The sequence below is a fragment of the Dietzia sp. JS16-p6b genome (assembly GCF_003052165.1).
Taxonomy (GTDB): Bacteria; Actinomycetota; Actinomycetes; order Mycobacteriales; family Mycobacteriaceae; genus Dietzia.
Genome location: NZ_CP024869.1, coordinates 459,468 through 574,810, shown reverse-complemented (window position 1 = coordinate 574,810; position 115,343 = coordinate 459,468). Strand labels below are relative to the sequence as shown.

The window sequence follows — 115,343 nt, the reverse complement described above, 5'->3', positions numbered from 1 at the left end:
GCAGCGACGCGTTCGACTCACCGTCGGTGACGTACGGCCCGAAGCGCCCGTCCTTGACCAGCATCTGCTTGCCGGAGACCTCGTCGACCCCCATCTCGCGCAGCGCCTTGGGGGCGGCGGCCTGCCGACCCCGACGCTTGGGCTCCGAGTAGATCTTCAGAGCCTCCTCGAGGGTGATGGTGAACACGGCGTCCTCGGTGTCCAGTGTCCGCGAGTCGGTGCCCTTCCTCAGGTAGGGACCGTACCGACCGAGCTGAGCGGTGATCTCCTCGCCGCTCGCGGGGTCGACGCCCAGGGTCCGCGGCAGTGACAGCAGCTTGAGCGCCTCCTCCAGCGTGATCGTGGCCGGCTCCATGGACTGCATCAGTGATCCGGTCCGGGGCTTGGGGCCCGTGGGGTTGTCGGATTCCTTCTTGGCCTTGCGGGTCACGGCGGACTTGGCCTTCGTCGCCGCCTTCTTGGCCTCGGCTCTGGCCTCGTCGTTCTCCGCGGCGGCGATCGCGGCGTCGCGTTCGGCGTCGATACGCTTCTTCTCCGCCTCGGCGTCGGCGAGCACCTTCTCCGCCCACCGTGCCTTCTCCTCGTCGGTGGGCTCGGGCAGCTTCTCGGTGACGTAGGGCCCGAAGCGGCCGTCCTTGACCACGATCTCGTGACCGGTCTCCGGGTCCACACCGAGGGGACGCCCGTCCTGCGGGGTGGCGAAGAGTTTCTCGGCCACCTCGAGCGTGAGTTCGTCGGGGCTCATCCCCTCCGGCAGGTTGGCGCGCTGCGACTCCTGCTCGCCGTCCTCCCCCGCGACCATGCGCTCGAGGTACGGACCGTACCGCCCGACGCGGACGTGGACCGGTCGTCCCTCGGCGTCGTCGAAGACCCGGATGGAGTTGATGCTGCGGGCGTCGATCGCCTCGAGGTTGACGTCGATGAGGTTCTTGAGCCCGACCGCGTGGCCCGCGTCCCCGGCGCCACCGTCGGGCCCGGACGCGCCGGGGTCCCCGAAGTAGAAACGACGCAGCCAGTCGTCCCGGTTCTCGCGCCCCTCGGCGATCTCGTCGAGCTCGTCCTCCATGAGCGAGGTGAAGTCGTAGTCCACCAACCGACCGAAGTTCTGCTCGAGCAGCCCGACCACGGCGAAGGCCACCCAGCTGGGCACGAGCGCGTTGCCCCGGGAGTACACGTAGCCGCGGTCCTGGATGGTGCGGATGATGCTGGCATAGGTCGAGGGGCGGCCGATCCCCATCTCCTCCATGACCTTGACCAGGCTCGCCTCGGTGTAGCGGGCCGGGGGGCTGGTGGTGTGGCCGTCGGCGGACAGGTCCGACCCCGTGAGGTCCTGCCCCTCGCTCAGTCGCGGCAGTCGCCGCTCGGCGTCGTCCGCCATCGGCTTGTCCGAGGACTCACCGGGCTCCTCGGTCGCCTCCACGTAGGCCTTGAGGAAACCGGGGAACGTGATGGTGCGGCCCGAGGCCGCGAAGGTCGCCCGCTCGTACCCGGACGGGTTCTGTCCCGCGGCGCCCGTGATGCGGATGCTCACCGAGGTGCCCTTGGCGTCGGCCATCTGGGAGGCGACGGTGCGCTGCCAGATGAGCTCGTACAGGCGGTACTCCTCGGCGTCCAGGACGCCGTGCAGCTGGCCGGGGGTGGCGAAGGACTCCCCCGCCGGACGGATGGCCTCGTGCGCCTCCTGCGAGTTCTTGACCTTGCGGGTGTACTGCCGCGGGGTGGGCGAGACGTACTCGCTGCCGTACAGCTCCGTGGCCTGCGCGCGGGCGGCCGCGATGCCGCCCTCGGACAGGGTGGTGGAGTCGGTGCGCATGTAGGTGATGTAGCCGTTCTCGTACAACCGCTGCGCGATGCGCATGGTGCGCTCGGACGTGTAGCGCAGTTTGCGGCCGGCCTCCTGCTGCAGCGTCGAGGTCATGAACGGCGCGTAGGGGCGGCGGGTGTACGGCTTGGATTCGACGGAGTCGACGACGAAGTCGGCGCCGTCCAGCGCGTCCGACAGCGCGCGGGCCGCGGACTCGTCGAGCACCACCGCGTCCTTGGCCGCGCCGGAGGTCTTGAGTCGACCGTCCTGGCCGAAATCGCGCCCCTGCGCCACCCGGGCGCCGTCCACCGCGGCGAGGCGGGCGGTGAAGCTGCGCGGCTCACCGGCGTCGCCACCGGCGGCCTCGCGGGTCGTCAGGGTCGCGGTGATGTCCCAGTAGTCGGCCGCGACGAACGCCATGCGCTCCCGCTCCCGCTCGACGATCACGCGGGTGGCCACGGACTGCACGCGACCCGCCGATAGCCGCGGCATGACCTTCTTCCACAGCACAGGAGAGACCTCATAGCCGTAGAGACGGTCGAGGATCCGGCGGGTCTCCTGGGCGTCGACGAGGTCCGTGTCCAGCTCGCGGGTGTTCTCGGCGGCGGCGAGGATGGCCGGCTTGGTGATCTCGTGGAACACCATCCGCTTGACCGGGACCTTGGGCTTGAGCACCTCGAGAAGGTGCCAGGCGATCGCCTCGCCCTCGCGGTCCGGGTCGGTGGCCAGCAGGAGCTGGTCCACGCCCGCCAGCTCCTTCTTGAGCTCCGAGACCTTCTTCTTCTTGTCCGCGCTCACCACGTAGATCGGCTCGAAGTTGTGCTCCGGGTCCACGCCCAGTCGGGCCCAGGGCTCCTTCTTGTACTTGGCCGGGATGTCGGCGGCCCCCTTGGGCAGGTCGCGGATGTGCCCGACGGACGCCTCGACCACGTAGTCGGACCCCAGGTACGGCTGGATCTTGCGGGCCTTGGTGGCGGACTCGACGATCACCAGGCTCCGCTTCCCGCCCGATGCTGTCTGCTTGCTCGCCACTGAACCGCTCCCAACCTGCGCTGATACGTCGGCGACGTGCGCCACCGACCTCCGGTCCCGGATACGGTACGCGTGCCGGGGCCTGTCTATGAGAATTCATACCAGGCCAGGGGCGCTTCGGAAGAGTCGCGTTCGGCGCCGGCCCGGCCCCGGGCGGCGGACGGGCACCCGCGCCGATCGACTCCTCCCCCATGCGGAGGTGCCCCGGACGTCGCCGCGGAAAGCGGCGCGGGGACCGGCGGGCCGACCCGGGAAGGTGCACAGCCGCATCCCTATATATCTGTCACGCGTCGCATCGGGTCGGTTCGTCGTCGTCCCCGATCACGGACACCCCTCACGAGCAGCAGAGGGGCGTTCGACACGACGGCGGATTGGCACCGATAGACAGACCGGTCTATGGTGGGCACAAGCGGGAACCACGCCGAACTGGAACGTGTTACTGTTTTCCAATTCCGTCGGGGTGACGAGTCGCGCCCGAACCGGCGTACCGTCGGTGGCCGTACGGGAGTCACGACCAGCCCCGATCATCTCAGACACAACGGAGGTCAGCAGCGGTGGGCAATGCGTCCAAGACCAAGCTGGACAAGGTGGTCATCCGCATCGCGGGCGACTCCGGAGACGGCATGCAGCTCGCCGGTGACCAGTTCACCTCGGAGGCGGCGGCCTTCGGCAACGACCTGGCGACCCAGCCCAACTACCCGGCCGAGATCCGGGCCCCCAGGGCACGATCCACGGGGTGTCGAGCTTCCAGATCCAGATCGCGGACTACGACATCCTCACCGCCGGGGACCGCCCCGACGTGCTCGTGGCGATGAACCCGGCCGCACTCAAGGCGAACATCGACGACCTGCCCTCCGGTGGCATCCTCATCGTCAACTCCGACGAGTTCACCAAGCGCAACCTCACCAAGGTCGGCTACGAGTCCAACCCGCTCGGTTCCCCCGCCTTCGAGGCGTTCCAGGTGCACGAGGTGGCCATGGGCACGCTGACCATCGGTGCGGTCGAGTCCGTGGACGTGGGCAAGAAGGACGCCGAGCGCTGCAAGAACATGTTCGCGCTCGGGCTCCTCACCTGGATGTACGGCCGCACGGTCGACTCGATCGAGACCTTCCTGGGCGACAAGTTCAAGAAGAAGCCGACGATCCTGCAGGCCAACCTGCTGGCGTTGCGGGCGGGCTGGAACTACGGCGAGACCACCGAGGCGTTCGCCTCCGAGTACGAGATCCAGCCGGCCCAGCTGCCCAAGGGTCGCTACCGCCAGATCACCGGCAACACGGCGATGGCCTACGGCCTGGTCACCGCGGGCAGGTCGGCGGACATGCCGGTCTTCCTGGGCACCTACCCCATCACGCCCGCCTCGGACATCCTGCACGAGTTGAGCAAGCTCAAGCAGTTCGACGTGACCACCTTCCAGGCGGAGGACGAGATCGCCGGAATCGGTGCCGCCCTCGGCGCGTCCTACGGCGGGGCGCTGGGGGTCACCTCGACCTCAGGCCCTGGTCTGGCGCTCAAGTCGGAGGCCATCGGCCTGGCCGTGATGACTGAGCTGCCGCTGGTGATCATCGACGTCCAGCGCGGCGGCCCCTCGACCGGGCTGCCCACCAAGACCGAGCAGTCGGACCTTCTGCAGGCGCTGTTCGGGCGCAACGGGGAATCGCCCGTCGCGGTGATCGCCCCGCAGTCGCCCTCGGACTGCTTCGAGATCGCCCGGGAGGCGGCGCGGATCGCGGTCACCTACCGCACCCCCGTCATCGTGCTGTCCGACGGCGCGATCGCCAACGGCTCCGAACCGTGGCTCCTGCCCGACGTGGCCGACCTGCCGGCCATCGAGAAGAACCTCGCCACCGCGCCCGCGACCGGCGCGGACGGTGACACCGAGGCCGCCGGGGACTACCTGCCGTACGCCCGCGACCCGGAGACGTTGGCTCGCGACTGGGCGATACCGGGTGAGGCGGGTCTCGAGCACCGCATCGGCGGCCTGGAGAAGGCCAACGGCACCGGCAACATCTCTTACACGGCGGAGAACCACGACCTCATGACCCGCACCCGGGCCCTGCGGATCGCGCTCATCGACGTACCCGACCTCGAGGTCGACGACCCGTCCGGCGATGCCGAGGTCCTAGTGGTGGGCTGGGGATCGTCCTACGGCCCCATCGGTGAGGCGGTCCGTCGCGCCCGCGCCAACGGGCACCGCGTGGCCCGTGCGCACGTCCGACATCTCAACCCGCTGCCCGACAACATCGGCGAGGTGCTGGCCAGGTACCACCGGGTGCTCGTCCCGGAGATGAACCTGGGCCAGCTCGCGATGTTGCTCAAGGCCCGCTTCCCGGCGCAGATCCAGCCCATCACCAAGGTGCACGGCATGGCGTTCTCGGCCGAGGAACTTCAGACCGCCATCGAGGCGGAGTTCGCCGGTCGGCTCACCCACACCGAGCACGACAAGTACCGGCTGGCACTCGACGGGGTCATCACCACGACCGGCGAGCCCGCCGCGCGTCACCGGCGGATCGGCCACACCGCCACCGGCACCACCACCGCCAACCGAACCCGCTGACCCGCGAGCGAGGAGAGGATTTCCATGACCACCACCGAAACCGGACTCGTCGGCAGCCCGCTGCCCCTGGACGCGTTGGCCTCCGTCCCCAAGAGCGACGCACCGCAGAAGCCCAAGGACTACACCTCGGACCAGGAGGTGCGGTGGTGCCCCGGGTGTGGCGACTACGTCATCCTGGCCACCATCCGTGCCCTGCTGCCCAAGCTCGGTCTCAAGCGGGAGAACATCACGTTCATCTCCGGGATCGGCTGCTCGAGCCGCTTCCCGTACTACCTCGAGACCTACGGCATGCACTCGATCCACGGGCGCGCCCCGGCGATCGCGACCGGCCTGGCCACCGCCCGTCCCGACCAGTCGGTGTGGGTGGTCACCGGTGACGGCGACGCCATGTCGATCGGCGGCAACCACCTGATCCACACCCTGCGCCGGAACGTCAACCTCAACATCCTGATGTTCAACAACCGGATCTACGGGCTGACCAAGGGCCAGTACTCGCCCACCTCGGAGTCGGGCAAGGTCACCAAGTCGAGCCCCATGGGCTCGTTGGACCACCCGTTCAACCCGCTGTCTCTGGTGCTCGGCGCCCAGGCGAGCTTCGTGGCCCGCGCCCTGGACTCGGACCGCAAGGGGCTGACCGAGGTCCTCGACGCCGCCGCCCGTCACCGCGGCACCAGTTTCGTGGAGATCCTGCAGGACTGCCCGATCTTCAACGACGGGTCGTTCGACCTGTTGCGCAAGGAGGACGCCGGAAACCACCTCATCGGGGTCCGCCACGGCGAGAAGATCATCTTCGGCGACGAGGGCCAGCACTGCGTGGTCCGCTCCGGGTTCTCGCTGAAGGTCGCCGCGACCGCCGAGGTCGACGAGGCCGACATCATCGTCCACGACGCCCACGCCGAGGACCCCTCCTACGCGCACGCGCTGGCGAACCTGTCCAGCCAGGATCTCGAGTACACCGTCACCGGGATCATCCGGCAGGTCCAGCGCGAGACCTACGACGACCAGGCCCGCGCCCAGGTCGCCGCCGCCAAGGAGACCGCACCGTCGGACCTCCAGGCCCTGCTCGACGGCAGCAACACCTGGACCGTGGGCTAGAAGGGCCACGGGCCACGGATCACGCACCGACGCGATCGTCTCCCGGGGGGCGGCCACCGCACGGATCTGCGCTCCACTCAGATCCTCGTGGTGACCGTCCCCGCGGCGCGTCCCCGGGAGTCCCAGGTGCGCTCGACCACATCAGCCGTGCCGTGCTCGTCGATCCGCACCGCCGTCGTCGACCGGGTCCCGTACCACCGGCCGATCCGGACGAACCGCGACGACAGGCGCCACTCATGCCAGAGCGGGACCCCCGTGCGCGGCAGGTGCCGGAGCGGTGCCTTGCGGTGATCGGCGAGCAGGTCGAGCAGGGGGCCCGACCAGTCCTGACCCGAGATCGTCCCGGACCCCATCAGCGCCGTGACGTCGCTCACCGCGCCGACGACCTTCGGCCACGGGGTGTCCAGCGCCGCGTTGGACAGTCCGTGGACCCCCGTGTCCAGCCGCAGCGGCCCCCGGCCGGAGCGGTTGGACGCCCACCACAACTCGTCGAGGTCGCCGGCCAGGAGGTTGACCGGACCGTACCGGCCCAGATCGTTGACGATGTGCCGGGCGAACCCGGTCGCGGGGACCGAACCGGTGAGCGCCCGGACCGGCAACTCCCCCCGGGAGGCGGTGGCCGGGGCCGCCGAGCCGCCCTCCCGGACGTTGGTGACCGCTGCCAGCCGCGCACCGGCGGCCAGCGAGAGCCACGTCCCGCCGGCCGTGACGTCGCGACCCGCGACGATGCCGCCGACCCCTTCCCTGTCGGGGGTCCATTCGTGCAGGGGTTCGGTGGGGCGGTCGTGGACCTCGTCCCGGTTGGCCACCAGCACCAGCGGATACCGGGGGTGGACCCGGTGGGCGATGACGAGCATGCACATGGCATCGAACACTTCACCACCGGGTTGCCGGGCGCAACACCGGGTCCCGCCGGCGCCCGGCTCCGGTGCCGTCTGCTCAGCCCGGCCACTCAGCCCGGCCACTCAGCCCGGCCACTCAGTCCGGCCACGCCCCCGGCGGCACCCCGGGGGGCGCGGCACCGAGTGCCTGGGCCAGCCGGGCGCGGGCGCGGGCGGTCCCGAGCCGCAGCAGGGGCCCGTCGCCCCGGGGGCCGACGTAGGTGGCGCGGATCCCGGCCCTGGCCAGCGCTTCCGCGAGTGCGGCCCGCCGAGGGGCGTGCTGCTCCACCCCGGGGTCGAGTCCCAGGTCGATCGCGCCGGCAGCGGTGATGCGGCCGGCGGTGAGGAACCAGACCCGGAGCGCCCCCGCCGACGGGGTCCACCCCTCGGGCACCGCGGCCACGGCACCCCGGCGCCAGCGTCGCACCACCGGGACGAGGACCGCGGTCCGCGCGGTCGACACGGTGCACCGGCCGTCCGGGCCCGCCGCCGAGCGGACGGGGTCGAGTCCGGCCTCCGTGAGTAGGGCGACGAGGGCGTCCGCACGCCACGCGGCGTCGAGGGCCACGGAGACCTGGGCGAGGGCCCCCGCGAGCGTGGACTGGCCACGGGCGGCGAGCGCGCCCTCGAGGTCGTTCGGCTCGGGGACGTGCTCGTCGGCGGCGAAGAACGACAACTGCGTCACGGGCCCGAGCCTACGGCCGGCCCCCGACACGCGGCGAGGCCCCCGACGCGCGTGCGTCGGGGGCCTCGTCGATCACGGACGGTGGCGCCTCAGATGGCGCGGACCTCCTGGGCCTGCGGGCCCTTCTGGCCCTCGCCGAGCTCGAACTCGACGCGCTGGTTCTCCTCGAGCGACTTGAAGCCCGTGCCCTCGATGGAGGAGTAGTGGACGAAGAGGTCGGCGGAACCGTCCTCCGGGGCGATGAACCCGTAGCCCTTCTCCGCGTTGAACCACTTGACGGTGCCCTGTGCCATGGTGATGCGTTCCTTTTCCGTACTGCCTGGTGTGCGTACTGCCTGGTTGTTGTACTGAGTGGTGCGACCCCCGCGATGTCCACGTGGGTCGGGTCACCAATCCGTCCACGAAGAGCCCGCGAGCGGGACCGACGACCGCGACAAGTACACCACGAGACCCGGCGCTGGTGAACTGGTCGCCGCCGGGTCCTCACCCGACCGGGTCGCCCTCTACCGTCGAGGGGTGACGACGTACGGACGCGAACTCCTGGGCCACCTGCTCGAGCACCTGCCGGCCGGGCCGTCACCCGTCACCCACACCGTCGACCTGCCCGCCCGCGAGGCCCGATATGCGGACTGGCCGGCGTGGGCCCACCCGGGGTTGGTCGACGAGCTGCGCGGTCGGGGTGTCGACCGGCCCTGGGCCCACCAGGTGGCCACCGCCGAACACGCGCACGCGGGCCGGAACGTCGTGGTGGCCACCGGCACCGCGTCCGGCAAGTCGCTCGGCTATCAGCTGCCCGCGCTCAGCGCGCTCGCCGCGGACCGGGGGTCCTGCGTGCTGTACCTGTCCCCCACCAAGGCCCTGGGCCAGGACCAGCTGTCGTCGGTCGTGTCGCTGGTGGACGCCGTGCCAGGACTCGCCCACGTGACCCCCGCGTCCTACGACGGGGACACCCCGACCGACGCCCGACCGTGGATCCGCGAGAACTCCCGCTGGATCGTCACCAACCCGGACATGCTCCACCTGTCGGTCCTCGGCCGTTCCCGACAGTGGACGCGCGTCCTGCGGGGGCTCCGCTTCGTCGTGGTCGACGAATGTCACTCCTACCGGGGCGTGTTCGGGTCCAACGTCGCCCTGATCCTGCGGCGGCTCGATCGGCTCGCCCGGGCCCTGGGGGCCGACCCGACGTTCATCCTGGCCTCCGCCACCACCTCGGACGCCGGCCCGGCCGCCAGCACTCTCGTCGGCCGCCCCTGCGTCGAGGTGACCGACGACGCCTCACCCCAGGGGGGCCGGACCGTCGCACTGTGGGAGCCTCCGCTCATGGACGGGCTCTCCGGGGAGAACGGGGCCCCCGTGCGGCGGCCGGCGCCCGTCGAGGCGTCCACCCTCATGGCCGGACTGGTGGCCGAGGGCGCGCGGACCCTGACCTTCGTCCGCTCCCGGGCGGGCGCCGAGACCACGGCGCTGCGGGCGCGAGAACGTCTGATCTCCGACCACGGTGAGCGGGGTCGGGAGCTGGCCGGGCGGATCGCCGCGTATCGCGCCGGGTACCTGGCCGAGGACCGACGACGACTCGAGCGCGGTCTGGCCGAGGGGGACCTGGTGGGTGTGGCCTCGACCTCCGCGCTCGAACTGGGGGTGGACATCTCCGGACTCGACGCCGTGGTGAGCGCCGGGTTCCCGGGGACCATCGCCTCCTTCTGGCAGCAGGCGGGCCGGGCCGGCCGACGCGGGCAGGGCGCGCTTGTGGTCCTGGTGGCCCGCGACGACCCGCTGGACACCTATCTCGTCCACCATCCCGAGGCTTTGCTGGGCAGGCCGGTGGAGGCCACCGTCACCGACCCCCGCAACCCGGTCCTGCTGGCCGGGCAGCTCCGGTGCGCGGTGAGCGAGAGACCCATGACGCACGAGGAGGCCCGCGCGTGGGGCGCCACCGGGGTCCTGGAGGAGCTGGCCGCGAGGGGACTGGTCCGGCGCCGGCCCGTGGGGTGGTACCCCGCGGCGGACGACCACACCCCGCACACGGAGGTCGACATCCGCGGGACCGGCGGGGCCGAGGTGGTGATCGTCGACGCCGTCGACGGCCGGATGCTCGGGACCATCGACTCGGTCCGGGCCCGGTCGCAGGTCCATCCGGGGGCGCTGTACCTGCACCAGGGTGAGTCCTTCGTGGTGGACGAGCTGAACCTGGACGACGGGCTCGCGCTGTGCCGGCCGGAGGAACCCGAGTGGACCACCTCGGCCCGGGAGCAGGTGTCGATCGACCTGATCGAGACGCTGGAATCGGTCTCCGCCGGTCCGGTGACGCTGTCGTACGCCGATGTCGAGGTGACCGCCCGCGTGACCGGCTACCAGCGGCGCCTGCGCGGCGGGGAGATCCTCGACGTGACGCCGCTGGACCTGCCCGAGACCGTCCTGGCCACCCGGGCGGTGGTCTACACCCTGACCCCGCAACTGCTGCGGGTAGCGGGACTGGAGGAGGCCGACTGGCCGGGCGCGCTGCACGCCGCCGAGCACGCGGCCATCGGCCTGCTCCCTCTGGTCGCCACCTGCGACCGGTGGGACATCGGCGGCGTCTCCACGGCCCTGCACCCCGACACGGGCCTGCCGACGGTGTTCGTCTACGACGGCTACGCGGGCGGCGCGGGCTTCGCCGAACGCGGCTACCGGCGCGCCGCTTCGTGGCTCCGGGCGACCCTGGATGCCATCCGCTCGTGCGAGTGCGAGACCGGCTGCCCCTCCTGCATCCAGTCCCCCAAGTGCGGGAGCGGTAACGACCCGCTCTCCAAACCCGGCGCGATCGCGCTGTTGACGGAGGTCGTGGGGCAGCTGGCGGAGGCCGTAGGCTCATAGCGGCCCCGCGCGGGCCACCGCCGACGCCGCCCACACCCCCAACACCCCGAGTTCGACGCGGGCCTCGGCCCGGACCACCACGTCATACCCGTCGACCGTGCACCCGGCCACGACGGCCCGGTTGGCGGTGGCCACCCCGGCCGCGGCCGAGCAGGGGTCCTCCGAGACGCGGAGCGCGTGGGCCCCGGCGAGGGCGGCCAGGTCCGCCGCCGACCGGGCGGAGTGCGCGGCCACCGCCGCCCGCCCCACGAGCAGCACCGCCACGGTGAGGGCCAGGACCGCGGCCGCCGCGAACGCGGTCACGACGCTCATGTACCCGTCGTCGTCACCCCGGCCGGCACCGAGCCGCCCCACGTCCCGCCCGCCGCCACGACAACCCGGCTCCGTCACCCGGCCACCCCGGGTTCGGCCCGTGCCACCGCACGGCCCGTGAGCACGACCCCCGGCAGCCCCCGGGCCGGGACGCTGACCTGCGCCGTCACACTCCTCCCCTCGTGGTCGACCGACACCTCGGCTCCCGGCGCCGCCGCCTGACCGGCCACGACCCCTTCTTGCGCACCCGACATGGACGCCACCCGGGCGGCTTCCCGCGCGGCGTCCACGACCCGGATCTGGGTGAGCGCCGCGGCGGTCCCGGAGGCGGCCACGGCCAGGACAACGACGAGCGAGGCGATCCCCAGCGCCGCCTCGACGGTCACCGAGCCCCGGTCCGCGTCCGCGACTCCGCGCCGCGCCCGCCGCGCCCTCACACCGAGGTGTTGAGTGCGCGCTCGATGATCCCGCCCAGGGCGTCGGGTATCGAATCGCCGCTCACGACCATGTACAGCACGGCGCCGAAGGCCGCGGCGGCGATGGTGCCCACGGCGTACTCCACCGTGGACATCCCGGCGTCGGGCGCGGTCGCCACGGCGAACCGACGCGACAGGGCGCCGCGTGCGCGTCGGAGGGTGGAGGTGATCCGGGAGGTGGTGTGGATGGTCATCGTGCGTCTCCTTCTTGGTGACCGGGGCGGCGTGTCCACCCCGGAATCGGTGAGCGGGGCGCCGGTTCACGGCAGGACCCCCGGCAGCATCCCGTCGGCCAGACCCACGACGACGGGCAGGACTCCCAGGCAGACGAACGCCGGGAGGAAGCACAGCCCGAGCGGACCGGCCACGAGGACGGCAGCGCGTTCGGCGCGGGCGGTGGCGGCGGCGTCGGCGTCCGAGCGCATGCGACCCGCCGCGTGGTCGAGCGCGGCGCGGACGGACCCACCGCCGTCGGTGGCGCGGGCGAGCACCGACGCCACGGGGGCGAGGCGGTCCGCTCCGGGGACCTCGCGCCACGCCTGGGCGGGGGTCGCTCCGAGACGCACGCGCGCCGCGGCGGCGTGGAGGGGCCCCGCCACGTCCGGGTCGATGGGGGCGACCGCGTCCCCGACGGCGCCCAGCGCCAGGTGGGTGGGCAGTCCGGCGAGCAGCGCCACCGCGAGCAGGTCGAGCATCCGCGCGAGGGACCCGGTGTCCGCGGGTCCGGTGCGTCCCCGCCGGACACGATCGAGGGCCGGGGACAGCACGCCCAGCCGCGGGAACAGCCACGACCGACGTGGGAGGGGACCTCCGACAACACCCGCATCAGAGTCGGCAGCCGCGGCGGAGCCGACGGTGGAGCCCTCGGCGAGGTCACGCAGCCGCTCTGTGGCGGCGCTGCGCCACGGAGCGACGCACACGGCGGCGGCGATCAGCAGGAGCGCCGCGGTCATCGTGACGCCCCGTCCACGATCCGCTCCGTCCACATCAGACCCGTCGCCAGGAAGCCGACGCCGATCAGGCACAGCGCGCCGCCGATCGGGCCCCCGAACAGCACCCCGAGGGGGTCGGCGCCGAAACCCGACCCCAGCAGCACGCCGAACCCGGGCAGTCCGGTGAGGATCACCGCGGTGGCGCGGGGCCCGGCGAGCGCGGCGTCCACGCGCACGGCCCGCTCGCGCCTCGAGGCCACGTCCGCCCGGAGTCCGTCCACCACCTCCGCCAGCACCACCCCGTGGCGGGTGGCCAGGAGCCACGCACCGGCCAGCTCGCCCGCCACGCAGTCAGCTCCCCGGCCACCTGCCGCTGACGCACCCACCACGTCCGCCACCGCCCCACCCGCCTGCGGCGTGGCCGCCGCGTGCAGCGTGGTGACGACGTCCCCGCCCAGCCGGGCATGGGAGGCGGCGCCGCTGAGAACCTCCGCGACGCCCGGGTCCCCGGCGAACGCACCCTCCGCGGCGCGGCGCAGCGCCTCCTCCGGGCCCGCGCCGGCCCGCAGGGCGGACGAGGCGTCGTCGAGCGCGCGCTCCCAGGAGCCGAGGCGCGTGAGCCCCGCTCGGCGTGCGCCCGCGCGTCTGCGGAGCTCGGACACCACGGCCCCGAGCAGGGCTGCCGCGCACCCGTGGAGCGGCCCGGCCACGACCACACCCACGAGACCCGCGGCCACGGGGACGACCACCTTGGTCGGCACCCTGTCCAGGACGGCGGGCAGGCCACGCCGCCGGGCTGCGGCCGCACCATACATGTGTCGGAGTCGCGTCCGGGCCACACCGTCCGGCCATGCGATCAGGGCTCCGGCCAGCAGTACCATCGCCGCCGTCACCTGACGGCCCCCGCGATCAGGGCGTCGAAGACCGGTCGACCGGGAGTCTCTGCCCCATCGGCGCGCCAGGCGGGGTCCACCACGATCCCCTGTGCGTCCCGCCGGACCACTCCCATGGAGTCCACAACCCGCCGCCCGTCGGGCAGTCGCCGCATCCCCACCACCACCCTGAGCGAGGCGGCGACCTGCGCGGACAGCGCCGCGCGGTCGAGCCCGCCGAGGGCTCCGAGTGCCTCGAGTCGTGCCGGGAGTTCCGTGGGTGAATTCGCGTGGACGGTGCCGGCGCTCCCGTCGTGCCCGGTGTTGAGCGCGGCGAGCAGGTCTGCCACCTCGCCGCCCCGCACCTCGCCCACCGCGATCCGGTCGGGGCGCATCCGCAGCGCCTGCCGGACCAGATCGGACATGGCAACCCCGCCCGCGCCCTCGACATTGCCGTGCCGCACCACCAACCGGACGACGTGCGGATGGGCGGGTCGCAGTTCCGGGGAGTCCTCGACGCACAGCAGCCGTTCGCCCGGCGGCACCAGGCCGAGCAGTGCGGCCAGGAGCGTCGTCTTGCCCGAGCCTGTCCCGCCCACCACCAGGTACCCGATCCGGGCCGCGACCAGCGCGCGGAGCAGTTGCTCGGCCTGCGGCGGCACCGTCCCGGACTCGACGAGCCGGTCGAAGGTGGCCTGCGCGGGTCGCGAGACCCGCAGTGACAGGCAGGTCCCGTCCACCGCGACCGGGGGCAGGACCGCGTGCAGCCGCCACGCCATCCCGTCCCGGGACCGCACGACCCCGTCCGCCCAGGGCCGGGCGTCGTCGAGCCGCTGGCCGGCACGTCCCGCCAACCGCACCGCGAGGGCCCGCAACTCCGGCTCGGTGGCCACCACCACGTCGGTCTCCTCCAGCCCCCGCCCGCGGTCCACGAGCGCCGGACCAGGCCCGTCCACCACGACGTCGGTGACCCCGGGGCTCGCGAGGAGCGCCTCGAGCGGCCCGGCGCCGGCGAGGTGCTCGCGGACCAGGCGCGCGGTCCGCAGCAGGTCCAGGTGGCCGTGGAGGGCGTCGGACTCGGCCCGGACGGCGCGCACCACCTCGTCGGGGTCCGGCTCCACCCCGAGGCCGGCCAATCGGGCGCGGACCCGGTCCACCAGGTCGCCGGGGATCGAGGCCGTACCGGATCCCTCACCGCCCACCGGTGAGCACCTCCCCCAGGAGGGCGTCCGCGACCGCTCCGAGCCTCCGCAGCGGCCAACGCGACCTGAGCGCTCCGGTCTCGAGCGCCCCGCCGAGGGCACCGTTGCCGGCCAGACGGCGCACGGACCGGACCTCCGGCAGGACGTGCCACCGGGCGACCCCCGCCGCGTCGGCGACATCCGCCGGTTCCAGCGGGTCCCCACGGTGCGCGCGGATCACCAGGGTGACGCCGGCGAGGTCGTGGGTGATCCGACCGGCCGCGACGGCACCCTGGAAGTCCGCCCTGGTCACCACGACGACGAGATCCGCGCGCGCGAGCACCGGGTCGCCTGCCGCGAACCCGCCCACATCGCAGACCACCAGTCCGCCCGCCGACCGGTGTGCCGACACCGCGCCGAGGGCGCCGTCGGAGGCCGACCTCGCCACCGGGGCCTCATCTCGGTCCCTCGACCGGGCCAGCACCCGGCACCCCGTCACGATCTCGGGTGCGGCGCCCCACAGGGCGTCCGGGTCGGGACCGCCCAACTCGGCGCGCACGTCCTCGATTCGCAGTCCCGGTTCGGACTCCACCCCCAGGACCAGGTCGATCCCGGTGCCCCGCGGGTCCGCCTCCACCAGGAGGGTCCGGCCGAAGTCGGCCGCGCGGACGGCGATCGCGGCCGCCAGGGTGCTGACGCCGCATCCCCCCACCGCTCCCACCACGGCCACGAGCGATCCGCGAGCCGAGGCGACCGGGGCCAGGAGCGCCCCGACGAGATCCGCGGTCCCGGAGGGTAGGCGGACCACCTCGTCGTCGTCAGGGGCGTCCTCGGTTCCCACCCGCACCACACGAGCCCCGCCGGGCCGCGGATCGGCGTGGTGCCGGTCCGTCACCACCACGTCCGCGGTGTCGACATCCCGGGAGGCGGGGTCGAGGGCCAGCGCGGCGAGCACCGCCCGGACGTCGGCGTCCAGATCCGGGTCGGCCACATCAACGGCGACGGTCCTGCCCGCCGGGTGGTCGGGGACGGCGTCGCGCGGTGGGCGGGGGCTCTGGGTCACGGCCACAGCGTCGCGCACACGACCGTCGGCACCCCCGGCCCGGAGGGTCATCCGGGGGCGGGCTGTGGAGAGACCGTGGATGTGGAAAACCGGCGGAGGTGGAACGACCGCCCCGAAACAGAGAGAAACCGCGGCAGGGGGGCGCCGCGGTTTCTCGGAGTCCCGATTCGTAGGGGGGACGAATCGAGCACCTGTAGGGGGATGCTCTTTCGAGCGTGATCAGTATCACTTATCCACGCCTCGAGCACAAGAACCGTATCGTGGAGGCGTGTCCGCCCCACGCCTCAAGGGCCCTCGGTCGTCGCACCGACCTCGCCGGATCGCCGCGTTCTTCGACCTCGATAAGACGATCATCGCCACCTCGTCGGTGTTCGCGTTCAACAAATCGTTCCTCGACGAAGGCCTGCTGTCGCGCCGATCGGTGATCGACCTGGCGTACACCCAGCTCGCCTTCAGCCTCTCCGATGCCGACGACGAGCAGATGCAGAAGGTCCGCCAGGCCATGGCGACGGCCACCAAGGGTTGGGAGCCCGAGAAGGTCGAGCGGATCGTCACCGAGGCCCTCACGGAGAAGGTCACCCCCACCGTCTACTCGGAGGCCCAGGAACTCCTCGCCGAGCACCGGGCGCTCGGCCACGACCTCGTGATCGTGTCCGCCTCCGGGGAGGAACTGGTGGCACCGATCGCGCGGATGCTCGGCGTGGACCACTACGCCGGGACGCGCATGAGCCGCGACGCCGACGGGCGGTACGGCGGATCCATAGAGTTCTACTGCCAGGGGCCGGGCAAGGCCGAGGCCATCCGGGGTTTCTCCCAGCGCTACGGCTACGACCTTGAGGCCTCGTACGCCTACTCCGACTCCGCCACCGACCTCCCGATGCTCGAGGAAGTGGGACACCCCACGGTCATCAACCCGGACCGGACCCTGCGCCGTGAGGCCCTGGAGCGCGGGTGGCCCATCCTCACCTTCTCCAGCCCCACCCCGTTGCTGCCGACGCTGGAACGCGCGTCCGGGCCGATCATCGGCGTCGGGGCGATCGCACTCGCGGTGGGCGCCGCGACGGTGTCGTTCGCGCGGTCCGCGCGCCGGGGCGCCTGACCCCGATACCGCGGGGGGAGGTTCGTCCGGGACGCACCGACCCGCACGGCCCCTCCCGGGCTCGGGGCACAACACTTCATCGTCCGCCGCCGGTGGGGACGGAGGCGATGGCGGGAATCACCGGTAACTCCCCGGGTTCCTTGTGGGATCCCACCATCGCCGGGACCCCAGCCCGCGCGGCATGCTCAAGGCACGGTGACGCACGACGCCAGGACCGCGACGGAGGAGAAGTCACGGTTCCCCGTCCGAGGCACCGTCATCGATACTCCGGAACCCACGCGACGGATGACGCCCGAGAGGCAACCCAGCCGTGGGTCCGCGCCAGCCGTCACCGACGGTTGTCCCGGACCGGCGACACGGCGGACCACAGGACGCCTGGTACCCGGATCCCTCGATGGAACCGCAGCGAGTGGGCGGGTCGGCACGACTGCCGGCCCGCCATTCGCGCGCCGTGGGGCCGCACGCGGTGACGTACCGGTCATCCGTCCTGCGTGACGGTCAGCTCCCGGCGGCGTCGGCGATCGAGGTGGCCTCGCGAGCACCGGCCTCGAGAGCTCTACAGCAGTGGAGAATCCATGATCCGACACCCTCGCCGGTACCGGAGACGAAGCCCTCCAGGGCCGATCGATGCCCGGCGGGATCCCGGTAGAACGTCACCTCGGGCACGCCGAGACAATGTGGGTCTAGGCCGGTGGACACGGTCACCAACCGGAACGCCGCCCGCGCCACCACACCGTCAGCGGACCCGAACGGCCGCATGCCGGACAGTTCGCCCAGGACCACTGACGCCAGGACCGGGGCGGGCACCGACGTCCCGCCCGTCACCAACTCCGCCAGCCCCTGCAACCGCTCGGCCACCCCCGATCCGCCCGGGGACGACCGAGGGACGCCATACCCACCCCGGGGCCGGACGCGGCCAGCAGATGCAGGTGCGCCAGCTCCTGCAGGGGCGACCGGGTCCACACCGACACGGCCCGGTCGAGCGATTCGCCCGTCAGCTCGCCGGCCACCCGCAGAGCGCCGGAGAGCACCTCGTCGTGGTCACCGTCGGCGTCCAGTCGCACCGAGGCACCCTCCACCCCGGCTGACGCCCGCGCACCGCGCAGCACCGACTCCGCCGCCGTGGTGGGCCAGCCCCGACGGTTTGCCGGATGCCGGTGGACGCTCGCGAGCGCACCACGGGCCGCCTCGGACGCCTCGGCGACGCCGGGCAGGGAGACCAGCGGGGCGAGGGGATCCTGGGCGCGTGTGTTCACGCGGACGAGGTTACCGACCCGTGCGCGGCCGTCGCCCCGCGCGCCGCAATCCGCCGACACAAGCGTCCAACGGCCGGTTCCACCGCTGTCTGGCTGGTGTAATCAGCAGTCAACAGGGGAGTTGCAGTCCCCGACCCCGGCCGACGACCCCCGCCTCGTCCGCAACCCCGACCCCGCCCCCACCTCGACCCCCGGAGATCCCGTGACCCTCAAAGACCAGCTCGACGCCCTGCTCGACGCGACGGCATTCGATTCGACGGGGGCCAAGATCGGCGCGGTCCGCCAGGTGTACGTGGACGACGCCAGCGGCAAGATCACCTTCGCGACCGTGTCGACCGGCATCTTCTCCTCGGACGCCATCGTCCCCCTCCACGGCGCGCGGCTCCTCGACGACGAACTGCACGTGGACCACACCCGTGCCGTCATCCGGGACTCCCCCCGCCCTGACCACACCGAGGACGCCCTCACCCCCGAACAGGAGGTCAGGCTCCTGGAGTACTACGGGATAGATGCCCCGACCCGGGAGCGCGAGACCGCCCCGGCGACGACGGAGAAGTCCGCGGCGACGGCGCCGGCCGGCGCGGCGGCCGACGGGAAGGCGAAGAACAGCGAGGCGACCACGCCGAAGGCGCCCGGCAACGCGCCCGACAAGACGCCCGACGATTCCGCGACCACGACCGAGGACTCCCGGGACGCGCGACAGTCGACGGGAACGACGACGGCGTCACCGGGATCCCCCGCAGGCGGAGGCCGGTCCGACGCCGAGACTCCCGCCCAACAGAAGGGCGACACCACCCCTGATGACGGCGGCGAGGCCGTCGAATCCCCAGGCCGCGAACGGAAGTCCTGACCCCCACTCCCCCCGCGCCCCCCTATCGGGTGTGTTGCGAAACACGGTCGTGCGTATGTGACTACGCTCACAGAAACCGGTTCGGTCGCTTCCGCCGTGTCGATTCCGGCCGCCGTGAACACACATCCCGAGAGAGAGCCGCTGATGACCGATCACGACCACACCCAGACCTACGCACCCGACCCCGCCTTCACCGCCCAGGCCAACGCGCAGGCCGACCTCTACGACGTCGCAGCCGCTGACAGACTCGCGTTCTGGGACGAGCAGGCACGGCGCCTGGACTGGTCCACGGAGTGGTCCGAGGTGCTCGACTGGTCCGACGCACCGGTCGCCAAGTGGTTCGTCGGCGGCAAGCTCAACGTGGCCCACAACTGCGTGGACCGTCACGTCGAGGCCGGCAACGGCGACCGGGTGGCCATCCACTGGATCGGCGAGCCGGAGGATGACGCCCGCGACATCACCTACGCCGAACTCAAGGACGAGGTCAGCCGCGCGGCCAACTACCTCAGCTCCCTCGGGCTCGTGGCCGGCGACCGGGTGGCGATCTACATGCCGCTCCTGCCCGAGGTCTACATCGCGATGCTGGCCTGCGCCCGCCTCGGGCTCACCCACTCCGTGGTGTTCGCCGGCTTCTCCCCCAACGCGCTCCGCCAGCGCATCGACGACGCGGAGGCGAAGGTCGTCATCACCGCCGACGGCCAGTTCCGTCGCGGTAAGCCCGCGCCGCTCAAGGCCGGGGTCGACGACGCGCTCTCCGGAAACGGGGTCGACGCCGAGGGGACCGCCGAATCGGTGCAGACCGTCCTCGTGGTCCGTCGGACCGGGCTCGACGTGGAGTGGACCGAGGGCCGGGACGCGTGGTGGGACGAGGTGGTCCCGCAGCAGTCCACCGAGCACACGCCCGAGGCCTTCGACTCCGAGCATCCCCTGTTCCTGCTCTACACCTCGGGGACCACGGGAAAGCCCAAGGGGATCGTCCACACCTCCGGCGGCTACCTCACCCAGGCGTCGTACACCCACCACAACGTGTTCGACCACAAGCCCGGCCAGGACGTCTACTGGTGCACCGCGGACGTCGGCTGGGTCACCGGGCACACCTACGGCGTGTACGCCCCGCTCTCGAACGGTGCCGAGTGCATCGTCTACGAGGGCACCCCCAACTCACCGGACGAGCACCGCCACTTCCAGATCATCGAGAAGTACGGCGTCACCATCTACTACTCGGCACCCACCCTCGTGCGGACCTTCATGAAGTGGGGCGCCGAGATCCCGGCCGCCCATGACCTGACCTCGATCCGCCTGCTCGGCTCCGTGGGTGAGCCCATCAACCCGGAGGCGTGGCGCTGGTACCGCGACAACCTCGGCGGCGGCACCGCCCCCATCGTGGACACGTGGTGGCAGACGGAGACCGGTGCGATCATGATCTCCCCGTTGCCGGGCGTGACCGAGACCAAGCCCGGATCGGCCATGCGGCCGCTGCCCGGCATCTCCGTGTCCATCGTGGACAACGAGGCCAAGGAGGTCGCCGCGGAGGAACAGGGCTTCTTGGTGCTCACCGAGCCGTGGCCGTCCATGCTCCGCGGCATCTGGGGCGACATGGAGCGCTACCGGGACACCTACTGGTCCCGGTTCGCCGAGGAGGGGTACTACTTCGCCGGTGACGGCGCCAAGTGGGACTCCGACGGCGCACTGTGGGTGCTGGGGCGCGTCGACGACGTGATGAACATCTCCGGCCACCGCATCTCCACCTCCGAGGTGGAGTCCGCCCTCGTCGGGCACCGCGCGGTCGCCGAGGCGGCAGTGGTGGGCGCCAACGACGAGACCACCGGCCAGGCGATCGTCGCGTACGTGATCCTGCGCGGCAACGTCGACGCCGAGGAGGACCGCCAGAAGCTCATCGACGAGCTGCGCGCCGAGGTGTCGCGGGAGATCTCCCCGATCGCCAAGCCCCGCGACATCACGATCGTGCCCGAACTGCCCAAGACGCGCTCCGGGAAGATCATGCGGCGTCTGCTAAAGGACATGGCGGAGGGCCGCGACGGCGGGGACACCTCGACCCTGTCCGATCCGACCATCATGGAGCAGATCAGGGAGAAGGGCACGCGCGGCTGACCGGGTAGCGGGTGAAGGCGGCCACGTGTCGTGGCACGATGGACGACGGTGCATCCGTCGCCTGACTATGGAGGAACAACCGTGAGCCACGCCCAGGGAACCCACTCGCCGACCGAGGCATCGATCCCCCTGCACGACGCGGACTCGATCGGTCGGGGCGACGCCAGCATCGGAACCCTGGTCAAGAACGCCACCACGCAGGTGTCCACGCTCGTCCGCGCGGAGATCGAGCTCGCCAAGACCGAGGTCACCGAGCAGGTCAAGAGGGCCGCCACCGGGTCGGGCTTCTTCGTCGCGGCGCTCGTGCTTCTGCTGATGTCGTTCTTCCCGTTCGTCTTCATGTGGGCCAAGCTCATCTCCCTGTGGTTCGGCACCCAGTCCTGGGACTGGATCGGATTCCTCATCGTCTTCGTGGTGCTGGTGCTGTTGGCGGCGGTCTGCGCCCTGCTCGGCTACCGCAAGGTCAAGAAGATCCGTAAGCCCCAGCGCACCATCGACTCGGTGTCCGACCTCAAGCTGGCCATGCCCACGGGCACCCAGCCGCGGCCCGGGACGGTGCGGGTCACCGAGACCCCCCAGCCCGCCACGCGCAGCTGAATACTCCCGCACACCGGCCGCCCGACCCGTCGATCGTCAGGATCGACGGGTCGTGGCGGCATCGTGACGTCTCGGCCAACGGCATCCGTCTGCACGTCGCCGAGGCCCTTCCGGCCGACACCGTCCCCGGAGAACTCCCGCCACTGGTGGTGTTGATCCACGGCCTGGGCGGGATCTGGTGGACCATGCGCAAACCCCTCGTGGCGCTGGCCGAGGCCGGATTCCACGCCGTCGCGGTGGACCTGCGGGGCCACGGGGACTCCGACAAACCACCGCGCGGGTACGACGGATGGACCCTGGCCTCGGACATCACGCACCTCATCCGCGCGCTCGGGCACACCTCCGCGGTGATCGTGGGACAGGGCGAGGGCGGATTCGTGGCCTGGACGGCGGCATACCACCGGCCTCGTGCGGTGCGGGGCCTCGTCGTCGTCGGTTCTCCGCACCCCCTGGCCACCCGCCACGCCGCGATCCGCGATCGCGCCCAACGCCGTGCCCTGGTGCCCCGTCTTCTCGCAGACCAGGCTCCCCGGCTCCCCGAACGCCGCCTCACCACCGACGGCGCGGCGTCGGTGGAGGCGATGCTCCGGGACCGTTCCGCGCCGGCGTGGCAGGACACCGACGACTTCCGCGAGACCGCGGCGCTGCTCCGGCAGGCCATGCTCATCCCCAAGGCCGCCCACCTGTCCCTGGAGTCGCGCCGCTGGATGGTCCGCAGCCAGCTCCGCCCGGACGGACGCGATTTCCGCCGCACGGTCTCGGGTGTCCTCGACCAGCCGGTATTGGGGATCAGCGGCGAGGAGGACCGGTTCATCCGCCCGTCGACGGTCCGGGCGTCAGCGGCGTGGGCCAGGGACTTCCGTACGGAAATGGTCGCGGAGTCCGGGCACTACCCGGCGATGGAGCAGCCTCGGGCCACGTCCCGGCTGATCGTGGACTTCGCGCGCCGCGCGAGCGGGCTCTGACGGGCCGGTCCTCCCTTCTCCGGCCGGATCCCGCCAACGCGGACCCGTGCCGCCCCCTCCCTCGGCCTACGCGCCCCCTCTGCTCGGTGATCGCCGGGGTACGCGGCGACAATGGACCATTCCCGCCGCGCAAGTCGGGAGAGCCGCGCAAGTCGGGCGTGGCGGGGCGGTCCGGGCGGGTCGGACGGGCGGGGGGCGCTGACGCCCGCGGACCGCGGGCCCACGGCGGGGTCTGCGCTCAGCGGGCCCCGACGCAGCTGCCGGTGGGGACGGGCTCCAACGAGTCCACCCCGCGCTCGAGCTGCGGCAGCACCTGCTCGACCGTGAGCGCGTACCCGGTGTCGGCGGCGTCCATCGCCGCACCGAAGACCACGCCCACGACCTGCCCCGCCGGCGTGATCAGCGGCCCCCCGGAATTGCCCTCGCGCACCGAGCCACGCAGGATGTACACCTCGCGCTCGACGGTCGCCTCACGGTAGATGTCCGGACCACGCAGGGTCACCCTCTCCCGGATGCGTGCGGCGTCCGGCCGGTAGGGGCCGTTACCGGGGTAGCCCACCACGATGGCGTCGTCGCCGCTGCGGCCCTGCCGGTCGGCGAAGGGCAGGACCGGGGCCTGGAGACCCGATACGCGCAGGACCGCCACGTCGACGCCCGGGTCATAGACCACCACGTCCGCGTCGAGTTCCCGGTCTCCGGCGACGACCCTCACCGAGTCCGTACCGGCCACCACGTGCGCGTTGGTCATGACCAGTCCGGGGGAGGCCACGAAGCCGGAGCCCTCCAGGGCGCGACTGCACGACTCGGCGCGGCCCAGGATCTTGAGCACGGACGGCTGCACCGCGGCCACGACCTCGGAGCCCGCGAGCACGGGATCGGGCGGGGGCACCTCCTGGAGCGGAGTCGTGCCGAAGGGGCCGAGGATGTCGGGGAACCCGGTGGTGCCGAGAACCGACGTGAACGCCGCAGGGATCCGCTGCATCTGCTCGGGCGCCACGTCGTCGATCTTCGCCAGCACCGACGACCCGCGTACCGCCTTGCCCAGTCCCGGGCCCTCCTGCGCGGCCACCGGGATGGCGACCAACCACGCCACCAGCAGCATCGCCGCGGCCTGGAACACGGCTCCGACGGTGCTGTCGAGCACCCTGGCCCCCGCCCCGGAGATGTAGCGCCGGGCGGCACGACCGATCGTCACGCCGGCGATCTGGCCGATGAGCACCATCACCGCGATCACGGCCAGCCCCGCCGCGAGCCGTCCGACGGGGGAATCGAGTTCCCTGACCAGATGAGGGGCCACGAGCAGGCCGGAGGTGGCGCCGATCGCCACCCCGAGCAGTGCGAAACCGGACGCCGCCGCCCCGTTGATCCATCCCGAGATCGCGGCCGCCGCGGCGAGCGCGTACAGCGCGATGTCGAGCCACTGCGAGCCCGTCACCGGTACCCCCTCCGGGGTTCGTCGGCGGGCAGGTCGAGCGGTTCCTCGTCCTCATCGTCGGTGAGGCCTGACCGGGCGCCGGGCACCCCGGCGACCGTCCTGTCCGCCAGCGGATCGGAGGACTCGCGTCGCGCCTCCTCCGCCGACAGCCAGGGCCGCTCCCCGTTCGCGGAGGCCGACAGGGTCTGCTCGAGATCACGCACGTCATCGGTGTCCCAGTCCAGGTCCCAGCCCGCGGAATGGAACATCGCGGCCAGGATCCCGGCGGTGAACCCCCACACCACCAGGTCCTCGTGCTGGAACGCGGGGCCCGTCCACCCGGTCGAGTGCCGCAGCAGGAAGCGATTGGCGGGGTCGAGCAACTCCCCCACCGGCACCGTCATCACCCTCGCGGTCTCGGCCGGATCCACCGACGAGACCTCCATCGGCTCCCGCCAATAGGCCAGCACCGGGGCGACGGAGTAGTTGGAGACGGGGATGTACAACTCGGGCAGCACCGCGAGCACGTCCACACCGTCGCTCTCCAGTCCCGTCTCCTCCCACGCCTCGCGCAGGGCCGCCTCGACCGGCCCGCTGTCCGTGTCGTCGACCCCGCCACCGGGGAACGAGATCTGCCCGGAGTGGCTGCGGAGGGTCGGTGCGCGGTGCGTGAGCAGCACGCGGGCATCCTCCGGGGGACGCGGGCCGGGGGCGTGCGCCGACCCCGAGAACAGCACCAGCACCGCGGCGTGGCGGTGCGGGCGGCCGACCTCGTTGGGGCCACCGTCCTCGGGCGGGCGCCGCCGGGGCAGCAGCCCGTCGAAGCTGCCGTCGGTGCAGGCCGCCATGAGCGGATCCATCCACCCGGGGTGCGGCACTCCGGTCACGTCACCGGGGCGGGGCACGGAGGCGTCCCGCGCGGAACCGGTCATGCGGTGACCCCCAGGTGCTCTTCGACGGCGTCGAGCACGTCCTGCTCGGTGTCCATCGGTTGGATGAGGACGTGCGCCACGGTCCCGTCGGCGCGGACGAAGACCGTCAGCGGGAGGACGGGAGGTGCCCCCAGCAGCGTCGGCAGTTCCTCCTCCTGATCGGAGACGGAGATGAGTTCCTCGATCCCGAGCGCGGCCAGGGTGTCGAACCCCTTGGTCTCGGACGGGTCGGTGTGGGACAACACCACGCGGACCCGGTCCCCGAGCGTGGCCTGCGCGTCCCGGATGGCCGGCAGTTCCCTGCGGCACGGCTCGCACCAGTAGGCCCACATGTTCACCACCATGGGGCGGTCCGCCTGGATCTTGCCGAGGGTGGTGGTGCTGCCGTCGTCCATGCAGCGCACCATGAACCCGGCGACGGGGCCGGTGGTCGTGGCGGGCGTGGCGCTGTCGCGACAGGCGGGGAGGTCCGCGGTCGCGCGGGTCCGGTCGTCGACGACCGTCCGCGGCTCGTCGAGCGGGGGCGCGCCGACGGGGGGCGCGGCGGGGGCCGACGCCGCGGATCCGGGTCCCTCGTCGCCGCCGAGGGTGGAGACCAGTGCCACGACGACGCCGACCAGCGCCACCAGCGCCACCAGCGACCACCTCGCCGAGGCACTCACGCCTGATCCCCCAGTCCGACCATCTCCAACAGGTGCGATCGCTCGGGCCCCACCACGAGGCGGGCGGCGGCCACCGGGTCGAGCGGGCCGACCTCGCCGGCGGACGGGCAGTCCGAGGCCAGGGCACACGCACCGCAGGCCGCCGTCCTCGCGTGACAGACCCGGCGACCGTGGAAGATGATCCGGTGGCTGGCGTCGGTCCAGGTGGGCCGGGGCAGCAGCGCGGCCACCTCGCGCTCGATGCGCACCGGATCGGTGGCCTCTGTCCACTTCCACCGGGCGACCAGACGCATGAAGTGGGTGTCCACCGTCAGTCCGGGCACACCGAACGCGTTGCCGAGCACCACGTTGGCCGTCTTCCGTCCGAATCCGGGGAGGGTGACCAGGTCCTCGAGCCGCCGCGGAACCTCGCCGTCGAACTTCTCCACCAGCGCCGCACCCAGCCCCTGGATACTCCGCGCCTTGTTGCGGTAGAAGCCGGTCGGTCGGATCAGTGTCTCCAGTTCCTCACGGTCCGCGCCCGCGTAGTCGGCCGCGGTCCGATACCGGGCGAACAGCGCCGGCGTGACCTCGTTGACGCGCTTGTCCGTGCACTGCGCGGACAGGATCGTCGCGACGCTCAGCTCGAGCGGGTTCCGGAAATCCAGCTCGCAGTAGACGTGGGGGAACGCGTCCTCCAGGGTGCGGAGCATGCGCCGGGCGCGGCGGGTGCGCCCGAGGTCGGTTTCCACCCCCCTCGCGGCCACCCCTCGTCTGCGGCGCTTCACGGAAGCTGGAGCGGGGTCGGGCATGCGTCCACATTACGGCCCGGGCCACCTGCGGGTGAGCCGGCCGCACGTGCGCGTCGGCCCGCGGGGGTGTTTACTCGGGGGCATGCAGGGAATCCTCGTCGTCCTGGTCCCGGTCCTCCTCGCCGGGTTCGCCCTCTTGATGGACCGGTTCGAGGCCTCCATTCTGGCCGAGCCGGAGCAGATCGAGAACTGACCCACCCCGGTCGCCGCGGGTTGGTCACACCGGGGGCACCGGAACGGCTACAGTGGCTCTCGCCACACGCACGCCATGGCGCGGACCTCGCTCGTCCTCGCCCGAACGGGAGGGTCACGGACTGTGACGATAGATCGCCGCACGGACCAGTCGGCCGACGACGTACTCACCCGGGCCGGCATCTTCCAGGGTGTCGAGCCCGCGGCCATCTCGGCGCTGCGTGCCGACCTGACCCGCGAGGAGTACTCGAAGGGTGATGTGATCATCCGCGAGGGCGAGCAGGGCGACAGCCTCTACATCGTCACGTCGGGCAAGGTGAAGCTCTCCCGCAAGGCCCCGGACGGTCGCGAGAACCTGCTGTCCATCCTCGGCCCCTCGGACATGTTCGGTGAGCTGTCGATCTTCGACCCGGGCCCGCGCACCTCGTCCGCGGTCTGCGTCACCGACGTCTCCGTGCAGTCCATGGACCGCTCGGCCCTCAAGCGGTGGATCTCCGAGCGGCCCGAGATCTCCGATCAGCTGCTGAGGGTGCTCGCCCGCCGTCTGCGCCGCACCAACAACAACCTCGCCGACCTCATCTTCACCGATGTGCCCGGTCGCGTGGCCAAGGCGCTGCTGCAGCTGGCCCAGCGCTTCGGCACCCAGGAGGGCGGCAACATCCGCGTGACGCACGACCTCACGCAGGAGGAGATCGCCCAGCTCGTCGGCGCCTCCCGCGAGACGGTCAACAAGGCCCTGGCCGAGTTCGCACACCGGGGTTGGCTGCGCCTCGAAGGCAAGAGCGTCATCATCTCCGACACCGAGCGCCTGGCCCGGCGCGCCCGCTGAGGCCCGCCGAGCCGCCCCGGCCCATCGACAAGAGCGTTCCGCACACCTCCCTCGAGAAGGGGTGCGGAACGCTCTTGTCGTAGGGCGGGCCGGGTCGGCCGGTCTAACCGGACCGATCCAGATAGCGCAGGGCCACGAGGGTGGACTGCTCGGCCACTTTGAGCAGGAACGGAGAGACATCCCGGTAGATGTGCTGCGTGATGACCTCGGCGGACGCATCGGGTCCCAGCACGTCCCGGGCTGCCGCGATCTGCTCTAGCCGGTCCCGCCGGTGACGGGCCAGCACCTGGGCGGCGCGAGCGGTATCGGCCACATCCGGACCGTGGCCGGGGATGCCCACCACGCCGTCGGCGCGGGCGGACAGCTGGTCGAGGCTCTGTAGGTAGTCCCCCAGATCGCCGTCGGTGGAGTCCAGAACGGTCGAGTCGCGACCCAGGATCGTGTCGCCGAGCACCACACAGTCCGCGCGCGCGGTGAACCCGGCACCCGCCGGACGCACCTCGAGACTGATCGAGTCCGCAGTGTGCCCGGGAGTGGCCAGCACGGTGAGGTCCAGCCCGGCGGCGTGGATCACCTCGTCGTCGTCGCCCCCCGTCACCAACGGCGCCGCATCCCGGCAGTACACCGGTCCGACCGCCCGGACCGGCGCGCCGGTCAGCGCCCGGAGGTCGTCGATCCCGCCGGTGTGGTCCCCGTGTCGATGGGTGATGACGACGAGCTCGATCTCGCCCACGATCGCGGCGATCCGCTCAGCGTGCGCGCGATTCTCCGGCCCGGGGTCCACCACCACGGCGGTGCGCGATCCGGGGGCCCGCAGCACCACCGTGTTGGTCCCCTCGAAGGTCATCTCCGAGGGGTTGTCGCAGAGGATCACCCCGGCCAGGTCCGTGACGGGGCGCAGGGTCTCGTACGCCGGGAACGTGATCGGGGCCAGGCCGCCGGTCATCGGCATTCTCCGTCCCGGGCCACCGTCCGGCCCTATCCCTCGACCTCGACGATGAGCTCGACCTCGACGGGCGCGTCGAGCGGCAGCTCGGAGACCCCGACCGCGGAGCGGGCGTGGACGCCGGCGTCCCCGAACACCTCACCCAGCAGATCCGAGGCGCCGTTGACCACCGCGGGCTGGGCGTTGAAGCCCGGGGCCGACGCGACGAAGCCGACGACCTTGACGATCCGCACCACCGAGTCGATGCCCACCAGGCCGTCCACGGCGGCGAGTGCGTTGAGGGCACAGGTCCGGGCGAGATCAGCCGCCGTCTCCGGGGACACCGCGGCACCGACCTTGCCGGTCGCGGCGAGAGCGCCGTCGATCATCGGCAGCTGACCGGAGGTGTAGACGTAGGCGCCCGTCCGCACGGCGGGCGCGTAGTTGGCGAGCGGGGGGACGACGGTCGGCAGGTCGATCCCCAGCTGCTCGAGCTTGCGGGTCCAGTACCCGCCGCCCTCGCCCTCCGGCATCAGAGCCGACGCTTGAGGTAGGCGACGTGCTGCTCACCGGTGGGGCCGGGCAGGACGGAGACCAGCTCCCAGCCGTCACCGCCCCACTGGTCGAGGATCTGCTTGGTGGCGTGGGTGAGCAGCGGGACCGTCACGTACTCGAACCGGGCTGCGGGGGTGGATTCGCTCATGCCCCCACTCTAGGGAAGTCGCCGGCGGCCCGCGCGCCGTGGTGGAACCGCTTAGGGTGGACCGCATGCCGTCCACCGACACACCAGGAACGCAATCGACCCAGTCGGGTACGTCGAGTCAGTCCGTGAGGTCGACGATCGCCGACGAGCTGTCCACCGGCTGGTCCGACGCCTCCGCCCGCGCGGACCTCCACTACGTCTCCGGCAAGGGGGGCACCGGCAAGACCACGGTCGCCACCTCGCTCGCGCTGGCACTGGCCTCGACCGGACAGCGCGTCCTGCTGGTGGAGGTCGAGGAACGCCAGGGCATCGCGCGGATCTTCGACCGCTCGCCGCTGCCGTACCGCGAGGAACTCGTGGCCCGGGTCGACGGCGGTGGCAAGGTGTTCGCGCTGGCCATCGACATCGAGGCCGCGATGCTCGACTACCTCGACACCTTCTACCACCTCGGGGTGGTGGGCAAGGTGATGAAGTCGGTGGGCGCGATCGAGTTCGCCACCACCATCGCACCCGGCCTCAAGGACGTTCTCCTGACCGGCAAGATCTACGAGGTCGTCACGCGCCAACACGCCAAAAAGGAAGTGGTGTACGACGCGGTCGTCGTCGACGCCCCGCCCACCGGTCGCATCGGCAAGTTCCTCGACGTGACCACCGCGATGGCCGACCTCGCCGCCGGCGGGCCCATCCGTCGTCAGGCCGATGCCGTCGCCGAGCTGGTCCACTCCCCGCAGACGGTCGTGCACCTGGTGACCCTGCTCGAATCGCTGCCCGTCCAGGAGACCATCGAGGCGATCGAGGAGCTCCGGTCCCATGATCTGCGGGTGGGTCAGGTGATCATCAACCGAGCGGAGACCCGGCACCTCGACGACGACGCGCTGCAGCGGATCGCCGAGGAGGACATCGACGCCGAGGCGGTGCTGGCCGGTCTCGAGGAGACCGGTGTGGAGCTCGACGACGAGGGGCTGCAGGGGCTCCTGGTGGAGGCCATCGAGCACGCCCGCGTCGCACGCGGACAGCTCACAGCCGGCGAGACCCTGACCTCGTCCGGCTGCCCGACCCTCGTGCTGCCGGCCCTGCCCAACGGCGTCGAGGTCTCCGACCTGTACGACCTCGCCTCCGCCCTCGCCGACCAGGGAGTGCACTGATCATGACTCGTCGTCTCGACATCACCGGACTGCTCACAGACCCGGCGACCCGGGTTGTGGTCTGCACCGGCGCCGGCGGGGTGGGCAAGACCACCACCGCCGCCGCGGTGGCCCTGCGCGCCGCCGAACTCGGCCGCGACACCGTGGTCCTCACCATCGACCCGGCCCGGCGCCTCGCGCAGGCGCTGGGGATCGACGACCTCTCGAACGAACCGTCCCGCGTGGACCTGGGACCGGAGCACGCGGATTCGGACGGGTCGTTGCACGCGATGATGCTCGACATGCGTCGCACGTTCGACGAGCTGGTCATCGCCAACACCACGGCCGAGAAGGCGCAGTCCATCCTGGACAACCACTTCTACAAGACCATGGTCACCTCGTTCGCTGGGACGCAGGAGTACATGGCCATGGAGAAGCTGGGGCAGCTGCTCGACGACTCGACGTGGGACCTCGTCGTGGTCGACACCCCTCCCTCACGCAACGCGCTCGACTTCCTCGACGCCCCGCGCCGCCTGGGCGCCTTCATGGACAGTCGCCTCATGCGGGTGTTCGCGGCGCCCGGCCGCGGCGTCGGCCGCTTGATGACCGGTGCCATGAGCACCGCCATGCGGGGGGTGTCGGCGGTCGTCGGGTCCTCCATGCTCAAGGACGCCTCCGAGATGGTGGTGGCCCTGGACTCCACCTTCGGCGGGTTCGCCACGCGGGCCTCCCGCACCCAGGCGATCCTGCGGCGCAAGGGCACCGAGTTCCTGGTGGTCTCCTCCGCGGAGCGGCCCGCCCTCCGCGAGGCCGCGTTCTTCACCGAACGACTGTCGGAGGAGTCGATGCCGCTCGCGGGGGTCGTGATCAACCGCACCCACCCGCGGCTCACCGACCTGACAGCCGAGCAGGCGTGTGCGGCCGCCGACCGGTTGGCGGGGAACCCCGAGGCGGAGGCGGTGCTGCGGATCCACGCCGACCGGGCCGGGACGGCCAAGCAGGAGGTCCGCCTCCTGGAGTCCTTCACCGACACCCATCCGGATGTGCGGATCGTGGGAGTGCCCTCGCTCCCGTTCGAGATCTCCAACCTGGAGGCGTTGCGCTCGGTCGGCGACCAGCTCTGCGGGTGAACCGACTGAGTGGGTGAACCGGCGCCGGGCCTGAACACACGACACGACCCGCGGCGGGAGCCGCGGGTCGCGTCGTGTGGGGTACGGAACCGGTGGGAGTCAGTAGATGACGGTATGGCGTTCGATCTGCTGCGCGAAGAAGTCGGCCCAGGACCGCACCTCGGGGTGCTGCTTGAGTAGGGCGCGCCGCTGCCGCTCGGTCATCCCGCCCCAGACCCCGAACTCCACGCGGTTGTCCAGCGCGTCGGCGCGGCACTGCAGGAGGACCGGGCAGTGGCGGCAGATGGACGCTGCCTTGCGCTGCGCGGCGCCGCGGACGAAGAGCTCGTCCGGGTCGATGTCCTTGCACCGGGCCTGGGCGACCCACTCCTGGCGCCCCTCCCCGATGATCGTCTCCTCGGAACCGAGGGGATTGCTTGAGCCGGGGCGGACCCCGGCGTCGTCGGTCCGGGAGGTCCCGGGAAGGGTGGCCGTCATCGATGTACCCCTGTCTGTGTGGAGTCGCGGACGGGTCTGCCGCACACGCCTCCGGCCTTCTGGACCCGCCCGGCGCGGCGGGCCCACGGTGTCCGCGGGAGCCTCTCGGCGGTGAGGGCCGTCACACGACCTCATCCGGGTTCGAAACGTCCCGCGTTCTCTAATATTGTTACCGCAGTCACACAACAGAAGTAAAGAGTCGTGTGCGACGGAGGCCTCGCGGGGTGGCGGGACGGGGGTGTTCACGTACTCTTGGCCCCGTGTCGGGTATGAGTTCGCTGGGAAAGCTGGTCGCGACCTGTGTCGCGGCCGGGGTGGTCGCGGCCGGATCATTGTTCCCGATAGCCGGGGCGGCGGGGCTGGCCTCCAACAAGATGGCGGATTCCCTGTCCGGGACCTCGGCGGACCTGATCAAGGGCGATCTCCCGTCCATCTCGACGGTCACCGACTCCGAGGGCACACCGATCGCCTGGTTGTACGACCAGCAGCGCGTGGTGGTCCCGAGCGATCAGATCTCGCAGAACATGAAGCTGGCGATCATCGCGATCGAGGACCGCCGGTTCGCCGACCACAACGGTGTGGACTGGCGGGGCACGATCCGCGCGGCGCTCACCAACGCCACGTCCGGCGACGTCCAGCAGGGCGCCTCGACCATCGATCAACAGCTGGTCAAGAACTACCAGTTCCTCGTCTCAGCGGAGAACGACGCGGAACGGCGAGCCGCCGTGGAGACCACCCCGGCGCGCAAGATCAAAGAGATCCGGATGGCGCTCACGCTGGACGCCGAGATGAGCAAGGACGACATCCTCAGCAAGTACCTCAACCTGATCTCCTTCGGCAACGGCGCCTTCGGCGTCCAGACCGCGGCCCAGACGTATTTCGGGGTCGACGCCTCCGAGCTGACCGTGCCGCAGTCGGCCATGCTCGCCGGGATGATCCAGTCCACCAGCATGTTCAACCCCTACGCCCACCCCGAGGACACCAAGGACCGTCGCGACACCGTCATCGACACCATGGTCCAGACCGGCGCGATCACGCCGGCGGAAGGCGCGGCCTTCGCGGCCGAGCCCCTCGGCGTGCTGGAACGCCCCAACTCGTTACCCCGTGGCTGCATCACCGCCGGCGACCGAGGGTTCTTCTGCGACTACGTACTGGACTACCTGGACCAGAACGGTCTGAGCCGCGAGATGGTCCAGGAGGGCGGGTACACCATCCGCACCACGCTCGACCCGACCGTCCACGACTCGGTCCAGCGGTCGCTCAACACCTACGGCAACCCGACGGGCCAGGGCGTGGCGCAGGTCATGAGCGTCGTGCGTCCGGGCCGGGATTCCCACAAGGTCGCGGCGATCGCCTCCAGCCGCCGGTACGGCCTCGAACTGGGTGACAGCCAGACGGTCCAGCCCCAGCCGTTCTCTCTGGTCGGCGACGGCGGCGGCTCGGTGTTCAAGGTCTTCACGGTGGCCGCGGCCATGGAGAAGGGGATGGGCACCAACACCACGTTGTCGGTTCCGCGCCGCGTGCAGGTCTCCGGCCTGGGCGCCGGCGGCGCCCCCGGATGCCCGCCCGGCCAGTACTGCGTGGAGAACGCCGGGTCGTACCCGGGGTCACTGGTCCGTGGCGGACGCGCTGGCCCAGTCGCCCAACACGACCTTCGTCAACCTCATCAAGGACGTCGGGGTCGCTCCCACCGTGGACATGGCGGTGCGTCTCGGGATGCGGTCGTACGACCGCAAGGGCACCGCGGCGGACGGCGACTCGATCGCCGGGTTCATCAAGAAGAACAACCTGGGATCGTTCACCCTCGGACCCACGGCGGTCAACGCCCTGGAGTTGTCCAACGTCGGGGCCACCCTGGCCTCCGGGGGAACCTGGTGTCCGCCGAGCCCCATCGAGTCGATCACCGACCGCACCGGGGCGCCGGTCGAACTGAACGAACCGAGCTGCGAGCAGGTGGTCGAGCCCGGGTTGGCGAACACCCTCTCGGTGGCCCTGTCCAAGGACCACGTGGGAGCCGGCACCGCCGCGGGCGCGGCGGGGGCCGCCGGATGGGGCCTGCCCATGTCGGGCAAGACCGGAACCACGGAGGCCAACCGTTCCTCGGCGTTCCTCGGGTACACCAACAACTACTCGGCGGCCGTCTACGCCTTCAACGACGGCACCACCACGAGCGAGCTGTGCACCAGCCCCCTGCGCCAGTGCGCGTACGGCAACCTCTTCGGCGGTCTCGAGCCTGCCAACACCTGGTTCTCCGCGTTCACCCCGATCGCCCAGATCTACGGCCCGGTCCAGCTGCCCGCACCGGATCCCGCCTACCAGGCCGGAACCAGCGGCGCGGCGCTGCCCGATGTCGAGGGGATGAGCCAGTCGGCGGCGACCTCGCTGCTCACCGGCGCCGGATTCATCGTCAACACCCAGTTCGTCTCAGGCACCGGACGCACCTACGGGACCGTCGTGGGTCTCGACGGCGGGACCGGGATCCCCGGATCCCAGGTCACCCTCCGCGTCTCCGACGGCTCGGGGGGCGGCGGCCGGGCCGCGGCCCGGAACACCGACGGCCAGGAGGCGTCGGGCCCGGGGGCCGCGATCGGCGACGAGCCCGTCGTGCTGAACGTCCCCGGCCTGGCGCCCATCACCATCTCCCCGCCGAGGTAACCCCCGCCGGGGCGGAGCCTTCACGCGGGCGCCGCCGGTACGATGGTGGGATGCAGCGCCCCTCCCGTCGGACCCGGAGCACCCCGTCGACCCCCTCCGCGCGCGCGGCGGCCGTCCTCGCCGGTGCGGTGGTGGCGGGCACGGTCTACGCGTCGGGATGGGAGCGCAACGCGTTCACCGTCCGTCGTCATTCCCTCCCACTGCTCGCGCCGGGCTCGGAGCCGCTGAAGATCCTGCACATCTCGGACCTGCACATGATGCCCGGCCAGAAGCGGAAACAGGACTTCCTCGCGGCCCTGGCCCGGTTGGAGCCGGATCTGGTCCTCAACACCGGGGACAACCTCTCGGACGTGCGCGCGGTGCCGGCCGTCGTGCAGGCGCTCGGCCCTCTGCTGGGCCGGCCCGGGGCGTTCGTGTTCGGGTCCAACGACTACTACGCGCCGGTACCCAAGAACCCCCTGTCGTACCTCGGCGTGGGACGGAAGAAGCACTCCTCCGTCCCGCTGCCGTGGCGGGACCTCAAGGCCGCGTTCTCCGAGCGTGGATGGATCGACGCCACCCATCGGCGCGCGGAGATCGCCGTGGACGGTCGTCGCGTCCTGGTGGCGGGGGTCGACGACCCGCACATCGGCCGCGACCGCTACAGCGAGATCGAGGGACCCGCCGGCCCGGCGTTCGACCTGCGGATCGGCCTGGTCCACTCCCCCGAGCCCCGGGTGCTCGACCGCTTCGACGCCGACGGGTACGACCTCGCGGTGGCGGGCCACACCCACGGCGGGCAGCTCTGCCTGCCCACGGGGGCGATCGTCACGAACTGCGGCATCGACCGCTCGCGCGCCCAGGGACTGTCCGCCTGGGGCCGGAACCTGGTCCTACACGTCTCCGCAGGGCTCGGCACCTCGCCGTACGTGCCGGTCCGGACGTTCTGCAGGCCCGAGGCGACGCTGCTCGAGCTGGTCGCCGGGCCCGGCGGTGGCGGCGACGAGGCCTCGGTCCCCGAGACGCCGTTGCGTGAACGGATCCCGCTGCCGGCCTGACCCGGTTTCGCGATTCACCCCGGTTTCGCGATTCATCCGGCGGGGCGCTAGAGTATCCCTCGTTGTCAGCGGGGTGTGGCGCAGCTTGGTAGCGCGCTTCGTTCGGGACGAAGAGGTCGTGGGTTCGAATCCCGCCACCCCGACAATGCGAGGTCCCGGGCCGTTCACGGTCCGGGACCTCGGTCATTTGTGAGGCCGCGGCGGACCAGGACCCGCGGACAACCGGGTTGCGACGACCGCGCTTCCGGTGCACGTCGGCGTAACAGATCCGTAGAGTTGTGTCATGACCTCCGAGACCGACGTCCAGAACGCCGCGGCCCCCGGCGCGGCGGCCCCCCAGCCGGCCAGCGCGGGGCACCCCCACTACGGCCGCATCACCACGACCGGCCAGGGGGACCCCGCCCTCGCCGCAGGACTCCAGAAGGTTCTGGACGGTCGCTGGGCGGACGCGCGCCGGATGACGCGAGAGGCCATGACCCCCGACATGCTCAACCCGATCGGGGCGACGATGGAGGAGCACAGGGCGCGGGTGCTCGAGCAGATGAGGCTCCTCGCCGACTCGGGTCTGCCCGGGTTGGGGTTCCGCACCGAGGACGGCGGAACGGGTGACACCGGCGGGGCGCTGACCTCCTTCGAGATGCTCGGTCACCTCGACCTGTCGCTCATGGTCAAGGCCGGCGTGCAGTGGGGCCTGTTCGGCGGGGCCATCGCGAACCTCGGGAACGCCGAGACCCGCTCCACGTACCTGCCGGACGTCATGTCGCTGGACCTGATGGGGTGCTTCGCCATGACCGAGCTCGGTGGCGGTTCGGACGTGCAGAACCTCGAGACCACCGCGACCTTCGACCGCGAGACGGGCGAGTTCGTCGTCCACTCCCCCACTCCGAGCTCGGAGAAGTGGTACATCGGGAACGCCGCCCGTGACGGTTCCATGGCCGCCGTCTTCGCCCAGCTCATCACGCATGACGAGGAGGGTGAGGAGGTTCACCACGGGGTCCACTGCCTGCTGGTGCCGATCCGGGACGAGGACGGGAACGACCTGCCGGGCGTCACCACCACCGACCACGGCCACAAGGGCGGCCTGCTGGGCGTGGACAACGGCAAGATCATGTTCGACCACGTCCGGGTGCCCCGCGAGGCGCTCCTCGACCGGTTCGGCGCCGTGGACGCCGAGGGTCGGTACTCGTCGCCCATCGATTCGGTCGGTGCCCGCTTCTTCACGATGCTCGGAACGCTGATCCGCGGCCGCGTGTCGGTGGGTGCGGCCGCCGGTGCCACCGCCCGGACCGCGCTGGCCCTGGCGGTGCGGTACTCGCTGATCCGCCGCCAGTTCGACCACCCCGAGACGGGCAAGGGGATCCCGCTGCTGGAGTACCGCGAGCACCAGCGGCGCCTGATGCCACGGATCGCCCGCGCGTACGCCTACGCGTGCGCCCAGAACGCGATCGTCGCCGACCTGCACGACTTCGAGAAGAACCCGGATGCGTTCGACGCCGAACGTCGGCGTGAGATGGAGTCCCACGCCGCGGGCATCAAGGCCACGGTGACGGGGTTCGCCAACGACACCATCATCGAGGCCCGCCTCGCGTGCGGCGGTGCCGGGTACATGTCCGAGAACCTGCTCACCGAGATGCGCAAGGACTGCGACGTCTTCTCCACGTTCGAGGGCGACAACGTGGTGCTCACGCAGTTGGTGGCCAAGGAGCTGCTCGGCGCCTACGCCGCGGAGTTCGGGGACATGGACCAGCGCGAGACCGTGGCCTTCGCGCTCACCACCGCGGTGGACGTGGTGCAGGAGAAGGCGCGTGCGTCGACGCTGTGGCAGAAGCTCATCGACACGGTGACGGACCGGGAGAACACCGACCTGCTCGACCGCGCCAACCAGCTGGAGCTGCTGGTCGACCGGGAGGAGCATCTGTTGGAGACCGTCGCACGCCGCCTGCGCAAGGCCCAGGGGGAGGACGGTTCGGCGGCGTTCAAGGTGTTCAACTCGGCGCAGGATCACATGCTGCAGGCCGGACGCGCCCACATGGACAGCTGGGTGTTCGCCCGCTTCGCCGAGGCCGTGGACGCCTGCGAGGACCCGCAGGCCAAGGAGGTCCTGGGGACGCTGTGCGATCTGTACGTCCTGGACATCGTGGACCGCGACAAGGGCTGGTTCCTCGAGCACAACCGTCTGACGACCGAGCGCACCAAGGCCGCGACCGCCGCCCGCAACCGCCTGTGCACCAAGCTCGCGGGCAAGGCGCGGACCCTGGTGGACGCGTTCGCGATCCCCGAGTTCGTCTTCGACGTCCCGATGCTCACCGACGGCGGGGTGGACGCCCCGCTCGAGACCACATCGGGAGCCGGCGAGCGCGACTGACGGGCCGCCGGCCGCAGATCCCGGACGCCACACCGGCACACAGGGCCACCGCGGCCAGCACCGCGGCACCGGTCCACGCCACCGTCGGCGAGCCACCCAGCAGGACCGCGTCGAGGGCTGCGGTGGCCTGACCGGTGGGGGTGCCCGACACCGCCGTGAGCGCGGCGGCCGGGGCACCCCCGGACACCCACACCCACCAGGCGACCCCGATCGAGGTGGCCGCCACGAGCAGACCCGCCACTCGGCCGGGCCACCGCCCGAGCACGACCGTCAGTGCGTGCCAGAGGGTCGACGAGGCGACGACGACGAGGACGATCAGTCCCACGACGGCCGCCGCTGTCGCGACCGTCGGCGCGTCGGCGGTGGCGAGAGCCCACGCGGACAGGCCCGCGGACAGGACCGCCAGGGCGAGGACCGGTTCGGCGAGGCCGGAGCCGGGCCGGCGGACCAGCTGCACGAGTAGCGCCCCCAGCACCGCCGCCGCGGCGAGGGCGAGGATCCCTGCCGAGGTGCGGCGCTGGGTGGCGTCGGCGGCCTCGGCGGCGGCCACCCCGGCGTCCCCGCGTTCCGCCGCCAGCGCCCGTCCGGCCCTGCTGACCGCCGCGTCGGTCCGTTCCGCGGATCCGGCGACCCCGGCGGCGCCGTCGCGGAGTTCCACGGTCCCGGCGGCCAGTTCCGCGGCGCCGTCCCGCAACTCGTGGGAACCGCGGGTCACCTGGAACACCCCGTCACGCAGGGGCGCGCCCGGGGCCGAGAGCTGGCGGGCCAGCTCGTCGGCCCCGCCCTCCAACGCGTCGAGTCCGTCGAGGGTGCCCTGTCCCATCCCCTGGGTGGCGATCTGCTGGCGCAGGCCGATGAGTGCCTCCCTGGCGCGGACCACCTCGGGGGCGTCGCCCTGCAGGCGCCCCAGTGCGTCCTCGATGGCCGTCGAGACCTGCCCCTGGATCACCGCCACCCCGCGGACCGCCCCGACGACCTCCCTCACACCGCCGGCGACCTCGGTCGCACCACTGCCCGCCTGACCGATGGCCGACTGGAGTTGGTCCATCCCGCCCGCGAGTTCGGCGCCCCCCGCTCGCATCTGCTCGGCCCCGTCCGCCAGCTCGGCCGACCCGTCCCGGAGCTGCTCCGCCCCTGCTCTGGTGAAGGTGGACTGGGCCGAGGCGTCGGCGAGTGCGGACTGCAGGGGCCCACCCGTACCGGCGCGGTCCGGGTCCTCGGTCGGGGACGGACCGACGGCCGCCCACAGTGCGGCCAGGACCAACGGGAGGACCAGCACCACCAGCGCGAGTGCCCGCCGGCCGGGCCCCGGTGCGTCCGGGGTCGCGGCGACCGGCTCACCCGCCGGGTCACGCTCCCGGTCGTCGGTCCGGTCGTCGGTCCGGCCGTCCGCGGGCTCATCCGCCGGGTCGTCCGTCCTGTCGGCTGCACTGGGGATGGGGGTGGGGGGCATGCCGTGGATGGTAGTGATGTAGAGCACCCGTTCCCGCAGGTCATTCGGCATGCCCCTGAATCCTGCTCGAATCCGTCCCGATCGGGAGTGTTAACCTGGGTCGGCGGGCTCGGTTCCCACGGGTCTGTTCCGACGCCCACCCCGACCACCACCGGAGCCAACGGCACGTGACCTTGACCCTCGCCCTCGCAGTGGCCTTCGGCATCGCGGCGATCTCACCGTTGCTGGCCCGCACGATGGGGCGGGACGCGGGGTGGCCGCTCGCCGCCATGCTCGGCGGCCTCGCCCTGTACATCTGGTTCGCCATCCCCGTCGACACCGTCGCGTCGGTCGAGTGGATGCCCGCACTCGGTGTCGAACTCCGTCTGTCCCTCGATCCGCTGGCCCGCGTGTTCACCATGATCGTCCTCGGGATCGGGGCCGTGGTGATGGCCTACTCGTCCCGGTACCTCGGACGCGGCTCGGGCCACGGTGGGTACTACGGCCTGATGACGCTGTTCGCCGCGTCCATGCTCGGGCTCGTCCTGGCGGACGACGTGGTGGTGCTCTTCGTCGCATGGGAATTCACGACCCTCTGCTCGTTCTTCCTCATCACGCTCGCGGGCCCCAAGGGCACGCAACCCGCCGTGCGGACGTTGCTCGTCACCGTCGCCGGCGGGCTCTGTCTGCTCACCGCCGCGGCGCTCATGGTGGTCCGCACCGGTACCACGGTCCTGTCGGAGATCCTGGTCGACCCGGTGTGGTCCGCCGACCCCGCCTTCGCGGCCGTCATCGCGGTGCTCATCGCCATGGCCGCGTTCACCAAGTCCGCCCAGTTCCCGTTCCAGGCGTGGTTGCCCGACGCGATGGTCGCGGCGACCCCGGTCAGCGCGTATCTGCACGCCGCCGCCATGGTCAAGGCCGGCATCTACCTGCTGCTGCGGTTCTCCGAGGCGCTGCACGACGTCCCGGTGTGGAATCTGCTGCTCATCACCTGCGGTATGACCACCGCGGTCCTCGGCGCCGTGTTCGCCATGCAGCGCGACGACCTCAAGGAACTGCTCGCCTACTCCACGATCAGCCAGCTGGGCTTCCTGGTGGCGACGATCGGCGTGGGCACCCCGGCCGCCATGGTCGCCGCGATCATCCACACCATCGCCCACGCGCTGTTCAAGTCGTCCCTGTTCATGTTCGTGGGCGTGGTCGACCACCAGACCGGCACCCGCGCCATGAGCGGCCTCCCGCGGCTGTACCGCATCATGCCCGGCACCGCGATCGGTGTGGGGCTGGCCGCGGCATCGATGGCGGGGCTGCCCCCTCTGTTGGGCTTCGTGTCCAAGGAGTGGATGTTCAAGTCCATGCTCGACGCGCCGGGGGGCGCGTGGGCCGGTCCCGCGCTCGGCGCGCTGGCGGTGTTCGCCGCCACGTTCACCTTCGCCTACTCCGCGCGCTTCCTGCTCGGCGGGTTCGTCACCCACGGCCCGCCGGCGGGTCCCGGGCCCGAACCGGTGCACAGCACCCCGGAGACCATCGAGGCCCCGCGCGCCTCGTTCTTCCTCCCCGCCGCCCTCCCCGCGGTGCTGGGGCTGGTGCTCGGGCTCACCGGATTCCTGCTCGAGCCGGCGGTCGCGGCCGCCGCACGCGCGTCGATCGGTGAGGGCTACGAGGCCGACTTCGGTCTCTGGCACGGGTTCGCGCCCGAGCTGTTCATGTCGATGATCGTGATCACGCTGGGGATCGTGCTGGTCGTGGTGCGCCACCCGGTCGACCGCTTCCTCGACCGTGAACTCGCCCCCATCACGGGTGTGGCGACGGTCGACGCGCTGCGCCGCTGGGCCATCGCGGGCGGGGCGCGCGTGGGCGACGTCACCCGGACGGACCGGATCTCCCGGCACGTCTGGGCGGTCCTGCTGGTGCTGGTGGCCCTGGCGGCCGTCGGGGTCGTGGCGGTCCGCCCCGAGCCCGAGGTGGGCTCACCTGTCCGCGCGGAGGACTGGATCGTGGTGGTCCTGCTCGTGGTCGGCACCGCGGCGATGGTCATCTCCCGCTCCCGTCTCGGTGCCGTCGCGAACGTCGGGATCGTCGGCTTCGCCATGGCGCTGTGGTTCTTCACCCTGGGCGCCGTCGACGTGGCCCTGACCCAGCTCCTCGTCGAGGTCCTCACCGTCGTCGTCATCGTCCTGGTCCTCCAGCGTCTGCCCCGCGCCTTCCACACGGTCTCCCGCTCGCGCACGCTCGTCAGCGCGGCGGTCGCGATCGTGGTCGGCCTCGCCTCGGGTGCGGCGGTGTGGGCCATGACCGGTCGCCGGGAACTCTCCGACGTCGGCCGGTACTTCCTCGACAACGCCGAACAGGACACCGGCGGTATCAACGTGGTCAACACCGTCCTGGTCGACTACCGAGCCCTGGACACCCTCGGCGAACTCACCGTGCTCGGGGTCGCCGGGCTCGCGGTGATCCTCGCACTGCACGCCAGACGCGCCCTGCCCCGCCGCGACGTCCCGCTCGCCGTCCACGCGGATTCGCCCCTGCTGTCCGCGCAGGACAACGGCGTCTTCCTGCGCACGTTCGCCCGCATCCTCGGCCCCCTGATCGTGCTGCTGTCGCTCTACTTCCTCGTCCGCGGCCACAACGCCCCCGGTGGAGGGTTCAACTCGGCGCTCATCGGCGGGGCCGGGATCGCGATCTACTACCTGCGGGCACCGAGCGACAAGGCGGCGCGGATCCGTGTGCCGTACGTCGCGGTCATCGCGGCGGGCGTCATCATCGGCGTCGTCACGGGCCTGGCGGGCTTCGTCGACGGCTCGTTCCTGCTCCCGCTGCACGCCTACCTCGGCGACGTACACCTGACCACCGCGCTGATCTTCGACGTGGGCGTCTACCTGGCCGTGCTCGGTGTGATCATGGCCGCGATCGACAAGCTCGGCGGGGACGACCGGAGCGATGAACCCGCCGTGCCGCCGCCACCGCCCACCGGGCCGGGTGCGGAGGCCACCGCCCCGGCCGCCACCGAGGACGCGGACCGGGTCATCGACGTCACCGACAACCGGGAGGTACAGGCATGACCCTCGCGATCTCCGTCGGCGTCCTGATGGCCGGCTTCGTGTTCCTCGTCCTGCAGCGCGGGATGGTCCGGGTGATCCTGGGCTTCATCCTGCTCAGCCACGCGGCGCACCTCACGCTCATGGCGGCCGGCGGTGCGTCGCGCCGCGAGGCCCCGCTGGTGTCCGACCCGGACCCGGCGCTGACCTCCGACGGTCTGCCGCAGGCGTTCGTCCTCACGGCCATCGTCATCGCGTTCGCCATCACGATCTACCTGCTCGTGCTGGCGGTGATCGGCGGTGACGACGACGACACCGACATCGGCGACCTCGACCCCCTGGACCTCCTCCCCGAGACCCCGGGCGGCGCCCACCCGGAGGACCCGGAGCCCGATGAGCCGTCGACCCACGACGCGGAAGGGGTCCACCGATGACGCTGGAGTCCGCCCTCACGCTGTTCGTCGCCGTCCCGCTGCTGACGGCGGGAGTGCTCGTCGCGGTCGCCTCGAGGACACGGCTGATCCTCACCGTGCTGTTCGCGGTGCTCGGGACGCAGTTGGCCGCGGCCGTGGCCACCGTGCCGTGGGTGTCGGACGGCTCGGTCGTGGTGCACCAGGTCGCCCTGTGGGCGCCCGGGGTGTCCATCCCGTTCGTGCTCGACATGTTCTCCGCGCTCATGCTCACGGTCACGAGCCTGTTGACGCTCACGTGTGCCGCCTTCGCAGTCGCGGCCGGGGAGGCGTACAAGAGGTTCTACCCACCGCTGGTCCTCCTGGTCACCGCCGGCGTGAACGGCGCCCTGCTCACCGGGGATCTGTTCAACTTCTTCGTCTTTGTCGAGGTCATGCTCCTGCCCTCCTACGGGCTCATGATGATCACCCGGTCCGGGCGTGCGAGCGTGGTCGGCGTCGCGGCCTCGCGCCTCTACATCTCGGTCAACCTCCTCGCCTCGACCATCTTGTTGATCGGGGTCGCGCTGATCTACGGGGTGACGGGGACCGTCAACATCGCCCAGCTCCACGGGGCCGCCTCGGAGGACACGGCCGTGGCCGTGGCCACCGCCCTGGTGCTCTTCGCTCTCGCGATCAAGGCCGCGGTGGTCCCCGTGCACGGGTGGCTGGCGCGCGCGTACCCCAAGATGTCCCCCGCGGTGACCGCGATGTTCTCGGGCCTGCACACCAAGATCGCGATCTACGCGATCTACCGCATCTACGCGGTGATCTTCGACGGCGACTCGCGCTATCTGTGGGTGGGGGTCGTCGTGTTCTCCGCGACCATGCTCATCGGCGTGCTCGGCGCGGTGGGCGAGGCCGCGCCCCGCTCGATCCTCGCGTTCCACATGGTCAGCCAGATCGGCTATATCCTCCTGGGAGTCGCGCTGTTCGGCCCCATCGGCCTGACCGCCGGCATCTTCTATCTGCTGCACCACATGATCGTCAAGGCCGCGTTGTTCCTGGCGATCGGCGCGATCGAGGTGCGCTACGGTCCCCGGCGGCTGGGGCAGCTCTCGGGACTGGCCAAGACCGAACCCCTCGTCGCGGTCGCCTTCTTCGCCTCCGCGATGTCGCTGGCCGGGATCCCGCCCTTCTCCGGTTTCGTCGCCAAGCTCAGCCTCATCATCGCGGCCCTGGACGCCGGCCAGATCGCCGCCGCGGCCGTCGCGGTGGTGGTGAGCATCCTGACCCTGCTGTCGATGCTCAAGATCTGGACCGGGATCTTCTTGGGCGAACCCACGCCCACCGACTCCCGCACACTCCCGGAGGGTCTGGACCCGGCGCACTCGGAGGCGACGGGCATCCCCGACGGCAGGGACGTCGACGGGCGGCACCGCGACGGGGTCGAGATCACCGGCGCCGCAGCGGGCGCCACGCCGACCGACACGATGGCTCCCGCCTCGACCACCGCCACCGCCACCGCCACTGACACCGTCACTGAGACCGCCTCTGTCGCGGACACCGCGGAGGCCGGCTCGCCCGACCCGGACATGGTGCCCCCGGGCCGCCGGATCGGCCTGGCACTGGCGGCGCCCGCGCTGGCGTTGTCCGTGGTGACGCTGGCGCTGGGCCTGGGGGGTCAGCTCCTGCTCGAGCTGTCCGGGACCGCCGCGGCCAACCTCTACGATCCGACCACCTACATCCAGGCGGTGCTCGGATGACCTCCACCCTGACCTGGCCACTGAGAATCGCGTGGTTCCTGCTCTGGTTCTTCTGGCAACAGACCACCACCAGCGCGAAGGTCGTCCGCGACGCCTTCCTGCCCCACGCCTCGATCACCCCGGGCTTCGTGCGGTTCCCCACCAGGTGCCGCAGCGAACTCGAGGTGACGATGCTGTCCTCCCTCATCACCCTGACGCCGGGAACGCTGACCCTGGGTGCGCATCACCCCGGGGAGGGTGAGGACTGGGAGATCGTGGTCCACGGCATGTACTTCCCGGATCCCGACGACCTGACCGCCTCGCTACACGACTTGGAGAACCACATGCTGCGGGCGATCCGTCGAGAGGGGTTGACCCGATGATCGTCGTCGACATCGCCATCGTCCTGGTCGCCATCGCGGCGGTCCTGTCCTCCTACCGTATGATCCGCGGCCCCCACGCCGGGGACCGCGCCATCGCGGCGGACCTACTCTTCTTCGCGTTCATCGCCCTTCTCGCCCTGGTCGGCGTGAGAGTGGACAGCCCCTTCGTCTACGACCTCGTCCTGGTCGCGACGCTGGTGGGCCTGGTCTCCGCCCTCTCACTGGCCCGACTCATGTCCGGAGGTAGACGATGAGCTGGGAACTGGTGGCGACCGTCCTGGGATCGGTCTCCGTCCTCGTCGGCGCGGTGGTGTTCCTCGGCGGCGCCATCGGTCTCCTGCGATTCCCCGATCTCTACGTCCGTTCGTCGGCGATCGGCGCGGCCGCCGGACTCGGCCTGGTGTTCGTGATCGCCGGAGCCTTCCTGCTGCACCCCACCTGGGAGGCCGCGCCCAAGGTGGCCGTGGCCGCCATCCTCCAGTTCGCCTCCTCGGCGATCGGCGCGATGTACATCGCGCGCGCCGGGTTCCTCTCCGGGGCCGCGCCCACCACCGCGACCCGCTACTCGCAGATCGAGTTCACGACCGGGCCCCCGACCGACTCCACGGAGGTGACACGCGATGACTGAGCCACGCGAACTCTCGGACGATCCCGCGGCACCACCGACCGACGCCACCGGGTTCGCGCTCATCGACGCGTCCGACGAGGACGACACCTCCTACGGCGAGATGAGTCTCGACGAGGCGACGCGGCGCCTGACCAGGCTGCGCTCACGCGGCGACCTGAGAGCCGCGTCGCAGCTCATGGCCTCGCTACCCGACCAGGTCGTGGTGGACATGTTCGAGCGCAGCACCGACAGGGACCTGGCCGTCGCGTTCCGCCTGCTGCCCAAGGGACGTGCGCTCGTGGTGTTCGAGGCCCTCGACGCGCCGGTCCAGTCGGATCTGCTCCGGGGACTGCGTGAGGAGCAGGTCGCCCACCTGTTCGAGGAACTCGACCCCGACGACCGCGTGGCGCTCATGGACGAGCTCCCGGCCCTCGTCGCCACCCGCCTCCTCCGCGGCCTGCCTCCGGAGGAACGGGCCCTCACCAACGAGATCCTCGGCTACCCGGCCGGCTCCATCGGCCGCAGGATGACGCCGGAGTTCGTCTCGGCACGACCGGAGATGACGGCCGAGCAGGCGCTCGCCCGGGTCCACGACCGGCTCGCCGACGTGGAGACCATCTACACCATCCCCGTCGTGGACCAGGGGCGCCGACTCGTCGGAGTGGTCGGTCTCCGGTCACTGATGGGCGCGGATCCCCGCGAGCTCGTCGGGGACCTCATGAACGACGCCATCTCGATCCACGCCCGGGCCTCCGAAGAGGAGGCCGCCCGTCTCAGCGCGGACGAGCGGGTGATCGTCCTGCCCATCACCGACGAGGAGGACCGCCTCGTGGGCATCCTCACCGTCGACGACGCGCTGCGGATCCTCGAGGACGCCGAGACCGAGGACGCGGCCCGCCAGGGTGGCGCCGAGCCCCTCCGCCGGCCGTACCTCTCCACGCCCGTCCGCTCCATCGTCCGCTCCCGCGTGGTGTGGCTGCTGGTGCTCGCCCTGGGCGCCGCGCTCACCGTGCAGGTGCTGGCGGTGTTCGAGACCACCCTGGAGCAGGTGGTGGCGCTGTCGCTCTTCGTGCCGCTCATCATCGGCACCGGCGGCAACACCGGCAACCAGGCGGCCACGACCGTCACGCGCGCGCTGGCACTCGGAGACGTCAGACCCCGCGACGCCCTCCGGGTGCTCGTGCAGGAGGTACGGACCGGGTTCATCCTGGGCCTGGCCCTCGGCGGCGTGGGGCTTCTCGCCGCCGGGTTCATCTTCGGTTTCGATTTCGGCCTTGTCATAGGCCTGACACTGCTGGCGCTGTGCACCATCGCCGCCACCGTGGGCGGACTCATGCCGCTGCTCGCGCAGTCCGTCAGGGCCGACCCCGCGGTGTTCTCCAATCCGTTCATCACCACCTTCGTCGACGCGATCGGGTTGATCGTCTACTTCCTCATCGCCCGCTCCGTCCTGGGGTTGTAGTGGACGGTCCCGCTTCGAGGCCGGAGGGATCGTCACCGTGGACGTGGTGACCGTCGTCCTGCAGGCCCTGGTGATCGTGCTGGTGCTCAACATCCTGGCCTGCCTCGTCCGGGTGGTCCGCGGCCCCTCCCCGCGGGACCGCGTCACCGGGGTCGTCCTGGCCGGCACCACCGGGGCGGCGTCGCTGGCGGTGCTCTCGGTGATCGGCCCTCTGCCGTCGCTGCGGGATGCAGCGCTCGTCCTGGTGGCGCTGGCGCTGGTCCTCACCGTCACGATGGTCACCGCCCGCCCGCGATGAGTGGTGCGGGCGCCGTCCTCGACGTCGCGGTGGTCATCGCCGCCGTCCTCGGGGGCCTGTTCTTCACCGCCGGGACGGTCGGGCTCCTCCGGTTCCCGGACCTGCGCAGCCGGCTCCACGCCATCACGAAGGCGGACACCCTCGGGCTGGGGTTCGTGATGCTCGCACTGTCACTCCGGGCGGAATCCGGGTGGGAGGTCGCCAAGTACGCCACCATCTGGGTGCTCGGGATGACCGTCGCGGCCGTGGCCGCGACCCTGCTCGCCGCGGAGCCGGACCGGGGGGCGGCCCCGTGATCGGTGCCGGCGTGATCGACATCGTGGTGGGCGTCGCGGCCCTCGCCGCGGCCGCCGTCGCCCTCTCGGTGCGGGACCGGCTCACCGCTCTGGTCTCGTTCGTCCTCCTCGGCGGACTCCTCGCGCTCGTGTGGGCAGGAGTCCGCGCGCCGGACGTCGCGCTCGCCGAGGCCGCCATCGGGACCGGGGTCACCGGGGCCCTCCTCGTGGACGCCGTGGCCGACCGGCGTCGGGGCCCGACCCCGCGGATCGGTCGCGCCGGAGTCGCGGTGTGGACCGTCGGCGCCCTGATCGGTGCCGGGTTCTGCGCGCTGCTGCTGCGCGCGGTCCTCGCCTCGGACGGGTCGGAACGGCATCCCCCGCTCAACGACAGGGTCGACGAGGCCATGGACGCCACCGCCACAGGTCATCCCATCACCGCGGTCCTGCTGGACTTCCGGGCCTACGACACGTTGCTCGAGGTCGCGGTGATCCTCGTGGCCGTGGTGGGGGCGTTCGCCCTGGCCGCCGTCGCACCGCGCACACCGCGTCCCGGCGTTCCGTGGGCTGGCGGGAGCGGGGCCGGCGAGGCCGTGACCGGCCCCGTCCACCGCTCGCTCGCAGACTTCCTCCGGCTGGCCTCACCCGTCCTGCTCCTCCTGGCGGCCTGGCTCCTGTTCGCCGGCGCCTATCGCCCGGGCGGGGCGTTCCAGGGCGGCGCGGCCGTCGCGGGTGTGATGATCCTCGCGACCCTGGCCGGGGTCCCACCCCGGATCCTGCACGGCAACCGCGGCCGGTGGCTCGTGGCGGTCGGCCCCGCCGCGTTCCTCGCCGCCGGGGGCCTGGGGCTGCTGCTGGCCGGCCACTGGTTGGCGATGCCCCCGGGGTGGGAGTCGGCCGCGACGATCGGCGTGGAGACCGCGCTCACCGTGTCCATCGGAGCGGGTCTGACCCTCATCTTCCTGGCGGTGCGTAGGGACACCTCGCGGATCGGGGACGGCCGGGACAGCGGTGGCCGGATCGAAGGAGGTCGGCGCTAGATGACCTCCTTCGCGTGGTACGCGACCGTCGGCTGCGTCCTGGTGGCGCTGGGGCTGGTCGTGATGCTGCTGGCCGCCGACCGCTTCCGCAGGCTCGTCGCCCTCAACGTGGCCGCCTCCGGCACGCTGGTCGTCCTGCTGGCCGTCGCCGGACGGGCGGACGAACCCGACCCCGTCCCCCACGCCCTCGCCCTCACCGGGATCGTGATCACCGTGGCGTTCACCGGGCTCGGGGTGGTGCTCGCGCGCCGCATCGACGAGCTCGACGAGGACGAGGTGGTCGACGTGGACGACGCGGACGACGTGGACGACGTGGTCGACGGCGGGGGGCGGGACCGGTGACCGCCCCCGCCGCCGCAGCGGCCCTGGTGCCGGGCGCCGTGTTGCTCCCGTTGGCGGCGGCGGTCCTCGTCGTCGTCGTCCCCACCGCCGCCCGGCGGGTGATCGGGCTGATCGCGGCGATCCTCACCGCCGCGACGGGGATCGCGGTGGTGGCGCTGGTCGTCGCGCACGGGCCGCTCGCGGTGTCCCTCGGTGGACACCGACCCCCGCTCGGCATCTCGCTGCGCGCGGACGGGATCAGCGCGGCGTTCCTGCTGCTCTCGGCGGTGGTCGGGGGCGTCGTGTCGGTCCACGCGGCGGTCCACCCCCCGTCGACCGGGATCGCCGGGTCCCGGGACTGGTTCTGGCCGACGTGGCTGCTCGCGTGGTCGGGCCTGGCGGCGGTCTTCGTCTCGGGCGACCTGTTCAACCTCTACGTCGCCCTGGAGATCGTCGGCCTCGCGGCAGTGCTACTGGTCGCACTGGGAGGGCCGGACGCCTGGCGGGCGGCCTTCCGCTACCTCATCGTGGCGGTCGCGGGCTCACTGCTGTTCCTCCTGGCACTGACGCTCGTGTACTCCGCCACCGGGACACTTGACCTCGCGCTCGCGGGCGCGCGTCTGGCCGGGTCGGACGACGGCGCCCTCCTCACGGCCGTCCTGGCGCTGACCGTGGCGGGCATGGCACTCAAATCGGCGGTGTTCCCGCTTCACGGGTGGCTGCCCGGGGCCCACGGGCAGGCCCCGGCGGCGGTGAGCCCGATCCTGTCCGGCCTCGTGGTCAAGGCGTCGTTCGTCGTCGCCATCCGGGTGTGGACCGAGGTCACCGGGCCCGTCACAGGGGTGGCGCTGGTGATCGGCGTCGCGGCCGCCGGGTCGATCCTGTGGGCCGGCCTGGCCGCCCTGCGCGCCACCGGGTTCAAGCGGCTCGTCGCGTACTCCACCGTCTCCCAGGTCGGGTACCTGTTCCTCTTCTTCCCGCTCGCCACCGCGGCGGACCGGCAGCAGATCCCCGCGACGGCCGCCCTGACGGCGGTGGTGACCCTCGCCGTGGCGCACGGGCTCGCCAAATCGGCCCTCTTCCTGGCCGCGGGCATCTTCAAGGAGCAGCTCGGCAACGACCGGATCGACTCCCTCACCGGACGTGGCGCCGAGCTGCCGGTGGTGACCATGGCCATCGGGATCAGCGTGGTCAGCCTGGCCGGGCTGCCCGTGACGCTCGGCTTCGCCGGCAAGTGGCAGCTGCTGTCCGCTGCCGTCGACGTCCGGGCCTGGTGGGTCGTGGCGGTCGTGGCGGCGGGCACCCTCGTCGCCGCCGGGTACCTGCTGCGCCCGCTCCAGGCCCTGCTGACCGGCGCGGCCGAGGACGGCATCGACTCCGCACCGGATCGCCCGCACTCCACCCTGCCGCGCGTGGTGACCGTACTGCCGCTGCTGCTCGCCCTGGTGACCGTCGGCGCGACCTTCGCCGCCGTCCCGCTCGCCGAGCTCGCGATCGTCGGCCAGACCCCGGGGGGCCCGCGATGACGGACCTCGTGGACCTCATGCCGGGCAGCCTGCTCGTCCTGGCGCCGCTGGCGATCTCGCTCCTCACCGCCGTGGCCGTCTTCCTCATCCCCGAGGGAGGAGTCCGCTCGAGATCGACCGTCAACCTCGGCGCCGCCGTGGCCAAGCTGGGACTCATCGCGCTGATGGTGCCGGTCGTGGTGGGCGGGGCCAGGCCGGAGTGGCGGACCGCGCTGCTGCCGGGGATCGACTTCGTCCTGCGCATCGAGCCCCTGTCCCTGCTGTTCGCCGGACTGTCGTCCCTCCTCTGGCTGCTGACCACCGTGTACGCCATCGGCTACCTCGAGGACCGCCCGCACCGCAGCCGGTTCTTCGGGTTCTTCGCCCTGTGCGTGACCGCCACCGTCGGGATCGCCTTCTCCGGGAACCTCGTGACGTTCCTGCTGTTCTACGAACTGCTCACGCTGGTCACCTATCCGCTGGTGGTGCACAACGGCACCGCGGCCGCGCGACGCTCCGGTCGCCTCTACATGCTGTACACGCTCGGCGGTGGCCTCAGCCTGCTCACCGGGATCGTCTGGCTCTCCGCGCTGGTCGGCGACGTCGAGTTCACCCCGGGCGGGGTCGAGGCGGTGGGCGCGCTCGCGACGGACTCCCCGGCCACGGCCGTCGCGATCTTCGCCCTCATGGTCGCCGGCCTGGGCGTCAAGGCCGCGCTGTTCCCCCTCCACGGCTGGCTGCCCCGCGCGATGGTCGCACCCGCACCCGTCAGCGCCCTGCTCCACGCGGTGGCCGTGGTCAAGGCGGGCGTGTTCGGCCTGGTGCGCGTGATCGACGACGTGTACGGCGTGGCGGTGGCTTCCGCTCTCGGGGTCCTGACGCCCCTGCTCGTCCTGGCCTCTTTCACCGTGCTCTACGGCTCGGTACGCGCGCTGTTCCAGGACGACCTCAAGAAGCGGCTCGCCTACTCGACCGTCAGCCAGGTGTCCTACATCACGCTGGGGATCACCCTGGTCACCGCAGTGGGCACCGCCGGCGGGTTGGCCCACCTCGTGCACCAGGGACTCATGAAGATCACCCTGTTCTTCTGCGCCGGGCTGTTCGCCGAGGTCCTGGGGATCAAGACCGTCTCGGCCCTCGCGGGACTGGGCCGGCGCATGCCGTGGACGTGCGCCGCGTTCACCGTCGGCGCGTTCGGCATGATCGGTGTGCCCCCGGTCGCGGGATTCATCTCCAAGTGGGAACTGGGGCTCGGAGCGCTCGACTCGGAGAACCAGTGGGTGATCTGGGTCCTGGTGGCCAGCGCGGTGCTCAACAGCGCGTACTTCCTGCCCCCCGTGGTGGCCATGTGGTTCCGCCGTGCCGAGGAGTCGCACGAGGGATCACCGGGCGTACCCGATCGCCGGCGCCGCCGGAGGCTCGAGGCCCCGGCCGCCCTCCTCGCCCCCGCGGTCATCACCGCCGGTCTCTCCCTGGCCGTCGGGATCGTCGCCGCCGCCCCCTACGCCCCGCTGGCCATGGCCACCTTCATCGCGAGGGGGGTGTTCCCGTGATCACCGCCCTGTGGACCGCGACCTTCCTGCTCCCCCTCCTGGTCGCCGCGGGACTGGGGATCCTGGCCACGCGCCGCGTCCCGGGTGGTCTGTCGATGCTGCTGATCCGCCTCGCCCCCCTCACGTGCCTGCCCGCGATCCTGCTCACCGTGGCCCCCGGGGCGGGCGGGGGCCTCCCGCTCGACGTGCCGTGGCTGCTCGTGGGCACCCACCTCGAACTCGACGCTCTCGCCCGGCCGCTGGTGTTGGTCTCCGCGCTGCTCTACGGCTCCGCCCTGGCCGCGGTGGCGTGGACCGCCACAGACCGCAGCCGCGACCTCGTGGCGTTCCTGCTGATCTGCCACACCGGCACCACCGCGGTGTTCACCGCGGCCGACGCGGTCACCTTCTACCTCGGGTACGCGGTGATGAGCTTCGCCGCCTACGGGCTGGTCGTGCACTACCGGACCGAGTCGGCGATGCGGGCCGGGCGCGTGTACCTGGTGCTCACCGTGGTGAGCGAGACCGCCATCCTCGCCGCGATCCTCATGGTGGCCGCCGCGGGCGGGACCCGGCTCGCCGACGCCCCGGCCGCCGTGGCCGGCGCGACGAACACCGGGGTGATCGTCGCCCTGCTGCTGATCGGGTTCGGCGTGAAGGCCGGGACGCTGCCGCTGCACGTGTGGCTCCCGCTCGCCCACCCGGCGGCGCCACCCGCCGCGAGCGCGGTCCTGTCCGGGGCGATGGTCAAGGCCGGACTCGTGGGGTGGCTGCGTTTCCTCCCCCTCGGGGAGGTCACCCTCCCCGGATGGGGCCTGACCCTGGTCCTGCTCGCGCTGGGCGGAGCGTTCCTCGCTGTCCCGGCCGGCGAGCTCCAGAAGGACCCCAAGGTGGTGCTGGCCTACTCCACCATCAGCCAGATGGGGTTCCTCGCCGCGCTCGTGGGGGTCGCGCTGGCCGCACCCGGACTCGCGCCCGCGGTCGCACCGGCCGCCGTCGCCTACGCCGTGCACCACGCCCTGGCCAAGGGAGCGCTGTTCCTCGGCGTCCCGGTGTGGAAGCACCACGCCCGGGGGGTCAGACGGTGGATCGTCGGGGCGGGGATGGTCGGTGCCGGGCTCGCGGTCGCCGGGGCCCCGTTCAGCTCAGGCTCGGTGGGCAAGTACGCGGCCAAGTCCGCCGTCGGCGAGGCCACCGTCCTGGGGATGGACCTCGTCACCCTCCTCCCGCTCATCGCGACCGGGTCGACACTTCTTCTCCTGCGCTTCGGGTGGCTGCTCGTCAACGGGGAGCCGGAGACCCGCCGGCGAGGGGACGCCGAGCTCGCCGCCTGGCTGGTCTTGGTGGCCGGCGGGATCACACTGCCCTGGATCGTCACCGACCTCTGGCTGCCCGTCGGAACGGTCCCCGGCCTCGACGCCGTGACCCTGTGGGACGCCACCTGGCCGATCCTGCTGGGACTCGCGCTCGGCGGGCTCGCCTGGTGGCTGTCCGCGAAGGACATCCTGCCCGGGTGGGCCGCCCACCCCGACGGCCGCACGATTCCCCCCGGTGACCTGGTCGTCCCCGAGGAACGGCTCGCCCGCTCGGCGCTGGCGTTCGCACGGTCCGCGGCCGCGGGCCCCCGTCGCGTGACCGAGCACGCCGCCGCCCGCCTCAGCGCGCATCACCCCGCCGGGGCGGCGGGCCGCGGGGTCGACACGGCCGAGGCGTTCCTGCGGTCGCGCGCCGGGCGTGGTCTGCTCCTGCTGGGCCTGGCCACCGTCCTCGTGGCCGCGGAGGTGACCTCGTGATCCGCTACGCCCGTTCCGGGATCGTCCGGTTCCTGCCGCTGCTGCTCCTGTGGTGGATACTCGCCGAGGGCGACCCGCGGTTCTGGTACTACGGGCTGGCAGCGGCCGTCGTGGCGACGGCTCTGAGCCTCCGGGGGATCCCGCCGGCGCGCGACCGGCGCGGGCGGCGACCGTGGGCGGCACCGCAGTTGGCGGGGTGGTTCCTTCTCCAACTCCTGCGCGGCGGCGCCGACGTGGCCCGGCGGGCGCTGGACCCCCGCATGCCCATCTCCCCCCGCACGCTGCGGCTCCCGATCCGGTCCGGGACCCCGGCCGGGCGCCGCCTGGCGCTGTGGATGATCAACCTCATGCCCGGCACCCTGGTGGTGGACGAGGGCAGGGGCGAGGGCGGGGGCTCGGACTGGGTGGAGTTGCACGTGCTCGCCGAGGACATCGACGCGGCCCACGCGTGGGCCGGACTCGAGCATCGCCTGGGTCGGATCTTCGGGAGCTGACCCGGACGACCCCCGGTGGCGAGGTAACGTGACACGTGTCACTTTCTCCCGGGTCGCCCCCCTCCCGCCGAAGGGCACACATGACCATCGCTGAGACCGCGCCGCCCCCCATGCCCGAGCTCGCCTGCTACGGCCTGGCCGGCCACAGCGCGTCGCCGGCCGACCTCATCGTCGAGGCCGCCCGCGCGGAGGAGCTGGGTCTCGGGTCGATTCTCCTGTCGGAACGGTTCGCCCTCAAGGACGCGGCGGTCATGGCGGGTGCCGCGGTCGCCGCGACCACCCGGATCGGAGTGGGGACCGCCGCGACCAACCACAACACCCGGCACCCGCTCGTCACCGCGACGATGGCCACCACGCTGCACAGGATGTCCGGCGGCAGGTACGCGTTCGGGCTGGGCCGCGGCATCCCGCTGCTGTTCGACATCATGGGACTGCCGCATGTCACGTCCGCACAACTCGAGGACGCCATCGGCATCTACCGCACGCTGTGGCGGGGCGGATCCGTGGTGGGCCACGACGGCCCGGCGGGCAGCTACCCCTACCTCGTGCAGGACTCGACGTTCGACGAGGACATCCCGATTCTGCTCATGGCCATGGGCGACAACTCGCTCCGGCTCGCCGGTCGGATCGCCGACGGCGTGGTCCTGCACACCTTCATGTCCGACGCGGCCGTCGCCAGATCCGTCCGGCTGGTCCGCGAGGCCGCCGAGCGGGCGGGCCGGGATCCGGCGCAGGTGCGCATCTGGTCGGTCATGGCCACCATCGAGGACTCGCTCGACGAGACCGCGCGCCTGCGCAAGCTCGTCGGCCGCCTGGCCACCTACCTCACCGGATACGGCGACGTCCTGGTCCGGGTGAACGGGTGGGATCCGGCGGGCCTGGAGCGGTTCCGCGCGGATGAGCGTCTGTCCGCGCACTCCGGGGCGCTCGACGCGACCGACGACCTGGACATCCTGCGCCACGCCCGCGAGGTCCTGCCCGACGAGTGGCTGGCCTGCGCGGCGGTCGGTAGCGCCGACCACTGTGCGGACCGCATCGACGGGCAGCTCGCGCTCGGTGCGGACTCGGTCGTCCTGCACGGTGCCACCCCCGACGAGCTCGCCCCGGTCCTGGCGGCCTGGCGCCGACGGCGTGATCCGCGCCGGTTCGACCACCTCGCCCCCAACCCCGGACGACTCCACCTGCGGAAGGACCCACAGTCATGACCGGTGTCGATTCCAGCGCCTCCGTGGTCTGCACACCGCAGGAGGTGACGGCGCAGTGGCTCACCGCCGCGCTCGGCACGGAGGTCAGGTCCGCGCGGACCGAGGCCGTGGGGACCGGCCAGATCGGCTGCTGCGTGGTCGTCCACGTGGACGGTGACGGGCTGCCCCCCACGTTGTTCGTCAAGCTCCCCAACCCCGACGAGGGCATGCGTCCGCTCCTGCACGGCGTCTACCGGAGCGAGGTGCTGTTCTACCGGGACCTGGCGCCGACCGTCGCCGTGCGGGTCCCCCGGGCGCGGTTCGCGGCCCTCGGGGAGCGGGAGGGCGACTTCACGCTCGTGCTCGACGACGTGTCGCCGCTGGTCCAGGGAGACCAGCTCACCGGGCTGACGATCGAGGACGCCCGCGACTGCGCGATCAACCTGGCCGGACTGCACGGACCACGCTGGTGCGATCCGCAGTTGCGCGGCATCGACGGGCTCTCCTGCCCGTCGGTCGAGGACAACGTGACCCTGCAGGAGCTCGGCGGGCCGGCGCTGGAGGCGTTCCTCTCCGAGTTGGGGGATCGGCTCGACCACGACGAGCAGCGGATCCTGTCCGAGATCGCACCGCTGATCGCCGACTGGGCCAACGGGCGGTCCGAGCGCTACGCCCTGCTCCACGCCGACTACCGCGCCGACAACATGCTGATCGACCCCTCCGGCCAGCGGCCGTCCCTGGCCTGCGACTGGCAGACCCTCGCCGTGGGGCTTCCCGGGCGCGACCTCGGCGGCTTCCTCGGCTCCAGCCTGGATGTCGCCGACCGCCGGGCCGCCGAGCGGGGGATCGTGGCCGACTATCACCGCGCACTCACCGGGTTCGGGGTGGACGACTACTCCCTCGAGACCTGCTGGGACGACTACGTCTACGGGCTGCTCCAGACCCCGGTGCTCGGGATCTTCGGATGGATGTACGGCACCCGCACCGAGCGCGGCGACGCGATGTTCGCCCTGCTCATGCGGCGAGCCTGTCGGGCGATCGCGGACCACGACGCCCTCGCCGTGGTCCGCAGCGGCTGACCCCGGCCGCCCCGGCCACCCCAGCCGGGTTGCGCGACGCCCCGGCCACCCCAGCCGGGTTGCGCGCCGCCTCTGCCCGCCCCGGCTGGGTTGCGCGCCGCCTCTGCCCGCTCGTCGATGACTTGCGCTGCCGCAATGGTCCATTCCGGGCGCGCAAGCGACCCGGGCCCGGCGGTGGCGCGACCGTTCAGTCCCGGCGGTGGCGCGACCCCACGCACGGGAAGGGCCCGACCCCGCCGGTCGCGGGATCGGGCCCTTCGCACCAGCCGTGCCGGCCTCGCCGGACTACGGCGTCGTCACTCCTGGCGACGGTGGTTGCCGCGCGGACCGGACTCGACGCCGGCCTTGACCGCCTCGCACAGCCCGGGGTCCACAGCGGCCCAGTAGGCGTAGACGCGCTCGAGGAGCTCGGTCTCCGACGGGTCGATCTTGCTCACGTGGCCGGCGATGTTGCCCGCCAGACGACCGCGGGCGGCGTCGTCGAGGACCTCGCGGTAGAGCGTCGTCGCCTGCGCCTGATCGGTGTCGTCGGAGTGCGGCGAGACGTCCCCACGGTAGATCTCGGAGCCCTTGGTGTCCCAGTCACCGAAGTCGAAGGCCTGGGCCTTGTCCGCGGCGGGGCCGTCGAGGGTGTTGGGGGCGTACTCGGCCTGCGCCGGGTGCGGGAACTCGTACTGCATGGAGCCCTCCTTGGAGTAGGAGTTCACCGGCGAGAGCGGACGGTTGACCGGAATCTGCTGGTAGTTGGCGCCGATGCGGTAGCGCTGGATGTCCGGGTACGCGAAGACGCGGCCGAGGAGCATCTTATCCGGCGAGAAGCCGATGCCCTTGACGATGTTGGTCGGCGCGAACGCGGCCTGCTCGATCTGGGCGTGGTGGTTCTGCGGGTTCCGGTTCAGCGTCATGGTGCCGATCTTGCGCAGCGGGTAGTCCTTCTGCGACCAGACCTTGGTGAGGTCGAACGGGTTGAAGCGGTAGGTCGCCGCCTCGTCGACCGGCATCACCTGGACGTGCAGGTCCCACGACGGGAACTCGCCCTTGCTGATGGACTCGTAGAGGTCCTGGCGGTGGTAGTCGGCGTTCTCCCCGGCGAGCTTGTCGGCCTCGGCCTGGGTGAGGAAGTCGATGCCCTGGTTGGTCTTGAAGTGGAACTTGACCCAGTGCCGCACGCCTTCGGCGTTGATGAACTGGTAGGTGTGCGAGCCGAAGCCGTCCATGTGGCGCCAGGTGGCGGGGATGCCGCGGTCGCCCATGAGCCAGGTGACCTGGTGGGTCGACTCGGGGCTGAGGGTCCAGAAGTCCCACTGCATGGCGTGGTTGCGCAGGCCGGAGGCGTTCTTGCGGCGCTGCGAGTGAATGAAGTCCGGGAACTTGAGGGCGTCGCGGACGAAGAAGACCGGCGTGTTGTTGCCGACCATGTCGTAGTTGCCCTCGTCGGTGTAGAACTTCAGCGCGAAACCGCGCGGGTCGCGCCAGGTGTCCGGGCTGCCCTTCTCGCCGGCGACGGTGGAGAAGCGGGCGAGCATCGGGGTGGTCACGCCCTTCTGGAACAGCCCGGCGCAGGTGATGTCCGAGACGTCCTCGGTGGTGACGAACTCGCCGAAGGCGCCGGAGCCCTTGGCGTGCGGCAGCCGCTCCGGGACGTTCTCGCGGTTGAAGTGGGCGAGCTTCTCGATCAGGTAGAAGTCGTGGATCGGCTGCGGACCCAACTCACCGAGCCGGGCGCTGAACTCATCGCTCGGAACCGGCTGTCCGCTGTCGGTGGTGGTGGCGGAGTTGGGCTGGAAGTCGCGTACGCCGCGGTCGGCGGGATGCGTGGTCACGTCTGATACTCCTCGAGGTGGTGGGGTGATGGGCGGTGTGGTCTAGGTCTCAATCTTCACCGAGACGGGCGCCGCCCGCCTGACATTCGGGACATGTGCCCCAGTAGTTGACCTCGGCCTCGTCGATCAGGAAGCCGTGATCGTGGTCCGCCTGCAGGCAGGGTGCGTGCCCTACCGCGCATTCGACATCCTCGATCCGGCCACACTGCCGGCACACGAGGTGGTGATGGTTGTCCCCGGTGCGACGCTCGTACCGCGCCGGCGAACCGGCCGGTTCGATGCGTCGCATGAGGCCGACATCGGTACACACACGCAGCGCGTCGTAGACGGTCTGTGTGGAGACCGCGCCCAGCCGCTCCCGGACCAGTACCGCGACGTCTTCCGCCGCGATGTGGGGACGACTGTCGACGACGGCGAGGACCGCCAGCCGGGGAGAGGTGACCCTCAGCCCGGCCGACCGGAGCTGCGCTCCCGGATCCTGCACGTCCGTCGTCATGGCGTTCACTGTAGCCAACTAATTGGAACTAGTCCAGAAAAGGACTGGTTCCGCTTTGGTAACGATGCCGATCGGCGGGCATCGACTCTCGTTTCCGCCCCCGCGCCCGCCGACTAGGCTGATCCACGACGCCGAACCCGCAGGAGGACGCCATGACGGAGACCGCCACCGGACCGGTCGTGTGCGGCTACGACGGGTCGCGGGATGCCCGCCGGGCCGTCTCCTGGGCCGCGACCTGGGCACGTGACCATCACACGACTCTCGAGGTGATCTCCGCCGACCGCGCCGTCGGTCGGGTCGTCGCCTTCGACGAGACCGCCCGCGCGAACGTCGAGGGCGCCATGCGGGACCAACTGGCCGACCTCGTCGGACAGGTCCCCACGACCTACCGCGTCGTGGCCGACAGTCCCGTCGGCGCGCTCGTCGAGACCACGGGGTACGCCTCGGCGATCGTGGTGGGCAGCCGCGGCCTGACGGCCCGCGAGGACTTCGCCATGGGATCCACCTCGGCCGGGGTGGTCGAACACGCCAGGTGCCCCGTCCTCGTGATCACCCCGCGCACGCCGGAGGGCCACGACAGCGGCCCGGTGGTGCTGGCCGCCGACGGGTCCGAGGCCGGGGACCCGGCCGCGGCGTTCGCCTTCGCCGAGGCCGAACGCCGTGGCACCACTCTGCGTGTCGTCCACTCCGTCGAGGCCCCCCGCCTGCCGGGCGCGTCGCTGTTCGACCTCGATCAGCTCGCGGAGGATGTCCTCGCCGAGGACGAGAAGGCCGTCACCGACGCCCTCGCCCCACATGAGGCCCGCCATCCGGGAGTGCCCGTCGACCTGGTCCTCGTCGTCGGTGAACCCGCCACGACCATCGCCACCGAGGCCTCGGGGGCCGCACTCCTGGTGACCGGGTCACGCGGGCACGGCGGGTTCGCCGGACTGTTGCTGGGATCGGTCAGTCGACGCCTGCTCCAGACCGCGCCGTGCGCTGTCGCCGTGGTCCGCCCCACCGACTGAGTCACCGCGAGCCCTCGGTCGTCGGCCCGATCCGGAGCATCCGGGTGAGGGTGGGTTGCCACATCACTCCTGCCCCGTCGCCGCGGGAGACGATGGTCCCGGTGAGCTCCATCGGCTCGTCCAGCGGGGCCACGCCGACGAAGGAACGGGCCACCTCCACGCCGGTCTCCACATCCGTCGAGGTCACGTCTACCAGACCGAACTTCTGCGCCAGCCCCTGATCCAGGGCGGGATGCACCCCCGAGGGGCCGTATGCCAGGGCGTGAATCTGCCCGTCACCCGTGGTGAGCTTGGGCAACGAGGCGGTGCGTGCGAGTGAGGTCCATGCCCGTGAGCAGGCACCCCCCACTCCCCCGGCCCCGTCGCTCCGCACGTCGATGCGGGTCATTCCCCCCGTGTACGGGGCGGACGCGGGCACGGCCGGGCCGTCGACGGCGAACGGCGGGTACTCGTACCCGTACGTGTTGACCAGCACCAACGCATCACCGACCGCGATGATCGAGTTCTCCGTGGCCGCCGGCCCCTCGATCACCACACCGTCCGGGGCGGCGGAGGCCGGTGCGAGTGACGTGGCGAACGCCGGCATCCTGCACACCTCCGAACCGTCGCCGCGACGCAGGACGATCAGATCGGGATGCTCGGCGTCATCGGTGATCGCCACCAGCGAGTCACCCGGGCCGAAGTAGGTGGGCGTGGTTCCGGAACCGTGAGCCAGCAGGCCGGGCTTGCGTGCCGGGCCCACCTCGTAGCCGTGCCGCCACCGCACCTGCGGGCTCCCGTCGGGCGCCGCGTCGACCTCGTAGAGCGCACGGGTCGTGATCACCGACGCACCACCCGGCCGGACGGTCAGCCCGTTGGTGATCCTCTCCCCTGCCGGCAGGGCGAGGGTGCGCACGGTGTCGTCGTCGCCGGGGAGAACGGTTCCCACCACCCCGTCGGAGGTCGCGAACCAGATCCGTCCGTCGAAGGCGGGGATCAGGCCGGTCACCGCGTCCCCGTCCGGGACGCCCGCCGAGAGGTCGGCCAGGACCTCGACCGACATCCGCCAGGTTCCGTCCGGGTCGCGATGGTGCCCGACGGCGAGGAGCCTGCGGTTGCCGTCGGCCACCACCACCCGGTCGCGCTCGTCGAGGTAGCCGTACACCCCACCGAGCAGTGCGCCCTTGGCCAACTGCACCTCCGCCAGCACCGCCGCGGTCTCGGGGTGGAAGAGCTTCACCGTCGGCGCGAGCGGGGTCGGCGGATGGAGTCCCACGTACGAGGTGCACAGGGCGACGGGCATGCCGTCGGTCCCGACGAAGACGGTGGAACACGTGGCCCCGGTCAGGGCGCCCACGACGGCGGGGTTCGCTCCCGGCCCGCGACCGGGCATCGTGTCGGTGGACGCCACGTCCCCGTGGACCGTGGAGGTACCGGCGGGGCCCAGCCCGGGCGGTGCGGCCGACTGGGCGGTGGACGGCGCGGCGCCCAGGACGGACAGGCTCGTCACTGCCGCCGCGAGCGTCGCAGTCCGTGCCGCCGTCCGCGCCGCTGCTGAGGTCGCGCCGACTGCCGCGGCGCCGGCTGCGAGGATCCCACCCGGTGCACCCATGGAACCGATTCCACCACGGACCCCGGCGCCTCACGGCCGGATCCGCTAGAGGTGCTCGGTCACGTCCGCACCCTCGCGCAGTTCCTCGGAGAGCATCTGCATGGCCTGCGCCTGCTGCTCTGCCACCAACTGCTCCTCGACCTCGTCGCGCACCTGCTCGAGCGGGGGCAGTCCACCACCCGCCTGGCCGCCCGACATCGCCTGCTGCTGCGCCAACTGCTGGTAGGCGGCCTCGATCTCCTCGTCCGTGGCGGAGAACTCGCCGTACTCGTCGACGATGAGCTTCTCCACCAGGAGCTGCTTCTCGATCTGGTCCATCACGTCGTCGCGGTCCAGCCCCTGCTCGCCCATCGCGGCGAAGAACTCGTCCTCGCTGGCCTGGTTGGACTCGGCGAATCCGGCGAGCGCGGTGTCGATCTCGGCGTCCGAGACCTCGAGTCCGCGTTCCAGTGCCTCCTGCCGCAGCAGCTCGCTCCCGACCAACCCTTCGAGGGTCTGCGCCCTGAGCTGGTCCTCGTCCACCGGCTGGCCGGTCATCTGCGCCCGCATGGCCATCTGCTGATACTGGCCCTCGAAGACGGTGACGAACTCGTCCTTGGTGATCTCGGTGCCGTTGACCTCGGCCACCGGATCGGGGATGTCGTCGGTGTTCGGGCCCGCGCCGTCCTGCGCGGGGTCGGTCTGCGGGTCGGCCTGCCCGGTCGCGGCGGTCGGCTCGGCCCGCGCGGCGTCGTCGCCGTCGCCCGGGGCACCGCAGCCCGCGGTGACGAGCACGGCTCCCGCAGCGACCGCGACCAGCCTCCTCGTGTTCTTCAGCACTCGATCTCCTGACGTTGATGGGTGCATCAGTCCGCCGAGGCTACACATCGGACTTAGGCGGGGCCTGTGCGCGGGACCCCTGAACGCGCGCGAATACGCCCGCTGCTCGCCAGCCGGCCGGCCCCGGTCGAACCAGGGCTACCATCGCCCGGGTGACCGACCACCCTGTGACTCCCGCGGCCGAACCGCCCGTGAGCACGGCACGGGTGCTCACCACCCTGATGGTCCCGCTGTTCATGGCGCTGCTCGCCCTGTCGGTGATCAACGTGGCGCTTCCCGTGATCGGCCCCGCTCTCGACGCCGGGTCCACCGGCCTGCAGTGGGTGGTCTCGGGCTATGCGCTGTCGTTCGGCCTGTTGTTGGTGCCGTCGGGACGACTCGGGGACGCGACCGGCCGCAAGCGGATCTTCCTCGCCGGCGTCGCCGTCTTCACCGCCGGGGCCGTCATCGCCGGGTTCGCCCAGAACATCGAGATGCTCAACGCCGCGCGGGTGGTGCAGGGCATCGGATCGGGGATGCTCAACCCGCAGACCTTCGGGCTCATCCAGAAGTACTTCCGCGGAGCGGCCCGCGCCCGCGCGTTCGCCACCATGGCCACCACGGTCTCGGTGGCCACGGCCTCGGGCCCCCTTGTCGGTGGCCTGCTCATCGAGGCCCTGGGCGACGACCTGGGATGGCGCGCGATGTTCTTCGTCAACGTGCCGCTCGGCGTGATCGCCCTGGTGCTGGGGCAGAAGTGGCTGCCCGACGACCGCGCGCTGCCCCGGACCGACCGCGACGGACGCGACGTCGGCGGATCGAGAGCGCGCGCCGGCGCGTTGGGCTACCAGGAGGACGACGGCGACGTGGTCGCCGCTCCGCCCACGCGTCCCAGGCGTCTGGACGTGGACCCGGTCGGCATCGTGCTGCTCGGGGCGGCCGTCCTCTCGGTGATGCTGCCCTTCCTCAACCGCGGCGCGAACCCCGCGATGTGGGCCCTGGTCCCGCTCGGGGTGGCCCTCCTGGGGGCCTTCGCCTGGTGGGAGCGCCGCTACGAGCTCATCGGTCGACCGCCGCTGGTCAATCCCGAGATCTTCCGCGATCCGGCGTTCCGCAACGGCATGATCATCGTCTCGATCTACTTCATGGGCGGGACCAGCCTGTGGATCGTCATGCCCATGTATCTGCAGTTCCACCTGGGGTACGCGCCGATCGACTCCGCGTTCGTGAGTCTTCCCGCCTCGATCTGCGCCGCGGTGTCCGCGCAGGTGGCGGGGCGTTTCGTGCTCACGCTCGGGCGGCGTTTGGTGATCGGGGGCTTCTGTCTCACCCTCACCGCGCTGGGCACGTTCATCCTGCTCGCGGGTCTGGTGGAGTCCGGTGCGGTGGGGTACCTGATCTTCATGGCGCCCGCCGCGCTGATGGGTACCGCGCAGGGCATGACCATCTCGCCCAACCAGACGCTCACGGTCCGCGCGGTCGACCCCGCGTACGGCGGGGTGGCCGGGAGCATCATCTCGCTGGGCCAGCGCATGGGCACCGCGATCGGCACGGCAGTGGTTCCCGGTGTGCTGTTCTGGATCGTCGAGTCCCAGGACGACTGGTTGCTGGCGTTCCGGGCGGCGCTGGGACTGATCGCGGTGTTGGCGGCGGGCGCGTTGGCGTTCAGCGTCGTCGACCGCCGCCGGGAGAAGCGCTGCGCCTGACTCAGGGGCTGAGTGAGGCTGCTGAGCAGAGCGCCTGCTCGCAGGCCTGGGGTGGAGCGGGGTCTCAGAGCCTCGCGGCCAGCTCCACGCCCTGCTTGATGGCGCGCTTGGCGTCGAGTTCGGCGGCCACATCCGCACCGCCGATCACGTGGACACCCGGTCCGCGGCTCTCCGCGCCCCGGGCCCGGATCAGCTCCTCAGCGAGATCCCGCACCGACTCCTGTCCCGCGCACACCACGACGGAGTCCACGGGCACCAACCGCGGCCGGCCGGCGTCGTCGAGGATGTGCAGCCCGCCGTCGTCGATCTTCTCGTAGGTGACCCCGGTGTACTGGTGCACGCCACCGGTCCTGAGCTCGGCGCGGTGGACCCAGCCGGTCGTCTTGCCCAGCCCCGTGCCGATCGAGATGGTCTTGCGCTGGAGCAGGTGCACCTCGTGGGCGGGATCCTCCAGGACGGCGGTGCCCAGCCCCGCGCGTTCGACGGCGGGATCCACCACGCCCCAGTGCCGCTTCCAGGCCTCTACGTCGGTGGAGTGACCATGGGCGCGGTGGCCGTCGAGGGCCAGTCCGGACCCACCGGCGAGGAGGAACTCCGAGACGTCCACCCCGATCCCGCCGGCGCCGATCACCGCGACGCGACGCCCGGGCCTGCGGGCACCGGTGAGCAGCTCGGGGTAGGTCATGACCATCGGGTGGTCGGCGCCCGGGATCGTGATCTCCCGTGGGCGGACGCCGGTGGCCACCACCACGTGGTCGGCGTCGCCCAGGTCGGCGGCGGTGGCACGTCGGCCCAGGTGGACGGGGACCCCGAGAACGTCGAGGCGTCGGCTGAAGTAGGCCAGGGACGCCGCGAACTCCTCCTTGCCGGGAACTCGCATGGCGTAGCGGAACTGCCCGCCGATCTCGTCCTCGGCCTCGTACACCTCCACCGACAGCCCTCGGGTCGCGGCCGCCTCCGCGCAGGCCAGACCGGCGGGACCCGCACCGACCACCGCCACCCGCCGGCGCGAGGGCGCCACGGTGAGCAGCAGTTCCGTTTCCCGGCCCGCGCGGGGGTTGACCAGGCACGACGCCCGCTTGTTGGCGAAGGTGTGGTCGAGACACGCCTGGTTGCAGGCGATGCAGATGTTGATCTCGTCCGCCCGCCCCTCGTCGACCTTGGCCGCGAACGCCGGGTCCGCCAACAGCGGCCGCGCCATGGACACCAGGTCGGCCTGCCCGTCGGCGAGGATCCGCTCGGCCACATCCGGGGTGTTGATGCGGTTGGAGGCGATCACCGGCACGCCGACGGTCTGCTTGAGCCGGGCCGCCAGGTCGACGAACGCCGCGCGGGGCACCGAGGTGACGATGGTGGGGATGCGCGCCTCGTGCCATCCGATCCCGGTGTTGAACACGTCGGCGCCCGCGGCCTCGAGGCGCTGCGCGAGCTCGGCGGTCTCGTCCCAGGTCTGGCCGCCCTCGACCAGGTCCAGGACGCTGATCCGGTACTGGATGAGGAAGTCCGGTCCCACCTCGGCCCGGATACGTCGGACGATCTCCTCCGGGAAGCGCATCCGCTTGCTCGCGCTGCCGCCCCAGCGGTCGGTGCGCTGGTTGGTTCGGGCCGCGAGGAACTGGTTGATCAGGTAGCCCTCGGAGCCCATGATCTCGACGCCGTCGTACCCCGCGCGCCGTGCCAGTCGAGCCGCTCGCACCCAGTGGTCGATGGTGCGCTCGACGCCGCGCGCACTCAGGCCGCGCGCCCTGAACATGCTGATCGGGGACTTGGTGGACGAGGCCGACCGCACGAACGGCTGGTAGCCGTACCTGCCTGCGTGCAGCAGCTGGAGCAGGAGGTGCGCGCCCTCGGCGTGGACGGCGTCGGTGAGGCCGCGGTGCTTGTCCGCCATCCGCCGACTGGCCATCATCGACCCGGCCGGCAGCAGCCAGCCCTGGATATCGGGCGAGAATCCGCCGGTGACCATCATGGCGGTGCCGCCGCGCGCCCGTTCGGCGAAGTAGGCCGTGAGCTCCGGCAGGTGCGCGCTCCGGTCCTCGAGCCCGGTGTGCATGGAGCCCATGACGACGCGGTTGCGCAGGGTGAGAGGCCCGACGACGAGGGGGCTGGTCAGGTGCGGGTGGCTGGAGCTCATGGGGCCTATTGTGCCCTGCCCGAGCCCGACCTTACTGGCGGGTAAGGTCGCGAAGTTCGGGAGTCCGAGTGCGTCACCGCTCTCAGTAGCGCAGGATCGCGCCGACGGAGTTCCCGTGCGGGAGCGCCTCGAGCACCACGAGCCGCCCGGACGTGGCACAGGTGTGGCCCACGGCGTCGTCGAGGTCCCCGGGCCGATCCTCCGGTCGGCAGATCGCCCCGGTGAGGATCAGGGTCTCCACCCGACCCTCCGCGGCGGCGGCGACGATCTCCCTCGGGTCACTGACCCCGAGGCCGGTCCCGAGCGCCTCGCCGAAACGCTCGGTCGCCGCGGCGGCGTCGGCGTTGAGGACCGGATGCACGAGCGGCCACGCCTTCTCCTTGAGCTCCGCACCGTCGCAATGATCGGGATTCCCGGCCACCACCTGGTCGAGCAGGTGCGGGTAGGACAGCTCGCTCCTGAGCATCGGGTGGTGCTCGGCCACCGCCGCCAGGACGAGCGGCCGTCGCTCCTGCCCCGCGAGGAGCTCGTCGATCCCCCCGGCCACCTGACGGAAGAACTTCTCGAGCATCACGCGGTCCACCTCACCCCCGGCGCCGTGCCCGTGGAAGGCGGCGGTGCCCCCGGCCGCCGCCTGGTGCTGCAGCTGGGGCTCGCGCTCGGTGCGCCCTTCGGCGTCCTCCATCGACGCCGGGGCGGTGCCGATGTCCCTCTCGTGGACCGACCCCCGGGTGGCCTCGAACAGTCGCACCGAGTTCTGGCTCAGGGCGAGGATCAGGAACTCGCCGTCGGCGACCGCGGCCGGGACGAGCGGACGGACGGCGAACGAGTCGGACACGTGGACAGTCTCGGGCATCTCGGTGTCCAGCCTGAAGACCCGCGCGATCCCCGGCGCGGCGTAGAGGGCCAGCCCGTGCGCCGTGTGCTGCCAGAAGGGGTCCTGCCCGCCCAGCTCGCGCAGCGGCGCGAGCAGCTCGGCGGCGTCCTCGGCGGTGGTCCCCCCGGTGACCAGCTCGGACTCCGCGCGGTCGAGCAGGGAACGCAGCCTCATCGGCCCCTCCCGAGTCTCCGGCCCGCCACGGTGGGTCGGCATGAAGACCGACACCGCGGGGCCGGAGGCGGTCCCGAGGGCCTGGAGATCGGCTGGGGTGATCTGATCGATGTTCCGGGTGCGTTGGATCGGCGTCATGGTTCCGACCGTAACGCCGATCACGGATCGGCGCCGGAGCTCGTGCTGATCGTTGTCGGTCAGAGACGTGAGGGCGCCTGCGCCCCGAAGTCCACTACAGGCGATGTAACGAATGTGACTGATGAGACGAAAGATGCGTAAGTGAACTCTCGACGGTAGTCTTACCGTCAACGATCCCCGCCGGGCCCGGCTCCGGCCGTCGCCCGAGGAAAGGACATGCCACGTGCGCCATCCCATCCGCTCCGCCGTCGTCGCGGGAGCCTCGGCCCTCCTGCTCGCCACCGGCGCGGGCACAGCGTCCGCCCAGGGGTCCGTCGAGCTCGCCCTCCCGTTCCCCCTGGACATCCCCGGCCTGGCCTCGCTGATCCCGGGCGCGACCGCACCGGGGGCCGCGACGGTGGCCGCACAGGACGCTCCTCTCGTCGTGGTGCCGCCCGAGGTCGCCCGGAAGGCGTTCGAAGGCAGCGTCGTCGCAGGCGTCAACGAGGCGCGCACCGCGGTCGGCGCCGAGCGTCTGGTCACCGACCCGGTCCTGTCCGTCGAGGCCGAGGTCCGCGCGGACCAGCTGGCCGCGGGCGACCCCACGACCGGCGATCTCCCGGTCCCCGAGAGCGGCGAGACCCGGGATCGTACGGTGCTGGCCCTCCCTCCGGAGGCCACACCCCAGAACGTGCTCACCGCCATGCTCACCGACACGGGCATGCGCGACCGCATGCTGGACGGAGAGTTCGCGAAGGTCGGGGTGGGCACCGCCACCGACGAGGAGGGTCGGATCCACGTGGTGCTGGACTTCGAACGGGGGTGACCGCTCCGGCGCACGGCCGGTTAACAGTGTGAAAATACGGCTAGATTCCCCAAGCCCACTAGCCCAGAACGGCTTTGGTCTCTACCGTGTTTCCTGCATGCCCTCCCCCTCGGGGCGTGCAGAAATGGAGTTCCTCCCGTGCGCCGCACTTCCCCTCGTTTCGTCAAGCCCCTCGCCGTCGTCGCCGCCGCCACCATGGCGGTCGGCGGACTGGGGGTTCCCGCCGCCTCGGCACAGCAGTTCCTCGTGCCCGGATCGTCCTTCGGATTGGCCGTTGGCGGCGGCGGCACCGCCCCGGCCCTCGATCCCACGAGCGCCGAGTACCGCCAGCAGCTCCATGACGCCACCAACGCCGCTCGGGTCGCCAATGGCCGTGCGCCGCTGCCGTCCAACGACGCGCTCGTCCAGCTGGCCACCGCCTGGAGCCAGGTCCAGGCGGCGGAGAACCGGATGTATCACAACCCCGACCTGCGTAACCAGGTCCCCAGCGGCACCACCCGCTGGTCGGAGAACGTGCTGCAGAACTGGCGCAACGCCACCCCGCAGCAGCTCGTCAACCAGTGGATGGCCTCGACCGGACACCGGCTCAACCTGTTGCGCACCGATCACACCTCCATGGGCATGGGTGTCGCCGTGGCCGGTGACAACAGGCTCTACGCCACGCAGGTGTTCATCCGCAGCTGAGCCGGGCCCGGGCCGGCGCCGACCCGTCGACAAGGACGTTCCGCACACGTGTCGCGAGAAGCGGGTGTGCGGAACGTCCTTGTCGACGTGCGGGCCCGGGCATGCGCCGGCCCGGCCGTGGCGCGGCGTCAGCCGCGGAATCCCGCCAGCAAGGCCTCGAGACCCTCGCTGAACCGCGAGTCATAGTCCACGCCCGGCATCGCGGGGTCCACGGCGGCGAGGTTGTGGTGGGTCTGCTCCTCGATCGTCACGCCCAGGACGTACGCGGTGAGCGCCGTGGTCAGGCCCGCCGCCCGGTCCTCGCCCCCGTGTCGAGCACCCGTGCGCGCGACCGCCCCGGCCACCGGGTTCACCGCACCGGCCGCGAGACCGAGCGCCACGATCTCGGCCCCGTCCGGCACCCCCGCGACGGCGTTCCGCAGCGCCCGGGTCACTCCGCGCAGCTCGTCGGCGGCCGACTCGCCGGCCTCCACCGGGGCCACCTCCGACAGGACCCGTTCGGCGACAGCGGTGAGCAGCGCCTGCTTGGACGGGAAGTGCCAGTACAGCGCGCTCGGCTGGACGTTCAGCCGGGTCGCCAGCGTGCGCATGGACATGCCCGGCAACCCCGCCTCGTGCAGAAGTCCGAGCGCGGTGTCCACGACGGCCGACTTGGTGAGTGCCACGACAGGTCACCCTATCGCCCCGCCCGCCGCTCCGACGCGCCTGCAACCTGAACGCTGTACAAGTCGGCGAATTCCCGCTACCTTAACGGCGTTCAATGAACGGCGTTCAGGAGGAACCATGGCCACCACGACCACCCGTTGGCACGAGCTCGCGGACCGCATTCTCGACGGCGGGGCGATCGACGCGACCGAGGCGCTCGCCGTGCTCGACTCATCGGACGCCGAGCTCATGGAGGTGGTCGCGGCCGCGTCCCGGCTGCGGTTCGAGCACTTCGGCAACAAGGTCAAGGTCAACTACCTGGTCAACCTCAAGAGCGGCCTGTGTCCGGAGGACTGCTTCTACTGCTCGCAGCGCCTCAACTCCACCGCCGGCATCCTGCGCTACACCTGGTTGAACACGGACGAGGCCGTCACCGCGGCCAAGGCGGGAATCGCCGCCGGGGCCTCGCGCGTGTGCCTGGTCGCCAGCGGCACGGGCCCGAGCAACCGCGAGGTCGGCAAGGTCTCCGACATCATCGAGGCCATCAAGTCCGACACCCCGGGCGTCGAGGTGTGCGCCTGCCTCGGCGCGCTCAAGGACGGCCAGGCCGAGAAGCTCTGCGCGAGCGGCGCCGACGCCTACAACCACAACCTCAACACGGCGGAGAGCCACTACGAGGAGATCTGCACGACCCACACCTACACCGACCGCGAGCACACCGTGAGCCAGGCGCACGGCGCGGGCCTGTCGGCGTGCTCGGGCTTCATCGCCGGCATGGGCGAGACCCGCGAGCAGCTGGTCGAGCTGGCCTTCGACCTACGCGCCAAGGGCGTCGACTCGATCCCGGTGAACTTCCTGCTGCCCTTCGACGGCACCCCCCTCGAGGGCGTGGACACGCTCAACCCGCGCGACTGCCTGCGCATCCTCGCGATGGTGCGGTTCGTCGCCCCCGACACCGAGATCCGGATGGCCGCCGGCCGCGAGCGCCACCTCGGCTACCTCCAGGGCATGGGCCTCTACGTGGCCAACTCGCTGTTCCTCGGCGACTACCTCACCTCCGAGGGCCAGCCCGGCGGTGAGGACCTGCAGATGATCGCCGACGCCGGCCTCGAGGTGCTGCAGAGGGAGGATGCCGCCGGGGCCGGCGAGGTCACCCACGCCGCCGCCCCTGTCACAGCTCCCGCCGCGCCGGCCACGCAGGAGAAGAAGGTGGCCATCCGCACGCGCGGTGCCGGCACCAGCGAGCCCGCGAACGCCTGACATGTCCGCCCCGCTGCGCCTCACCTCGTCCTCCGCTCCGAACCCCGCCACGCTCCTGGCCGCGGACGCCGAGCACGTGTGGCACCCGTACGGCGGGTTCCCGGCGTCCACGCAGCCGCTGCCGGTGGCGTCCGCGTCAGGGGTGCGGCTGCGTCTGGCGGACGGCCGCGAGCTGATCGACGGCATGAGCTCGTGGTGGGCGGCCATCCACGGTTATCGCCACCCGCACCTCGACGCCGCCGCGCACCGGCAGGTCGACACGATGAGCCACGTGATGTTCGGTGGCCTCACCCACGCGCCGGCGGTGGAGCTGTCGACCCGGTTGGCGCGGATGGCGCCGGGAGAGCTCAACAAGGTGTTCCTGGCGGACTCGGGATCGGTCTCGGTGGAGGTGGCCGCCAAGATGGCCCTCCAGTACCAGCGCTCGATGGGCCGCCCCGGACGCACCCGCCTGGCCACCTGGCGGGGCGGCTACCACGGCGACACCCTCGCCCCCATGAGCGTGTGCGACCCCGACGGCGGCATGCACTCGATGTGGCGAGGCGTGGTGGCCGAGCAGGTGTTCGCGCCCGCGCCGCCGGCCCACTACGACGAGGCCTACGTCGCCGAGCTCGAGCGCACCGTTCGCGAGCACTCGGGGGAGCTCGCGGGGATCATCGTGGAACCGGTGGTCCAGGGCGCGGGCGGCATGCGCTTCCACCACCCCGACTACCTGCACGACCTGCGGCGCCTGGCCGACGAGACCGGCGCGCTGCTGATCTTCGACGAGATCGCCACCGGCTTCGGCCGCACCGGCGCACTGTTCGCCGCCGACCACGCCGGGGTCGCGCCCGACATCATGTGCCTGGGCAAGGCGCTGACCGGCGGATACCTGACCCTGGCCGCCACGCTGACCACCGACCGGGTGGCCGAGGTGATCAGCGCCGGTGAAGCGGGTGGCCTGGCGCACGGGCCGACGTTCATGGGCAACCCGCTGGCGTGCGCGGTGGCGTGCGCGTCGCTGGACCTGGTGGAGTCCGGTGAGTGGCGCGAGCGCGTGCCGCGGATCGAGGCGCGCCTGCGCCGCGGCCTGGCGCCGGCGCTCGAGGTGCCCGGAGTGCTGGACGTGCGGGTGCTGGGGGCGATCGGCGTGGTGCAGCTCGACCGGCCTGTGGAGATGACGACGACGACAACGGCGATCACCTCCCACGGGGTCTGGCTGCGCCCCTTCCGGGATCTCATCTACACGATGCCGCCATTGGTCTCTACGGATGAGGAGATCGATCAGATCTGTGCCGCGGCGGTTCAAGGGGCAGCAGTGGCGGGAGCGGCAGCAGCGGGGGCGGGCCGATGAGCGAGCAGCTGACCACCACCCGGGTGCCCGCGGAGGTCGCTCGGCCCGCATCTGATCGCTCCCCCGCCCTGGACTGGCTCGACGCCGCCGCCGAGGACCGGGCGGCCCGGCACGTGCACCGCGAGTTGCGGCCCCGGCCCGCCGACGACCGGGTGATCGACCTGGCCTCCAACGACTACCTGGGCCTGGGCCGGCACCCCGAGGTGATCGAGGGCGCGGTCCAGGCGACCCGTCGCTGGGGGGCGGGCTCGACCGGGTCCCGGCTGGTCACCGGCACGACGAGCGACCACTCCGCGCTGGAGTCCGAGCTCGCCGAGTTCACGGGCACGCCGGCCGCGCTGGTGTTCTCCTCCGGGTACACGGCCAACCTCGGGGCGGTGACCGCGCTCTCCGGGCGGGGATCGCTCATCGTCTCGGACGGCGGTTCTCACGCCTCCCTGGTGGACGCGTGCCGGTTGTCGCGGGCGCGCGTTGTCGTCGTCGCCAGGGGTGACGTCGAGGCGGTCGCCCGGGCCCTGGCCGGGCGGGCCGAGGAGCGCGCGCTGGTCGTCACCGACTCGGTGTACAGCGCCGACGGCCACCTCGCGCCACTCCTCGCCCTCCACGGGGCGTCCCGGGCGCACGGCGCGGTGCTGCTGGTGGACGAGGCCCACGGGCTGGGCGTGCGCGGGACCGGCGGGCGGGGGCTCGTCGACGAGGTGGGGCTGGCCCGGTTCGAGGACGTGGTGGTCACGGCGACGCTGTCCAAGGCGCTCGGCTCGCAGGGCGGGGTGGTTCTGGCCTCGGAGCGGGTGCGCGAGCACCTCATCGACACCGCCCGCACGTTCATCTTCGACACCGGCCTCGCGCCCTCCAGCGTGGGCGCGGCGCGGTCGGCACTGGCAGTGCTGCGGAGGGAGCCCGAGCGGGCCCGCCGTGTGCTCGAGGTCGCCGAGCACCTGGCCGCGGTGACCGGTGCGGACCAGCCGCAGTCGGCGGTGGTGTCGGTGATCCTCGGGGATCCGTCTCGCGCCGCGTCCGCGGCTGCCCGCTGCGCTGAACTGGGCCTGCGGGTGGGCTGCTTCCGCCCGCCGTCGGTTCCCGAGGGCACAGCGCGTCTCCGGCTCACGGCGCGGGCCGACATCTCCGGGGCCGACCTCGCCCGCGCGAGCGACGTGCTCGCCCGGGTGCTCGAGGAACACGGTTACCTACTTCCCGACTCCTCGGCCTCCCCTGCCTCCCTCGGGGCCTCGCACTCCCCCGCCTCGACCGGGGTGTCCACCGGGGCCCGCGGATGACCGCCGCGGCCGCGCCTGTCCTCGTCACCGGCACCGGGACGGACGTCGGCAAGACCATCGCGACCGCCGCGCTGGCCGCGCTCGGGCGCTCGGCGGGCCTGGACGTGGGGATCTGCAAGCCGGTGCAGACGGGTCTCGCGCCCGGTGAGCCCGGTGACGCGGACGAAGCCGCCCGACTGTCGGGGGCCCGGCGCGTGCTGGAGGTACGGCGCCTGCCGGATCCGCTGGCCCCGGAGACCGCCGCGCGAGTGGCCGGGGTGCCGCAGGCGACACTCGACGACCTCCTCGCGCCGATCCTGCGGTGGCTCGGCGGCACGGACACCGGTTCCTCCGAAGCCTCTGCACCTGCTGAGGAGCCCACCACCCCGGCCGGCCGGCTGGACCTGATCGAGGGCGCCGGTGGTGTACTCGTGCGCCTGGGCACGGACCTCACGGTGCTCGATCTCGCCCGGTCGCTCGACGCCCCGGTGGTCGTGGTGGCCCGCGCGGGACTGGGCACACTGTCCGACACCGAGCTCACGGTCCGCGCGATCGAGTCAGCGGGGCTCCGGTGCGCCGGGATCGTGATCGGCTCGTGGCCGCACGACCCCGATCTCGCCGAGCGCTGCAACCTGGAGGACCTGCCCCGCCTGACCGGGATCCCGGTGCTCGGCCGGGTGCCCGCGGGGGCCGGTCGGCTGGATCCCGTGGAGTTCACCCGGTCCGCCCCCGCGTGGTTCGACTCCGGCGCCCTCGACGCACTCCGAGAGGTGTACCGGCCGACAACTGTTCCGACACCGTAGGCACGGCGGACCCAGACCGGATCCCCCTGCGGGGACCGCTCGGCGGCTGAACTCAGCCGACGTGCCAGTGGCGGCGGATGAGCTCCTCGCGCGCGGCCTCGTCGTCGTCGCCCTTTCCACCGGCTACCTCGTCGGCCTCGGCGTCGGCGTCGCGCAAGCCGGCGAGCAGGGCGTCGATCAGTTTCCCGGGGAAGACGCCGTCGGCTTCGAACATCTCGCGCTCGGCCTCCAGCACGTCGGCCGCCTCCCCACACGAGGTGGGCAGCTGCTCGAAATCGTCGTTGGTGTCGGCGTTGAGGCGGTCCGCCAGCTCCAGGCTGCCGTCATCTCCCAGCGCGCGCGTCGCGGCGACGGCCATGCCCGCCAGGAGCAGGTGGACGTCGGCCGAGCCGTCGCCGAGTCGCAACTCGATGGTCTGGGGGTGTGTGGCCGGTTCGGGGACGGGCTCGGTGCTGCCGGGATTGGCGTGGGCCACCATGCCGGCCAGCACGTCGCCGCCCCAGGCCAGTGGGACCCGGACCAGGCCGGTGCGGTCCTTCTCCCCCCAGCAGATGTCCTCGGGCGACTCGTCGCCGGCGGTGAACCGCAGGTAGGACGTGGGGACGGTGTTGCCGACCGCGGACAGTGCCCTGGCCGCCGAGAGGTAGCCGGCGATCAGCCGTCGCCCGGTGGCGTTGATCCCCGCCTTGGTGACGAGGGTGTTGGTGCCGTTACGCACCAGTCGGCTGTGGATGTGCAGGCCGTTCCCAGCGCCCTCGCCGCTGACCAGCGGCGCGAACGTCGCCTCGAGGCCGTGGGAGTAGGCGACCTCGCGCACCACCCATTTCGCCAGGACGAGGTTGTCGGCAGCCTGCTCCAGCGGCACCGGCTGGAGCTCGATCTCGTGCTGAACCAGCTGACGGTCGTCCTCGAGGATGTTGCCGACCTCGCCGTGGGCGTACTTCAGCGGCACCCCCATGGAGGAGAGGTGACCCAGCACCTGCTCGCGCACCCGCTCGTGCTTGGAGAAGGGCCCCGACTCCTGGTACCCGCGCTCCTCCTCGACGGGATAGAGCGCCTCGGGCCGGTCGACGAGGTAGTACTCCAGCTCACCGAACGCCTCGAGCGTCATGCCGGTCTCCTGGGTCAGCACCTCGGCGCCGCGGCGCACGACCTGCTCGCGCGCGTACGGCAGCGGCGTGCCGTCCTCGCGGTAGAAGGAACACAGGACGTCGAGGGAGATCCGCTCTCCGAAGGGGTTGAGAAAAGCGGTGCGGTGCCGCGGGACGATGTAGACGTCACTGGCGTCGGTGTCGGTCCCGGGAAAGACGCTCGAGCCGTCCACGCGCTCGCCTCGCGTCAGAACCTCGTGGAGGTGCTGGCGGGAGTTGATGGGGAAGGCCAGGGTCTTGAGACGACCGTCGCCGCCGACGTAGCGCAGGTTCACCTGCTCCAGTCCCAGCTCTTCGACCGCTCGGACGAGGGCGTTCGCGGTGAACTCCGCCGAAGGCATGCCGAGCAGGCGGACGAGGGGGTGGGGTTCGAATGCGTCGATGGGCATCCCTCGTTGTATCAGCGTTGCGGGGCAGTCCCCACCGGAGGAGCGCACCCCCCGGGCGAGACCGCCTGATTCCGCCTGGAACGTGACTCTCCCTGGAACGTGATTCTGCCCAGAGCACGGGAGAATAGGGCCATGGGCGCAGCGGACTTCGATCTGACGATGGACGAGCTACGAGCGGTCGTGCGGTTCGCCGCCGACTGCGCTGAGGGACTGCTCCCCGAGTTCGACGCCGTGGCCCCGGATGACTCACGTCCACGAGACGCGATCGACGCGGCGCGCGCGTTCGCCGACGGCGCTCGGCGGTCGAACCTGCAACGAACCGCCGCCGTCGCCTCCCACCGCGCGGCCAAGGAGGTCTCCGACGAGAGCGCGCAGCTCGCGGCACTCGCCTGTGGTGACGCCGCGGCGGCCGCCTACCTCCATCCGATCGCCAAGGCGTCGCAGGTCGGGCACATCCTCCGCGCAGCTGCGTGCGCCGCGCGGGTGACCGAACTGAGGACCGGCACTTCGGAACGCGACACGGTTCGAGCCCTGGCCGGTCGGGCGACCCCGCCCGTGCCCGCGATTCTTCGTCGGTACCCGGAGGCACCGACTGGCAGCTCACGCGTCTTGCAGCTGATGAGCGCTCTCGACTCAGCGATTCGGGAACGCGGTTAGAACCACAGCTCCGCCAGCAGTTCGATCGACCGGTTCCGCACCGCCGGGTCGTACGCGTAGGTCACGGTGATCAGCTCGTCCGCGCCCGTGCGCGCGACGAACTCGTCCAGCTGCGCCTTGACCGTGGTCGGCGATCCCACCGCGCTGATCTCGAGCATCCCGGGCGAGCTGCCGGCGAACTGCTCCGGGTCGACGGGCGGCTGGATCTTGCGTCGTCGCCCGGCCCGCAGGTCGAGGAACATCTGCTGGAGGGTGGTGAACTGTCGCTGCGCTTCAGCGTCGGTGTCGGCGACGATCACGTTGATCCCGGCCATCACCTGGGGCGTGTCGAGGCGCGCGGTGGGGGCCTCGGTGCTGAAGGACTCCCGGTAGACGCGGATGGCGTCGTCGATCTGGTCGGGCGCGAAGTGTGAGGCCAGCGAGAACGGCAGACCCAGCTGACCGGCGATCGAGGCGCCGTTGACGGTGGACCCGAGCACCCAGATCGGCACCTCCATGCCCTGAGAGACCGACGAGAGGATCGGGGTGCTGTGCGCCGTGCCGGCCTCGCCGAACCACGCCTGCAGGTCGTAGATGTGCTGCGCGAAGGCCTGCGGTTCGGCCGACGACCGGCTCAGCGCCTGGGCGGTCATCCCGTCGGTCCCGGGGGCGCGGCCCAGGCCAAGGTCGATCCGGTCGCCGTGGAGGTTGGCGAGCGTGCCGTACTGCTCGGCCACCATGAGCGGCGCGTGGTTGGGCAGCATCACCCCGCCGGAACCCACGCGGATCCTCTCCGTCACCGAGGCCGCCTGCGAGATCAACAGTGCCGTGGCGCTGGACGCGAGGTTGGGGGTGTTGTGGTGCTCGGCAAACCAGAGCCGGCGGTACCCGAGCCGGTCCGCGAGGCGCGCGGACTCCATCGAGGCGGCGATGCCCTCCCTGGCGGTCGAACCGTCGGAGATGGAGACCAGGTCGAGGATGCTCAAGGGGATCGACAACTGCACACCTTCTCCTGCGTTCACTTTTCGAGGTTTCGAGTCGGCACGACCCGCGATCCGAGGCTACCGACGCGAGGGGATCGGTGACGGATCATCGAAACCCCTGTAGTCACCCCCACCCCCCGGGTGGGACGCCAGGCGGTCCGCCTCTACGCCTGAGTATGACGACGACGACAACGCGCGCCTTCACTCCGGCGGGAACGGCGCCGGGTTGCGCATTTCGAGCACTTCCTCATGTGCTGTGGGTCACACTGATCCGAGCGCGGGTACCGCCCGCGCGGCAGGTCCGCACGAAGGGTCCACACCAGATGACTGACCATGCGACGCAGGTGACGTCCACCGAGTCCAGTTCGACATCGACGCGATCAGACGAACCACTCAACCAACGCATCACCTCGGGCGAGGCCGACCTCGATGAGTTCCGCGAGCGCCTGACCCTGTGGTTGGCCGGCCGGGACGAGGTCGACTCCGACGCCGGGGTCGAGGTCGCTGCGGTGAGCCGGCCGGAGAGCTCGGGGATGTCCAACATCTCGGTACTGTTCGACGCCGCGTGGACCCCGGCCGGGTCGAGCGAGCGCCAGTCCGTGGAGTTGGTGGCCCGGATGTGCCCGCAGGACGACGCGTTCCCGGTGTTCCCCGTCTACGACCTGCAGAAACAGTTCGACGTGATGAGAGTGGTCCGCGAGAACACCGACCTACCGGTCCCCCGCGTCCGCTGGCTCGAGCAGGACCCGGCCGTTCTCGGCACTCCTTTCCTGGTGATGGACCGGGCCAGCGGCCGGGCCCCGGTCGACAACCCCCCGTACGTCTTCGACGGCTGGCTCCTGGAGATGGACCCCGAGCAGCGGCGGGAGGTGCAACAGGAGTCCCTGGCCGTGTTGGCGGCGATTCACCAGATCCCGCAGCCCGCCGACCTGGTGTCCTCGCTCGCCCCCGCCCCCGGCATGAGCGCGCTGCGCGCCCACGTGGATGAGCAGCGCGCCTACTACCAGTGGACGACCCGCGAGGACGGGTTGACCATCCCCGTCATCGACCGAGCTTTCGACTGGATCGAGGCCCACTGGCCCGACGAGACCAGCCCGGACACCCTGAGCTGGGGCGATGCGCGGATCGGCAACATTCTCTACGACGGAACCCGACCGACCGCAGTCCTGGACTGGGAAATGGCCACCATCGCGCCGCCCGAGGTGGACCTGGGCTGGTTCCTGTATTTCCACGACGTCTTCCAGGAACTCGCGGTGGCCTTTGACTTCCCCGGGATTCCGGACCTGTTCGAGCACAGCGAGGTCGTCGAGCAGTACGAGCACCTCACCGGATCCACGGTCCGGGATCTGCCGTTCTACTACGTGTACGCGGGGCTGCGGCAGGCCGTGATCCTGTCGCGGATCACTCGCCGTCGTATCCACTTCGGCGAGGTGGAGACCCCCGCCCACCCGGACGAGTACGTCCTCCACCACACCAAGTTGGCGCAGCTCATCGCCGACTGACCACGCCACCGGCCCGCCGCTCCCACCAGCCTCTTCCCCGCTGCCCCAGCGGCCGACTACTGCCCGAGGATCCACGTGAAACCCACCCCGCTCGACGAGTTCCCCGTCCACCAGACGCCGCTGCCGATGGCGCAGGTGGGCACGAGCGATCGGAACTTCTACGACCGCTACTACTTCAACGCGCACGACCGCACCGGGGAGGTGTTCCTGGTGACCGGGTTCGGGGTGTATCCCAACCTCGGCGTGGTGGACGCGTTCGCGACAGTGCGCCACGGCGACACCCAGCGGTCGGTGCGGTTCTCCGACGCACTCGAGTCGCGGTCGCTGGAGCCGGCGGTGGGCGGGTATCGGATCGAGGTGATCGACCCGCTGCGGTCGTTGCGCCTGATCTGCGAGCACCCGGACTTGTCGATGGACATGACCTGGCAGGGCTCGTTCGATGCGGTGCTCGAGGACCGGCACGTCCTACTGGAGGGCACGCGCGCGATGCTGGACGCGAGCCGGTTCGCGCAGGTCGGCAGCTGGTCGGGAACGCTCTCGGTGGACGGCCGTGACTTCTCCGTCGACCCCGACGTGTGGCTGGGCACCCGGGACCGCTCGTGGGGGATCCGCCCGAGCGGCGAGTCCGATCCGCCGGGCCGGTGGGCGGCCGAGCCGCGCGAGGGGTTCTGGTGGACGTACATCCCGCTGCGCTTCGACGACTACGCGATGGTCGTGATCCTGCAGGAGAGCCCCGACGGGCACCGCACGCTGAACCACGCGAGCCGGGTGTTCGCCGACGGACGGATCGAGCAGTTGGGTTGGCCACGACTGGAGGTCGACTACCGCCCCGGCACCCGTCATCCGGAGTGCGCCCGGCTGCACCTGACCACTCCTCGCGGTGAGCCGTTGTTGCTGGAGGTCGAGACGCTGGGCGGGGTCCCGCTGAGCATGGGCGCGGGCTACGTGGGCGACCCGGCCTGGTCGCACGGTCGCTGGATGGGCCGCGACTGGAGTGAGTCCGTCACCTACGACATGACCTCCCCTGACGTGGTGGGCATGCTGCCGTTCAACGTCGTGGACCACGTGGCCCGCGCGACCTGCAACGGCGATGTGGGCTGGGGGCTGTTCGAGCACGCCACCATGGGCCGGCACGACCCGTCGGGGTTCGGCGGGTGGGGGGATATGGCTGAGTGATTGCGACTTGCGGATAAGGTCGACGCCCGCAGTTGACGCACGCTGATAGGGGCCTTAGTGCTGCGGATCGTGGTTACTGTCTCAGACATAGGCCCTTACCGTGCGGCACATGAGGCCGAGAATTCACCTTATGTGAAGCTAACGGTGCCGGTGTGCCAATCGCGCGAACTCGACCTCTCCCTCGATTTGTCCGCAGCCCATTCCAGTTCGGGCCGCACATAACCTTTGCATAGGAGGACATCGAGTCGCCGACTTACCACTTTTTGGGCTGGTGGAGCACGGTCTGGAAAGTGCGCCGCAATGGTGCAGATGGACAGCCTCGGAGTCCGAGGAGTAGACCGACGCGACGTAGACCGTCGTAGTCCCCATGGGGATAAACTACCTGCGCACCCGAGCAGCAAGTCCCTACATTCCTACCTTAGATCCAGAGTGGATATCCTTCCCCGGTTCGGACAATCTCCTCGATGGGTACCGGGGTTGAGTCAGACGATAAGTTCATAACCTCCAAGAACAGGACGGCATTGAGGCCTTCGATAAGCATCCGATGCGCCTCACCGCTGCGCTCACCTGGATCGAGCAGAAAGAAGACGCCGAACGACTTTGTACCAGTAAGCGTGCGGAATGCGCCGAAGGCATACTCAGCTCCACCTTCGCGCTTAAGTATCAAATAGCCGCCGCGGCTCTCGCTGACCGACTCACGAAAGCCTAGTGTCTCGCCTCGAACAAGGACCCTAACGAGAGTATCGGCGTCGCCGTGTTCGGCATAAACCACGGGGTTGATCGGCCCTAGGTTCGATCGAAGCTCGTGGAACATTTCCACCATCAACTGAGCTTGCGTTGGATCAGATTGCACCACAGTCCCCTTCCGTGCACATAAGCTATGGTTCACAGTAGCTGTTCATGGGAACAGCGGGGAGCGTTGGAGGAACAGTGGCAGATCTCAGTGGATACCAGAAGGACATGGCGTACCTCAAGGAGAAGAGCGACAAGAGGACGCTCTCCAGCGACAACGCGATTTACAAGAAGCTGGATGAGAAGGCAAAGAATCTACCCAACTTGAGGCGCTTCCTGAACGATCTCAACGTCAACTACGTCTGAGAGCCCTGTCGCGGCGTCTTGCGTCGGCGGAGTCGAGTTTTCGGGTCTGCACGCGGCACGTGGATGTAATGACGTAGACGTTGGTTAAGCGGCTGATCGGCGGCCGCACCTCAGGTGTTCGATCATCCGCCAGTGGGCTGATCGGTCTGAATGGGGATCGTCAGGATCGGCATCCGCCGAGAGCAGCGCCGCGATCCGATTGCCGGACCGCCACTGCTCGGCGGCGGTTTCGAGGTCGCAGCAACCGTGACTACCGACCAAACGAGACATGAATGCGAGCTCATTTTCTCGGTAGCGCTGCAGGGGCCGTTCGAAACCGATCGGCTTTGTCGGATCTGTCGGGTTCGAACCGGCACCTCCAGCATCATGGAGTGCTGTGAGCGACAAGGAATCCGTAGTCGATGTTGTCGTCGCTGCGTCCGCGCGCGTCCATCGTCAGCTGCAGCTCGGGAAAGTCACCGAGCATGAAGCGGTTTCGGACTTGCGGACCACGGTCTGGAACGACCCGACTGCTCGGCTCGACATCCAGGCGGTTCCGGTCCTACCGGAAGCAGGCCGCCGGGCCGTCGAAACGATCCGAGATGAGCCCCTGATCGTCGCCGCCATGTGGCAGGGCCTGCTCCAGTGGATCCCGATCTCACTCGCCGAGCAAGTCCGGCGGCTACTACTGCCCAGCAAACGTCGCGGCACTTCGGGCAGGCATAGAAAACCGGTGAGGAACGCAGTGAAGTTGACGAACTGACCCCGGTGATTCACTGGAACCTGCGGATTCCCTTCTGGCGGACCGTGTCAGACGACTGAGCTGTCCGAGGCCATGGGGCGTCGACGCTTCATCGCTGTCCATGACTGCGGGCGGGTACTGACCAATGTCGCGGTGGTGCTCGCCGAGGGCGGCGAATCCATCTCCTGCGTCACCAATTCGGCGGCTTGGGGCCGGTCGCCTCTGCCCCGACGGTGTGGTGCACGCTGGGAGAGGTCACCCGCTGGGAAGCGTAAGAAGATGCAGGCGGCCCGTGCCCGCACGCGTGGTCTCACCTGCTCAGCGGGGGGCGGGTCAGTTGGGCGAGCTGTTCTTCGCCTCCCCTAGATGGGAGCAAGCAACTCGAACCTGGGGATTGATCGCCCGTCGGACACGATTGACTCGGTAAACACTTCCACAGGGCGAACCCATAGATTGAATTCGCCGTACAAGGGGCGATACAGCACCAGAACGCCGTCGTCTTCACTGTGCCGGACCACATCGATCACCTGGTACAACTTGCCTTTGAAGTGGCGATATACGCCTCGGACCACGTCGCCACCCGGGCCGTTCGGATTGCGCCAGGAGATGATATTCGCAACCGCAAAATTGCGGGTGTCGCCGCGTTCGTTGTCGAATGCCTCGAGCAGCCACCGAGCCTCGGGATGATAGTCGGTCGTGCCGAACCAGACTCGTATCGGCGTCACGGAACGCCATGCTCTCTCGCCCGTGTAGTTGACGTAATCGATCGAAAGACGTGTATCCCCTGCCGGCTGGAGCATGACCGGTGACGCTACTGGACCGCCGTTGTAGATGAAGGCACTTTTCGCAAGGTACGGTTCGGATGATCGGGTCTCGATCGGACGGGGGATGGAATATCGGCGCTGGCGCGCCTCAGCACTGGTGCACATGGAGAACTGGGCTGCTAAGGGTTGCCGTGGCGAGATGTCGTCTGTGGTCGCCAAGGCCGATGGCCTCGCCCGGCGCCGACAATCCGGTTGAGGATCGATTCCGCGTCGGTAACCCGGGGAACTCGCCACCACTCCGTTGGGAACCGACGGTCTTGGGGGTGCCCACGAGATGCCCCCGCACTTCGTGTTGTCAGTTGTCGCTGCGACTGTCAGCGGGTGTGGCCTGCAGGGCGTCGATGACGGCGCGTGCGGTGGTGAAGACCTCGCTGATCGCGGCGTCGAGACCGTGAACGGTCAGTCCGGCACTGGGTTGGGCAAACCGAATGATCATGCTGTCCTCGAAGGCCACGATTCCCGCTCGGCCGGCGGTCAGGGCGGTTCGACATGCCGCAGTCAGGTGAGCATCGGAGACGTTCCCAAAGCTGCAGAACACCTCAAGCCACCACTCGCGGGCGGCCACCCCAAGGTGGAGGGGGCGACGACCTGGGTGCTGGAGGGCCAGTATGACGCGGTGATCGTTGGTGTCTTCGGTCGAGTAGCGCCCACTGAGGGTGTTGACGATTGAATCCCAGTCGGGCAGGGGTAGGGCGGTGGTGTCGAGGGGTCGTCCGGCTTCGGGGTCGTTGGCCAGAACCGCCCGCACAGTCTTCTCCAGCTCCGCGTCAACGACCTGCGGAGTGAGTTCTTGGTATCCAGGTCGCATCTGCTCGAGCCATGCGGTGGCGTCGTCATGGTCGCCGGAGATCGCATCGAATTCCTCGAGATGCGTGTCGGACATTCCTTCGGAGAGGGCTGCGCCCACGCGGTCGATGATGTGATCGGCGGTCAGTAGGGACAGCTCGGTGAGCACGGCTGGTGCAAGCCCGGGCAGGTGCTTGCTCAGGTGGTCGGAAGTCAGGGTGAAGGTGAGGTCATCAACGCTCATTGCTGCTCCGTGATGGTGGGGTGGGCGAAGGCACGCTTGGCCAGCCACTCCTCCAGGAAATCCGATCGCGGGACAGCGTCGGGGTTTCTGGGCGCAGGGGCTAGGGGGCCAGTGTGTTCCAGGTGGCTGTAAGCCTGGGAAAGTCGGTCGGTACCAAATAGCGGGCGTGCGTTGCGGTAGGGGTCGACGAGGTCGTGGCGGGTGTTGTCTCCCACCGTCTGCTCGCTGCGGTCGTGGCGGCGAGTTGGCCGGTCATTGTGGTCGATGTGCAGGGTGAAAGGCCGGGCAGCCAGTGTGTCCGTCGACCGCAGAGTCAGCGCCTGCAAGTCGGGCAGGATTGGCAGGTCAATAGCAGAAACGGGGTCGGCGAACCGCTCGGCCAGGGCTCGGCCGTCGGCGGGAGAGGTACGAAACGCCACGGTAGTGCCGACATTGCCATCCAGAGCGGAACGCAGTTCGGGGGCCAACTGGTCGAGATACTGGTGTGCCAGAACCAGGGAGAGACCGAACTTGCGGCCCTCGGACAGGATCCGGTCCATCGACCCGCTATGCAGGCTGTGTGCTTCATCGATCATCAACGTCACCGGGGTGGTGCCACCCCGGCGCAGCGCCGCGGTCCACACAGCATTGACAAGGAGCATCCCGAGCAGCCGTGACGCTGTCTCTCCGAGAGTGGCTAGGGACAGATCGATGAGGATTATTCGACCGGCATCCATCGCCTGCCCCCAGTCGATGGAGTTCTCCCCGGTGCCCAGGATTGACCGCATTGCCGAGGTTCCGGAGATCTGCTCGAACTTGGAGGACACCCACGCGTGCAGATCGCCATTTTCAGTGGAGCGCTTCAGGGCTCTCTCGTTACCAAGCCAGCGTGCGAGTCGGGGTTCAGTGCCCGGATGGTTCTTCACAGCCTCGACCAGTCGGTCGTCAGCAAAGAATCCCGGTACGTCCAGTAAGGAGGCGCGCGGCCCAGAGATGGTGCACAAGGCACGCAGCGCCATTGAGCAGCGCTCGAGGAACCGAGGTCCGACAATCCCGTCGCTCTTAGGGTCGTACAAGCGCTGAAACATGTCGCCGATCTCTGCGATGACCAGCTCGCGGTGCTGCGGATCGGCAACGGCCAGCGGATTGAATCGGAACGGATCGTCCAGGTCCCCGGCGCGGATAAACCACGCCCGCTTGGCCGCCTTGGCGGACAGTTCGGCCGCGATGCGCTCCACTAACTGTGAGTGCGGGTCCAGGACGATCACGCATTCGCCGGCATCCGCGAGGTCCCCGGCCATCGCCGCCACCAGTGTGGACTTGCCGGTGCCGGTCTTGCCCAGGATGTGGACGTGCCGCTCCCGCTCATGCCCGGTGAGCCGCACGTCCACCGATCGACGGTCGGCGGTCCGGGCACACCCCAGCCTCACCCCTGGCGTCTGTTGATCGGGTCCTCCGTGTCTCGCCACGGTGGGAGCTACGGCCCTGTCTGAGGCGGCCGCGACGGCCACCCCCGACAGCGGGACGTCGGTAGCGACAGGCATCCGCAGCACCGCAGGAACAGTGTCAGACTCCACAAGTAGGCCAGGCCTGCTGCCCCCAGGCTCGCGGCCAGCGGGCCGCAGTCCCGGGAAAATGCGCTGTACCAGTGCTTGCGCAGTCACGGGCAGCGTCTCGGTGACACATTCCAGACGGGGACGCACGACCGTGCTGCCCGGTGAGGTCGATGAACCGGCCTCCACGTCCACGCAGTATGCAACGTCCGGGTGACGCGACAAGAGCCCGGTGAGTTCATCGATCTCGACGAGCAACGCAGACCCACCCCGGGGTGCTTCCCACCGGGGCGGCATCGTTGCCGCCCCGGTGACGAAACCGGGACTACCCCCGGCGACGACCGGCACCAGATCCCACACCCACACCGTTTCCGGGCAGACGAGATCAGTACACGCGGTGACGTCGCCGATCGGCAACAGCGCATCGGCCACCGCCTGACCGGCCCCCGGACCCTGCCTGGATGAGGAGCGCACGCGCAGCTGCACACCACTGCCGTCGACCACCCCCAATCGCAGCGACAGACCACCCTCCAGAATGCTCGCCGTCGCCGCCAGGGACTGTGCGACGGACACCACCCGAGTGAGCGCCCGCGACTCCGGCAGCGGCCGACAGGCGATCAGGGTCGCGCCGTCCCACACGGAGGGAAATGACCGACTTCCGACTCGGTAAGCCGATGAAGCTCCGTCCATGGATGTGACCTTTCTGTCTAGGAGCATCGATCTGTTTGACCCGAGCAACGCCCCGGGCCCGACCACGACCCCGCCGACGGAGGGAAGAAGCGGTCCTTAAGCCATCCGATCCGCACCACCACCTCTGCCCAACCCCACGCAGTAACGCGGTGTCCACTCAGGTCTGAGACAGATGGCGGCGGACCACACCCACAGGGATACATCCCGACGCTGGTGTCGCGCTCTTCGGCTGAGGGCTCGATGCAACACCGGCTGCGGGCCCGGAAAGGACCTCGCCCTGCGATCTGAGTCGTCGCAGGTCAGACACGACCCCGATGTGCCGCCTGAAGAGGTGGTCAACGACCGAGGGATCAGTTTCCTTGCCCTCGACGTGACCCACACTCAGCCCCGCCCTGTTTGGGACGCCCTTCGGAAAGCGCGGTTCTGATGATCGGGTAGCGGTCGGACGGGCATCGGATAGCGGCATCTGCCCGTCCGACCGCTGGGCCGCTATGGCGTTGCCGTGGCGAGGTGTCGTCTCATGTTCGGGCCGTCGAGGGCGATGATCTCGGCGCCGGCGACGATCCGGTTGAGGATCGATTCGGCGATGACCGCGTCTTGGAGCGACTTGTACCAATCGGGCGGATCGAACTGCGAGGTCACCAGAGTCGAGCCCCGGCCTTCCCGAGCGGCAAGGATGTTGAGCAGCTCCGCCGCTGTGTGCGGAGCCACCGGCGTGGTCAGGAAGTCATCGAGAACCAGCAGGTCGCAGTTGTGCAGGTCGGTGAGGAAGTCCAGCCTGCGCTGCGAGGTCGGCTCCAGAACGGCGAGCCGGTTGGCCAGGTCGTCGAGTCGGAAGAACCTCGCGGTGTAGTACTTTCGGCACGCGGCATTGAGCAGTGCCTGGGCGAGGTAGGTCTTGCCCACGCTGGACTGGCCGAGCACGACGAGATTACGAGTGGCGTCGATCCATTGACAGCTGGAAAGTCGTGCGATTAGCTCGCGGTTGACGTTGCGGTCAGGCAGGTAGCGGATCTCTTCTACGCAGGCGTCAGGGTTTGGCGATCTGGAGGCCTTGAGTAGTTTCTGGGTCCGGCGTTCCTGCCTGGCCGTGATCTCTTTGTCCAGGGCGTGGAAGATCTTCTCCGAGAAGGTCCACTCGTCGCAGGCGGGATCGTTGGCCAAGTCGATGACGGTCTGGCCGAACGCGGTCATCCGCAACTGGGTGAACAGTGGCATGTCGGCGTCGGTGAGATGACGATCAGTCACTGCAGCTCCTCCTGCCCCGCGGTGCCGCTGCTCGGGCTCGGGCCTCCTGTGAGGGCGGCGAGGCTGAACTGCTCGGGCCCGGCCAGATGCGCCCCGGTGGTATCTCGCCGACCCGGTGGCGGCTCCAGCCGGTCCGTCGTAGCCGCCACCGCCGGCTGCGTGGTGGTGGGCCGGGCGGCGGCCTGGGTCCTCAGGGCCGCCAGCTGCTGCTTGACGGCGGTGTAGCTGATCGCCCGGCGGGAGGTCTCGGAGACGAGTTGGCCACAGGCCCGCTCGAGCAGCATCTTGTTGTCCCCGCGGGCCAGGGCGAGGATGTTCTGGCACGAGCGATAGCCCTGAGCCTCGATCCGCTGGCGATCGAGGACCTCGCTGATCGCGGCGACGGTGTGCGGTCCGATCTTGTGGGCCTGGCGCACGAAGTACGCCCGCGACCATAGGTCCGAGGTCTGCAGATGCTGCGCGGGAACATGGTCAGGGTCGGTCACGAAGGAATGTCGCCTACCGGAGACGGCGTGGGAGGCGATGACCTCCCCGCCAGCCATGACCGTGAGTGTGGGGCCGGTGATCTTCACATCGACGTGCTGGCCAGCGAAGGTGTAGGGCACCGAGTACTTCACCGTGGCGATCTCCACGTGGTAATCCCTGTTGACCTTGGACTTCTTCCAGATGACTGGCTGCCAGCGGGCCTCGGGAAGGTCGAACAGTTCCGACTGCTCGTGCTCGGTGAACAGCTCCCGGCGGCTGGTCTTCTGGCCGCGGAACGGGGTCCGGTCGTTGATCGCCTCCACCTCGGCGGCGATCGCGTCGTTCGCATCGTCCAGGCTCGCGAAGCGCCGATCGGCCAGGCGTCCAATCACCCAGTTCGTCACCACTTTCACTCCGGCCTCGACGTTCCCCTTGTCTGTCGGGCGCACCGGCCGAGTGGGCACGGCAGCGGTCTGGTGATACTCGAGGAAGTCCCGGTACTCACGGTTGACCTCGCGGGCCCGGTCACCGCGGGCGATCTGGTTCGACGCCGTCGAGGCGTTGTCCGGGACGATCACCTGCGCCGCGCCGCCGAAGTACTCGAACGCCCGCAAGTGCGCGTCGAGCCAGTTCGGCATCTTCTCGTCCAGACAGCCGCAGGCGAAGACCATCCCCGAGTACGGAAGCGACGCCACGAACACCGACACTGTGGTCTTGGTGCCGGTGACGGGATCGAAGATGGCCATCTTCGTGCCCGCCCAGTCGACTTGCATCGTGTGCCCGGGCACGTGCGTGATCCGCATCGTCAGCTCGTTGACCTCGACGTACTCGCCGATGATCTGGCAGAACCGCTGGTAGCTGTAGTGCCGCTGCCCCGGCGTGCCGTCAGTGTCGAGGTAGTTGGCCCACAGCACCCGCAGCGGCAGCTTCTTCTTGCCCGTGCGCTTCTTCACGGCAGCCGCCACGTCGAAGGCGACGAACTCCTTCGACGGCGTCTTGCGCCCATCGGCGAACAAGACGTCGATCTCCTCGACGCTGAGCGCCTCGACCTGGCTCGTGGCGGTCAACCCGTGCTCGTGGCAGACCTTCTTCGCCTTCGCGACCGTGCGATGCGAGCAACCCGCGATCGCCTCGATGTCCCGGTAGGACCTGTCCTGCAGCAGTAGCGACATCACCAATCGGTAATCAGTCACCCGTGCCTCCTGTTCGGATCCACGCGCAGCCTGGTTGCCACGCGTAGAACCGACACGAGCACACGAGGACCGGCACCGCTATCCGATGCTCATACTCGCGCTACCCGATCATCAGAACCCTGCTATCCGAAGCACGTCCCTAACACCGCCCCCGCAGGCAGCTACGAGTGGGTCCGCGAAGACCAGGAAGAAGAAGCAACGAAGAACAACTGAGTGAGCTCCTCGGTGACCGCAGCGTTCATGACAGCCACGTCCCCCACGTGGCGAGACGGACGCTGTCGACGATCGGGGGGAAGATCGACATCTTGAGCGGGCCGCGATGCGCTAGAAGGCGTGAGTACCTGCGGCTCAGTCGATCGAGGGCATCGCCATCCGCCGTCTCGCCGTGACGCGGTGAGCCCACTTAGCATTCGGGATCCGGAGACCCGGTGGACGCGGTCACGGGAACTTGAACCGGGGCACGAAATTCCCTGGGCGGACTTCGCCGGGCAGGAGTTTGTTTCGGCGGTTGGCCTCGCCAGCGTCCACACCTTCGTCTTCGATGCGGCCGGTCGTGCGCTCATGAGCATCGGAAAGCTGTTCAAACTGCTGGGTCATGTCGGCGCCGGGGGGGCGACGAGCCACATCAGGAGAAAGGGCCGCCGTCCCAGCGATAGCAAACCCCGCAGTGGTCATTCCGATCAGGACGCACAGCTTCCAGCGTTTCATGACTAGTGTCCTTGCCTCTCTTCTTTAATGTGGTCTTCTGCTTCGATGGGGGATCTCATGTGCCCACCGTTGACAGTCCGGGCGCTATAGCACTCGCTTCCCGAACGCGATACGTCCGACCAACCACGACAGGCCCACAAACGCCAACGCTCCAATCGGGTGAGTGATCAGGTACTCGACAAAGTCACTGCCCTGCTGCACGATGCCGATCAGGATCTCGCCAACGATCCCGTCGAGCGAACCGGTAGACCACCAGAAAAAAGCTACGAAGGCTAGGAGCGGCAACGTAATCGACGCGAGGGCCCCGATCCGTACAGACCGCCACAGTGCCGCACGGTCATCGAATGCCGCAGTCCCACGACCTCGGTGCGAAACACGCAGACAATGCACGGGAACGCGAAGCTCTCGCGACCCCAATGCGGTGCCGATCCTGATGACAACACGAGGAGTCAACACTCCCTTCGCGCGAGCATCGGTGACGACCCCACGCTGACCACGACTGATAAGCGGTAGCAGGCCAGACTCGGAGATCGGCCGAGTAACCACCACCCAGTCCCCCTCGCGGGGATTGGTGAACCACATGACAACTCCTCACGGTGAAGGACACGCTGCCCAACCTCGACCGGGAATCGGCCAAGACTGGGCAGCCATATCGGAACCGACGCACAGTCCCCTGTGTTTTCCAACCAATCCCCACACACCGGACCGAATCACCCCTGCCCCCACCGCCCCTGTTCCCGAAGACAAGAAAGTTCACCGAACAAACTTGAGCAGCGGCCAAAGCAGGCGCGGCGAAGGGCGTCCTGCGACCAAGACAATGGGCCACCCACATTGACGCCATTGAGTCGATGACTCGCGACCCCGACAACCGGCGTCGGCCACCAAACCGGCCCTTCCGGTTTTAGAGTGCATTGATCCGGTCCTGAAGCTGTCCGGAGTGGATCAGTGACCGCAAGATGTAGTGCTTGAGGTTCCGGAAGCCCAGGGCGATTCCGCGGAGGTGCTCGAGGCGTCCGTTGATGGCTTCGACGGGGCCGTTGGAAGCGCCCACGTCGAAGTAGGCCAGGATCTCCCGATGCCGCTTCCACAGCGAACGGCCGAGCTGCGCGAGCTCGGGGAGTTCGGCGGGTACACCGGCCCGGATCGACTTGAGGAGCTTGTACATAGCGATCTTGCCCTCCCGCTTGCCCGAGGCTTCGTAAGCAGTGATGAGTCGCTGGTAGACGCCGTAGGTGACCTCCACCGCCGCGTGCGCGTCATGGGCGGTGAACGCTTGGAACAGGCGCATCTTCTGCTTGTCGGTCAGCAGTTCAGCGCGGGTTCGCAGGGTGCGGCGGATGCCGTACAGCGGGTCGCCCGTGCGGCCCCGGTGCCCGGTGGTGGCCTGCTGGATGCGTTGGCGGCACACGGTGAGCTTGTCGGCGGCCAGGTGCACGACGTGGAACGGGTCCATCACCGTCCGGGCAGCGGGCACCGCGCTGGCGGCGGCGGTGTGGTAGCCGGCGAACCCGTCCATCGTGACAACCTTGACCCGGTCTCGAAACACCTGGTCACGGGCGTCCAGCCACTCGGTGAGGACCTTCGCCGAACGGCCCGGGACCATGTCCAACAGGCGAGACGGGCCGGTGCCGTCCACGACCGGGGTCAGGTCGACCAGGACGGTGACGAACGCACTGCTGCCGTCGCCGCGCACGTGCTTCCATTTGTGCTCATCGACACCGAGAACGCGGACTCCGTCGAAGTGTCCGGGCTGCTCGTAGACCATCGTGCGAACCTCCGAGACCGCCAGGTCATTGACCAGGTCCCACCCCAGCCCGAGGGCCTTGGCCACGGCGGACACGCTGGTGCGGTCGATCGCCAGACGCTGCAGGATCCAGCGGCTGCAGCGGCGGGTGGTCTTGGCCCGCGGCTCGGCCAACGCCGGCATCCGCTGCTGGAAGATCCTCGTAGCGCACTCGGTGTTGTCGCAGGTGAAGCGCGGTACCCGCACGTGCAGTCTGGTGGGATGCCCGACGATCGGTAGATCCGTGACCTTCCGCTGGACGTGGTCCCGCAAACGGCCCGCCATCCCGCACTCGGCGCAGATCGGGTCGAGTGTGACCGGGGCGCAGAACAGGTGCGTGAGCTCGTCAGCCACAGCGGCGTCGGTGATGGTCACCCCGAGCTCGACGGTGCGGCAGATGGTGTCGGCGAGCAGGCTGGCGGTAGCGTTCAAAGCGGGTCCTGGGGATGCGAAGTGCTGGTGTAGGAACTTGCATCTTCACACGCCCCAGGACCCCTACATCTTGTGCCTCACCGCATCACCGCAGCATCCCCGCTACGCACTCCGGATCCGGAAGAGCCACCAAACCCAACGCAATGTGCACGATCCCGATACCGACATGAGACGCCGATCCCAGAACTGACCTGGAACAACTCGCTGACCTGTGACTGCCCGGACGCCGGGCCGAATCTCACCACCTAACCGCGCTCTGTCGCTGGCCGGTCAGACCTCGTCTAGGTGAGGGTTAGTGGATGGGTATGCGTGCGGGGTGTGGGGTAGGTGTGGCCGGTGTCCTGATCCCATGGGGTCAGGGCGAGGTGAGCATCGGGCATGCGTAGGCGGGGCGGGGGCCGTAGCGGCAGATGCGCCCCAGCGATGAGGCGGCTGGTCCCACCCAGATGCGCCGAGGGACCCGTATCCGGGCCCTGTCCGTCGGTGCCGGCGGGTTCGAACGCCGGCGCTATCGCCAAGGCGCGGACGGACTGTTCCCGCTGCAGGGGCGTGTCGGTATCCGCCGCGGTGGTGGTGTGGACACCGGAGTTGATGGCGGTCTCCACCAGATCAGCCATCAATGTCTGGTCACCGACGTCGCTCGCGAGTTGGAACAGGAAACTCGTAGCGTGCGCGATGCGTGTGGCCCAGGCGATGCGATCAGAAGCCGAACGGAACTGGAAACGCATCCCATCTAGGTACACCACAGCAGGAACCGCGAGCTGCAACGCCCGCTCCAACAACACTCGCCGATCACCCTCCCCTGACACCCAGGCCTGACCAACCCACGAAGCGGCGGTGTTCAGCTGACACTCTGCCGTCTCCCGGTGCATACCCAACCGGGTGAACACCTGCAAAGCAGGGAAGAGGTGGCTGCGCGCCTGCTCGAATTCCCCCAGGTCCTTGGCTACGATCCCGAGGTTCCACTCACAGGTGGCGACTTTCCGTTCAAGGCCTAGGCGGGAATACACCTGCGAGGCCTCTTGGTAGTGCTCCCGGGCTTGGTCGAACAACCCCAGCCGATGGGCGACGTTCCCGAGGTTCCCTTCACAGTTGGCGGCGGACGCCGCCAGACCCAATTGGGCAAACACCTGGCGGGCCTGCTGGTAGTAGGTGCGGGCCTGCTCGAACAACCCCAATCCCAACGCCACGACTCCGAGGCTTACCTCGCATTCGGCGGCATCCCGATCCAATCCAAGTTTGGTGAATACCTGCCGGGCCTGCTCGAGGTGCACACGTGCCTGGTCGAACAGCCCTAGATCCTCGGCCACGCTCCCGAGGTTCATCTCGCAGCCGGCGGCTTCTCGCTCCAGACCCAACCGGGTGTACACCTGCTGGGCCTGCTGGTAGTGGGTACGGGCCTGCGCGAACAACCCCAGATGCACGGCCACGCTCCCGAGGTTCATTTCGCGTTCGGCGGCATGCCGATCCAGTCCAAGCCTGGTGTACACCAGCCGGGCCTGCTCGAGGTGCACACGTGCCTGGTCGAACAGCCCTAGATCCTCGGCCACGCTCCCGAGGTTCATCTCGCAGCCGGCGGCTTCTCGCTCCAGACCCAACCGGGTGTACACCTGCTGGGCCTGCTGGTAGCGGGTGCGGGCCTGTTCGAACTGGCCCCGATCCCTGTCCACGTTCCCGAGGTTCATCTCGCAGTCAGCGACCCCCCGATCCAAACCCAACCGGGTGTACACCTGCCGGGCCTGCTCGTAGAGAGCTCTAGCCTGCTCGAACAACCCCTGATTCAAGGCCACGGTCCCAAGGTTCATCTCGCAGTCCGCGACCCCCCGATCCAAACCCAACCGGGTGTACACCTGCCGGGCCTGCTCGTAGAGAGCTCTAGCCTGCTCGAACAACCCCTGATTCAAGGCCCGGGTCCCGAGTTTCTTCTCGCAGTCAGCGGCTTCGTGCTCCAGGCCCAACCGGGTGAACACCTCGCGGGCGTGCTGGTAATGGGTGCGAGCTTGGTCGAACAACCCCAGATCCAACGTCACGGCCCCGAGGTGAATTTCGCAGCTAGCGGCTTCTTGCTCCAGGCCTAGGTTGCTTAACAGGGTCAGGGCACGGGTGAACTCTTCGTAAGCGTCGGGAAGTCGACCGTTCTTGGAGTGGTCGAGTGCTCGGTTGTAGTGGCTGATCGCCTCTTGGCGTCGTTGGGCGGAACTGTCATCCATCCCCTGTGCTCCAGTTCTGGGTCAGCATTTAGAGGGCGGTCTGGTTCCAGATGAGGTATTCTTCCGCCTTAAGACCACCTTCGCTTAGCGGATCCACAAGCGGCTTGCAATCGATCGCACCAGCCCTTCACGAAAGTTGTTTCCAGCGAGGTTAGAAGAGGGTCGACTTATCGATGCGGTACCTATAGGCATCAAGTGTGATGTGGTACCCATAGGCGTCTAGCGCTTTGCTGAGTAGTGTTGAGATCACGGTTAGCGCGTCTTCAGGTTTGGTGCAGATGGCCGACTCGGGGGCGCCGCTCGCGTAAGCGTGGCGGATGTCTTCCGCGAAGTCCTCGGTCCGGAAGAGCGCTGGCAATAACGTGTCGAAGCTCTCAGTCGCTGCGATTGCTTGGTCCAGTTCGAAGGATCCCCCTGCGTTGAGCAGAACGGCAGACAATTCTTCGACGCGTCTCTCTTTGATCGGCGTCGAGACATCTGCTTCAGCGCTCTCGTCAAGAAGACTGCGAACTCCGTTGAAGATTTTCTCACGGTCGAGGCGGGACACCAGAGCACCTTCAAAGTCACGGTACATCCATTGGCCTTGTTCGCTACCGACTGATTTGCCCTTCGCTACGGAACGGCTGCTCATATAGTCTACTTGTGATTCACCGCGGTCCTCGGCGACACCAAGCGCCTCCAAACTGACGGGGCGAGTAAGATTGCCTCTCTTATGTTCGCCCCAGTAGCTTGCCCAGAAGCGTCCGAGCAATTCATCGTCCGAGATAGAGCCCTCTTCCCAAGCGCTTCGTGCGGCCTTGTCTGCAGCCTTCTCCAAGGCGGGGCGGTAGGCCAGTTCCGCAACCGGATTGGCGTACCTTTCGGCTTTCTGACTTTCCACGGAGAGGTAAGTGTGCGCTTTGTCTAGGGTAAGCTTGTCGAGAGAGTTGCGCTTGGATGGACTACGAACGTATTCGTGCAGACCATAGGAGCAGGCCAGCATTGATGGAGTTTCGAAAGAGAGTCGTTCCAAGCGTTCTAACATCTCCCGAATCAGTTTGTCCCTTCCGGGGCCCGCGGGGACGAGATCTGTGGTGTTTATTTCAAGCCATTCCCACAAGCGCGATGTCGCATCCTCGATCATTTCCTCTGTCCAGCCTGTGACTCGCGGGCTTTCGGAACCGTCGATCCAGTGGACAAAACGCTCGATTTCGCTGACTAGTCTTAACGATCCTTTTGTTGCCAGCAGCACTGCGATGTCGACAAGCTCGGGACTTATTCCGCCGAGCCCCGAATCTTGCGCGTTGACAGATTCTGCTTGGATGAGATCGGCTATGCGTCGTGCGCGTTCTTGGGACCGCAAGACATCGGCTTCGTCGGGAGACTCCATGACCTCGCGCAAGCGCACTAAAGACTTCGCCACCCTATCCCTAAACTTCGAAAGACCGTCGCCGTGCACTCCTTCCGGCCTGGTGGCATAGAGCGCCGAGTAAAAAGAGTAGGCGAACCGGATGGTAGGCGTCGAGTACCGCGTGAGAGTCTTTCGCACTTCGTCGACCACGACGTGGGTGTGGTCTTTCTTGCCAACTGGGGCCCTCATGAATGTGCGGAGATAGACGCACTCCGCATCACCCCAGGCTGTTTGGGAGATCTTGAGCGTGAACATCTTCAAGCCATTGGCGAACTCGTCTGCGCGGTTGAGTCCACTTGGCCGGTTACCGTCGATTCTTGCCCATGTGGTGAATACCTGTTTGCTTGAGGCAGGAATGTCGATCCATTTGTCAGCGCTGCCGGGAAGAGCCACGTAGCTGGGCATCTCCCAAGAGTTCAGGACCTGGTTGACCAGGGGAGGAATTGGTGGCCGTTCTCCGGTCATAGCTTGCTGTCCGGATGTGTCGGTGATGATTCCGTGCTTTTCATGCAGGGTCGCCGCCTTCAGTAGGGGTGAGAGCGTCGGGACGAGCGGGGGCCACGGTGGTAGACAGTGACGCCCATAGCAAGGGCGTGTCGGCGATATCTCCGGACGTGCGCCATCGCCGGAGCTTGTTCAACTGCCACTGGCGAAGAGAGGCGACGGCATCCTCGTGTCGGTGCGCGGAATCAACTGCCAACGCCAGCTCTGTGGTCGGCCCGGAGCTGGGCCCTGAATCGTTCGGCGGGCGTGGCGGTTGGGTCAGGGTGGCGAAAGCGTGGTCGGTGGGAAGCGGCCACCGGGTCGTGGTGATCAGTTCTGCACCGGCATCGATCATTGCCATAACCAGTCCGAACGTCTCTGCCGACCGGTAGTCAACGCCGCCCTCGCAGGCAACCAGTGCTACCCGGGAGGGCATGGGCCACAGCTGGTGGCCAAGGGTGGGGTCGTCAAACCCATACAGGTGATGCGCCTCAGGGTCTTGCGCCAGCGACGTTCCCAGGAGCAGGTCCAGGGCTGAAAGCGGCATGTGGTTGCCGGGTTGGGCCGAGTGGGCGTATCCCTGCTCGGAGGAAGGACGGACGGGTTCAGACATGCCCCACACATCGTTGGGTTCGTGGTCGGCTCGAGGTCCGGACCAGTACACGTCGGACAGGTGCAGGCTCGCCGAACCGGGCTCATCTGAGGAAGATGAGATGTGCCCGAAATACAGCAACCGGGAAATCTCGGGGACCTCCAGCAAGCAGCGGGACAGATCGAGACGGGAGACCTCGTCGCGCAGTACGGGAAAGCCGTCACCGCGTACTGTCGTCGGGTCGTTGCCGATCACGTGTACGAGGTGACTGTCGTTGGGGATGGTCTGTCCGTAACCGGCGGAGTGTGCGCTTGCCGGCAGGAGCGGGTCGATGATGTGCAACGCTGGGAAGGTCTTCACCTCAGACCAGGGGCGAGGGAGCCGAGAACGGTCAGCATGCACCGTCACCGGGGGATCTAACACGATCTCCGCGATCTCGACGAGCCGCCTAGGCTCAACGAGATCCTCACCCTCGTCGACACACAGTAGTTCCCACGGGATTTGTGCCAGTCTCGGGCTTGGCGTGATCCGCAGTCGCAGTGCCACATCCTGCTCGTGCAGGTCGCGGATCAACTCGCGAAGGCGTGGCGGCAAGACCGATTGAGTGAGCTCACGCGACAGTTCGCGTTCAGCGCTCTGGTCGGCGAAGGGGCCATCGGTTAGGACTTGCTGGACAGTCTTCTGTACGGTCTGCTCGTCGCCGCCGGAGAGAGTGATCAACGCCGACTCCAATGAGCCCAGCGCCGTGTTGAGTACGTCGGCGTCCAGCCGTTCGGCGTTCTGGGTGAACGGCTGCTGGAGCAGGATCCATGACAGGTAGGTTGGCCCTGCGTCGGCAGCGTGAATCAGAAGGTCTACGCGGGCAGACCCGGCATTGTTCATGCCACGTTCCGCATCATGGCATCAAGTTCTGCCAGCAATGGCGCAGGGGGCGGCGCATCGCTGGAGACGGTCGACCAGGCCTGTCGCCTGGCCTCGACCTCTTCGACCAGACGGTTGGCCGCGCGCCGGGATGATCGTTGAAGCGAACGCGCTAGTGCGCCGAGCGTCCTGTCGACCTGCCGTGCGTGTGCGTCAGCATCTGCGTTCAGAATCCGGGCACGTTCGTCGAGTGTGGCGGCAGCGTGCTGTGCCCTGTCCTGCACCTGGCGCAGGCGCTGCGCTAGTTGCGCAGCGGTAGCCGCTTGCCGACGGCAGTGCCAGAAGTCCATGGCTAGCCTGTCTACCTTGACCAGCTGAGTCCCTACCTTGTCGGCGCGCACGGCCGGCAAGGGCCCATGAAGGGCGATCACGCCGAAGTGCAGTGACGTCTCGACTCCGTCACCACGAGCGGGGAAGGTGTACTCCAAGTCTGCGACGAGCCGCCCGCCGTGACTGCCCAGCGTGTCAGAAACTGGGTCCAGCCCTTCGGGAGTGTGATCGGTGACCTGCATTGGTGAGATCTTCAAGACCTTGCCCGTCGAGCGGTCGGCAACATACGCCCGTAGCGATTGTTCGGCGTCGTCAACGTCATGGACGTCGATGTATACCTGGGACCTCATTGGCGACCCGGGCTCGTAGGCCTGGTCGCCCTCTTGGGCAGCCTCAGTGACCACGAACACTTCGTTGTGGCCCGCGCCCGACCACCGGACAAGGCGTGCAGGCACGGCGGTCGGGTCGACTGGATAGCGGGTTCCGGTGGCATGGGGACCCCCATCGCCAGCGTGAACCGCCATCGCCCCCCGAGTCATGGATGCGCTCTCAGCAAGCGTCGTCTGAAACAGCTCCAAGTCCAGGTCGTCGAAGCTGCGCCTGTTCCCCAGTGCGGCGATGCCGTCTTCTACACGGGCCTTAAAAGGGTAGGTGGCGAAAGGTGCGGAGTCGATCAGGGCAGCCTCAACTACAACGACGAGACTCTCGGGCAGTGCCCCGTCGAGGAGATCGTCGACAAGATCTTCGATGGCCTCGACTGTGAATGCCAACACGCGGGCCGCGGCAATCGGATCCTCAACGCTTGCACTGGCTAGCGCCTGATCCAGCGCTAACTGTCCTCGGTTAACAGGGGTGGGGCGCAAGGTTAGGACGGCCTCCACCTCAAAACGCCGTGACCACGCCGCTGGCAAACGCAAGGCCTCCAGCAGCGAAGGATCCTTGTCGTCGAGGTAGCTGCGCCACGCCCTTGTCCCGGCGTCACCGAAGACGCCGGTCAATGAGCTCACCGATGTGGACAGAGTGGTCACTGCGAGCAACCGGTCGGGGAAAACCGCGTCTACTTCCAGCGTCACCTCACTATCGACACGCAGTGACACCGCGGCGACAGCAGCCGGCCCGCGGCGCCAACTCGCCACGGAGTCGAGATCACGAATGAGGACGGGCTGGGACTGGGGGGTGGGCGAAGAAGCCATGATGTGAACTCCAGATGTTGGTTGGGTATGCGGCCAGCCCACAGACTCAGGTTCGTGTTGAGCATAGTGACCGGTGCCGACATGTGGGTAAGATTCCGCTCATTGCGACGGCGTAGTCGAGGTAGTCGAGACGAGGCGCCTGAGTGTGTGAACTGTCTTGTACGCCGGACAAACAGTTCAAACCCGCCACGGCGAAGCCCGCGAGTGCGATTGAGGTCATCTCGTGGCGATGAGACTCCACGCTCAACGCATCACTGGGGTTAAGCGGAGCCGGCCGTACAGCAGGCGCGTCTGCGACGTACAACTGGGCGATGTGAATCGCCGCAATTGCGGAGAGTGGCCGCAAGAGCCAGTTTGTGTCTTCTCTCGGTTGAATGTCGACGGTTTGGTGTTGACCCCCGCGCCGCTGCCATTGGCATCGGGGCGGGGGTCCTGGAACGTCAGCGCCGCCGTCTCCCGCCGCCGCCCAGCAGTCTGGACGCTACGAGCAGCACCCCGATGAGGACCAAGAGCCTCCAGAAGGTGTCTGTGGCTGAGCCCATAAAGGGTGCGGCGAGGGCTCCGGCGACAATGAGTACGCCGAGAGCAAGGACCGGATGTCCGACACTGCCGCGCAGCATCACGGCGATCAGAATGAGCATGGTGCGCACAGAACTCTCCTTTCGCTATGACCTGGCGACCGGGCTCAGTTGGAGACGACGGTCAGGACGACGGACCGGTTTGCAGCAGCCTCATCCTGCCCGGGAGCAGGTGTGACCGGCTCGTCGAAACCGACACCGCGAACGGAGACGAGCTTGCTGTTCGACACCCCATTGCGCACCAGCTCTTCAGCAACGGCACGCGCCCGCTCAAGCGAGAGCTGACGGGCCCCCTCGGGGCTACCAAAACGAGCCGTGTGACCGACGATCTCAACCGAGGACGCACTGGCCGTGAGCTGTCGCGCGGCTTGGGCGATCACCTTCTGCGCCTCGGGAAGAAGGACGGCCGAGTCCGGGGCGAACAGAGCCGAGGAGTCGAGTGACCAGCTGACCTGACCGTTTACCGCGGGCCGGGGCTGGAGTTCGAACCTGGGGACCGGAACCGTCTTGACGCCGGTGGTGTCGGCGGCAGGAGTGGATCCGCCCGCGCCGGAGACGAACCGGCACGAGGTGGCGTGCCCGCGCTCGCACACCCCCCGCCAGAAGTCCTCCAGCGTCGTGCGCATCGGCGCGGGCAGGGGCTCCTGCGCTCCGGTGACGTCTCCGACTCCGACAAAGATCATATCCTTACCGGTCAGGTCCGGTTGGAACCCGGCATCGGCCAACCGGTCCAGGACCTCCGGCAGGGAAAAGTCCCATCCCAGACCCGCGAAATCAGCAAGGCCCCGTGTCTGCAGCCCACTGGACAAAGCCACGATCGTCGAGGCCGGGGCTTTACGTGCCGCCGCGTCCAGACCCGTCAACAGGTCCAGGTCACGAGCCGAGGACTGTGCGGACGTGAGCATCTGGTTCAGAGCGTCCAGGGTCGGGGCGAAACCGCTCTGGCGCCTGGTGCGGTCCTGCTCGATGTCCTGGCCACGCATCACAGCCAGATCAGCCGTCCCGACCTGATCGATCTGCCCTTCCTGCGGCAGGAGCACAACGGCTCTGGCCTCACGCACCCCCGCACTGGTGAGCAGAACCTCCTCCGCCTCTTTGACCAACATCTGAGCCGGCTCATTCGCGGTCGCGGTGGTCACCAAGAACACCGCCTTTCGCGGGTCCGGACCCTCCTGGGACGAGCACGCCCCAAGCCCTAACACCGGCACGACGAGTGCGGCGAGCACTGCAAGCATCCTGCGGACAACTCTGGCCCGAACCCCACAGGGACGGACAGCTCCAAAAGCCATCGTCTTCTCGGTCATGACAAAGTCCTTCCCGACCCCACTCAAGGGGCCAGATCAGTAGCGATGATGCACAGCAGAAACGTGACAACCCGGGCAAGCCCTCGAAGACCAACCAATCCCCACACCGGGCCCCGGCTGCCCCTCAGAAGTCCAGAGCCCGACGGGGTAAGTGGGGGTTGTAGTTGCGCGGTGCGGACGATGCGGACGATGCGGTCGGAATGATCTACCGGAACGGGACCGATGTCGACGCCCGGTTTGTCCCTGCAAGGTTCGGCCGGCTGGCGTAGCTTCCGGATAATTAGCTCGCTCACCTGACGGGCGACCAGCTGGTTGATCAGGGCCGACGCAGGCTAGGCCGTACCTTGAGCACACCCCGCGGAACCGGATCGAGCCCCTCATCATCGGGATCGAATTCTGAATCTGCGGGCCTGTGGGTAGCCGACTTTACATATGTATGGACGCTGGCCGGCTTCTGTTACGTCTCGTTCGTCGTCGACGTGTACTCCCGCCGAATACTCGGCTGGCAGGCCTCGATAACCAGGCGATCCGATCTGGTTCTGTCGGCGCTCGAGCAGAAAACCCACACCCGGCGACGGGGCTCGTTCGAGTTCACGACGACCGGTCTCGTACACCACAGCAACGCCGGCACCCAGTACGGCTCCCTGGCACTGACCGATGCGCTCCGCGAGGCCGAAATGCAGGGGTCCATCGACAGCATTGGCGACGCTCTGATTATCGGAGTCCACTATCGCGCTGTACAAGACCGAACTGATCGACCTGGAGACCACCCAAAGGTGGACCGGTTACAACGAAGTCGAACGCGAGACCGCGGACTGGGTGCGATGGTTCAACAACGAGCGCCTGCACTCCGCGATCGACTACCGGCCACCCGTCGAGCCCGAGGAGATGTACCGTTCCAACCAGGCGACCAAACCTCAGGCCGCCTAATTCAGTAATACCCTCCGAGAGATCCAGTGCGGTCCACACGGCGAAGACCGACACCACAACGCCCCGAACACCCCGGCGGCCAGAAAACCCGCCCCCACCCGCTCCGGCGGACGCATGATGAACAAATGGACGACAGTTCCGCCCAACAGCGTGAAGAGGCAATCGCCAACTACAACCGTGCAATCGAGCACTACACAAACGGTCAACTCGAACACGCATACGACGAGTTCACCCATGCCCTGAGACTGCTTACCACCACGGGCGAAGAAGAACTCGCCGCCCGATGCGAAGTCAACCTCGGGGTCGTCGCCGCCGAACTGGGGGAGTTCGAGCAGGCACGCACTCACTACCAACTCGCCCGCCACAGATTCACCCGCCTAGGCCTAGAACAGGAAGTCGCCGACTGCGAGGCAAACCTCGGGGTCGTGGCCAGGGATCTCGGACTGTTCGACCAAGCCCGCGCCCACCACCAACAGGCCCGCCAGGTATACAGCGGCCTAGGCCTAGGACAGAAGGTCGCCGACTGCGAAGCAAATCTCGGGGTCGTGGCCAGGGATCTCGGACTGTTCGACCAAGCCCGCGCCCACCACCAACAGGCCCGCCAGGTATACAGCCGCCTAGGCCTAGAACAGAAGGTCGCCGACTGCGAAGCAAATCTCGGGGTCGTGGCCAGGGATCTCGGACTGTTCGACCAAGCCCGCGCCCACCACCAACAGGCCCGCCAGGTATACAGCCGCCTAGGCCTAGGACAGAAGGTCGCCGACTGCGAAGCAAACCTCGGGAATGTCGCTTCAAATCTGGGGTTGTTTGACCAGGCCCGCAGCCACTACCAAAAGGCCCTGCAGGTGTTTACCCAGTTGGGTCTGGAGCGGCAGGTCGCTGGCTGTGAGTTGAACCTCGGGTCTCTGGCATGGAAGCTGGGGGTGTTCGACCAAGCGCGAGCACATTACGAAGTGGCTCTGCAGATGTTCAGCCGCTTAGAGCTGGTACGGGAGGTCGCCGACTGCGAGGTGGGCCTCGGTGTCGTGGACCAAAATTTGGGGTTGTTTGACCAGGCCCGCAGCCACTACCAACAGGCCCAGCAGGTGTTTACCCAGTTGGGTCTGGAGCGGCAGGTCGCTGGCTGTGAGTTGAACCTCGGGTCTCTGGCATGGAAGCTGGGGGTGTTCGACCAAGCGCGAGCACATTACGAAGTGGCTCTGCAGATGTTCAGCCGCTTAGAGCTGGTACGGGAGGTCGCCGACTGCGAGGTGGGCCTCGGTGTCGTGGACCAAAATTTGGGGTTGTTTGACCAGGCCCGCAGCCACTACCAACAGGCCCAGCAGGTGTACGCACGCTTGGGTATGCACCGGAAGGTTGCGGAGTGTCAGGTGAACACCGCCGGTTCGTGGACGCGGCAGGCGCGGGTGTCTGAGGCGGGTGATCGGCGGGTGTTGTTGGAGCGGGCGCTGCAGCTGGCGGTTCCTGCTGTGGTGTACCTGGATGCAATTCGGTTTCAGTTTCGTTCGGCCCCGGATCGCATCGCCTGGGCCACACGCATCGAGCACGCTACGAGGTTCCTGTTCCAACTCGCGAGCGACGTCGGTGACCAGATATTGATGACGGACTTGGTGGAGACCGCCATCAACTCCGGTGTCCACACCGCCACCGCCCCGGACACCGACACGCCCCTGCAGCGGGAGCAATCCGTCCGCGCCTTGGCGATAGCGCCCGAGTTCGAACCCGCCGGTACCGACGGTCAGGACCCGGACACGGGCCCCTCGGCGCATCTGGGTGGGATCAGTCGCCTGGTCGCTGGCGCCCACCTGCCACTGCGGCCCCCGCCCCGCCTACGCATGCCCGATTCCCATCTCGCCCTGACCCCATGGGACCTGGACACCGGCCACACCTACCCCACACCCCGAACACACACCCACCCACTGGCCATCACCTAGAGAACCCCACAGGGTGGGGGGCTGATGCACGGATAGGTGACAGGGTTAGTCACGCGGCCTGAAGGGCCTCGTCGGTCATGATCGTCTCGAATTCGATGGGGGTCAATCTGCCGAGGCGGTCTTGCCGTCTGCGGCGGTGGTAGGTGCGTTCGATCCAGTGCACGATCGCCGAGCGGAGGTCGTCTCTGGTGGCCCAGGATCGGCGGTTGAGGACGTTGTTCTGCAGCAGCGAGAAGAAGCTCTCCATGGCCGCGTTGTCACCACCCGCACCGACCCGGCCCATCGAGCCGATCAGCCCGTGACGGGTGATTGCCATCTGCATCTTCTTCGAGCGGAATTGCGATCCTCTATCGCTGTGGAGGACGCAGCCGGTCATGTCGCCTCGTCTGGCGACGGCGCTGCCCAGAGCGCTGACCGCCAGGCGGGATTTCATTCTCGAGTCGATCGAGTAACCGACGATCCGGCCCGAGTAGACGTCTTTGATCGCGCACAGGTACAGCTTCCCTTCGGCTGTCCCGTGTTCGGTGATGTCGGTCAGCCACAGCTCGTTCGGACCGGCTGCGGTGAAGTCCCGCTCGACGAGGTCGTCGTGCACGGGCGGGCCGGCCTTACGGTGCCGACCCCGGCCTTTCTCACTGATGGCGCTGGTCCAGCCGCCGGCCGAGCAGATCCGCCACGCCGTCCGCCGGGACATCCTCTCGCCCGCGGCTTCGGCCTCGTCGGCGAGGTAGCGGTAGCCGAACTGAAGGGTCTTCGCGGTGTGCGTCGAACAGGGCGTTGGCCCGGTACGCCTCGGCCAGCTCGGCGTCGGGGACCGGGTTCTTGAGCCACCGGTAGTAGGGCTGGCGAGCGATCTTGAGTACCCGACACGCCACCGTGACGGGGACCCCGTCAGCGGCCAGCTCACTCACGAGCGGGTACCACCTTTTCCCGGCAAGTTCGCCTGGACAGGTACGCCGCCGCCCGGCGTAGGACCTCGTTCTCCTGTTCAAGCAGGCGCACACGCCGATTAGCCTCGCGCAGCTCACGCGATTCGGCCGACGTGGTGCCGTGCTTGATCCCGGCCTCCACGTCGGCCTTGCGGATCCACTTGTTCAGGGTCATCGGGTGGATACCGAAGTCGGCAGCGATCTGTTCGAGCGTCACACCGTCTTCGCGGTTCTGGGCGACGCGGACCACGTCGTCGCGGAACTCCTGGGGGTAGGGCTTGGGCACAGCTGGCATCCTTCCAGGCCCGCCCCGCAGGGCAAGCCAGATCAGATGTCACCTACTCGCGCATCGGCCCCGGGGGTTTCGGGGCGCCGAGGCAGCCACATCCTCCCCCGTCGGACCCCGGACGGTTGAAGTGCCCGGGGCCCAACGGGGTGAGCGGGGGTTGTGGTTAGACGGCGTGGATGACGCGGTCAGGGAGGTCTACCGGGACGGCATCGACGTCGACCTCGACGGGGGCGTCGATGTCCAGTTCGACCTGTTCCGGTCGGGCCGGGATGTCCTCGGTGACCGGGCCGGCAGCCTCGGGGGCGGGGGAATCCTCCGCCCCCGAGGCGGCCGGCTGGTGGGGCTGCTTCATGCTCAGATCGGCCACCTGGCGGGCGGCCATCTGGTCGATCAGGTGCCGGCACCGGGCAAGGGGCTCGGAGTCGAACAACGGCACCGCTGCGGCGATCTGTGAACGGCCCCGCTCGACCAGGTCCTGCTCCCCGCCCACTGTCTGTGCCTGCGTCGACGTGTCGGTGCGGGGTGCGACCTGGAGAACGGAGTACCGCTCACCGGCGTAGCCGTGCTCGGTACGCAGCCGAAGGATTGCCTGGGTCGCTGGGAGAGCCGCCCGCCTGTCGGCGTCTTCGGCCACGAGGTACCTGCGACACGCCTGCTCCAGCACCGCCGCCATCGCCTGGGTTTCAGCGGTGTAGGTCCGGTGCTCGTTCTCGACCCGGCGGTCGATCTCGGCGATCGCCTGGGCCAACGCGTTACGACGCAGCACCTCGGGCGACGGGCCTCGGGAGTTCACCAGCGCCACACACACCGGCGCGGCGGCAGCCATCGCGCCGACCAACACCGCGATACACACCCCGGCAGCGGTACCGACTCCCGTTTCCTGCGTCACCGCATGTCCCAGCCGGGCGAACATCGTCACCGCGGTGAGCACCGACATGCCCACCACCCCGGCCCACCCCACGACCAACATCGGATTGTCAGAAGCCGCTGCCCACAGCGGGGCCAAGACAGACTGCGAGGTCGTGGGAGACGATTCGTCCGCGTCCTGGTTCTGCTGGGCTGATGTTTTAGCACCGTCGTCAGGCAGGGACGTGGCTGTGTTGATCGCCGCCCACGTCATCTCTCCCACCAGATGGGCCCACACAGCGATAGCGCCGGCCACCAGCAGAGACAGGGCACACGCTGTGAGCAGGCGGGGCAGCTGAACGACCCACTCCCCGTCCTCATATGCCGTCGGGTCCAGGGTGGTGTTCTCCACCGGGATGAGGATCATCGCGATCGCCAACACGTCGACGAATACCAGCAGGAACACCGCCCACTTCATCCACCCGGGCACACCCGAGCGATGCCGCACCTGACCCTGTTTGAGGTCCTCGTCGATCTTGGCTCCCAGCGCATCATGCTTGGCTCGCAGCGCCGGCGCCGGGAGGGTGTCCCCACTCAGATCGGGCGACTGTGAGAAGGGCTTGTGCCGCGTGATCCGCTTTGGTGTCGTGACCGTGACGATGTTCTCCCGCGACTGCCACAAGCCGACATTGGCCACCGCGGTCTGGGCACCGTCGGCATGACGACGATGCTGCTCCGACAGCGCGTCCAGAGACGACACGTGCGGGGCGACAGCAGCACTTCGGGCCTCCATGACCCCGGAATGCAACAGCGCCTCGTGCTGGAACAGACCCTGACCACCCTCATCCGAGGCTTTCCGATCCGTGTCCTGCGCCAGCCGTTCGGCCTGCTTACTGGCCGCGGCGAACAGGACACCATCATCTTCGAACTGACGCCTGGCCTTTCGCTGTGAACGGCCAGACTGCCACCACTCGAGAAAACCCATCACACACAACTCCTTGACTCGAACCGGAAAAACACACGGGACGCAGCAGAAACACCTCGGCCGCCAACACCTGACAGCGGTCACCATTCGGATAACCCGGAAACCGAGCACCACATGAGCGCAACACCACGCCCCGTACTTAGAAACCAATCCCCACACACGCACCACGAACACCGACCCCACAACGCCCCGAACACCCCGGGCGGACAGGAAGCCTGCATGCCGCCGCCGCGGCGGCGGACACCGACTCGGCGAGCACACCTCACTCGCCCCGGTGAAGAAGAAACCCACATACCACCGCCCCGGCGGACGCATGATGAACAGATGGACGACAGTTCCGCCCAACGGCGTGAAGAGGCAATCGATCACTACAACCGCGCGCTCGAGCACTACACAAACGGTCAACTCGAACACGCCTACAACGACCTCACCCACGCACTGACCCTGTTCACCACCATGGGCGAAGAAGAATCTGTCGCCCAATGCGAGTATTTCCTCGGCTGGGTGACGCAGAAACTGAAGCTGTTCGAGCAGGCCCGCACCCACTGTCACAACGCCCTCGAGATCTTCATCAGCCGGGGGCTCAAGCAGAAGGCCTCCGACTGCGAGAGGACTCTCGGGAACGTGGCCCAGGAGCTCGGAGAATTCGAGCAGGCAAAAGCCCACTACCAACAGGCCCACCAGGAATACACCCGCCTAGGACTAGAACGGCAGGCTGCCGACTGTGAGGCGAACCTCGGGGTCGTGGCCAAGGACCTGGGGTTGTTTGGTCAGGCGCGAACTCACTACTTGCAGGCCCGCCAGGTATTCAGTCACCTAGGATTGGATCAGAAGGTCGCTGGCTGTGAGGTGAACCTCGGGAACGTGGCCAAGGACCTGGGGGTGTTCGAGCAGGCAAGCACTCACTACCTGCAAGCCCACCAGGTGTTCGCCCGCCTAGGACTAGAACAGGAAGTCGCTGGCTGCGAGATGAACCTCGGGAGCGTGGCCAAGGACCTGGGGGGGTTCGAGCAGGCACGCACTCACTACCTGCAAGCCCACCAGGTGTTCGCCCGCCTAGGACTAGACCAGGAAGTCGCTGGCTGCGAGATGAACCTTGGGACTCTGGCCTGGGAGTTGGGGGTGTTCGATCAGGCACGTGTGCACCTGGGGCGGGCCCGGAAGGTGTACACCCGGTTGGGCCTGGAGCGAGAAGCCGCCAGCTGCGAGATGAACCTCGGGAACGTGGCCAAGGACCTGGGGGGGTTCGAGCAGGCACGCACTCACTACCTGCAAGCCCAACAGGCGTTCGCCCGCCTAGGACTAGACCAGGAAGTCGCTGGCTGCGAGGTGAACCTGGGGAACGTGGCCCAGGACCTGGGGGTGTTCGAGCAGGCACGCACTCACTACCTGCAAGCCCAACAGGCGTTCGCACGCCTAGGACTAGAACAGAAGGTCGCTGGCTGCGAGCAGGGCCTCGGGAACGTAGCCTCGTATCTAGGGTCCTTCGAGCAGGCCCGCACCCACTACCTGCAAGCCCAACAGGTGTTCGCCCGCCTAGGACTAGAACAGGAAGTCGCTGGCTGCGAGCAGGGCCTCGGGCACGTAGCCTCGTGCCTAGGGTCCTTCGAGCAGGCCCGCACCCACTACCAGCAGGCCCACCAGGTGTTCGCCCGCCTAGGACTGAAGCAGAAGGTCGCTGGCTGCGAGCAGGGCCTCGGGATCGTGGGCTCGTATCTAGGGTCCTTCGAGCAGGCCCGCACCCACTATCAGCAGGCCCAGCAGGTTTACGAACGGCTGGGCATCGAGCGGCAGGTCGCCGAGTGCCGACTGAACACGGCCCGGTCGTGGGCTGCTCAGGCCGAGGTGTCCGAAGTCGACGATGGGCGGGTGTTGTTGGAGCGGGCGTTGCAGCTCGCGGTCCCTGCTGTGGTGTACCTAGAGGGGATGCGGTTCCAGTTCCGATCGGCCTCGGATCGCATCGCCTGGGCCAAGCGAATTGAGGACTCCTCGAGTTTCCTGTTCCAACTCGCGAGCGACCTCGGTGACCAGATCTTGATGGCGGACTTGGTGGAGACCGCCATCAACTCCGGTGTCCACACCACCACCGCGGCGGATACCGACACGCCCCTGCAGCGGGAACAGTCCGTCCGCGCCTTGGCGATAGCGCCGGCGTTCGAACCCGCCGGCACCGACGCACAGGGCCCGGATACGGGTCCCTCGGCGCATCTGGGTGGGACCAGCCGCCTCATCGCTGGGGCGCACTTGCCGCTACGGCCCCCGCCCCGCCTACGCATGCCCGATACTCACCTCGCCCTGACCCCATGGGATCAGGACACCGGCCACACCTACCCCACACCCCGAACACACACCCACCCACTGGCCATCACCTAGAACAGACCCACAGGACGGGACACCAACGCGCCGTCGCCCACGCCCTCCACCAGGGCCAGGGTCAGGATTTCCCGGCGGTTCAAGCGGCTACCGGTGACTCATCTTGATGAACGTCAGCAACGATGTTCGAGTAGATCCGATCCGCGGTCGCCTGATCAACCTGGGCGTCCTCGTTTCGTCGCCTCGCGACGGCCAGCCTGTCGGCAGTCTCGTTTAACAGGACACCGGAATGCCCCGGCACCCACCTGTAACTGACTTCTCGACCTTTGCTGGCTGCCCTGATCGAATCGACAAGGCGTGCCACCTGAGTAGATGACGACACCTTGGACCCGGTAGCCAACGCGATCGCATTCCGGGAATCGGACACAATCTCCAGTGGCCGGCCGCGGAAAGTTCTGACCGCACACTCAATGGCCACCAACTCGGCAACATTGATGTTGCGCAACTCTGCGCAGTACTTTGTGCGCCATTGGCCGTTCTCCGCCATCACTCCGATACCCGCCCCGGCCTTGCCCTTCCTCACGGACGCATCGGTCGCAACCTGCAGCGCCTTCGTGCGGGCCTGCGAAGACTTCTTGTCACTGCCGAGAAGCTTGCGTTCCTTCGGGCACAGTCCGGCGCCGACCGGACGGGCTAGTCGGGAACTCGCGATCGAGTCCACCAATTGGATCACGGAGTCCTGCACCGAGTCATCCCGGGAACGCAGGAAGCTGAACGAGGCCTCGTGCGTACGGAACCAGGACGCGATCTCCTGCACCCGCACGGCCAGCAAGACATGAACCTGGTGCTTCTTCGACCAGGCATCGACGAACTCCATTGCATCCACGGCTACCAGTCCGCGATTACCATCCTCACGAGACAAGCTCCTCACCTGACGCCCCGCCAACGACACCTGCCCCGACTCATCCAGCGTGAAGATCACCACCTCAGCTCGAACCGGAACGCCCTCCCGCGCAGGTTCGGCCACGATCGACGCAACCGCCCGCGCAGGAACCACCGCCTCGGTGGCCTCCTCCACGCTGGTCGGGGTGGACTCCACCACCATGGTCGGGCCGTCCCCAATGCCAGTGCGCCCACCCGACCGGGCCTCCAGCACGGCAACAAGCTTCCGGACCCGCAGAGCAAGTGCGATAACCACCGAGATCACAACCTCGACCAGCCAGCAGAACATGACCATCAACCCCTTCCAGAAGCACGAGCGCCACTCGCCCGCACACCTGACAACCAATCCCCACCAGATCTGAAGCAGGATCGAAACTCCCTGGGCTCTTCTCCCGGCTCCGACCCGGCGCCGGCGCCTACCTGTGCACTTGTCAGGGATGGGGTTGTGCACGAGTAAGTAATTACTGATTGTGTCGCAGTCCCTCCCTCCTATCCAAAGGTGAGGATGTGACTTATGCGAGTGGGGGGGGTAGGGGTGGTGTTTGGGTTCGCTCCAGGGGTCAGGGCGATCTGGTTGTTGGGCATTCGTAGGCGGGGTGGGGGCCGCAGAGGTAGATGGGCTCCAGCGATGAGGCGGCTGGTACCACCGAGGTGTGATGAGGGCCTTCATCTGGTCCCAGATCCCCCTTGGCGCGTAGGGCCTGATGGTTGCGCAGATCCATCGACCCGGTAGCAAGATTCTGGATACCCGGTAGCGGCGGGTTGGTGTGTGCTCGGCTGAGGGCGACGGCACAAGGGGTGTCGTCGTTCGTGGCATGAGAGGCGGGATCCGTGGCGGATTACCGAAGGATTATGGCGCTGTTGCTCCAGGGCCGCAGCTACCGGGAGGTCGTGGAGACGGCGGGCTGCTCGCACCGTGACGTCGCGCGGGCCAAGCAGGTGATCGGAATGAACGGCATCACCTCAGTGGAGGGCGTCTCGGATGCGGAGGTCGCCGGATGGTTCCCCGACGGGCGACGGCGGGTCTCGGATGAGTACGAGCGGCCGGAATTCGAATCTGTACTCCAAGCGCTCAAGCACCGTCGCCACTTCACCTTGCTGCAAGGGTGGCGTCGGTACGCCGATGCCGCCGGCACGGGGAAGAAAAAGTACGGATACGCGCAGTACTGCGCCCTGTTCTCCGAGTGGGCGCGAACGAATGACCTGGTCGCGGTCCTGCGCCACGAGCCGGGCCGGGCGATGCACGTGGACTGGGCCGGGGACACCCTCGACGTGGTGGACCGGGCCGACGGCGTAGTGGTCAAGGCCTACTTGTTCGTGGCGGTCCTGCCGTACTCGGGCGCGGTGTTCTGCCGGGCGTATCCGGACATGAAGTCCGAGGCCTGGCTGGACGCCCACGTCCAAGCATTCGCCTTCTTCGGGGGCGTGCCCCAGCTGGTGGTTCCCGACAATCCGACCACCTCGACGCACCAACGACACAAGGGCGATGCAGAGCGGGTCGTCAACGCCCGCTACCAGCAGCTGGCCGACCATTACCAGTGCGCCATCGTCCCAGCTAGAGCCAAGAAACCAAGGGATAAGGCTGCCGCAGAGTCCGCGGTGAACGTGGTGAACCTACGCGTCATCGGCTATCTCGAGGGCGAGACGTGGTTCTCGGTGTCCGAGCTCAACGAGGCGATCGACGAGCGGGTGCGCGAGGTCAACCGCGACCTGAGGCGAGCCGACGATTCCACCCGGTGGGAGCGCTTCGAAACCGAGGAGCAGCACCTGCTCACAGCCCTGCCGGATGCCCGGTTCGAGGAGGTGGCCTGGAAGCAGCTCAAGGCCGCCCGCAACTACCACATCACCGCCGACTACCAGCATTACTCAGTGCCGTACTCGCTGGCCGGGCAGCTGCTGCGGGTTCGGCTGACCTCGAGCCGAGTCACGGTGTTCAACGGCAACGAAGTCGTCTGCGAGCACCCGCGGCTGAGCGGCCGCAAGGGCCAGTACTCCACGCTCGCCGAGCACGTGCCAGACAAGCACCGCGACATCGACGGCCTATGGTCCAGGACCTGGTTCAGCGATCGCGCCCGCAGCTTCGGTCCGGCCACCCAGGAGGTGATCGAGCAGATCCTGGACCGCCACCAGATCGAGGCCCAGGGGTATCTGGACTGCCAGAACATCCTGGGCGGACTCGGCAAGAAGAACCGACAGCGCCTCGAGGCCGCCTGCGGAGAACTCCTGGCCCGCGGCGGCTATCCCACCTACACCACCCTCAAGCGACTGATGGCCGCGATCGACTCCGATGCCAAGGCGCCCAGGACCATCAGGCCCGCAGCCTCAACCCGCAAACACACCGAGACCCGAGAACCCGGACCCGAGGTCTACGTCCGCGACGCCTCCCACTACGAAATCGGCAGTCAGGGGGCAGGGCAGTGACGTTCACCGACATCGACTACGACAAGTTCCGCGCCCTGCGCGTGACCAGGGTCGCCGCCCGGCTGGAGCAGCTCATCGGCGACGAAGCCAACGACGAGCTGACCCCCGAGCAACTGTTCCTCACCGCCGTGGATGATGCCCTCGAAGATCGCCGGGCACACAAGGTCGACAAACTCATCCGGGCCGCCGGGTTGCCGATCCCGGAGGCGAATGTCGCCGAGCTCGACTACCGGGAGGGCCGAGGGATCAACCCGGTGCGGATGAAACGCTACGCCGCCCACGACTGGGCCGCCGACCCCACGAACCTGCTGGTCATCTCCCCAACCGGAGGAGGAAAAACGTACCTGGCCTGCGCCATCGGCATCGCCGCCTGCCACAACGGCCACGCCGTCACCTACGCCAGAATGGACTCGCTCGCACGGCAATTGGTCATCACCCGCGCCGACGGGATCGCACACCAGAAGCTGCTCAACGATCTGTCGAACACCGATCTGCTGATCATCGACGACTTTCTCACCGTCGGCATCGACAGCGACGCCGCCTCCGACCTGTTCGCCATTCTGGCCAACCGAGAACACCGCCTGCCGACGATGATCGCCTCGCAGACAGGACCGGCCCACTGGGTCGCAGAACTACCCGACCGGGTCGCCGCTGACTCCATCGTCAACCGTCTGGCCAACAACGCGCGGACGATCAACCTCGGCCAGATCGATATGCGCCGACAGCGCCAAGACCAGGCTCGCACCACCGACGGCTACTGGGAGTAAACGCCAGCGGCTGCGGCCCCGCCCAGAAGCAGGGGCCGCAACCGACCCCCCAGAACAGCGCTACCAACTCCGTGGACTCGCGCAACCGAGTAGCCCTACGCGCCACCCCTCACCGGTGCCAGCTAGTTCGAACGTCGCCGCTCTCGCCAGGGCGCGCGCGGAATGCCCACGCAATACCGGCATATCGGAGTCTGGGCCGGTGTGGGCGGCATGGACACCGGAATTGATGGCTGTCTCCACAAGGTCGGCAATTAGCTGCTGGTCGTCGAGAGCGTGCGCAATACGGAACACAAAAGCGGTACATAAAGTAATCCGTCGAGCCCAGGCAATGCGGTCGTTGGCGGAGCGGAATTGGAATCGCATCGAGTCCAGGTAGACCACGGCGGGCGCAGCGATTTCCACCGCTACTCGCAACATCCCCTGACGATTGCCACTGGTCAGTTTCGAGCCTTCGGCCTGAGCCCACCAACTCTCTGCGATCATCACCTCGCAGTCGGCCACCTCGCGTGTGAATTCACGGCGAGCGTAGGAGTCGCGGGCAGCGGCCAGGTGGGTGCGGGCCCGCTCAAACTCAAACAGGCGCACGGCGATCTCGCCGAGACAGAAGTCGCAGTAGGCGACTTCACGCGCCAGATCAAGACGCGAACAGGTGTCACGGGCGGCCAGATGATGGAGCCGTGCTTGTCCGAGTTGGCCCAAGTTTTGAGCGATGGTACCGAGACCGATCCCACAGATGGCGATCTCCCGAACCATCTCGAGGCGGCCAAAGGCCTCGTGAGCAACGTCTATGTGGGTGCGGGCCTGCTCAAACGCCCTCGAGCAGATATCAACATTGCCCAAGTTGAACTCACAGATAGCGACCTCACGAGCCATGCCGAGGCGGCCAAAGGCCTCGTGAGCAGCGTTTTTGTGGGTGCGGGCCTGCTCAAACTGACCCAGTTCAGTAGCTACCGTTCCAAGGTTGAGCTCGCACGTGGCGACCTCGCGTGCCACACCGCATCGAGCGTAAGTGTCGCGGGCGGCCAGATAGTGGATAAGTGCCTGCTCAAACTCAGACAGGTAGTTAGCAACGTTGCCGAGACCGTGTTCGCAGTCGGCGACGTCAGCAGGCAGGCTAAGGCTCGCATAGGCGTCGCGGGCCGTGATCAAGTGTGTGCAGGCCTCCTCAAACTGACCCAGCTCAGTCGCGACCGTTCCGAGGCTGAATTCGCCATTGGCAGCCTCTCGGGCCATACCGGGACGCGCGCAAATGTCGCGCGCTGTCAGATAGTGAAAACGAGCCTGCTCGAACTGAGACGTGCTTCTCGCAACGTCGCCGAGACTGTGCTCGCAGTCGGCAACCTCGGGAACTAGACCGAGGAGAGCGTAACTGTCACGAGCAGTGGATAGGTGGCGGCGGGCCTGCTCATACTCGCCCAACTCGATCGCGCCCGTTCCGAGCCTAAACTCGCACGCGGCAATCTCGCGTGGCATACCAAGACGATCGAACGCAGCGCGCGCGGCCAAATAGTGAACGCGCGCCTGATCAAACCGACCCAAGCGGGTTGCGACGGTAGCTAATTTGACTTCGCAGTCGGCAACTTCCCGAACAAGAATAAGTGCAGCATGAAGATCGCGGGCAACGGTGAAATGAGTGCAGCCCTGCTCGAACTGGCCTAGTTCGGTGGCTGCAGATCCGACCCTGAGTTCGCAGCGGGCAACTTCGCGAGCCAGACCAAGGCGAGCATAGGTATCGCGAGCCGCCAGATAGTGAACACGCGCCTGCTCAAACTGACCCAACCCGGTTGCGACAGTGATGAGGCTGTATTCGCAGTCGGCAACCTCGCGAGCCAGACCAAGGCGAGCATAACTATCGCGAGCCGCCAGTTAGTGAACACGCGCCTGCTCAAACTGACCCAAGTCGGTCTCGACGTTGCCCAACCTAAGTTCGCACGCGCCGACCTCGCGGGTCGATTCGAGGCGCATGTACGTGTCACGAGCGATCAGATAGTGAGTGCGAGCTTGCCCGAACTGGCCCGAGCGTTGTGCCAGGTTGCCGAGGTTGAACTCACTGGCAGCGGTATGACCGAGGTTTTTGATGGCGTCATCCATGCCTTGCCTCCATCGCCCCGTGATCGCGATGCGTGGCTGTGATTGTCACGCGTTTTGGCGTCTGGGTGGGCAGTTCTGCGAGGATCATCCATCGATTCATATGGTTAGACGTGTCTTGGACCAAGAATTGAGGGGATGGCTAGTTCCGCTAACGCATCTGAGCGAACCATGGAAGTAGCCAAGCTGCACACAGTTAATCCGCTTGTGTCCTGTCAGTTTCGTTCCTGTTCGCGTTGCCGTAGCGCACGGTACAGAGTCGACCTGCCAACACCAAGGTCTCTGGCGATCGTCGACGGCCCCTCCCCTGCCTCGATTCGAGCGCGGGCCTTGTCGATTTGCTCAGCGGTCAACACGCGTTTGCGTCCCTTGTACTTGCCTTTCGCCTTGGCGATGGCGATGCCCTCGGCCTGGCGTTCACGGATGATGGCC

96 protein-coding genes, 1 tRNA gene and 5 pseudogenes (2 of these 102 cut by a window edge) are annotated in these 115,343 nt (G+C 69.2%); 51 read left to right on the top strand and 51 right to left on the bottom strand.

Features of this window, described 5'->3' with window-relative positions; translation table 11 throughout:
* A protein-coding gene (gene topA, locus CT688_RS02580; protein WP_107755643.1) for a type I DNA topoisomerase crosses the window boundary here: on the bottom strand, positions 1 to 2,836 show its 5' portion. Its footprint begins 176 nt before the window's first position; 2,836 of the gene's 3,012 nt are visible here — the first part of the coding sequence; it begins with the start codon at positions 2,834 to 2,836; its stop codon lies beyond the left edge, outside the window.
* A 623-nt stretch (positions 2,837 to 3,459) separates the two neighbouring features.
* On the opposite strand from topA, the pseudogene CT688_RS02575 reads away from it, so the two are divergent.
* Together CT688_RS02575 and CT688_RS02570 are read left to right on the top strand one after the other, a co-directional pair.
* Positions 3,460 to 5,390: pseudogene (locus CT688_RS02575) on the top strand (2-oxoacid:acceptor oxidoreductase subunit alpha).
* Between the two features lie 24 nt (positions 5,391 to 5,414).
* Positions 5,415 to 6,485, top strand: a complete 1,071-nt coding sequence (locus tag CT688_RS02570) for a 2-oxoacid:ferredoxin oxidoreductase subunit beta (protein ID WP_107755642.1) — start codon at positions 5,415 to 5,417, stop codon at positions 6,483 to 6,485.
* A gap of 77 nt (positions 6,486 to 6,562) precedes the next feature.
* Here CT688_RS02570 and CT688_RS02565 read toward each other — a convergent pair whose 3' ends face one another.
* The 3 genes from CT688_RS02565 to CT688_RS02555 all read right to left on the bottom strand — a co-directional run bounded on the left by CT688_RS02565 (position 6,563) and on the right by CT688_RS02555 (position 8,344).
* Entirely contained in the window at positions 6,563 to 7,360 is a 798-nt protein-coding gene (locus CT688_RS02565; protein ID WP_107755641.1) for an NRDE family protein, read from the bottom strand.
* A gap of 103 nt (positions 7,361 to 7,463) precedes the next feature.
* Positions 7,464 to 8,051 (bottom strand): hypothetical protein, encoded by a 588-nt coding sequence (locus CT688_RS02560; protein WP_197431463.1) that lies wholly within the window; start codon positions 8,049 to 8,051, stop codon positions 7,464 to 7,466.
* A gap of 89 nt (positions 8,052 to 8,140) precedes the next feature.
* The gene (locus tag CT688_RS02555) at positions 8,141 to 8,344 is read right to left on the bottom strand and encodes a cold-shock protein (protein WP_107755639.1); all 204 of its coding nucleotides are present in this window, start codon (positions 8,342 to 8,344) and stop codon (positions 8,141 to 8,143) included.
* Between the two features lie 223 nt (positions 8,345 to 8,567).
* Here CT688_RS02555 and CT688_RS02550 point away from each other — a divergent pair, with 223 nt between their 5' ends.
* Positions 8,568 to 10,904, top strand: a complete 2,337-nt coding sequence (locus CT688_RS02550; RefSeq protein ID WP_107757955.1) for a DEAD/DEAH box helicase — start codon at positions 8,568 to 8,570, stop codon at positions 10,902 to 10,904.
* Here CT688_RS02550 and CT688_RS02545 read toward each other — a convergent pair.
* The 7 genes from CT688_RS02545 to CT688_RS02515 all read right to left on the bottom strand — a co-directional run bounded on the left by CT688_RS02545 (position 10,899) and on the right by CT688_RS02515 (position 15,740).
* Complete coding sequence (locus tag CT688_RS02545) at positions 10,899 to 11,294, bottom strand: Rv3654c family TadE-like protein (protein ID WP_370446323.1); 396 nt, start codon at positions 11,292 to 11,294, stop codon at positions 10,899 to 10,901. The two genes, CT688_RS02550 and CT688_RS02545, sit on opposite strands and share 6 nt — an antisense overlap.
* Positions 11,291 to 11,602 carry a TadE family type IV pilus minor pilin gene (locus CT688_RS02540; RefSeq protein ID WP_107757953.1) on the bottom strand — a complete coding sequence of 104 codons (312 nt, stop codon included), beginning with the start codon at positions 11,600 to 11,602 and terminating at the stop codon, positions 11,291 to 11,293. The genes CT688_RS02545 and CT688_RS02540 overlap by 4 nt, the downstream gene beginning before the upstream one ends.
* Before the next feature lie 47 nt (positions 11,603 to 11,649).
* Positions 11,650 to 11,886 (bottom strand): DUF4244 domain-containing protein, encoded by a 237-nt coding sequence (locus CT688_RS02535; RefSeq protein ID WP_197431462.1) that lies wholly within the window; start codon positions 11,884 to 11,886, stop codon positions 11,650 to 11,652.
* A 66-nt stretch (positions 11,887 to 11,952) separates the two neighbouring features.
* A complete protein-coding gene (locus tag CT688_RS02530; protein ID WP_107755638.1) occupies positions 11,953 to 12,645 on the bottom strand; it encodes a type II secretion system F family protein in 693 nt (230 codons plus the stop codon).
* Positions 12,642 to 13,517 (bottom strand): type II secretion system F family protein, encoded by an 876-nt coding sequence (locus CT688_RS02525; RefSeq protein ID WP_156607081.1) that lies wholly within the window; start codon positions 13,515 to 13,517, stop codon positions 12,642 to 12,644. The genes CT688_RS02530 and CT688_RS02525 overlap by 4 nt, the downstream gene beginning before the upstream one ends.
* Positions 13,514 to 14,698, bottom strand: a complete 1,185-nt coding sequence (locus CT688_RS02520; protein WP_107755636.1) for a TadA family conjugal transfer-associated ATPase — start codon at positions 14,696 to 14,698, stop codon at positions 13,514 to 13,516. The genes CT688_RS02525 and CT688_RS02520 overlap by 4 nt, the downstream gene beginning before the upstream one ends.
* Positions 14,688 to 15,740 carry a chromosome partitioning protein gene (locus tag CT688_RS02515; protein ID WP_231750467.1) on the bottom strand — a complete coding sequence of 351 codons (1,053 nt, stop codon included), beginning with the start codon at positions 15,738 to 15,740 and terminating at the stop codon, positions 14,688 to 14,690. The genes CT688_RS02520 and CT688_RS02515 overlap by 11 nt, the downstream gene beginning before the upstream one ends.
* A gap of 268 nt (positions 15,741 to 16,008) precedes the next feature.
* Here CT688_RS02515 and CT688_RS02510 point away from each other — a divergent pair, with 268 nt between their 5' ends.
* Positions 16,009 to 16,839 (top strand): HAD family phosphatase, encoded by an 831-nt coding sequence (locus CT688_RS02510; protein ID WP_107755635.1) that lies wholly within the window; start codon positions 16,009 to 16,011, stop codon positions 16,837 to 16,839.
* Positions 16,840 to 17,337: 498 nt separating this feature from the next.
* Here the strand turns inward: CT688_RS02510 and CT688_RS02505 are convergent.
* Positions 17,338 to 18,095, bottom strand: a pseudogene (locus CT688_RS02505) (oxidoreductase).
* A 121-nt stretch (positions 18,096 to 18,216) separates the two neighbouring features.
* On the opposite strand from CT688_RS02505, the gene CT688_RS02500 reads away from it, so the two are divergent.
* The 4 genes from CT688_RS02500 (at position 18,217) to CT688_RS02485 (ending at position 22,619) form a co-directional block, all read left to right on the top strand.
* On the top strand, positions 18,217 to 18,945 hold the full coding sequence (locus tag CT688_RS02500) for a PRC-barrel domain-containing protein (protein ID WP_159077976.1): 729 nt from the start codon (positions 18,217 to 18,219) through the stop codon (positions 18,943 to 18,945).
* A 144-nt stretch (positions 18,946 to 19,089) separates the two neighbouring features.
* Positions 19,090 to 21,057, top strand: a complete 1,968-nt coding sequence (acs, locus tag CT688_RS02495) for an acetate--CoA ligase (RefSeq protein ID WP_107755633.1) — start codon at positions 19,090 to 19,092, stop codon at positions 21,055 to 21,057.
* Between the two features lie 81 nt (positions 21,058 to 21,138).
* Entirely contained in the window at positions 21,139 to 21,654 is a 516-nt protein-coding gene (locus CT688_RS02490; protein ID WP_107755632.1) for a phage holin family protein, read from the top strand.
* Positions 21,655 to 21,800: 146 nt separating this feature from the next.
* A complete protein-coding gene (locus CT688_RS02485; RefSeq protein WP_107755631.1) occupies positions 21,801 to 22,619 on the top strand; it encodes an alpha/beta fold hydrolase in 819 nt (272 codons plus the stop codon).
* A gap of 238 nt (positions 22,620 to 22,857) precedes the next feature.
* Here CT688_RS02485 and CT688_RS02480 read toward each other — a convergent pair whose 3' ends face one another.
* From CT688_RS02480 to nth, 4 genes are read right to left on the bottom strand one after another with little or no spacing between them, the layout of a single operon-like run.
* Positions 22,858 to 24,054: a MarP family serine protease gene (locus tag CT688_RS02480; RefSeq protein ID WP_107755630.1), complete on the bottom strand. Its 1,197-nt coding sequence runs from the start codon at positions 24,052 to 24,054 to the stop codon at positions 22,858 to 22,860.
* Complete coding sequence (locus CT688_RS02475; protein ID WP_228549518.1) at positions 24,051 to 24,965, bottom strand: CoA pyrophosphatase; 915 nt, start codon at positions 24,963 to 24,965, stop codon at positions 24,051 to 24,053. Before CT688_RS02475 ends, CT688_RS02480 begins: the two co-directional genes overlap by 4 nt.
* A complete protein-coding gene (locus tag CT688_RS02470) occupies positions 24,962 to 25,627 on the bottom strand; it encodes a thioredoxin family protein (protein ID WP_107755629.1) in 666 nt (221 codons plus the stop codon). The genes CT688_RS02475 and CT688_RS02470 overlap by 4 nt, the downstream gene beginning before the upstream one ends.
* Complete coding sequence (gene nth / locus CT688_RS02465) at positions 25,624 to 26,418, bottom strand: endonuclease III (protein WP_197431461.1); 795 nt, start codon at positions 26,416 to 26,418, stop codon at positions 25,624 to 25,626. Before nth ends, CT688_RS02470 begins: the two co-directional genes overlap by 4 nt.
* Before the next feature lie 316 nt (positions 26,419 to 26,734).
* Between nth and CT688_RS02460 the strand changes: the two genes are divergently transcribed.
* Positions 26,735 to 27,439 carry a Crp/Fnr family transcriptional regulator gene (locus tag CT688_RS02460; RefSeq protein ID WP_017838335.1) on the top strand — a complete coding sequence of 235 codons (705 nt, stop codon included), beginning with the start codon at positions 26,735 to 26,737 and terminating at the stop codon, positions 27,437 to 27,439.
* A 103-nt stretch (positions 27,440 to 27,542) separates the two neighbouring features.
* Here CT688_RS02460 and CT688_RS02455 read toward each other — a convergent pair whose 3' ends face one another.
* The 3 genes from CT688_RS02455 to CT688_RS02445 are packed head-to-tail and all read right to left on the bottom strand — an operon-like array spanning position 27,543 to position 29,067.
* On the bottom strand, positions 27,543 to 28,385 hold the full coding sequence (locus CT688_RS02455; protein ID WP_107755628.1) for an MBL fold metallo-hydrolase: 843 nt from the start codon (positions 28,383 to 28,385) through the stop codon (positions 27,543 to 27,545).
* Between the two features lie 32 nt (positions 28,386 to 28,417).
* A complete protein-coding gene (locus CT688_RS02450) occupies positions 28,418 to 28,897 on the bottom strand; it encodes a RidA family protein (protein WP_107755627.1) in 480 nt (159 codons plus the stop codon).
* Positions 28,897 to 29,067 (bottom strand): hypothetical protein, encoded by a 171-nt coding sequence (locus CT688_RS02445; protein ID WP_107755626.1) that lies wholly within the window; start codon positions 29,065 to 29,067, stop codon positions 28,897 to 28,899. The genes CT688_RS02450 and CT688_RS02445 overlap by 1 nt, the downstream gene beginning before the upstream one ends.
* A 65-nt stretch (positions 29,068 to 29,132) precedes the next feature.
* Between CT688_RS02445 and CT688_RS02440 the strand changes: the two genes are divergently transcribed.
* Complete coding sequence (locus CT688_RS02440) at positions 29,133 to 30,212, top strand: ArsA-related P-loop ATPase (protein ID WP_182612745.1); 1,080 nt, start codon at positions 29,133 to 29,135, stop codon at positions 30,210 to 30,212.
* A 2-nt stretch (positions 30,213 to 30,214) separates the two neighbouring features.
* Positions 30,215 to 31,321, top strand: coding sequence for an ArsA-related P-loop ATPase (locus tag CT688_RS02435; RefSeq protein ID WP_107755624.1), 1,107 nt, complete (start codon positions 30,215 to 30,217; stop codon positions 31,319 to 31,321).
* Between the two features lie 99 nt (positions 31,322 to 31,420).
* Here the strand turns inward: CT688_RS02435 and CT688_RS02430 are convergent, their stop codons facing one another.
* Positions 31,421 to 31,798, bottom strand: a complete 378-nt coding sequence (locus CT688_RS02430) for a WhiB family transcriptional regulator (RefSeq protein ID WP_170114850.1) — start codon at positions 31,796 to 31,798, stop codon at positions 31,421 to 31,423.
* 269 nt (positions 31,799 to 32,067) lie between these two features.
* Here CT688_RS02430 and CT688_RS02425 point away from each other — a divergent pair.
* The 4 genes and pseudogenes from CT688_RS02425 (at position 32,068) to CT688_RS02410 (ending at position 37,855) form a co-directional block, all read left to right on the top strand.
* Positions 32,068 to 34,453, top strand: a pseudogene (locus CT688_RS02425) (transglycosylase domain-containing protein).
* A 50-nt stretch (positions 34,454 to 34,503) separates the two neighbouring features.
* Positions 34,504 to 35,490 (top strand): metallophosphoesterase, encoded by a 987-nt coding sequence (locus CT688_RS02420; protein WP_107755623.1) that lies wholly within the window; start codon positions 34,504 to 34,506, stop codon positions 35,488 to 35,490.
* Between the two features lie 69 nt (positions 35,491 to 35,559).
* A tRNA-Pro gene (locus CT688_RS02415) sits at positions 35,560 to 35,633 on the top strand.
* 140 nt (positions 35,634 to 35,773) lie between these two features.
* On the top strand, positions 35,774 to 37,855 hold the full coding sequence (locus tag CT688_RS02410) for an acyl-CoA dehydrogenase (RefSeq protein WP_107755622.1): 2,082 nt from the start codon (positions 35,774 to 35,776) through the stop codon (positions 37,853 to 37,855).
* On the opposite strand, the gene CT688_RS02405 is transcribed toward CT688_RS02410, so the two are convergent.
* Positions 37,794 to 39,308, bottom strand: a complete 1,515-nt coding sequence (locus CT688_RS02405; RefSeq protein ID WP_231750466.1) for a hypothetical protein — start codon at positions 39,306 to 39,308, stop codon at positions 37,794 to 37,796. The genes CT688_RS02410 and CT688_RS02405 overlap by 62 nt on opposite strands.
* A 167-nt stretch (positions 39,309 to 39,475) precedes the next feature.
* Here CT688_RS02405 and CT688_RS02400 point away from each other — a divergent pair, with 167 nt between their 5' ends.
* From CT688_RS02400 to CT688_RS02315, 17 genes are all read left to right on the top strand, one after another.
* The gene (locus CT688_RS02400; protein ID WP_107755620.1) at positions 39,476 to 42,352 is read left to right on the top strand and encodes a DUF4040 family protein; all 2,877 of its coding nucleotides are present in this window, start codon (positions 39,476 to 39,478) and stop codon (positions 42,350 to 42,352) included.
* The gene (locus CT688_RS02395) at positions 42,349 to 42,762 is read left to right on the top strand and encodes a sodium:proton antiporter (protein ID WP_107755619.1); all 414 of its coding nucleotides are present in this window, start codon (positions 42,349 to 42,351) and stop codon (positions 42,760 to 42,762) included. The genes CT688_RS02400 and CT688_RS02395 overlap by 4 nt, the downstream gene beginning before the upstream one ends.
* Positions 42,759 to 44,483 carry a monovalent cation/H+ antiporter subunit D family protein gene (locus CT688_RS02390; RefSeq protein ID WP_107755618.1) on the top strand — a complete coding sequence of 575 codons (1,725 nt, stop codon included), beginning with the start codon at positions 42,759 to 42,761 and terminating at the stop codon, positions 44,481 to 44,483. The genes CT688_RS02395 and CT688_RS02390 overlap by 4 nt, the downstream gene beginning before the upstream one ends.
* On the top strand, positions 44,480 to 44,845 hold the full coding sequence (locus CT688_RS02385; RefSeq protein WP_107755617.1) for a Na+/H+ antiporter subunit E: 366 nt from the start codon (positions 44,480 to 44,482) through the stop codon (positions 44,843 to 44,845). Before CT688_RS02390 ends, CT688_RS02385 begins: the two co-directional genes overlap by 4 nt.
* Positions 44,842 to 45,099 (top strand): monovalent cation/H+ antiporter complex subunit F, encoded by a 258-nt coding sequence (locus CT688_RS02380; protein ID WP_107755616.1) that lies wholly within the window; start codon positions 44,842 to 44,844, stop codon positions 45,097 to 45,099. Before CT688_RS02385 ends, CT688_RS02380 begins: the two co-directional genes overlap by 4 nt.
* Positions 45,096 to 45,473, top strand: a complete 378-nt coding sequence (locus CT688_RS02375; protein WP_107755615.1) for a monovalent cation/H(+) antiporter subunit G — start codon at positions 45,096 to 45,098, stop codon at positions 45,471 to 45,473. Before CT688_RS02380 ends, CT688_RS02375 begins: the two co-directional genes overlap by 4 nt.
* Positions 45,466 to 46,914: a magnesium transporter gene (mgtE, locus tag CT688_RS02370; protein WP_107755614.1), complete on the top strand. Its 1,449-nt coding sequence runs from the start codon at positions 45,466 to 45,468 to the stop codon at positions 46,912 to 46,914. The genes CT688_RS02375 and mgtE overlap by 8 nt, the downstream gene beginning before the upstream one ends.
* 37 nt (positions 46,915 to 46,951) lie before the next feature.
* On the top strand, positions 46,952 to 47,212 hold the full coding sequence (locus CT688_RS02365; protein ID WP_107755613.1) for a hypothetical protein: 261 nt from the start codon (positions 46,952 to 46,954) through the stop codon (positions 47,210 to 47,212).
* Positions 47,209 to 47,508: a monovalent cation/H(+) antiporter subunit G gene (locus CT688_RS02360; RefSeq protein ID WP_107755612.1), complete on the top strand. Its 300-nt coding sequence runs from the start codon at positions 47,209 to 47,211 to the stop codon at positions 47,506 to 47,508. Before CT688_RS02365 ends, CT688_RS02360 begins: the two co-directional genes overlap by 4 nt.
* A complete protein-coding gene (locus tag CT688_RS02355) occupies positions 47,505 to 48,527 on the top strand; it encodes a hydrogenase subunit MbhD domain-containing protein (RefSeq protein WP_107755611.1) in 1,023 nt (340 codons plus the stop codon). The genes CT688_RS02360 and CT688_RS02355 overlap by 4 nt, the downstream gene beginning before the upstream one ends.
* Positions 48,528 to 48,869 carry an NADH-quinone oxidoreductase subunit K gene (locus CT688_RS02350; protein ID WP_231750465.1) on the top strand — a complete coding sequence of 114 codons (342 nt, stop codon included), beginning with the start codon at positions 48,528 to 48,530 and terminating at the stop codon, positions 48,867 to 48,869.
* Positions 48,866 to 50,374: a complex I subunit 5 family protein gene (locus CT688_RS02340; protein WP_107755609.1), complete on the top strand. Its 1,509-nt coding sequence runs from the start codon at positions 48,866 to 48,868 to the stop codon at positions 50,372 to 50,374. Before CT688_RS02350 ends, CT688_RS02340 begins: the two co-directional genes overlap by 4 nt.
* The gene (locus CT688_RS02335; protein WP_107755608.1) at positions 50,371 to 51,906 is read left to right on the top strand and encodes a complex I subunit 5 family protein; all 1,536 of its coding nucleotides are present in this window, start codon (positions 50,371 to 50,373) and stop codon (positions 51,904 to 51,906) included. Before CT688_RS02340 ends, CT688_RS02335 begins: the two co-directional genes overlap by 4 nt.
* On the top strand, positions 51,903 to 53,678 hold the full coding sequence (locus CT688_RS02330) for a proton-conducting transporter membrane subunit (protein WP_107755607.1): 1,776 nt from the start codon (positions 51,903 to 51,905) through the stop codon (positions 53,676 to 53,678). Before CT688_RS02335 ends, CT688_RS02330 begins: the two co-directional genes overlap by 4 nt.
* Positions 53,675 to 54,172 (top strand): Na+/H+ antiporter subunit E, encoded by a 498-nt coding sequence (locus CT688_RS02325; protein ID WP_107755606.1) that lies wholly within the window; start codon positions 53,675 to 53,677, stop codon positions 54,170 to 54,172. The genes CT688_RS02330 and CT688_RS02325 overlap by 4 nt, the downstream gene beginning before the upstream one ends.
* Positions 54,173 to 54,252: 80 nt before the next feature.
* Entirely contained in the window at positions 54,253 to 55,377 is a 1,125-nt protein-coding gene (locus CT688_RS02320; protein WP_107755605.1) for a TIGR03857 family LLM class F420-dependent oxidoreductase, read from the top strand.
* Complete coding sequence (locus CT688_RS02315; protein WP_107755604.1) at positions 55,374 to 56,435, top strand: phosphotransferase family protein; 1,062 nt, start codon at positions 55,374 to 55,376, stop codon at positions 56,433 to 56,435. The genes CT688_RS02320 and CT688_RS02315 overlap by 4 nt, the downstream gene beginning before the upstream one ends.
* A 296-nt stretch (positions 56,436 to 56,731) precedes the next feature.
* On the opposite strand, the gene CT688_RS02310 is transcribed toward CT688_RS02315, so the two are convergent.
* Positions 56,732 to 58,258 carry a catalase gene (locus CT688_RS02310; RefSeq protein WP_107755603.1) on the bottom strand — a complete coding sequence of 509 codons (1,527 nt, stop codon included), beginning with the start codon at positions 58,256 to 58,258 and terminating at the stop codon, positions 56,732 to 56,734.
* A 49-nt stretch (positions 58,259 to 58,307) separates the two neighbouring features.
* Positions 58,308 to 58,754 carry a Fur family transcriptional regulator gene (locus tag CT688_RS02305; protein WP_107755602.1) on the bottom strand — a complete coding sequence of 149 codons (447 nt, stop codon included), beginning with the start codon at positions 58,752 to 58,754 and terminating at the stop codon, positions 58,308 to 58,310.
* A 152-nt stretch (positions 58,755 to 58,906) separates the two neighbouring features.
* Here CT688_RS02305 and CT688_RS02300 point away from each other — a divergent pair, with 152 nt between their 5' ends.
* Positions 58,907 to 59,761 (top strand): universal stress protein, encoded by an 855-nt coding sequence (locus tag CT688_RS02300; protein WP_107755601.1) that lies wholly within the window; start codon positions 58,907 to 58,909, stop codon positions 59,759 to 59,761.
* Position 59,762: 1 nt separating this feature from the next.
* Here CT688_RS02300 and CT688_RS02295 read toward each other — a convergent pair whose 3' ends face one another.
* Together CT688_RS02295 and CT688_RS02290 are read right to left on the bottom strand one after the other, a co-directional pair.
* Entirely contained in the window at positions 59,763 to 61,352 is a 1,590-nt protein-coding gene (locus tag CT688_RS02295; protein WP_231750464.1) for a hypothetical protein, read from the bottom strand.
* Between the two features lie 45 nt (positions 61,353 to 61,397).
* Positions 61,398 to 62,171: a SurA N-terminal domain-containing protein gene (locus tag CT688_RS02290; protein ID WP_107755599.1), complete on the bottom strand. Its 774-nt coding sequence runs from the start codon at positions 62,169 to 62,171 to the stop codon at positions 61,398 to 61,400.
* Between the two features lie 152 nt (positions 62,172 to 62,323).
* On the opposite strand from CT688_RS02290, the gene CT688_RS02285 reads away from it, so the two are divergent.
* Complete coding sequence (locus CT688_RS02285; RefSeq protein WP_107755598.1) at positions 62,324 to 63,856, top strand: MFS transporter; 1,533 nt, start codon at positions 62,324 to 62,326, stop codon at positions 63,854 to 63,856.
* Positions 63,857 to 63,920: 64 nt separating this feature from the next.
* Here CT688_RS02285 and CT688_RS02280 read toward each other — a convergent pair whose 3' ends face one another.
* Positions 63,921 to 65,990 (bottom strand): NADPH-dependent 2,4-dienoyl-CoA reductase, encoded by a 2,070-nt coding sequence (locus CT688_RS02280; protein ID WP_107755597.1) that lies wholly within the window; start codon positions 65,988 to 65,990, stop codon positions 63,921 to 63,923.
* An 82-nt stretch (positions 65,991 to 66,072) separates the two neighbouring features.
* Positions 66,073 to 67,179 (bottom strand): hypothetical protein, encoded by a 1,107-nt coding sequence (locus tag CT688_RS02275; RefSeq protein ID WP_107755596.1) that lies wholly within the window; start codon positions 67,177 to 67,179, stop codon positions 66,073 to 66,075.
* 223 nt (positions 67,180 to 67,402) lie between these two features.
* On the opposite strand from CT688_RS02275, the gene CT688_RS02270 reads away from it, so the two are divergent.
* A complete protein-coding gene (locus CT688_RS02270; RefSeq protein WP_107755595.1) occupies positions 67,403 to 67,984 on the top strand; it encodes a CAP domain-containing protein in 582 nt (193 codons plus the stop codon).
* Positions 67,985 to 68,122: 138 nt separating this feature from the next.
* Positions 68,123 to 68,668, top strand: a complete 546-nt coding sequence (locus CT688_RS02265) for a CAP domain-containing protein (protein ID WP_107755594.1) — start codon at positions 68,123 to 68,125, stop codon at positions 68,666 to 68,668.
* 128 nt (positions 68,669 to 68,796) lie between these two features.
* Here CT688_RS02265 and CT688_RS02260 read toward each other — a convergent pair whose 3' ends face one another.
* Positions 68,797 to 69,333, bottom strand: a complete 537-nt coding sequence (locus tag CT688_RS02260) for a TetR family transcriptional regulator (RefSeq protein ID WP_107755593.1) — start codon at positions 69,331 to 69,333, stop codon at positions 68,797 to 68,799.
* 118 nt (positions 69,334 to 69,451) lie between these two features.
* Here CT688_RS02260 and bioB point away from each other — a divergent pair, with 118 nt between their 5' ends.
* From bioB to bioD, 4 genes are read left to right on the top strand one after another with little or no spacing between them, the layout of a single operon-like run.
* The gene (bioB, locus tag CT688_RS02255) at positions 69,452 to 70,573 is read left to right on the top strand and encodes a biotin synthase BioB (RefSeq protein WP_107755592.1); all 1,122 of its coding nucleotides are present in this window, start codon (positions 69,452 to 69,454) and stop codon (positions 70,571 to 70,573) included.
* A gap of 1 nt (position 70,574) precedes the next feature.
* Positions 70,575 to 71,906 carry an adenosylmethionine--8-amino-7-oxononanoate transaminase gene (locus CT688_RS02250; RefSeq protein ID WP_107755591.1) on the top strand — a complete coding sequence of 444 codons (1,332 nt, stop codon included), beginning with the start codon at positions 70,575 to 70,577 and terminating at the stop codon, positions 71,904 to 71,906.
* Positions 71,903 to 73,183, top strand: a complete 1,281-nt coding sequence (locus CT688_RS02245) for an 8-amino-7-oxononanoate synthase (protein ID WP_107755590.1) — start codon at positions 71,903 to 71,905, stop codon at positions 73,181 to 73,183. Before CT688_RS02250 ends, CT688_RS02245 begins: the two co-directional genes overlap by 4 nt.
* Positions 73,180 to 73,965 carry an ATP-dependent dethiobiotin synthetase BioD gene (gene bioD / locus CT688_RS02240; protein WP_107755589.1) on the top strand — a complete coding sequence of 262 codons (786 nt, stop codon included), beginning with the start codon at positions 73,180 to 73,182 and terminating at the stop codon, positions 73,963 to 73,965. The genes CT688_RS02245 and bioD overlap by 4 nt, the downstream gene beginning before the upstream one ends.
* Before the next feature lie 52 nt (positions 73,966 to 74,017).
* Here bioD and CT688_RS02235 read toward each other — a convergent pair whose 3' ends face one another.
* On the bottom strand, positions 74,018 to 75,505 hold the full coding sequence (locus CT688_RS02235; RefSeq protein WP_107755588.1) for a glutamine synthetase beta-grasp domain-containing protein: 1,488 nt from the start codon (positions 75,503 to 75,505) through the stop codon (positions 74,018 to 74,020).
* Between the two features lie 132 nt (positions 75,506 to 75,637).
* On the opposite strand from CT688_RS02235, the gene CT688_RS02230 reads away from it, so the two are divergent.
* Positions 75,638 to 76,162, top strand: coding sequence for a putative immunity protein (locus CT688_RS02230; protein ID WP_107755587.1), 525 nt, complete (start codon positions 75,638 to 75,640; stop codon positions 76,160 to 76,162).
* On the opposite strand, the gene CT688_RS02225 is transcribed toward CT688_RS02230, so the two are convergent.
* A complete protein-coding gene (locus CT688_RS02225) occupies positions 76,159 to 77,139 on the bottom strand; it encodes an LLM class flavin-dependent oxidoreductase (protein ID WP_107757948.1) in 981 nt (326 codons plus the stop codon). The two genes, CT688_RS02230 and CT688_RS02225, sit on opposite strands and share 4 nt — an antisense overlap.
* 308 nt (positions 77,140 to 77,447) lie before the next feature.
* On the opposite strand from CT688_RS02225, the gene CT688_RS02220 reads away from it, so the two are divergent.
* Together CT688_RS02220 and CT688_RS02215 are read left to right on the top strand one after the other, a co-directional pair.
* Positions 77,448 to 78,626, top strand: a complete 1,179-nt coding sequence (locus tag CT688_RS02220) for a phosphotransferase family protein (protein WP_197431460.1) — start codon at positions 77,448 to 77,450, stop codon at positions 78,624 to 78,626.
* Positions 78,627 to 78,701: 75 nt separating this feature from the next.
* Positions 78,702 to 79,802 carry a hypothetical protein gene (locus tag CT688_RS02215; protein ID WP_197431459.1) on the top strand — a complete coding sequence of 367 codons (1,101 nt, stop codon included), beginning with the start codon at positions 78,702 to 78,704 and terminating at the stop codon, positions 79,800 to 79,802.
* A gap of 418 nt (positions 79,803 to 80,220) precedes the next feature.
* Here CT688_RS02215 and CT688_RS17245 read toward each other — a convergent pair whose 3' ends face one another.
* Positions 80,221 to 80,625, bottom strand: coding sequence for a hypothetical protein (locus CT688_RS17245; RefSeq protein ID WP_156607077.1), 405 nt, complete (start codon positions 80,623 to 80,625; stop codon positions 80,221 to 80,223).
* Positions 80,626 to 80,702: 77 nt separating this feature from the next.
* On the opposite strand from CT688_RS17245, the gene CT688_RS17240 reads away from it, so the two are divergent.
* Entirely contained in the window at positions 80,703 to 80,900 is a 198-nt protein-coding gene (locus CT688_RS17240; RefSeq protein WP_156607075.1) for a hypothetical protein, read from the top strand.
* A gap of 376 nt (positions 80,901 to 81,276) precedes the next feature.
* Positions 81,277 to 81,642 (top strand): hypothetical protein, encoded by a 366-nt coding sequence (locus CT688_RS02210; RefSeq protein ID WP_107755586.1) that lies wholly within the window; start codon positions 81,277 to 81,279, stop codon positions 81,640 to 81,642.
* A gap of 341 nt (positions 81,643 to 81,983) precedes the next feature.
* Here the strand turns inward: CT688_RS02210 and CT688_RS02200 are convergent, their stop codons facing one another.
* From CT688_RS02200 to CT688_RS02140, 14 genes are all read right to left on the bottom strand, one after another.
* On the bottom strand, positions 81,984 to 82,421 hold the full coding sequence (locus CT688_RS02200; protein WP_107755585.1) for a DUF1653 domain-containing protein: 438 nt from the start codon (positions 82,419 to 82,421) through the stop codon (positions 81,984 to 81,986).
* Positions 82,422 to 82,740: 319 nt separating this feature from the next.
* Positions 82,741 to 83,475 carry a DUF5663 domain-containing protein gene (locus tag CT688_RS02195; protein ID WP_107755584.1) on the bottom strand — a complete coding sequence of 245 codons (735 nt, stop codon included), beginning with the start codon at positions 83,473 to 83,475 and terminating at the stop codon, positions 82,741 to 82,743.
* Complete coding sequence (locus CT688_RS02190; RefSeq protein WP_159077975.1) at positions 83,472 to 85,580, bottom strand: type IV secretory system conjugative DNA transfer family protein; 2,109 nt, start codon at positions 85,578 to 85,580, stop codon at positions 83,472 to 83,474. Before CT688_RS02190 ends, CT688_RS02195 begins: the two co-directional genes overlap by 4 nt.
* Positions 85,581 to 86,186: 606 nt before the next feature.
* The gene (locus tag CT688_RS02185) at positions 86,187 to 86,945 is read right to left on the bottom strand and encodes an ATP-binding protein (RefSeq protein ID WP_007633699.1); all 759 of its coding nucleotides are present in this window, start codon (positions 86,943 to 86,945) and stop codon (positions 86,187 to 86,189) included.
* Complete coding sequence (gene istA / locus CT688_RS02180; RefSeq protein ID WP_231750410.1) at positions 86,942 to 88,603, bottom strand: IS21 family transposase; 1,662 nt, start codon at positions 88,601 to 88,603, stop codon at positions 86,942 to 86,944. Before istA (CT688_RS02180) ends, CT688_RS02185 begins: the two co-directional genes overlap by 4 nt.
* Before the next feature lie 438 nt (positions 88,604 to 89,041).
* Complete coding sequence (locus CT688_RS17235) at positions 89,042 to 89,311, bottom strand: hypothetical protein (RefSeq protein WP_156607071.1); 270 nt, start codon at positions 89,309 to 89,311, stop codon at positions 89,042 to 89,044.
* Between the two features lie 84 nt (positions 89,312 to 89,395).
* A complete protein-coding gene (locus tag CT688_RS17230) occupies positions 89,396 to 89,893 on the bottom strand; it encodes a hypothetical protein (protein ID WP_156607069.1) in 498 nt (165 codons plus the stop codon).
* 319 nt (positions 89,894 to 90,212) lie between these two features.
* Positions 90,213 to 91,526, bottom strand: coding sequence for an ISL3 family transposase (locus tag CT688_RS02170; protein ID WP_107755580.1), 1,314 nt, complete (start codon positions 91,524 to 91,526; stop codon positions 90,213 to 90,215).
* 281 nt (positions 91,527 to 91,807) lie between these two features.
* Positions 91,808 to 93,736: a tetratricopeptide repeat protein gene (locus tag CT688_RS02165; protein ID WP_107755579.1), complete on the bottom strand. Its 1,929-nt coding sequence runs from the start codon at positions 93,734 to 93,736 to the stop codon at positions 91,808 to 91,810.
* A gap of 151 nt (positions 93,737 to 93,887) precedes the next feature.
* Positions 93,888 to 95,531: a hypothetical protein gene (locus tag CT688_RS17225; protein ID WP_156607067.1), complete on the bottom strand. Its 1,644-nt coding sequence runs from the start codon at positions 95,529 to 95,531 to the stop codon at positions 93,888 to 93,890.
* Between the two features lie 100 nt (positions 95,532 to 95,631).
* Complete coding sequence (locus CT688_RS02155; RefSeq protein ID WP_107755577.1) at positions 95,632 to 97,083, bottom strand: CHAT domain-containing protein; 1,452 nt, start codon at positions 97,081 to 97,083, stop codon at positions 95,632 to 95,634.
* Positions 97,080 to 98,585 (bottom strand): hypothetical protein, encoded by a 1,506-nt coding sequence (locus CT688_RS02150; RefSeq protein WP_107755576.1) that lies wholly within the window; start codon positions 98,583 to 98,585, stop codon positions 97,080 to 97,082. The genes CT688_RS02155 and CT688_RS02150 overlap by 4 nt, the downstream gene beginning before the upstream one ends.
* A 440-nt stretch (positions 98,586 to 99,025) precedes the next feature.
* Complete coding sequence (locus CT688_RS02145) at positions 99,026 to 99,235, bottom strand: hypothetical protein (protein WP_107755575.1); 210 nt, start codon at positions 99,233 to 99,235, stop codon at positions 99,026 to 99,028.
* A 35-nt stretch (positions 99,236 to 99,270) separates the two neighbouring features.
* A complete protein-coding gene (locus CT688_RS02140; protein WP_159077974.1) occupies positions 99,271 to 100,302 on the bottom strand; it encodes an OmpA family protein in 1,032 nt (343 codons plus the stop codon).
* A gap of 578 nt (positions 100,303 to 100,880) precedes the next feature.
* Between CT688_RS02140 and CT688_RS17220 the strand changes: the two are divergent.
* Both CT688_RS17220 and CT688_RS02125 read left to right on the top strand, forming a co-directional pair.
* A pseudogene (locus tag CT688_RS17220) lies at positions 100,881 to 101,397 on the top strand (transposase); the annotation flags it as partial.
* Positions 101,398 to 101,522: 125 nt separating this feature from the next.
* Positions 101,523 to 103,331 carry a tetratricopeptide repeat protein gene (locus CT688_RS02125; RefSeq protein ID WP_107755572.1) on the top strand — a complete coding sequence of 603 codons (1,809 nt, stop codon included), beginning with the start codon at positions 101,523 to 101,525 and terminating at the stop codon, positions 103,329 to 103,331.
* A gap of 49 nt (positions 103,332 to 103,380) precedes the next feature.
* On the opposite strand, the pseudogene CT688_RS02120 reads toward CT688_RS02125, so the two are convergent.
* Positions 103,381 to 104,546 (bottom strand): annotated as a pseudogene (locus CT688_RS02120) (IS3 family transposase).
* 166 nt (positions 104,547 to 104,712) lie between these two features.
* A complete protein-coding gene (locus CT688_RS02115) occupies positions 104,713 to 106,188 on the bottom strand; it encodes a hypothetical protein (RefSeq protein WP_156607061.1) in 1,476 nt (491 codons plus the stop codon).
* A 9-nt stretch (positions 106,189 to 106,197) separates the two neighbouring features.
* Here CT688_RS02115 and CT688_RS17215 point away from each other — a divergent pair, with 9 nt between their 5' ends.
* The gene (locus tag CT688_RS17215) at positions 106,198 to 106,347 is read left to right on the top strand and encodes a hypothetical protein (RefSeq protein ID WP_156607059.1); all 150 of its coding nucleotides are present in this window, start codon (positions 106,198 to 106,200) and stop codon (positions 106,345 to 106,347) included.
* Between the two features lie 357 nt (positions 106,348 to 106,704).
* Positions 106,705 to 108,753, top strand: coding sequence for a tetratricopeptide repeat protein (locus CT688_RS02110; protein WP_159077973.1), 2,049 nt, complete (start codon positions 106,705 to 106,707; stop codon positions 108,751 to 108,753).
* A gap of 79 nt (positions 108,754 to 108,832) precedes the next feature.
* Here CT688_RS02110 and CT688_RS02105 read toward each other — a convergent pair whose 3' ends face one another.
* Entirely contained in the window at positions 108,833 to 109,930 is a 1,098-nt protein-coding gene (locus CT688_RS02105) for a ribonuclease H family protein (protein ID WP_107755569.1), read from the bottom strand.
* A gap of 557 nt (positions 109,931 to 110,487) precedes the next feature.
* Between CT688_RS02105 and istA (CT688_RS02100) the strand changes: the two genes are divergently transcribed.
* A complete protein-coding gene (istA, locus tag CT688_RS02100; protein WP_231750298.1) occupies positions 110,488 to 112,056 on the top strand; it encodes an IS21 family transposase in 1,569 nt (522 codons plus the stop codon).
* Positions 112,053 to 112,823, top strand: coding sequence for an ATP-binding protein (locus CT688_RS02095; RefSeq protein WP_107755567.1), 771 nt, complete (start codon positions 112,053 to 112,055; stop codon positions 112,821 to 112,823). The genes istA (CT688_RS02100) and CT688_RS02095 overlap by 4 nt, the downstream gene beginning before the upstream one ends.
* 60 nt (positions 112,824 to 112,883) lie before the next feature.
* On the opposite strand, the gene CT688_RS02090 is transcribed toward CT688_RS02095, so the two are convergent.
* The 3 genes from CT688_RS02090 to CT688_RS02080 form a co-directional block, all read right to left on the bottom strand.
* Positions 112,884 to 114,602, bottom strand: coding sequence for a hypothetical protein (locus tag CT688_RS02090; RefSeq protein ID WP_156607057.1), 1,719 nt, complete (start codon positions 114,600 to 114,602; stop codon positions 112,884 to 112,886).
* A gap of 87 nt (positions 114,603 to 114,689) precedes the next feature.
* Positions 114,690 to 114,914, bottom strand: coding sequence for a hypothetical protein (locus CT688_RS02085; RefSeq protein WP_107755565.1), 225 nt, complete (start codon positions 114,912 to 114,914; stop codon positions 114,690 to 114,692).
* Positions 114,915 to 115,126: 212 nt separating this feature from the next.
* Positions 115,127 to 115,343 carry the 3' portion of a recombinase family protein gene (locus tag CT688_RS02080; RefSeq protein ID WP_107755564.1) on the bottom strand. 593 nt of this gene lie beyond the right edge of the window, so only the last 217 of its 810 coding nucleotides appear in the window; its start codon lies off the right edge, out of view — the gene reads right to left on this strand; the stop codon is at positions 115,127 to 115,129.

Coding starts and splice junctions, on each gene's coding strand:
- CT688_RS02275 (WP_107755596.1), bottom strand. CDS start 67,179: ATGACGCCGATCCAACGCACCCGGAACATCGATCAGATCACCCCAGCC.
- bioD (WP_107755589.1), top strand. CDS start 73,180: ATGACCGCCGCGGCCGCGCCTGTCCTCGTCACCGGCACCGGGACGGAC.
- CT688_RS02320 (WP_107755605.1), top strand. CDS start 54,253: ATGACCATCGCTGAGACCGCGCCGCCCCCCATGCCCGAGCTCGCCTGC.
- CT688_RS02295 (WP_231750464.1), bottom strand. CDS start 61,352: ATGGGTGCACCGGGTGGGATCCTCGCAGCCGGCGCCGCGGCAGTCGGC.
- CT688_RS02125 (WP_107755572.1), top strand. CDS start 101,523: ATGGACGACAGTTCCGCCCAACAGCGTGAAGAGGCAATCGCCAACTAC.
- CT688_RS02555 (WP_107755639.1), bottom strand. CDS start 8,344: ATGGCACAGGGCACCGTCAAGTGGTTCAACGCGGAGAAGGGCTACGGG.
- CT688_RS02435 (WP_107755624.1), top strand. CDS start 30,215: ATGACTCGTCGTCTCGACATCACCGGACTGCTCACAGACCCGGCGACC.
- CT688_RS02235 (WP_107755588.1), bottom strand. CDS start 75,505: ATGCCCATCGACGCATTCGAACCCCACCCCCTCGTCCGCCTGCTCGGC.
- CT688_RS02230 (WP_107755587.1), top strand. CDS start 75,638: ATGGGCGCAGCGGACTTCGATCTGACGATGGACGAGCTACGAGCGGTC.
- CT688_RS02475 (WP_228549518.1), bottom strand. CDS start 24,965: ATGACCGGTTCCGCGCGGGACGCCTCCGTGCCCCGCCCCGGTGACGTG.
- CT688_RS02395 (WP_107755619.1), top strand. CDS start 42,349: ATGACCCTCGCGATCTCCGTCGGCGTCCTGATGGCCGGCTTCGTGTTC.
- CT688_RS02115 (WP_156607061.1), bottom strand. CDS start 106,188: ATGGAGGCCCGAAGTGCTGCTGTCGCCCCGCACGTGTCGTCTCTGGAC.
- CT688_RS02450 (WP_107755627.1), bottom strand. CDS start 28,897: ATGCCGGAGGGCGAGGGCGGCGGGTACTGGACCCGCAAGCTCGAGCAG.
- CT688_RS02420 (WP_107755623.1), top strand. CDS start 34,504: ATGCAGCGCCCCTCCCGTCGGACCCGGAGCACCCCGTCGACCCCCTCC.
- CT688_RS02445 (WP_107755626.1), bottom strand. CDS start 29,067: ATGAGCGAATCCACCCCCGCAGCCCGGTTCGAGTACGTGACGGTCCCG.
- CT688_RS02440 (WP_182612745.1), top strand. CDS start 29,133: ATGCCGTCCACCGACACACCAGGAACGCAATCGACCCAGTCGGGTACG.
- CT688_RS02360 (WP_107755612.1), top strand. CDS start 47,209: ATGAGTGGTGCGGGCGCCGTCCTCGACGTCGCGGTGGTCATCGCCGCC.
- CT688_RS02220 (WP_197431460.1), top strand. CDS start 77,448: ATGACTGACCATGCGACGCAGGTGACGTCCACCGAGTCCAGTTCGACA.
- CT688_RS02405 (WP_231750466.1), bottom strand. CDS start 39,308: ATGCCCCCCACCCCCATCCCCAGTGCAGCCGACAGGACGGACGACCCG.
- CT688_RS17235 (WP_156607071.1), bottom strand. CDS start 89,311: ATGAAACGCTGGAAGCTGTGCGTCCTGATCGGAATGACCACTGCGGGG.
- CT688_RS02410 (WP_107755622.1), top strand. CDS start 35,774: ATGACCTCCGAGACCGACGTCCAGAACGCCGCGGCCCCCGGCGCGGCG.
- CT688_RS17230 (WP_156607069.1), bottom strand. CDS start 89,893: ATGTGGTTCACCAATCCCCGCGAGGGGGACTGGGTGGTGGTTACTCGG.
- CT688_RS02110 (WP_159077973.1), top strand. CDS start 106,705: ATGGACGACAGTTCCGCCCAACGGCGTGAAGAGGCAATCGATCACTAC.
- CT688_RS02535 (WP_197431462.1), bottom strand. CDS start 11,886: ATGACCATCCACACCACCTCCCGGATCACCTCCACCCTCCGACGCGCA.
- CT688_RS17225 (WP_156607067.1), bottom strand. CDS start 95,531: ATGCCCAGCTACGTGGCTCTTCCCGGCAGCGCTGACAAATGGATCGAC.
- CT688_RS02245 (WP_107755590.1), top strand. CDS start 71,903: ATGAGCGAGCAGCTGACCACCACCCGGGTGCCCGCGGAGGTCGCTCGG.
- mgtE (WP_107755614.1), top strand. CDS start 45,466: ATGACTGAGCCACGCGAACTCTCGGACGATCCCGCGGCACCACCGACC.
- CT688_RS02380 (WP_107755616.1), top strand. CDS start 44,842: ATGATCGTCGTCGACATCGCCATCGTCCTGGTCGCCATCGCGGCGGTC.
- CT688_RS02335 (WP_107755608.1), top strand. CDS start 50,371: ATGACGGACCTCGTGGACCTCATGCCGGGCAGCCTGCTCGTCCTGGCG.
- CT688_RS02350 (WP_231750465.1), top strand. CDS start 48,528: ATGACCTCCTTCGCGTGGTACGCGACCGTCGGCTGCGTCCTGGTGGCG.
- CT688_RS02375 (WP_107755615.1), top strand. CDS start 45,096: ATGAGCTGGGAACTGGTGGCGACCGTCCTGGGATCGGTCTCCGTCCTC.
- CT688_RS17245 (WP_156607077.1), bottom strand. CDS start 80,625: ATGGTGGAAATGTTCCACGAGCTTCGATCGAACCTAGGGCCGATCAAC.
- CT688_RS02390 (WP_107755618.1), top strand. CDS start 42,759: ATGACGCTGGAGTCCGCCCTCACGCTGTTCGTCGCCGTCCCGCTGCTG.
- CT688_RS02280 (WP_107755597.1), bottom strand. CDS start 65,990: ATGAGCTCCAGCCACCCGCACCTGACCAGCCCCCTCGTCGTCGGGCCT.
- acs (WP_107755633.1), top strand. CDS start 19,090: ATGACCGATCACGACCACACCCAGACCTACGCACCCGACCCCGCCTTC.
- CT688_RS02305 (WP_107755602.1), bottom strand. CDS start 58,754: ATGACGACGGACGTGCAGGATCCGGGAGCGCAGCTCCGGTCGGCCGGG.
- CT688_RS02455 (WP_107755628.1), bottom strand. CDS start 28,385: ATGACCGGCGGCCTGGCCCCGATCACGTTCCCGGCGTACGAGACCCTG.
- CT688_RS02530 (WP_107755638.1), bottom strand. CDS start 12,645: ATGACCGCGGCGCTCCTGCTGATCGCCGCCGCCGTGTGCGTCGCTCCG.
- nth (WP_197431461.1), bottom strand. CDS start 26,418: ATGCCCGACCCCGCTCCAGCTTCCGTGAAGCGCCGCAGACGAGGGGTG.
- CT688_RS02570 (WP_107755642.1), top strand. CDS start 5,415: ATGACCACCACCGAAACCGGACTCGTCGGCAGCCCGCTGCCCCTGGAC.
- CT688_RS02105 (WP_107755569.1), bottom strand. CDS start 109,930: ATGGTCATGTTCTGCTGGCTGGTCGAGGTTGTGATCTCGGTGGTTATC.
- CT688_RS02300 (WP_107755601.1), top strand. CDS start 58,907: ATGACGGAGACCGCCACCGGACCGGTCGTGTGCGGCTACGACGGGTCG.
- CT688_RS02150 (WP_107755576.1), bottom strand. CDS start 98,585: ATGGCTTCTTCGCCCACCCCCCAGTCCCAGCCCGTCCTCATTCGTGAT.
- CT688_RS02085 (WP_107755565.1), bottom strand. CDS start 114,914: ATGGATGACGCCATCAAAAACCTCGGTCATACCGCTGCCAGTGAGTTC.
- CT688_RS02155 (WP_107755577.1), bottom strand. CDS start 97,083: ATGAACAATGCCGGGTCTGCCCGCGTAGACCTTCTGATTCACGCTGCC.
- CT688_RS17240 (WP_156607075.1), top strand. CDS start 80,703: ATGGGAACAGCGGGGAGCGTTGGAGGAACAGTGGCAGATCTCAGTGGA.
- bioB (WP_107755592.1), top strand. CDS start 69,452: ATGGCCACCACGACCACCCGTTGGCACGAGCTCGCGGACCGCATTCTC.
- CT688_RS17215 (WP_156607059.1), top strand. CDS start 106,198: ATGCAACAGCGCCTCGTGCTGGAACAGACCCTGACCACCCTCATCCGA.
- CT688_RS02165 (WP_107755579.1), bottom strand. CDS start 93,736: ATGGATGACAGTTCCGCCCAACGACGCCAAGAGGCGATCAGCCACTAC.
- CT688_RS02200 (WP_107755585.1), bottom strand. CDS start 82,421: ATGCTCCAGCCGGCAGGGGATACACGTCTTTCGATCGATTACGTCAAC.
- istA (WP_231750298.1), top strand. CDS start 110,488: ATGGCGCTGTTGCTCCAGGGCCGCAGCTACCGGGAGGTCGTGGAGACG.
- CT688_RS02315 (WP_107755604.1), top strand. CDS start 55,374: ATGACCGGTGTCGATTCCAGCGCCTCCGTGGTCTGCACACCGCAGGAG.
- CT688_RS02430 (WP_170114850.1), bottom strand. CDS start 31,798: ATGACGGCCACCCTTCCCGGGACCTCCCGGACCGACGACGCCGGGGTC.
- CT688_RS02195 (WP_107755584.1), bottom strand. CDS start 83,475: ATGAGCGTTGATGACCTCACCTTCACCCTGACTTCCGACCACCTGAGC.
- CT688_RS02385 (WP_107755617.1), top strand. CDS start 44,480: ATGACCTCCACCCTGACCTGGCCACTGAGAATCGCGTGGTTCCTGCTC.
- CT688_RS02250 (WP_107755591.1), top strand. CDS start 70,575: ATGTCCGCCCCGCTGCGCCTCACCTCGTCCTCCGCTCCGAACCCCGCC.